The organism is Verruconatronum alginivorum, assembly GCF_056590205.1.
Window position 1 is genome coordinate 2,997,279 of record NZ_JBWPVQ010000001.1, and the last position, 115,343, is coordinate 3,112,621.

74 protein-coding genes and 2 tRNA genes (2 of these 76 cut by a window edge) are annotated in these 115,343 nt (G+C 58.9%); 43 read left to right on the plus strand and 33 right to left on the minus strand.

The genetic code is table 11. From position 1 onward, the window contains the following. The 13 genes from ACWUI2_RS10780 to recD form a co-directional block, all read left to right on the plus strand. Positions 1-2,909, plus strand: the 3' portion of a protein-coding gene (locus ACWUI2_RS10780; RefSeq protein WP_486982861.1) for an RHS repeat-associated core domain-containing protein. 2,359 nt of this gene lie to the left of the window's left edge; only the last 2,909 of its 5,268 coding nucleotides appear in the window; the start codon falls outside the window, past its left edge; its stop codon occupies positions 2,907-2,909. 277 nt (positions 2,910-3,186) lie between these two features. Further along, a complete protein-coding gene (locus ACWUI2_RS10785) occupies positions 3,187-4,203 on the plus strand; it encodes an RHS repeat domain-containing protein (protein WP_486982862.1) in 1,017 nt (338 codons plus the stop codon). A gap of 125 nt (positions 4,204-4,328) precedes the next feature. Next, positions 4,329-5,495, plus strand: a complete 1,167-nt coding sequence (locus ACWUI2_RS10790; RefSeq protein WP_486981265.1) for an IS4 family transposase — start codon at positions 4,329-4,331, stop codon at positions 5,493-5,495. Between the two features lie 394 nt (positions 5,496-5,889). Continuing rightward, positions 5,890-6,102, plus strand: coding sequence for a hypothetical protein (locus ACWUI2_RS10795; RefSeq protein ID WP_486982863.1), 213 nt, complete (start codon positions 5,890-5,892; stop codon positions 6,100-6,102). Beyond that, positions 6,083-7,453 (plus strand): RHS repeat domain-containing protein, encoded by a 1,371-nt coding sequence (locus ACWUI2_RS10800; RefSeq protein ID WP_486982864.1) that lies wholly within the window; start codon positions 6,083-6,085, stop codon positions 7,451-7,453. The genes ACWUI2_RS10795 and ACWUI2_RS10800 overlap by 20 nt, the downstream gene beginning before the upstream one ends. A gap of 276 nt (positions 7,454-7,729) precedes the next feature. Then, positions 7,730-8,098 (plus strand): hypothetical protein, encoded by a 369-nt coding sequence (locus tag ACWUI2_RS10805; protein ID WP_486982865.1) that lies wholly within the window; start codon positions 7,730-7,732, stop codon positions 8,096-8,098. Positions 8,099-8,146: 48 nt separating this feature from the next. Then, positions 8,147-8,845: a hypothetical protein gene (locus tag ACWUI2_RS10810; protein WP_486982866.1), complete on the plus strand. Its 699-nt coding sequence runs from the start codon at positions 8,147-8,149 to the stop codon at positions 8,843-8,845. Positions 8,846-8,860: 15 nt separating this feature from the next. Continuing rightward, positions 8,861-9,643, plus strand: a complete 783-nt coding sequence (locus ACWUI2_RS10815) for an RHS repeat domain-containing protein (protein ID WP_486982867.1) — start codon at positions 8,861-8,863, stop codon at positions 9,641-9,643. A gap of 607 nt (positions 9,644-10,250) precedes the next feature. Next, on the plus strand, positions 10,251-10,991 hold the full coding sequence (locus tag ACWUI2_RS10820; RefSeq protein ID WP_486982868.1) for a DUF4372 domain-containing protein: 741 nt from the start codon (positions 10,251-10,253) through the stop codon (positions 10,989-10,991). 70 nt (positions 10,992-11,061) lie between these two features. After that, the gene (locus ACWUI2_RS10825) at positions 11,062-11,214 is read left to right on the plus strand and encodes a hypothetical protein (RefSeq protein WP_486982869.1); all 153 of its coding nucleotides are present in this window, start codon (positions 11,062-11,064) and stop codon (positions 11,212-11,214) included. A 100-nt stretch (positions 11,215-11,314) separates the two neighbouring features. After that, on the plus strand, positions 11,315-14,569 hold the full coding sequence (recC, locus tag ACWUI2_RS10830; protein WP_486982870.1) for an exodeoxyribonuclease V subunit gamma: 3,255 nt from the start codon (positions 11,315-11,317) through the stop codon (positions 14,567-14,569). After that, on the plus strand, positions 14,566-18,126 hold the full coding sequence (recB, locus tag ACWUI2_RS10835) for an exodeoxyribonuclease V subunit beta (RefSeq protein ID WP_486982871.1): 3,561 nt from the start codon (positions 14,566-14,568) through the stop codon (positions 18,124-18,126). Before recC ends, recB begins: the two co-directional genes overlap by 4 nt. Beyond that, positions 18,123-19,871: an exodeoxyribonuclease V subunit alpha gene (gene recD / locus ACWUI2_RS10840; RefSeq protein WP_486982872.1), complete on the plus strand. Its 1,749-nt coding sequence runs from the start codon at positions 18,123-18,125 to the stop codon at positions 19,869-19,871. Before recB ends, recD begins: the two co-directional genes overlap by 4 nt. A 67-nt stretch (positions 19,872-19,938) precedes the next feature. Here recD and ACWUI2_RS10845 read toward each other — a convergent pair whose 3' ends face one another. The 6 genes from ACWUI2_RS10845 to radC form a co-directional block, all read right to left on the minus strand. Further along, positions 19,939-20,472: an RES family NAD+ phosphorylase gene (locus ACWUI2_RS10845; protein ID WP_486982873.1), complete on the minus strand. Its 534-nt coding sequence runs from the start codon at positions 20,470-20,472 to the stop codon at positions 19,939-19,941. Beyond that, a complete protein-coding gene (gene parS / locus ACWUI2_RS10850; protein ID WP_486982874.1) occupies positions 20,472-20,957 on the minus strand; it encodes a type II RES/Xre toxin-antitoxin system antitoxin in 486 nt (161 codons plus the stop codon). Before parS ends, ACWUI2_RS10845 begins: the two co-directional genes overlap by 1 nt. Before the next feature lie 163 nt (positions 20,958-21,120). After that, complete coding sequence (locus ACWUI2_RS10855) at positions 21,121-21,306, minus strand: ferrous iron transport protein A (protein ID WP_486982875.1); 186 nt, start codon at positions 21,304-21,306, stop codon at positions 21,121-21,123. Then, on the minus strand, positions 21,303-21,758 hold the full coding sequence (locus ACWUI2_RS10860; protein WP_486985059.1) for a TonB-dependent receptor domain-containing protein: 456 nt from the start codon (positions 21,756-21,758) through the stop codon (positions 21,303-21,305). Before ACWUI2_RS10860 ends, ACWUI2_RS10855 begins: the two co-directional genes overlap by 4 nt. Then, positions 21,710-21,796, minus strand: a tRNA-Tyr gene (locus ACWUI2_RS10865). Before ACWUI2_RS10865 ends, ACWUI2_RS10860 begins: the two co-directional genes overlap by 49 nt. A gap of 67 nt (positions 21,797-21,863) precedes the next feature. Beyond that, positions 21,864-22,553 carry a RadC family protein gene (gene radC / locus ACWUI2_RS10870; RefSeq protein WP_486982876.1) on the minus strand — a complete coding sequence of 230 codons (690 nt, stop codon included), beginning with the start codon at positions 22,551-22,553 and terminating at the stop codon, positions 21,864-21,866. A gap of 152 nt (positions 22,554-22,705) precedes the next feature. On the opposite strand from radC, the gene ACWUI2_RS10875 reads away from it, so the two are divergent. Continuing rightward, positions 22,706-23,485: a ThuA domain-containing protein gene (locus ACWUI2_RS10875; protein ID WP_486982877.1), complete on the plus strand. Its 780-nt coding sequence runs from the start codon at positions 22,706-22,708 to the stop codon at positions 23,483-23,485. 116 nt (positions 23,486-23,601) lie between these two features. Here ACWUI2_RS10875 and ACWUI2_RS10880 read toward each other — a convergent pair whose 3' ends face one another. From ACWUI2_RS10880 to rnc, 3 genes are read right to left on the minus strand one after another with little or no spacing between them, the layout of a single operon-like run. Next, positions 23,602-24,654, minus strand: coding sequence for a peptidylprolyl isomerase (locus ACWUI2_RS10880; protein ID WP_486982878.1), 1,053 nt, complete (start codon positions 24,652-24,654; stop codon positions 23,602-23,604). Position 24,655: 1 nt separating this feature from the next. Continuing rightward, a complete protein-coding gene (gene mfd, locus ACWUI2_RS10885; RefSeq protein ID WP_486982879.1) occupies positions 24,656-28,114 on the minus strand; it encodes a transcription-repair coupling factor in 3,459 nt (1,152 codons plus the stop codon). A gap of 18 nt (positions 28,115-28,132) precedes the next feature. After that, positions 28,133-28,846 (minus strand): ribonuclease III, encoded by a 714-nt coding sequence (rnc, locus tag ACWUI2_RS10890; protein WP_486982880.1) that lies wholly within the window; start codon positions 28,844-28,846, stop codon positions 28,133-28,135. A 95-nt stretch (positions 28,847-28,941) separates the two neighbouring features. Here rnc and ACWUI2_RS10895 point away from each other — a divergent pair, with 95 nt between their 5' ends. Then, on the plus strand, positions 28,942-30,447 hold the full coding sequence (locus ACWUI2_RS10895) for a UDP-N-acetylmuramoyl-L-alanyl-D-glutamate--2,6-diaminopimelate ligase (protein ID WP_486982881.1): 1,506 nt from the start codon (positions 28,942-28,944) through the stop codon (positions 30,445-30,447). Between the two features lie 535 nt (positions 30,448-30,982). On the opposite strand, the gene ACWUI2_RS10900 is transcribed toward ACWUI2_RS10895, so the two are convergent. The 5 genes from ACWUI2_RS10900 to ACWUI2_RS10920 all read right to left on the minus strand — a co-directional run bounded on the left by ACWUI2_RS10900 (position 30,983) and on the right by ACWUI2_RS10920 (position 35,433). Further along, the gene (locus tag ACWUI2_RS10900; RefSeq protein WP_486981276.1) at positions 30,983-32,119 is read right to left on the minus strand and encodes an IS110 family RNA-guided transposase; all 1,137 of its coding nucleotides are present in this window, start codon (positions 32,117-32,119) and stop codon (positions 30,983-30,985) included. Between the two features lie 5 nt (positions 32,120-32,124). Next, positions 32,125-32,247 carry a hypothetical protein gene (locus ACWUI2_RS10905; RefSeq protein WP_486982882.1) on the minus strand — a complete coding sequence of 41 codons (123 nt, stop codon included), beginning with the start codon at positions 32,245-32,247 and terminating at the stop codon, positions 32,125-32,127. A 95-nt stretch (positions 32,248-32,342) separates the two neighbouring features. Next, a complete protein-coding gene (dapF, locus tag ACWUI2_RS10910; protein WP_486982883.1) occupies positions 32,343-33,164 on the minus strand; it encodes a diaminopimelate epimerase in 822 nt (273 codons plus the stop codon). Between the two features lie 31 nt (positions 33,165-33,195). Beyond that, entirely contained in the window at positions 33,196-34,089 is an 894-nt protein-coding gene (gene epsC, locus ACWUI2_RS10915) for a serine O-acetyltransferase EpsC (protein ID WP_486982884.1), read from the minus strand. An 84-nt stretch (positions 34,090-34,173) separates the two neighbouring features. Continuing rightward, entirely contained in the window at positions 34,174-35,433 is a 1,260-nt protein-coding gene (locus ACWUI2_RS10920; protein ID WP_486982885.1) for a hypothetical protein, read from the minus strand. Positions 35,434-35,790: 357 nt separating this feature from the next. Here ACWUI2_RS10920 and trpB point away from each other — a divergent pair, with 357 nt between their 5' ends. The 3 genes from trpB to trhO all read left to right on the plus strand — a co-directional run bounded on the left by trpB (position 35,791) and on the right by trhO (position 39,097). Then, complete coding sequence (gene trpB, locus ACWUI2_RS10925) at positions 35,791-37,020, plus strand: tryptophan synthase subunit beta (protein WP_486982886.1); 1,230 nt, start codon at positions 35,791-35,793, stop codon at positions 37,018-37,020. Next, a complete protein-coding gene (locus ACWUI2_RS10930) occupies positions 37,017-37,895 on the plus strand; it encodes a YicC/YloC family endoribonuclease (protein ID WP_486982887.1) in 879 nt (292 codons plus the stop codon). The genes trpB and ACWUI2_RS10930 overlap by 4 nt, the downstream gene beginning before the upstream one ends. A gap of 332 nt (positions 37,896-38,227) precedes the next feature. After that, on the plus strand, positions 38,228-39,097 hold the full coding sequence (trhO, locus tag ACWUI2_RS10935) for an oxygen-dependent tRNA uridine(34) hydroxylase TrhO (RefSeq protein ID WP_486982888.1): 870 nt from the start codon (positions 38,228-38,230) through the stop codon (positions 39,095-39,097). Between the two features lie 16 nt (positions 39,098-39,113). Here the strand turns inward: trhO and ACWUI2_RS10940 are convergent, their stop codons facing one another. Then, entirely contained in the window at positions 39,114-39,485 is a 372-nt protein-coding gene (locus ACWUI2_RS10940) for a metallopeptidase family protein (protein ID WP_486982889.1), read from the minus strand. 272 nt (positions 39,486-39,757) lie between these two features. Between ACWUI2_RS10940 and ACWUI2_RS10945 the strand changes: the two genes are divergently transcribed. Beyond that, positions 39,758-40,117: a DUF892 family protein gene (locus ACWUI2_RS10945; RefSeq protein WP_486982890.1), complete on the plus strand. Its 360-nt coding sequence runs from the start codon at positions 39,758-39,760 to the stop codon at positions 40,115-40,117. Here ACWUI2_RS10945 and ACWUI2_RS10950 read toward each other — a convergent pair. Continuing rightward, a complete protein-coding gene (locus ACWUI2_RS10950; protein WP_486982891.1) occupies positions 40,108-42,366 on the minus strand; it encodes a SpoIIE family protein phosphatase in 2,259 nt (752 codons plus the stop codon). The two genes, ACWUI2_RS10945 and ACWUI2_RS10950, sit on opposite strands and share 10 nt — an antisense overlap. A 195-nt stretch (positions 42,367-42,561) precedes the next feature. Here ACWUI2_RS10950 and hemW point away from each other — a divergent pair, with 195 nt between their 5' ends. From hemW to drt3b, 4 genes are all read left to right on the plus strand, one after another. Then, the gene (hemW, locus tag ACWUI2_RS10955; protein ID WP_486982892.1) at positions 42,562-43,749 is read left to right on the plus strand and encodes a radical SAM family heme chaperone HemW; all 1,188 of its coding nucleotides are present in this window, start codon (positions 42,562-42,564) and stop codon (positions 43,747-43,749) included. Between the two features lie 452 nt (positions 43,750-44,201). Further along, a complete protein-coding gene (locus ACWUI2_RS10960) occupies positions 44,202-47,783 on the plus strand; it encodes a class I SAM-dependent DNA methyltransferase (protein ID WP_486982893.1) in 3,582 nt (1,193 codons plus the stop codon). Between the two features lie 20 nt (positions 47,784-47,803). Beyond that, positions 47,804-49,003, plus strand: a complete 1,200-nt coding sequence (drt3a, locus tag ACWUI2_RS10965; protein ID WP_486982894.1) for an antiviral reverse transcriptase Drt3a — start codon at positions 47,804-47,806, stop codon at positions 49,001-49,003. After that, the gene (drt3b, locus tag ACWUI2_RS10970; RefSeq protein WP_486982895.1) at positions 48,960-50,624 is read left to right on the plus strand and encodes an antiviral reverse transcriptase Drt3b; all 1,665 of its coding nucleotides are present in this window, start codon (positions 48,960-48,962) and stop codon (positions 50,622-50,624) included. The genes drt3a and drt3b overlap by 44 nt, the downstream gene beginning before the upstream one ends. On the opposite strand, the gene ACWUI2_RS10975 is transcribed toward drt3b, so the two are convergent. The 3 genes from ACWUI2_RS10975 to ACWUI2_RS10985 all read right to left on the minus strand — a co-directional run bounded on the left by ACWUI2_RS10975 (position 50,621) and on the right by ACWUI2_RS10985 (position 53,393). Further along, positions 50,621-51,787, minus strand: a complete 1,167-nt coding sequence (locus ACWUI2_RS10975; protein ID WP_486981265.1) for an IS4 family transposase — start codon at positions 51,785-51,787, stop codon at positions 50,621-50,623. The two genes, drt3b and ACWUI2_RS10975, sit on opposite strands and share 4 nt — an antisense overlap. Positions 51,788-52,710: 923 nt before the next feature. Beyond that, entirely contained in the window at positions 52,711-53,139 is a 429-nt protein-coding gene (locus ACWUI2_RS10980) for a PIN domain-containing protein (RefSeq protein ID WP_486982896.1), read from the minus strand. Further along, entirely contained in the window at positions 53,136-53,393 is a 258-nt protein-coding gene (locus ACWUI2_RS10985; protein WP_486982897.1) for a type II toxin-antitoxin system Phd/YefM family antitoxin, read from the minus strand. The genes ACWUI2_RS10980 and ACWUI2_RS10985 overlap by 4 nt, the downstream gene beginning before the upstream one ends. Before the next feature lie 334 nt (positions 53,394-53,727). Between ACWUI2_RS10985 and ACWUI2_RS10990 the strand changes: the two genes are divergently transcribed. Further along, a complete protein-coding gene (locus ACWUI2_RS10990) occupies positions 53,728-53,967 on the plus strand; it encodes a type II toxin-antitoxin system Phd/YefM family antitoxin (protein ID WP_486981373.1) in 240 nt (79 codons plus the stop codon). After that, the gene (locus tag ACWUI2_RS10995; RefSeq protein ID WP_486981374.1) at positions 53,964-54,353 is read left to right on the plus strand and encodes a type II toxin-antitoxin system VapC family toxin; all 390 of its coding nucleotides are present in this window, start codon (positions 53,964-53,966) and stop codon (positions 54,351-54,353) included. The genes ACWUI2_RS10990 and ACWUI2_RS10995 overlap by 4 nt, the downstream gene beginning before the upstream one ends. Before the next feature lie 282 nt (positions 54,354-54,635). Here ACWUI2_RS10995 and ACWUI2_RS11000 read toward each other — a convergent pair whose 3' ends face one another. From ACWUI2_RS11000 to ACWUI2_RS11045, 10 genes are all read right to left on the minus strand, one after another. Continuing rightward, positions 54,636-54,974: a helix-turn-helix domain-containing protein gene (locus tag ACWUI2_RS11000; protein WP_486982898.1), complete on the minus strand. Its 339-nt coding sequence runs from the start codon at positions 54,972-54,974 to the stop codon at positions 54,636-54,638. Between the two features lie 2 nt (positions 54,975-54,976). Continuing rightward, a complete protein-coding gene (locus tag ACWUI2_RS11005; protein WP_486982899.1) occupies positions 54,977-55,321 on the minus strand; it encodes a type II toxin-antitoxin system RelE/ParE family toxin in 345 nt (114 codons plus the stop codon). A gap of 316 nt (positions 55,322-55,637) precedes the next feature. Next, positions 55,638-55,763, minus strand: coding sequence for a hypothetical protein (locus tag ACWUI2_RS11010; RefSeq protein ID WP_486985093.1), 126 nt, complete (start codon positions 55,761-55,763; stop codon positions 55,638-55,640). 260 nt (positions 55,764-56,023) lie between these two features. Next, positions 56,024-58,501 carry a prolyl oligopeptidase family serine peptidase gene (locus tag ACWUI2_RS11015; protein WP_486982900.1) on the minus strand — a complete coding sequence of 826 codons (2,478 nt, stop codon included), beginning with the start codon at positions 58,499-58,501 and terminating at the stop codon, positions 56,024-56,026. Positions 58,502-59,461: 960 nt separating this feature from the next. After that, positions 59,462-60,742, minus strand: a complete 1,281-nt coding sequence (locus ACWUI2_RS11020; RefSeq protein WP_486985060.1) for a dihydroorotase — start codon at positions 60,740-60,742, stop codon at positions 59,462-59,464. Continuing rightward, positions 60,735-61,682 carry an aspartate carbamoyltransferase catalytic subunit gene (locus tag ACWUI2_RS11025; RefSeq protein ID WP_486982901.1) on the minus strand — a complete coding sequence of 316 codons (948 nt, stop codon included), beginning with the start codon at positions 61,680-61,682 and terminating at the stop codon, positions 60,735-60,737. Before ACWUI2_RS11025 ends, ACWUI2_RS11020 begins: the two co-directional genes overlap by 8 nt. A gap of 469 nt (positions 61,683-62,151) precedes the next feature. Next, on the minus strand, positions 62,152-63,387 hold the full coding sequence (locus ACWUI2_RS11030) for a DUF1501 domain-containing protein (RefSeq protein WP_486982902.1): 1,236 nt from the start codon (positions 63,385-63,387) through the stop codon (positions 62,152-62,154). A gap of 21 nt (positions 63,388-63,408) precedes the next feature. Then, the gene (locus ACWUI2_RS11035; RefSeq protein ID WP_486982903.1) at positions 63,409-64,890 is read right to left on the minus strand and encodes a DUF1800 domain-containing protein; all 1,482 of its coding nucleotides are present in this window, start codon (positions 64,888-64,890) and stop codon (positions 63,409-63,411) included. Between the two features lie 268 nt (positions 64,891-65,158). Further along, positions 65,159-68,581: an Ig domain-containing protein gene (locus tag ACWUI2_RS11040; protein ID WP_486982904.1), complete on the minus strand. Its 3,423-nt coding sequence runs from the start codon at positions 68,579-68,581 to the stop codon at positions 65,159-65,161. 452 nt (positions 68,582-69,033) lie between these two features. Then, the gene (locus ACWUI2_RS11045) at positions 69,034-70,278 is read right to left on the minus strand and encodes an L-rhamnose isomerase (protein ID WP_486982905.1); all 1,245 of its coding nucleotides are present in this window, start codon (positions 70,276-70,278) and stop codon (positions 69,034-69,036) included. 136 nt (positions 70,279-70,414) lie between these two features. Here ACWUI2_RS11045 and ACWUI2_RS11050 point away from each other — a divergent pair, with 136 nt between their 5' ends. The 8 genes from ACWUI2_RS11050 to ACWUI2_RS11085 all read left to right on the plus strand — a co-directional run bounded on the left by ACWUI2_RS11050 (position 70,415) and on the right by ACWUI2_RS11085 (position 88,001). Then, complete coding sequence (locus ACWUI2_RS11050) at positions 70,415-71,350, plus strand: helix-turn-helix domain-containing protein (RefSeq protein ID WP_486982906.1); 936 nt, start codon at positions 70,415-70,417, stop codon at positions 71,348-71,350. 39 nt (positions 71,351-71,389) lie between these two features. Continuing rightward, positions 71,390-71,464 (plus strand) — tRNA-Cys (locus tag ACWUI2_RS11055). A 218-nt stretch (positions 71,465-71,682) separates the two neighbouring features. Beyond that, positions 71,683-74,724 (plus strand): alpha-mannosidase, encoded by a 3,042-nt coding sequence (locus ACWUI2_RS11060; protein WP_486982907.1) that lies wholly within the window; start codon positions 71,683-71,685, stop codon positions 74,722-74,724. A gap of 185 nt (positions 74,725-74,909) precedes the next feature. Further along, positions 74,910-79,496, plus strand: coding sequence for a right-handed parallel beta-helix repeat-containing protein (locus tag ACWUI2_RS11065; RefSeq protein ID WP_486982908.1), 4,587 nt, complete (start codon positions 74,910-74,912; stop codon positions 79,494-79,496). A gap of 116 nt (positions 79,497-79,612) precedes the next feature. Next, positions 79,613-82,381: an MGH1-like glycoside hydrolase domain-containing protein gene (locus ACWUI2_RS11070; protein ID WP_486982909.1), complete on the plus strand. Its 2,769-nt coding sequence runs from the start codon at positions 79,613-79,615 to the stop codon at positions 82,379-82,381. A 140-nt stretch (positions 82,382-82,521) separates the two neighbouring features. Continuing rightward, entirely contained in the window at positions 82,522-83,223 is a 702-nt protein-coding gene (locus ACWUI2_RS11075) for a prepilin-type N-terminal cleavage/methylation domain-containing protein (protein WP_486982910.1), read from the plus strand. Between the two features lie 108 nt (positions 83,224-83,331). Further along, the gene (locus tag ACWUI2_RS11080) at positions 83,332-86,940 is read left to right on the plus strand and encodes a hypothetical protein (protein ID WP_486982911.1); all 3,609 of its coding nucleotides are present in this window, start codon (positions 83,332-83,334) and stop codon (positions 86,938-86,940) included. Continuing rightward, positions 86,934-88,001 carry a LamG domain-containing protein gene (locus ACWUI2_RS11085; protein WP_486982912.1) on the plus strand — a complete coding sequence of 356 codons (1,068 nt, stop codon included), beginning with the start codon at positions 86,934-86,936 and terminating at the stop codon, positions 87,999-88,001. The genes ACWUI2_RS11080 and ACWUI2_RS11085 overlap by 7 nt, the downstream gene beginning before the upstream one ends. Before the next feature lie 470 nt (positions 88,002-88,471). Here ACWUI2_RS11085 and ACWUI2_RS11090 read toward each other — a convergent pair whose 3' ends face one another. From ACWUI2_RS11090 to ACWUI2_RS11100, 3 genes are read right to left on the minus strand one after another with little or no spacing between them, the layout of a single operon-like run. Beyond that, positions 88,472-89,293, minus strand: a complete 822-nt coding sequence (locus ACWUI2_RS11090; protein ID WP_486982913.1) for a DUF6807 family protein — start codon at positions 89,291-89,293, stop codon at positions 88,472-88,474. A gap of 37 nt (positions 89,294-89,330) precedes the next feature. Next, positions 89,331-90,164 carry a sugar phosphate isomerase/epimerase family protein gene (locus tag ACWUI2_RS11095; RefSeq protein ID WP_486982914.1) on the minus strand — a complete coding sequence of 278 codons (834 nt, stop codon included), beginning with the start codon at positions 90,162-90,164 and terminating at the stop codon, positions 89,331-89,333. Between the two features lie 47 nt (positions 90,165-90,211). Further along, positions 90,212-91,285 (minus strand): Gfo/Idh/MocA family protein, encoded by a 1,074-nt coding sequence (locus ACWUI2_RS11100; RefSeq protein ID WP_486982915.1) that lies wholly within the window; start codon positions 91,283-91,285, stop codon positions 90,212-90,214. 207 nt (positions 91,286-91,492) lie between these two features. Here ACWUI2_RS11100 and ACWUI2_RS11105 point away from each other — a divergent pair, with 207 nt between their 5' ends. From ACWUI2_RS11105 to ACWUI2_RS11125, 5 genes are all read left to right on the plus strand, one after another. Then, a complete protein-coding gene (locus tag ACWUI2_RS11105; protein WP_486982916.1) occupies positions 91,493-92,296 on the plus strand; it encodes a helix-turn-helix transcriptional regulator in 804 nt (267 codons plus the stop codon). Positions 92,297-92,921: 625 nt separating this feature from the next. Next, a complete protein-coding gene (locus tag ACWUI2_RS11110; RefSeq protein WP_486982917.1) occupies positions 92,922-93,650 on the plus strand; it encodes a prepilin-type N-terminal cleavage/methylation domain-containing protein in 729 nt (242 codons plus the stop codon). A gap of 57 nt (positions 93,651-93,707) precedes the next feature. Continuing rightward, positions 93,708-97,661, plus strand: a complete 3,954-nt coding sequence (locus tag ACWUI2_RS11115; RefSeq protein ID WP_486982918.1) for an RHS repeat domain-containing protein — start codon at positions 93,708-93,710, stop codon at positions 97,659-97,661. 244 nt (positions 97,662-97,905) lie between these two features. Continuing rightward, on the plus strand, positions 97,906-102,381 hold the full coding sequence (locus tag ACWUI2_RS11120; protein WP_486982919.1) for a right-handed parallel beta-helix repeat-containing protein: 4,476 nt from the start codon (positions 97,906-97,908) through the stop codon (positions 102,379-102,381). Between the two features lie 47 nt (positions 102,382-102,428). Then, positions 102,429-103,811, plus strand: a complete 1,383-nt coding sequence (locus tag ACWUI2_RS11125) for a GH1 family beta-glucosidase (RefSeq protein WP_486982920.1) — start codon at positions 102,429-102,431, stop codon at positions 103,809-103,811. 271 nt (positions 103,812-104,082) lie between these two features. Here the strand turns inward: ACWUI2_RS11125 and ACWUI2_RS11130 are convergent, their stop codons facing one another. Beyond that, positions 104,083-105,117 (minus strand): LacI family DNA-binding transcriptional regulator, encoded by a 1,035-nt coding sequence (locus tag ACWUI2_RS11130; protein WP_486982921.1) that lies wholly within the window; start codon positions 105,115-105,117, stop codon positions 104,083-104,085. A gap of 87 nt (positions 105,118-105,204) precedes the next feature. Here ACWUI2_RS11130 and ACWUI2_RS11135 point away from each other — a divergent pair, with 87 nt between their 5' ends. The 5 genes from ACWUI2_RS11135 to ACWUI2_RS11155 all read left to right on the plus strand — a co-directional run. Beyond that, entirely contained in the window at positions 105,205-105,942 is a 738-nt protein-coding gene (locus ACWUI2_RS11135) for a PEP-CTERM sorting domain-containing protein (RefSeq protein ID WP_486982922.1), read from the plus strand. Positions 105,943-106,029: 87 nt separating this feature from the next. Then, the gene (locus ACWUI2_RS11140) at positions 106,030-107,493 is read left to right on the plus strand and encodes a sodium:solute symporter family transporter (protein ID WP_486982923.1); all 1,464 of its coding nucleotides are present in this window, start codon (positions 106,030-106,032) and stop codon (positions 107,491-107,493) included. Between the two features lie 49 nt (positions 107,494-107,542). Then, complete coding sequence (locus ACWUI2_RS11145) at positions 107,543-109,705, plus strand: polysaccharide lyase family 8 super-sandwich domain-containing protein (RefSeq protein WP_486982924.1); 2,163 nt, start codon at positions 107,543-107,545, stop codon at positions 109,703-109,705. A 43-nt stretch (positions 109,706-109,748) separates the two neighbouring features. Further along, positions 109,749-111,194 carry an FAD-dependent oxidoreductase gene (locus ACWUI2_RS11150; protein WP_486982925.1) on the plus strand — a complete coding sequence of 482 codons (1,446 nt, stop codon included), beginning with the start codon at positions 109,749-109,751 and terminating at the stop codon, positions 111,192-111,194. Between the two features lie 481 nt (positions 111,195-111,675). Further along, positions 111,676-115,343 carry the 5' portion of a fibronectin type III domain-containing protein gene (locus tag ACWUI2_RS11155; RefSeq protein ID WP_486982926.1) on the plus strand. It continues 3,436 nt past the right edge of the window, so the window shows 3,668 of its 7,104 coding nt (coding positions 1-3,668); it begins with the start codon at positions 111,676-111,678; its stop codon lies off the right edge, out of view.

Consider the following 115,343-nt stretch of genomic DNA (forward strand, 5'->3'; position numbering starts at 1 on the left):
CGTTTAATGAGGTAACGCTCGAGGAGGTGGTCATTCCAATGACCACGGGCATCTCCCAGATTTCCCAATTCGCCTACAACGACCTCGGCTTCCGGACGCGGGCCATTGATCCGGTCGGCCGGGAGACGGAATTTATTTATGCCCCCAACGACATCGACCTCATCGAAGTCCGGCAAAAGGTCGGTTCGAATTGGGAAACGCTGGTCGTGTTCGACGGCTACGTCGACCATCGGCCCGGAACTCAAACCGGCGGCTCCGGAGAGACCGGCACCTATACCTGGAACAGCCGGGGACAACTCTTGACATTCACCAATCCGCGCAGCGAGACCGTCGTTTACACCTACGACCACCGCCTCGACTTTGATCCGCTCCAGGACACGCCGAGCGGCTACGGATATCTTTACCGGATCGACGGTCCCGTTTCGGGAGCCCATCTCATTTTTACCTACGACGCCGCCGGTCGTGTCCGCTCCGTCACCGACTCCGAAGGCCACGTCCGGACCTTCGATTATGACGATCTCGACCGCTTGACTCGTATCACTTATCCCGACGCCACCTTTGAGGAGCGGACCTATCATCGCCTCGACTTGGCGTCCTACACGGATCGCGAGGGGCGCACCACCACCTTCCTCCACAATGGGAACCGCCAACTCATGGTGGAGACCGATCCGGAAGGGCGCATCACCCAATACGACTATTGCTCCTGCGGAGCCGTCAACCGCCTGATCGATCCCAACGGCAACACCACCCGCTGGCGATATGATCTCCAGGGGCGGGTGACCCGGAAGATTTATCCCGATGGTTCGGAGGTCCAATACATCTACGACCCCCACAACGGCCGGCTGACCGCGATCACCGACGCCTTGGGGCAAACCACCGAATACGTCTACCATCTCGACGACACCCTCGACACAATCACTTACACCGGGGCGATTCACCCGACTCCATCCGTAAGTTACGGATGGGATCCGCACTTCCTGAGGCTATCGACGCTGACGGATGGCGCCGGGGTCACCACATGGACCTACCATCCTTTCGATGGCCAGACTCCCGGCGCAGGCCGTTTGGCCACCGTCTCCGGGCCGTTGCCGGATTCCGTGATCGAGTATTCGTATGACCAACTCGGCCGCCGCACCGGTCGAACCATCAATGGCGCCGCGAACGTCGCGGCACGCGATTTCGATTCGCTCGGACGCCTCGCCTGGGAAGAGAACAACCTCGGTCTCTTCACCTATCACCCGCTCAACCAAACGAATCAAATCAGCTCCATCGATCTTCCCGGGGGGCAGAGCACCCACTTCAGCTACCGCCCGAACCATGAAGACCGGCGTTTGGAGCGAATGGAGCACCGCCGGGCCGATCAAAGTGTCCACGCCGCCCACCTGTTTCAGTACACCGCGGACGGGATCATCAATCAATGGACCCGGGAACGCTCCGGGATGGTTGATCAGACCTGGCATTTCGGGTATGATTCGGCGAATCAACTGACTGGCGCCGTGCGAAAAGACCCTTCAGAAACCGTGATGGAAGAGCGAACCTGGCACTATGACCGGGCCGGCAACCGCATCGCGGAGGAGAAGGACGGCAACGGGTTGATTCCGGTTCGCTATAACGGGTTGAACCAACTCACCGAACATGGGACCGGTCCGGTCCGTTTCGCCGGAACGATCGACGAACCCGGGCAGGTCTGGGTAGCCGGACACGAGGCGAAGATGCGCCACCAAACCGAGTTCGAAGCCTGGCTGGAGCTTCCCCCAGGAATCCACGAAGTCGAAATCACCGCCGAAGATTATTCCGAAAACAGCATCACCCGTTTTTACGAAGTGAGCATCGGCTATGCAGGCCAGACCTTCCTGACCCACGATTTGAGCGGAAACCTGGTAACCCGCGAAACCGCGACGGAGACCACTCATTACGAATGGGACGCGGAGAACCGCCTCATCGCCGTCGAACGGGTCGGCCAGACCCGCTCGGAGTTCACCTACGATGGGCTCTGGCGACGGGTCCGCATCGTCGAAAAGGAGTGGGACGAACTTACGGAAACCTGGCAGCCGACCGCCGACCGCCGTTTCCTCTGGGACGGTCTCGCGATCGCCGAAGAACGTTCGGGCACCAACGGCGGGACGGTCGACAAGCGATTCTATTCCCAAGGCGTGGAAATCGTGACCGGGTCGTCCGCCGGAACCTACACCTACCGTACCGACCATCTCGGCAGCATCCGTGAAGTTGTCGACGACCAAGGCGCCCTGGTCGCCCGCTACGAGTATTCCCTTTGGGGCGAGATCGAGACCGTTTCCGGGAGTTTCGATCTCGATTTCGGTTTCACCGGCCATTTCATCCACCACCCGACCGGCCTCCACCTCGCCCCCTTCCGCGCCTACGACGCGACCACCGGCCGCTGGATCAGCCGGGATCCGTTAGGGTATGCCGAGTTTTTACCCGAGGGCCCGAACCTATACGGGTATGTGGGAAACAATCCTATCCTATATTGGGATCCCTTTGGCCTGGCCACTTGGTGGAATCCCTTTACTTGGGGAGCGGATGAGTGGGGAGCGGCAGGACAGGGCGCTTACCAAGGAAATGCCGCATTCTGGGATGGGGTGAACCCGTTTGGGAATTGGTTTAGTGGTCAGTATAACGAGTGTGATACAGCAGTTCAATGGAGCCGGATAATCGGGGGTACAACACGTGATGTGTCGGTTTTTCTAGCGACCGCAGGCAGTTGGCAGGCTCTTGGCCTAAGTGTGAGGGGAAGTTTGGGATTATCATCATTGGGATTAACCCCCTTAGGCGCAGTGGCCACATCCGGTCTGAGCACGGTGGGATCCGTTACAAGCGGGCTTACCACAATATCGGCGACCATGTATTTAAGGTATGAGACGGCAAGGCAAGTTTTTGATCAGTATTAATCACAAGATATAATGGTTTATTTCGTGGAAACTTATATTTATGGAGCGTTTAGGGAAAGTTTTGTTTCGGTTGCAGTTCGTTTTGTTTTTCTCTATATTGATAGTTTTTATATTTTTCAGAGATATGCTTGCGCAGCATAATTTAGACAAGACTTTCTTTATTTTGATTTATATTTCGGGAATACCATGTCTAGGGTCGGCCCTTGTATGGGTGGTTAGTAGGAGCAATAAAAATAATAACAGCAAAAACCATCTATAATGCTGAGACTTTCGATTCATGATTAACGAACTCGGGCAGGTCTGGGTAGCCGGACACGAGGCGAAAATGCGCCATCAAACGGAGTTCGAAGCCTGGGTGGAACTTTCCCCTGGAATCCACGAAGTCGAAATCACCGCCGAAGATTACTCCGAAAACAGCATCACCCATTTTTACGAAGTGAGCATCGGCTATGCCGGCCAGACCTTCCTGACCCACGATTTGAACGGAAACCTGGTAACCCGCGCAACCGCGACGGAGACCACTCATTACGAATGGGACGCGGAGAACCGCCTCATCGCCGTCGAGCGGGTCGGTCAGACCCGCTCGGAGTTCACCTACGACGGGCTCTGGCGACGGGTCCGCATCGTCGAAAAGGAGTGGGACGAACTTACGGAAACCTGGCAGCCGACCGCCGACCGCCGTTTCCTCTGGGACGGTCTCGCGATCGCCGAAGAACGTTCGGGCACGAACGGCGGGACGGTCGACAAACAATTTTATTCCCAAGGCGTGGAAATTGTGACCGGGTCGTCCGCCGGAACCTACACCTACCGTACCGATCATCTCGGCAGCATCCGTGAAGTCGTCGACGACCAAGGCGCCCTGGTCGCCCGCTACGAGTATTCCCTTTGGGGCGATATTGAGACCGTTTCCGGGAGTTTCGATCTCGATTTCGGATTCACCGGCCATTTCATCCACCACCCGGCCGGCCTCCACCTCGCCCCCTTCCGCGCCTACGACGCGACCACCGGCCGCTGGATCAGCCGGGATCCGGTGGAGGAATTCGGACCGGACGGATTCCATCGATATGCATACGGCCGCAACTCCCCGTTAACTTATGTTGATCCGACCGGCTTGTGGAACTTGTGGAACCCTTTCACTTGGGGGTTGCCGGGAAATCCGGGTGAGAATCCTTGGAATCCGTTCGATAGTTCCGCCGAGTGGGGTGCGACTGCCGAAGGTGCGGGCAAAGGAGCTGCTGCTTACGTTGACGGCTTTATACCTGGAGCAAATCCCTTTATGAGGGCTGGACACTAGCGTCCAGCTAAGGGGCCACCTCGGATTTGTAAGTAACGGATTTTCATGATCTAAAGAGGTGAGTTTGTTGTGACGCATTTGAAGCTTGGTCTGGTGTTCGGGGCGGGCTTATTGAGACTGGCCTCATGAACGAAGGCCGTCTCATTTTCACCCAAGTAATGGATACGCTGCACCGCGAGCAGTTTGAGCGTTGCGTTGCTCTCTACCCGATGCCTCGCCAGAGTCGGGGAATGAGCGCACGTGACCAATTCCTGGCAATGGCATTTGCGCAGATCACATTTCGCGAAGGATTGCGTGATATCGAAGCTTGTTTACGTAACAGTCAACATCTCTACGCCATGGGAATTCGGGGCAACATCACCCGAACCAACATTGCTTACGCGAACGAGTTTCGGGATTGGCGAATTTATGAAGCGCTCGGCCAAATTCTCATTCGTAAGGCGCGCCGCCTTTACGTCAACGAGCCGAACGGCTTGGAGATGGATGAGATGGTTTACGCGGTTGACGCCTCGACTATCGACCTGTGCCTTTCTATTTTCCCGTGGGCGAAGTTCAGAAGAACGAAGGCGGCGATCAAGCTGCATACCCAGATCGATCTTGCCGGCTCGATCCCTGTGTTCATCAGCATTACCGATGGATCAATTCATGACGTCAACTTTCTCGATCGCATGGCATTTGAGGAGGGAAGCATCTATGTTTTTGATCGTGCCTACCTGGATTTCGCCCGCCTTTTCCGTATCCATCTGGCTGGTGCATTCTTCGTTATTCGCAGTAAATCCAATACCCGATTCACCGTGTGTGAATCTCGGCAGGTTGATAAATCCACTGGTCTCAGATGCGATCAAGTGATCGTCTTGCGGACGAAAAAGGGAAAACGGGATTACCCTGACCGCCTTCGCCGTATTTCTTATTTCGATACCGAAACAAACAAGCGCCTGACATTCCTTACAAACAATTTAACGTTGCCTGCGTTAACCATCGCCGCGATTTACAAGAGCCGCTGGCGGATCGAACTCTTCTTCAAATGGATCAAGCAGAATCTTCGAATAAAAGCATTCTACGGAACCAGTGACAACGCGGTGCGCACCCAGATATGGATCGCCACGTGCGTCTACCTCATGGTGGCCTGTCTCAATAAGGTCCATGGACTCGATGAAAGTCTCAGCCGAATTCTACAAATCTTGAGCGTCAACGTATTTCAGAAGACCCCTATGAATCAGCTATTTGCAAACTATAATAACGGAAAACCCGCGAATGATATTTCGAACCAACTGGTATTCAAGGACTTTTAACTGGACGCTAGTGAGGGCTGGAATATATGACCCCTGCCTAGACAAGGGGACGGGAGCATCGCAGTTCCTTGGGCAAGTTGGTTTTGCTGCTGCCACCACTGCGGGGGGCGGCGCTATTGGTAATCTTTATAGGACGCCCAAATACCTTTATCACTTTACGTCATCCTCTGGTGGTCTTGGAATTAATACAACGGGCGGAATCGCGGCTAGCACTCGTGGGCTCTACGGCACCGGGACGTATTTGACGCGTTTTACTTCTCCAACACTTGCCAGTTTACAAGGTGCTGCTTCCACACAAGCGGTAGTACGAGTATCGACAACTGGCTTAAATATTAGCCGAACGCCTTTTCCTGGAATATTTATTGTTCGAAACGCTTCAACTTTAATTCGATAAATGAATACGGTTAAGAAAGCACGTTGGTTCGGGGGGATCGTGGGGGGATTATTTTTTGGAATATGCCTGTTCGGACTGGTGGCTTGGGAGCACCTAAATATCATTTTACGGATGATTTTATTACTTCCAATTGGCTACATCTGCTTTTTGATCGGCTGTCTCTTTGGTGAACATTGGCTAAGGTGGCAAAAGAATGACCCAGAGCAGAAATAGGAGCAGTTTCAGAACAGCCCTCCCGTTTCTCTCACTATCATCGGCGCGAACCTGTGGAATCCGTCAGTCGGTCCGCATCGTCGAAAAGGAATGGGACGAACTTGCGGAAACCCGGCAGACGACCGCCGACCGCCGTTTCCTTTGGGACGGTCTCGCGATCGCCGAAGAACGTTCGGGCACCAACGGCGGGACGGTCGTCAAACGATTTTATTCCCAAGGCGTGGAAATTGTGACCGGGTCGTCCGCCGGAACCTACACCTACCGCACCGACCACCTCGGCAGCATCCGGGAAGTCATCGACGACCAAGGCGATTTGGTGGCCCGTTTCAACTACTCTCCTTGGGGCGAAATCGAAACGGTTTCCGGGAGCTTCGATCTCGACTTCGCTTTCACCGGCCATTTCCTCCACCACCCAACCGGCCTCCACCTCGCCCCCTTCCGCGCCTACGACGCGACCACCGGCCGCTGGATCAGCCGGGATCCGGTAGGGAATGCCGAGTTTTTACCTGAGGGCCCGAACCTATACGGGTATGTCGGAAACAATCCTATCCTATATTGGGATCCCTTTGGTCTGGCCACTTGGTGGAACCCCTTTACTTGGGGAGCGGATGAGTGGGGAGCTGCCGGACAAGGCGCTTTAGGAGGAGCCGCCGCTTATGCAGATGGCATCAGCACGGCCGCAGCCATGAACGGGTTGTTTGGCGTTTTTGATCCTAACCTCTTCTCTGGTTTTTATGATCCGTGCGACTGGTCGACAAAATTTAGTCACGGCTTGGGGCAAGCTGCATTTGCATCAGCCACAGCAGCCTTTATTTTGCCTCAAGGAGCAGCACGAGGTGGTATGCAAGCGGTCACACATTGGGGGCCCCAAGGAATGTCAAGTTTGCGGTCAGGCGACTGGGTAATGACCGGCGGCAGCAGTTTTAGAAATTGGTGGACGTCGGGATCAGCACAGCAAGGATATCGCTTCCAGAACTCAATCACTCAAACTGCTGCCACGTCATCCCTGAAGCCCATTCCGGGATCTTGGGGGGTGGGTAAAAACTTTTATTGGGCAGAGGGTTTATCATCCATGATTGGATTGCTCTATCTTTTGGGTTTTGCGTTTTGTTTTTTGGGGATTCTCATTGATTCGATTTCACTTCGATTAACCATAAAAAAGAACCTGTCTGGTGTCGGGCCTTCAGGTCTTCCCGTTTTTGGGTTAGTGTTGTATGTAATTGGTGTATATATTATACCCGGAGATTATATATTTTCTGTTCATAAAGGTTATGTGTTTTTTGTTCTTTTTTTGTTTCATATGATCTCTCAATTAATAGCTCCGTGGATACATAGAAAGTGGTTGATGTAGATGAATTGCGTGATTTTTGGTTTAGCAGGACGGTTGGCTTCTGAAGAAAGGGTGGCCGATGGAATTTTACGCCTCGCTTGATTATGGAATAGGGGGTGACTGCAGCCTTCGCCAATTCAAAGTGATTCGGAATGTGATCGATTTCAAGGTTCCTCGCTTTGGCTTGAAGCTCCAATGAATTTCTTCCACACTTTTCAGTTGACGGACCAACCATTTCATATGGACGCGGAGCAATTGTCTTGTTTGGAGTGACTTTTGGTTTTTCACATTAGAAACATGATTTATCTTAAGTTGATTTTGATATTATTGTCCTTCATTCAAGGGGTATTGGTAGGGGTATCAAATGATTATATTCCATATTTGGTTCACGTATTTGTCTTCATTGTTATTTTCTTCATTGTAAGTTCTTGGGTGGCATATGTTGAGGAAATCCACGGAAGGATCGAACACCCATTTAGCGCAACTCCTTTTTGTTTATTGAAATCTCCTCGTCCCACAATCCAACTGGGCGCCCTAATGTGTCTCGCTCTCGGCCTTGGCGGTGTTACTCGTGGATTTTGGGAGCCGGAAGAAATACGAGTAAGCTTATTAATGCTGGCATTTGGAGGTGGTGCCTTATCTGGGCTGCGACAAACAGCAAAATAAGAATGCCTCGGGATTGCCTCAATTGGTTGTCGATAGGAACGCTCCGGGATGGTTGATCAGACCTGGCATTTCGGGTATGATTCGGCGAATCAACTGACTGGCGCCGTGCGAAAAGACCCTTCGGAAACCGTGATGGAAAAGCGAACCTGGCAATACGACCGGGCGGGTAACCGCACCGCGGAGGAGAAGGACGGCAACGGGTTGATCCCTGTTCGCTATAACGGATTGAACCAACTCACCGAACATGGGACCGGTCCGGTCCGTTTCGCCGGGACGATCGACGAACCCGGGCAGGTCTGGATAGCCGGACACGAGGCGAAAATGCGCCACCAAACCGAGTTCGAAGCCTGGCTGGAGCTTCCCCCAGGAATCCACGAAGTCGAAATCACCGCCGAAGATTATTCCGAAAACAGCATCACCCGTTTTTACGAAGTGAGCATCGGCTATGCCGGCCAGACCTTCCTGACCCACGATTTGAACGGAAACCTGGTAACCCGCGAAACCGCGACGGAGACCACCCATTACGAATGGGACGCGGAGAACCGCCTCATCGCCGTCGAACGGGTCAGACAGACCCGCTCGGAGTTCACCTACGACGGGCTCTGGCGACGGGTCCGCATCGTCGAAAAGGAGTGGGACGAACTTGCGGAAACCTGGCAGACGACCGCCGACCGCCGTTTCCTCTGGGACGGTCTCGCGATCGCCGAAGAACGTTCGGGCACGAACGGCGGGACGGTCGCCAAATGATTCTATTCCCAAGGCGTGGAAATAGTCGCCGGTCCGTCCGCCGGAACCTACACCTACCGCACCGACCACCTCGGCAGCATCCGTGAAGTCGTCGACGACCAAGGCGCCCTGGTCGCCCGCTACGAGTACTCCCTTTGGGGCGATATTGAGACCGTTTCCGGGAGTTTCGATCTCGATTTCGGTTTCACCGGCCATTTCATCCATCACCCGACCGGCCTCCACCTCGCCCCCTTCCGCGCCTACGACGCGACCACCGGCCGCTGGATCAGCCGGGATCCGTTAGGGTATGCCGAGTTTTTACCCGAGGGCCCGAACCTCTACGGGTATGTGGGAAACAATCCTATCCTATATTGGGATCCCTTTGGTCTGGCCACTTGGTGGAACCCCTTTACTTGGGGAGCGGATGAGTGGGGCGCGGCCGGACAAGGCGCTCAATCGGGTTACTATGCTTGGGCCGATGGTTTGAATCCTTTTATGAATCCATATGCTGATATGGGTGCCTATGATCCATGTGACCTTCGGTTGTCTCGAATGCTAGGATCCTTAAGTCGTTCGGCGGCACTGACCGCCGTCGGTGGAGCTGCAATCAGTCGAATTGGTGCATCCAGCCCTGGAACTCAGTCATTTAGTTCCCTGCCTCGATTCGAGCAATCGATGGCGGCTAATATGTGGTCAACTCAATTTATGATTTCCGGAGGAAGTAACATAGATAAGGCAGGAGCTGTTGCACTCAATATTATTCAGGTTTCGAGTGCCGGTGAAACCATGTATAGAGGGTATGATTTTCTAATAGAATAATGGACACCGTCGGTGGAACTGCTTTGTGTTTTGTTGTGACATGGGCTTATGTTTTCGTTAAGTCGATGACTCATCCAATGTACCGAACCTTCCGGTCGCAAGTTATTATATTGGTAAGAATTGCTCCAGTGTTTGTTGTGTTGTTAGTTGTGTGTATTATGTTGGGGTTTGGATTCGAGAAGACAATAGCCTTGTACTTGTTACTGCTTTTTTTTCATGGATACCGCCTTTTTCCTTCGTGATTCCGGTTTTTGACATCCTCTATTTTCTTGTTTTTTATAAAGGAGATGTGCGGAGAAATGAAGGTCAAGGAGAGTAGTTTTTGATGGATTATATGGTGATCTGGTTTCGCCAAATAGCATTGGGTTTTAGCATTCACAACGGTTTCGGATGCGATATAAATATATTTTCACAGTCATCCCATAAGACTCCCCGATAAATGTATTCGTAATCTACTGACATTTTCGTTTTGGTTGCGGGTGCGGGATAAAAGCGGTTGGAGCTGGCCACGGTTTCTCCGATCGGATAATCCGTTCGGTTGTATGAAAAGAAAACCGAAGAAAAGGACAACTCCAACCAAAGGTAAAGCTAGCGTGCTCGCCCAACTGTGCAACTTCATTCCGGGGCATTTGGTTCCGACGCTCGCCCGAGAGTGTGGAACGCCGGGAAGGCCCGTACCTTCACCGTTTGGAGCCAGGTGGTGGCAATGCTTTACGCGCAACTGGTCCACGCCATAAGTCTCAATGACGTCTGCGACGGCCTGCGCCATCATGCGCGTAGTCTCGGCCGCATCCGTGGAGCGGTGGCGCCGAGTCGCAACGCCTTTTCCCATGCCAACCGCGAACGTGACGCCGCATTTGCCGAGAAACTCTTCTGGCAAGTCATGACGCACCTGCAAACCATCCAGCCGCGTTTTGGCGCGGGCCAATCCCGGGGGCTGGCCCGCCGCTTCCGGCGCACCATCCACGTGGTCGATTCCTCGACGATCCAACTCGTCGCCAATTGCGTGGATTGGGCTCGCCACCGCCGCCGCAAAGCCGCCGCCAAACTCCACCTGCGGCTCGATCCTCAAAACCTGTTGCCCCGCTTCGCGATTGTCGACACGGCCAAGCACAACGACGCCAAGCGCGCCCACGAGGTCTGCGCCGGCGTCCGGGAGGGAGAAATCGTTATAAGGGGGCGAAGGGGTCAGTCCACGCAAATTCACAAAAGTGCTTTGACCCCAAACCGTTGGCTGGCAAAACGCCTGAGTAGAGGGACGGCGAAGTCGGCGAGCACTCACGGGAAAACAGTTGTAGCTCTGATGAAACATTGGAGAAAACAATCAAATGTTAGAAGCTTGGACTGACCCCCTTCTCGCCCCCCGGCAGGCTGAACCCAAGCACTGAGGCGGGACGCCTCACCCACTTTCTGACTCCTTGCTGAACCAAATCGACGGGCGGGAGACCCCCGGATTCGTTGACATCCTCGGTCACGCCCATCCCGAAACGATGATCACGGTCGATTTGCAGGACGCACCCCGGCAGGAAAACGGTTATTCCCACAAGGCGGTCTCGCGGCGCATGATTTAAATTTCCTCGCATTGGGGACGATCGTAAGGAATCTTTTTTTTTGATTTCCGGGAGGCTCGGTCAGCGGATGTCCGGGGGGAGGGGTTAGAATGGAGGTCGAATGAAGGAAGCTCAGTTATATTTGCACACCGGCAATCGAATGGAAGACCTCGCGGAACGCCTGGCCGCGGTCTTGCGGCGGGGATCCGGCGATCCGTTCGCGGAGGAAAAGGTATTGGTGCAAAGCCGGGGGATGGGACGGTGGCTTTCGCTGCAGTTGGCCGATGCGCTCGGCATCTGCCTGAACGTCCGTTTTCCGTTTCCCCGGGAAGCGGTGGAGGATCTGCTCGCGGCGTTTGTGGCGGAATGGAAAGGAGCTCCGGGGTTCCAACGGGCGACGATGGTTTGGAAAGTTTACCGTCTGTTGCATGCGTTTCGGGAGGACCACCGGTTTCGGCCGATCGCGCGCTATCTGGAGGGAGACGACCTGTTGAAACGGCTCCAATTGGCCGATCGCGTGGCCAATCTGTTCGACCAGTATCTGATGTACCGTCCCGATTGGTTGATCGCATGGGAGCGGGGGGAGTTGGAAGAAGACTGGCAGGCGGTCCTCTGGCGGGAATTGGTGGCGGAATCGGGCGACGAGTTGCATCTGGCGCATGCCTGGCAACAACTCCGCCGGTCGCCGGGTGAGCCCGGGTCGGTCCCGTCCCGGCTTTGCGTGTTCGGGGTGTCGTCGCTGCCGCCGCTGTTCTTGGATGTCTTTCGCACCTATTCCTTTCACGGGGAGTTGCATCTTTTTCTCCTGCAACCGACCGATCAATATTGGGGCGATTTGGTCTCGAAAAAACAACAGGCCCGGATGGCGGAGCGGGATGCGGCGCGGACCTGTTATTTGGAAGAAGGGCACCCATTGGTCGCTTCCCTCGGACGGCAAGGCCAGGATTTGCTCAATCTGTTGATCGACGCCGGCTTCCAGCAGGCGGACGACCGGGAATGCTTTCAGCCGCCGGAGGGCGGTTCGCTGCTGGCGCGCTTGCAAGAGGACATTTTGACCCTGACCGACCGGGAAGCGGACGGTGGCGAGCGGCTCGAAGTCGATCCGGACGATGGTTCGATCCAGGTGCATTCGTGTCAAGGGCCGATGCGGGAGATCGAAGTGTTGCGGGACCAATTGCTGGAACGATTCGCCCACGATCCTGAACTCCGGCCGCGGGATGTTTTGGTGATGATTCCCGACATCGAGGCCTACGCCCCATACATCCAGGCGGTGTTTGGCGCCACCGGGGGCGGAGGGGAGAAGATCCCGTTTTCGGTGGTCGATCGTCGCCCCCGGTCCTCGCATCACGCCATCGACGTATGGTTCCGCTTGCTGGAATTGGCCAAAGGCCGGTTCGGGGCCCGGGAGGTGGTCGCGTTGCTGGAAAGTCCGCCATTCCGACTTCGTTTCGGTTTGACGGACCGGGAAGTGAACAGTCTGCGCGTCTGGATCCAATCCACCGGCATCCGATGGGGCATCGATGCCGAGCATCGGCAAAGCCAGGGACTCCCGCCGGTGGCCGAAACCACTTGGCGAAACGGCATCGACCAATGGTTGCTCGGATACGCGATGCGGGAATTCTCGGAGGAGCGGGCGACCTCGTTCGACGGATGTTTTCCGTTCGACGAAATCGAAGGTGGAAACATCCAACTGCTCGACCGCTTCCTCGGTGTATTCGATTTTCTATTTCGATCGCGCGAGAAGTTGACCGGGCGCCGGTCGTTGGAGGCGTGGTGTTCGACGCTGTCGGAAATCCTGGAGGAGTTGTTTGCCGGGATCGAAGAGACGGTCCGGGAGGTCGATGTGATCCGGGGAACGCTCGGAGGATTGAAACGGACCGCCGAGGCGGCGAAGGTTGCGGACGAAGTTTCGCTGGAGGTGATCCGGCATTTTCTCGAAAACACGATCGAGGAGAAAGCCCCCGGTGGCGGATTCCTGAGCGGCGGCGTCACCTTCTGCACGCTGCAACCGATGCGGACCATTCCGGCCCGGCTCGTCTGTCTGCTCGGAATGAACGACGATGCCTTTCCCCGGCGGCAGCAGCAACTCGGGTTCGACCGGATGCGGGACGACCACCGGACTGGCGACCGGTCGGTGAGGGAAGACGACCGTTATCTTTTCCTGGAAACGTTGCTGTCGGTGCGGGGCACGCTGCTGATCAGTTACTCCGGCCAATCGCCCCGCGATCTCACCGAAGCTCCCCCGTCGGTCCTGGTCAGCGAACTGCTCGACCACCTCGACCGGGTTTGCGCGTTTCCCGAGGGAAAGGATGCTCGCAGGTTTTTGGTTCGCCGTCACCGGTTGCAACCGTTTCATCCCGATTATTTCACCGGGGGACGCTTCTTCAGTTATTCGCGGGAAAACGAAGCCGCCTGCCGGAGTTTGACCGGCGAACAAATCCCCCCGCCGCCGTTCATGACCGAGGCACTCTCCGAACCGGAACCGGAGGCACGCACGGTCTCGGTCCAGCAACTCGTCCGGTTCTTTCGAAACCCGTCGGAATATTTCATCAAGGAGCGTCTCGGAATGCGTTTTCCTCAAGATGAAGCCGCCTTGGAGGATTCGGAGATCTTCGAAGTGAATCCACTCGATCAATACAGCCTCAAGAAGGAGGCGGTCGACGGGATCCTCGAAAAACGCGAGCCGCACGAATGGGAGCGGTTGCAAGCCCGCGGGCAGGCACCGCTCGGAACTCCCGGCCGGGCCGCCTGCCGGTCGATCGAACTCGCGGCCGAGAAGTTCGCCGAACGTTTGGTGGAAGTGATCGGCCCCGACGCTCCGAAGGAGAACCGCGCGGTCGACCTCGCTCTGGGGGATTTCCATCTGCGGGGCGAGATCGGACCGTTCGTCGGCGGGCGGTTGGTCTCCTACCGTCCGGCGAAGATCAAGGCCAAGGACAGGGTGGCCGCCTGGATTTACCATTTGGCGGCCTGCGCGGCGGGAGAGAGCGAACGGACCGTTTTGGTCGGGGAAGACGACGTTTTCGAGTTGGACCCCATCGCTCAAGAGGAGGCTCGGGAGCGACTGGAGGCGCTGCTCGGATATTATTGGCGGGGTCTGCGAGAGCCGCTGCCGTTCTTCGCCGACACCGCGTGGATCTTCTGCGAAACGATGGAAAAGAAAGGTGACCGGGAAAGCGCGATGGAGGCGGCCTGGACGCAATTCGTCGAACCGAGCGACTTCCGGAGTTGCGAGATGGAGAATACCTGGGTCGCGCATTGCTGGCGCGGACGGGAGGAAGATGCGATCGGCGATGATTTCGTGGCCATGGCGGTCGCCCTCTTTCAAGGATTCTTTCAAGCCGATGCAGCGGTCGGAGAAGGAGGAAAACGATGAGCGAACATTTCGAAGTCGGAAGAAACAGTATCGATCCGGGCATTACATTGATCGAGGCGAGCGCCGGAACCGGAAAGACCTTCGCGATCGCCGGGATGGTGGTTCGATTGGTGGCGGAGAAAGGGTATTCCCTCGACCGGATTCTGGTGGTGACCTTCACCGAAGCCGCGACCCAGGAGCTCCGCGACCGGGTGCGTTCGCGGATCCGCGAAGCGGTGATTCTGTTGGAGGAAGGCCGACCGACCGAAGATCCCGCCCTGGCGACATTTGTCGAAGCCGCGGAAGAGCGGAAGACGGCGGCGATCCGCAGTTTGAAGAACGCGTTGCTCGGATTCGACGAAGCGGCGATTTTCACCATTCACGGTTTCTGCCAACGGATGTTGAGGGAAAACGCCTTCGAAACCGGGGCGCTCTTCGATGTCGAGCTCTCGACCGACGCGGAGTCGGTTTGGCGGGAGACGGCGGAGGATTTTTGGCGGAAATGTTTTTACACCGCCTCGCCGGACGTCGGTTCGTTGGTGGTTTGGTTGCAGGCGAGAGGGAGACTTTCACCGGAGGTCTTGGTCGATTTGCTGCGGAAGATCTCGCGGCACCCGGAGTTGGAGATTTTGACGGAGAAGGAGACGTTTTCCTTCGAGCAATGCCGGGACCGTGTGACCGATCTGACAGAGGAGTTGCGCGGCTTGTGGCGATCGGACCGGGACACGATCGGTGCGGTGCTCCTGGAGACCAAAGCGTTGTCGGTGAATCAGAAAGATGGATACCCAACCGCTGTGATCGAGACGATACTCCGGGAGTTGGAGGAACTGGCGGGCGACGGGCCGCTTTCACCAACCGTCTGGGGGGCGTTGATGGGTTTGTCCGCCCGTCGGTTGGAAGAGAAGACCAAGAAGAACAAGGTGACCCCGGCGCATCCGTTTTTCGAGAAATGCGCGGAACTGGAGGAATTGATCGAGGCGTTTGTTCGATTGGCCCGTATTCGGTTTATGGATCTATCCCGGGATGGGCTGGCTGAAGCGAAGAAGCGTCGCAACGTGATCACCTTCGACGACCTCCTCACCCGCCTTTACGAAGGATTGAGAGGGTCGGGGGGCGATGGACTGGCCCGGGCGATCGGGCGGCGGTTTTCGGCGGCGTTGATCGATGAATTCCAGGATACTGACCCGGTGCAATGGGAGATCTTTTACCGGGTTTTCGGAGTCGGGGAGCATGTGCTTTATCTGATCGGCGATCCGAAACAGGCGATCTACGGTTTTCGGGGCGCCGATATTTTCACCTACCTGAAGGCGAGGGAGAAGGCGAATGGAAGGTTTACCCTCGGCACGAATTGGCGGTCCGACCGGGAACTCGTGGAAGGTGCGAACCAGCTTTTCTCCCGTCACGACGAGACCTTTGTCTTTCCCGAAATCGCCTTTTTCCCGGTGGATCCGTCCGACGGAAAGGCCGGATCGGAACTCGATCTCGGTACGAGCGGACTGGCTCCCGAGCCGTTGCAATTGGCTTGCGTCACCGGCGATGACGGCGAAGCGCTGGCGGTCGGTCCTGCCAAGGAACGGATTCTCGACCAGATGTTGAACGAAATCCGTCTCCTCTTGGGAGGCGAGGTGAAGCGGAACGCCGAGTCGCTCGAACCGGGCGACATCGCCATTCTGGTCAGGACCAACCGGGAAGCCGAGCGGGTGCGGGAGCGCCTGGTCGAAACCGGAATTCCGGCGGTGGTCCGGACGGATCGGTCGGTTTTGCAGACCGAGGAGGCGGAGCATTTGCTCCGGTTGCTGACGGCGATTCTGGAGCCGCATAAGAACGGATTGGTGAAAAGCTGTCTGGCGTCGCCACTTTTTGGATATGGTGCGTCGGAGATTCATGAGGTCGATCAAAACGAATCGGAGTGGCAGGAGTTGACCGAGCGATTCCACGGGTGGCAGGAGGCATGGGGACGGCATGGATTCATGCGGATGTTCCGGAGTTTCATGGCGGGAGAGGGGGTTTCCGCGCGGCTGCTGCGGTTGCGCGACGGAGAGCGGATGGTGACGAATTACCAACACATCGCCGAATGTTTGCACGCCGCCGAATACGAGCGGATGTTGACGCCGAACACGCTCACCCGTTGGTTGCGGGAGCAGAGCGAGCGGAGCGAAGGGGATGGCGACAGTTATGTGATCCGCTTGGAGAAGGACGAGAAGGCGGTGCAGATCGTGACGATCCACCGGAGCAAGGGCTTGGAATATCCGGTGGTCTTTTGCCCCTTCAATTGGACCAACGTGGTCGGCCGAAACAATGGACGCGATATTCTCTTCCATGATCGAAACAACGGCGACCGTCTGACCTGGGATTTGCGTCCGGAGCCCGATCCGGCGAACGTAGAGGCCTTCCGGCGCGAGCAATTGGCGGAGGCGATCCGACTCCTTTACGTCGGAGTCACCCGGGCGCGCAACCGGTGTTATCTTTTTTGGGCGGTGACCCGCGATTCGGCGAAGGCGGACAATTGCGCGTTGGCCCAGGCGTTCGGTTGCGGAGCGGCGGGCGGTCCGGATACCGCGCTCGCCGCGTTCGAAACACTCGGCGGAAACGCGGCGGCCGCGCTTCATCGACCGATCGCGTTGACCGGGCCGACGGAGTGGCGGATTCCGCGGCCCGCGGGCGAACGGTTGGCGGCGCGGATATTTGAAGGCAGTTTTTCGTCGGCTCCGTTGATCACGAGTTTCAGCGGTTTGGTCTCCCGGGCGCATGAGGAGGCGCCCGACCGGGACGCGTTGCCGGAACTGGCCCCGGCCGGGGCGGGCGCGGTCAAGGAGGGGGAGGAGTCCCCGGGACCGTCGATCTTCAATTTCCCGAAAGGAGCGAAGGCCGGAAACTTTTTCCATGGATTGCTCGAAGAAATCGATTTCACCCAACCGGACGAATTCGGGGAGAAGGTCGCGCGTTATTTGGGTTTTTATCGATTCGATCCGGCGTATGCTCCGGTGGTCGGGGCGACCCTCCGGGATCTGATGAACCTCCAGTTGCCGGGGCAATTGAAACTTGGAGAAATCGGATGGAGCGACCGGTTGGTGGAAGCGCCGTTTTACTTCCCGGTGAAGCGAATGTCCCCGGGAAAGTTGGCGGAGATGTTCGGGGCGAGCCAAGTGCCGGAAAACTTCCGGCGCGGATTGGGACGACTCGATTTCGATCCGGTTCATGGATACATGACCGGCTTCATTGACCTGGTGGTCCGCCACGGAGGCCGGTATTTCCTGGTTGATTGGAAATCGAATTGGCTCGGGGCGGATCGGTCCGCTTACGACGGGAAGGCCTTGCGCGAAGCGATGAGCGGCAACTTTTATTATCTTCAATATCACCTCTACACGTTGGCGCTCGATCGTCATCTGAGTTGCACGTTGGCGGATTACGATTACGAGCGGCATTTCGGCGGAGTGTATTATTTATTCCTGCGCGGAATCGACACAGGAGAGGGTCAGACGGGGGTGTTTTATGATCGACCGTCGCTGGAAACGGTGCGGGCGATGCGGGAGAATTTGCTGGAGGAAACGGAACTGCGAACGGAGGCGACGCGATGACAATTGATTTAGACGAAATCCTTCAATCTCCCGCATTCGGCGACCTCGACCGCCGGTTCGCCCGGTTCGTCGCGGGACGGGGGATCGGGCGCGAAGACCTGGCCGGAGTCGCGGCGGCGGTGGCGAGTTATCAACTACGCCGCGGACGAGTGTTCCTGGATCTGACACGGGCTCCCGAGTGGGACAACGCGGAGGAAGCTCCGGTGAACGATTGGCCGGATCTCGCATTCTGGCGGGAAGGACTGCGAAAGTCTCCGGCGGTCGGATCTCCGGGTGAGGCCAAACCGCTCTTGTTGACCGAGGGCGGAAAGCTCTATCTGCAACGGTATTGGTTGTATGAGAAACGCTTCGCGGAGAAACTGCGGGAGAGATCGGCGGTTCGAGCCGACTCGTTGCCGGTGGAAGTGGAGCGGCGACTGGAGGAATTGTTTCCGGAGGCGCCGGAGCAAAAGGCGGCGGCGCGCAACGCCTGGATGCGCGGGTTTTCGCTGATCTCGGGGGGACCCGGAACCGGGAAGACGACAACTGTGTTGAAAATCCTGATACTTTTCTTGGAGCAAAACCCGGAGCTGGCGATTCATTTGGCGGCCCCGACCGGAAAAGCGGCGGCGCGGTTGGCGGAGAGTTTGCGGTCTGGATTGGGGAGGATCGAATGTCCGGAAGCGGTGCGCGCCCGACTGGAGGCGCAGGAAGCTTCGACGATCCACCGGGTGCTCGGAGCGGTTCCCGGTTCGGTTTACTTTCGTCACGACGCCAACAATCCGTTGCCCGCCGACCTGGTGATCCTCGATGAAGCGTCGATGGTCGATTTGCCTTTGATGGCGAAGTTGTTCGACGCCCTGCCGTCGGCCTGCCGGGTGGTGATGTTGGGGGACAAAGACCAATTGGCCTCGGTCGAAGCGGGATCGGTTTTGGGTGGAATCGTCGAGGCGGCGATCGGGGAGGACGCCGAAAGACGGGCGCCATTGGAAGGAGCGGTCACCTTGCTCGAACGGAATTACCGGTTTGGAAACGAAAGTGGAATCTTCCGGGTGTGCGAAGCCGTCCGCCAAGGCGATCCCTCAGCGACTTTGGAAATATTGCGCAACGACAGGGCGGTTGGTGGCGACGTCGCGTGGCGGGAGCTTCCGGCTCCGGCGGATCTCAAGGAGGCGTTGCGGCCCGTGGTGTTGGAGCGGTTCGGGGAGTTTGTCAGGAAGACCGATCCAGGGGAAGCGTTGGAGGCGTTCGGGCGGTTCCAGATATTGACCGCCCTTCGTCAGGGTCCTTATGGTAAGGAGAGTTTGAATACGCTGGTGGAAGAGATTTTGCGGGAGGAAGGGGTGATCCTTCCCGGTCGGCGGAATTTCCCGGGACGACCGCTGATGGTGACGGAAAACGATTACGCTCTCCGGTTGTTCAATGGTGATCTGGGGGTGTTGCTGGAGGACGAGGAGAGGAAGTTGATGGCTTATTTCCGCAACGAAGATGGTTCGATCCGAAAGGTGTCGCCGCTGCGGTTGCCGTCGGCCGAACCGGCGTTTGCCATGACCGTCCACAAGGCGCAAGGCTCGGAGTTTGACGAAGTCCTGACGATCTTTCCGGCGCACGATTCGCGGATTCTCACCCGCGAGTTGGTTTACACCGCGATCAGCCGGGCCCGGAAGCGAGTGGAAGTTTGGAGTGGCGAGGATGTTCTAGTGGCGGCGGTAGGCCGGAAGGTTTCGCGCGGATCCGGTTTGTCGGAGATGCTCGCGGCCGGGTAGGCTTTCCCTTCTTTCGGGCTCTCCACTGGGAGGGATGGCATCCTGCCGTCCGCCGTCGGCGTCGTTCTCAGGGATAGGTCGGCTGGGAAGCCAACCCTCCGATTTGGCATTGGGGGGGGTATGGAGCGAGGCCTTTTGCTTCGGCCAGACGCGGATCGAAGCAGAACGGGGTTTTGTCGACGATTCGCCAGCTTGAGAAGACGGAGTGGGCGGGATTGAGGAGGTAGTTGAATTCTTCCGGGATGATGACGCTGGGGACCCGCATGACTGGTGATCGACCAGCGGCAATCCATTCGTCGCCCGGTTTCCGGGTGGATTGCGGAATGATCGGAGCCTGCCAATCCGGTGGCAGGTCGTTGACGTCGACGGATTCGACCCAGGATTCGTCGATTTCCAATCCGATCAACAGGAGTCTTCGTCCCAATGTCTGGGGCGTGAGATGCACCAAAGTCTCGAGCGCGGCCAAGGCGCGGCTTTCGGCGGTGTAAACCATCCGGGTGCCGGGACTGTTCCAGCGGCCGCCGAACAGCCGGGCTCCCTCGCCATCGAAGGCGGTATTGGCCTGGCTCTCAGGGACGATTCGCCAAACCGTGAGGGGCATCAGGAAAAGACGCCGTATTCGATTCGGCCGAGGACGTTTTCGACCTCCCGGGCACCCGCCTCCGTTTCCGCGAAGGTGAGGGGAGTGGTGAAACCGAGGGCGCGGGCGGGAGTCTTCAGCCAATCGCGTGCGGCCTCCTCGCCGCCCAATACTTCGACGGCCCGGGAGAAAAGGCGGGCGAAGCGCACCAGGCGATCCGATTCCTCGCGGTCGAACCTCCCGCTCTTCTTGCGGCGGGCCAGGGTGCTGCGTGAAATCGCCAGTTTTTCGGCCAATTCTTCGCCGGTTAAATCAAGGAGATCCCGGAGCGCCTCAAATTCCGACATCGGCAAACCGGCCTGGATCCGCTCCACCACTTGGGCGACCCCAGTGACCACCGGTCGTTTCGGCCGGCGACCCGGGCGAACATTGTAGGCGTAAACAACCGCCGGTTCCTCGACTTGGTCGGGGGCGGGAGAAATTTGTTTTTTAGGGGGTTGGTTCATATGGGAATAAATAAAGGTTCAAATGAGTGGATTGTCAAGCGGCAATTTCCGGCTAAGGGCACCCAACCGTGCACACTCGGTCCGAGGCAACCGAGGTGAGGGGCCGAAGTTCGAATTCGTTCAACCGGATGGCCATGGGTTTCTCAGTGAACCCTCCGGGGACTCAAACCGTCTCCACTTGCAGTTTTTCGGCGACCGCCAAGCTGAGGGTGATCTCTCCGCGCGGCCGACTCCGAGCCAGACGGAGAATTCCTCCGACATCGTCCCTTTGTTTCACCGTCACCTGCGCCCCCGGCTGAAGGTGTTTGTCGTCGAGAAAACGCAAGAACTCCGCCAAAGACTTGATCATCGTTGTGGCGGTGCCGGGTGAGACGCCGGGCGAGCTGGAGAGACTTCCCATCTGCCAGCGCCAACGCCGACGAGCGTGTAGCTCGGGGTTTCCGTTTCGAAAGGCGCCGTCCTTGTTTGCCGGGTCACGTAACGCACGTCAGTGCCGACGAAATATCCGTTCATGCGCCAGGCCAACTCCGTTCCGAACCGCAGCGGAGGAATCCTGGGCAGCGGCTCGTTCGTGGTGCGGTCATCCGCTTTCACCCAAGCCGTCCGCCAGATCCAATCCAAGGTGGGGCCACCGCCTCGGCCTTCTTCGATCAAATGCCAGGTCGCTTCCGCTTCCGCTCCGAAATCTCCGTTCTGATCCTTGCTGAGGGCACGAAAAAAGGCGATCTTCGAGAAGATCGCCTTTTCTAAAGTGGTGGTGGGAGTCGGATTCGAACCAACGAAGGGGAAACCCCGGCAGATTTACAGTCTGCATCCTTTAGCCACTTGGATATCCCACCGATTGGGAAAGGTCTTAAGCTACCGACGAAGGTTCGTATGCCAAGTGTTTTCTGCGGAATTTTTTAATTACAGGAGCCCTGCTTCGTGGAAACTGTAAAAACCGCGGCCGCGAGGGTCGCAGGAGGCGTCGCCGACGATGATGTGGTCGAGGAAATCGATCCCGACGGTGCGGGAGGCTTCCCGGAGTTGGCGGGTCACCTGGATGTCGGCGGAGCTCGGGCTCGGGTCGCCGCTCGGGTGGTTGTGGACGCCGACGATGGCGAGGGCGCCGAGGCGGATCGCTTCGCGGAAAACTTCCCGGGGATGGACCAGGCTGCTGCTGGCGGTGCCGGAGGTGACTTCGACCCGTTTGATCAGGACGTTTTTCCGGTTGAGGCAAAGCACCCAGAATTTCTCGACGTCGAGTCCGGCGGCGATTGGCCGGAAGTGGGCGAAAATCAGTTCCGGGGTGTTGAGAATGGGTTGTCCGCCGCCTTGTTGGGAGAGGACCCGTTTAGCGATCTCCATCACGGTGATCAGTTGCAATGCTTTCACTTTGCCGATGCCTTTGAGGCGGCGAAAGTCGGTTTCCTGCCACTTCAGAAGCCCCGCCAGCGAGCCTGACTCGCTGATGACCTGGGTGGCGAGCCCCATTACATCGAGGTCGCGGCTGCCGCTGCGCAGGAGCATCGCGAGCAGCTCCGTGTCGCTGAGCGCGGTTGGGCCGAGGCGCTCCAGACGTTCCTGGGGCCTGTCATTGACTGCTAAACTCCTCAAATGATTCGGGGAATACATAACGGGGGCTGTCACATTTTTAAAGGTAGGGTGTTTGCCCTACTTTGGGCCAGCAAAAAGTCGTTTGGATTTTGCAAAAATGATGTAAAAAAACCGGATGGAAAAAATCCGATGAATGCCCTAGGGTGGAATGGATGAATAAAATTCGCGTTGTTGTTTGGGGAGAGAACGTTCATGAGCAGAAGAACGAGACCGTTGCCGGGATTTATCCGGATGGGATGCACACGGTAATCGCCGATGGTTTGCGTCAGCGGGAAAACCTGGAGGTGAGCACCGCCACATTGCAGGAGCCGGAGCATGGATTGACGGCGGAGCGGTTGGCGGAGACCGATGTATTGACCTGGTGGGGTCACGCCGCCCATCGGGCGGTTTCGGATGAAGTGGTGGACCGGGTCCAGAAGCGGGTTTTGGAGGGGATGGGATTGATCGTCCTTCATTCCGGGCATTACGCCAAAATTTTCAAACGGTTGATGGGGACCACCTGTTCGCTGACCTGGCGGGAGGCCGGGGAGAAGGAGCGGGTTTGGGTGTGCAATCCGGGCCATCCGATCGCGGCCGGGATCGACCGTTATTTTGAAGTCGAGCAGTCTGAAATGTATGGCGAGCCGTTTGCGATTCCTCCGGCGGACGAGCAGGTCTTCATTTCATGGTTCGAGGGGGGCGATGTTTTCCGGAGCGGCTGCTGTTGGCGGCGGGGGAACGGGAAGATTTTCTATTTCAGTCCGGGGCACGAGACTTATCCGATTTACCACAATCCGACCATTCAGCGGGTAATCGCCAACGCGGTGGAATGGGCCCGTCCGCAAGGGACGTGGGTCGACAGTTGCCCGCAGGTCCCCGCCGATAAGGCGGCGGAAAAGCTCACCGTGAAAGGCCCGCGCCTGCATCGCGAAGGCGAAGCGGGGTTTCGGTAGAGGGGCAGGGGTGTCGGGTGTCAGGCGTCCGGGTGTCGGGGATTCAGGTGTCAGGGATTCAGTGTGTTACTCAAGCCCTCACCTGAATCCCTTAATGCCTGACACCAGAACCCTTTTTACAGGTAGAACCGGACGTAGGCGTTGCGGCGGAGGCGTTCCAACCAGCGGGTTTGGGCTTCGCGGGCCATTTGGCTGGCGAGGATCGTTTCGATCTCGTCGCGGACTTCGTGGATCGGTTGGATGCCGGCTTCGCGGCGGTCTTCGACGTAGAGGATGTAGATTCCTTCGCGGGCGGAAATCGGGTCGGAAGCTTCGCCGACGGCGAGGGCGGCGATGATGTCCTTCCAGTCTTCGCGGAGTTCGTCGGTCTTGATCCAGCCCCAGCTGCCCCCTTCGCGGCGGCGGCGGTCCTGGCTGTAACGGCGGGCGAGGTCGGCGAAGGAATCGCCTTCGGCCAGGCGGCGCTCGATGGTTTCGGCCGTTTGCAGCAGGACGTCTTGGCTTTCGTTGGTCAACGACGTCAGTTGGATGATCCGGAGGTGGACCGCTTCGTCCTGGTAAAAGGTGTGCTTCTTTTCCTCGTAAAAGCGTTCCATCCGTTCGGGGCTGACGATCGACTCGGAACGTCGCATCTGGCTCCGCATGTATTGGACGATGATCCGTTCTTCGAGGTCGCGGCGGAAGTCCCGGACGGAAATGCCCTGGCTGTTCAGGTATTGGAGGAAACGTCCGCGGTCGCCGTCGAAATCCTGGCGGATCAATTCCTTGAGCTCGTTTTCGAGAAAACTCCGGGGGATTTGGTAACCTTCCTTGCGAAAGTGTTTCACGATCAGAACCCGGTCGACGAGGCTGTGGACGACTTCGTCCCAAAGGGTGCGGAGTTGTTGTTGGAACTCGGCTTCGTTGCGGGCGTCGCGTTGAAGTTGGGGGATGAGGAGGGCGATTTCGCGTTGGACCTCGTCGATGGTGATGATCCGGTCTTCGACGATCGCGGCGATGCCGTTGGCGACCTGCATTTCGCCGGAACGTTGTTGGGCTTGGGGCGCGGGCAGGCCGCCCGGGACCAAGGCGCCGGGATTAACGGGAGTTCCCGGGACGGTGGCGGTTGCGGAGAGGGCCAGACCGAACAGGAAGGTGAATATGGTGAAAAACCGCAAAAAAGTGGGCATGTCAGATTCGTTGAAGAAAAGTGATGATTTCCTGCAAGCGTAGGAGGGGCTTCGGTCGGGTCAAGCGGGGAAAGCGTTGTCCGACTTTCACGAAATCTTCTTTCTGGCCGGAGGCGCGGAGGCATTTGAGGAGGTTTCCCTCGGTTTCGACTGACAGAATTCCCTTTTTCTCCGCGAGGCAGCGGACACGGGTGGCCAGTCCGAGGGCGACCACCGGTTCGGGAAGGGGGCCGAACCGATCCTTCATGGAAGCTTCGACCTCGTCGACTTGCTTGAGGGTTTCGGCCAAGGCGTATTGCCGGTAGAAATCGATTCGGAGACGGGTTTCGTCAATGTAGTCGAGCGGAATCCGGGCTTGAATCAGCGGGGCGGATTCGCCGAGGTCTGCGCGTTTGAGCACGGTGTAGGCGTCCTCGTAGCGGGAACCGGTGTCGGATTCGGCGTCCCCCTCGCCGAAGAAGACGAAATCGAGTTTCAAGGTGGCGCGAAGGGTGACCGCCTGTTCTTCGCCCTTGAGGCGTCCGATGCTTTGGCGGAGAAGCTGGCAGTAGAGTTCGAAACCGACTCCGGCGATGTGACCGCTCTGGGCGGCACCGAGGAGGTTGCCGGCTCCCCGGAGTTCGAGGTCGCGCATGGCGATCCGGAAACCGGCGCCGAGCTGGGTGTTCTGCCGGAGGGTCGCCAATCGCTTGCGGGCCAGGTCGAGGACCCGGCCGTGGCGTTGGAGGAGGAGATAGGCGTAGGCCTGGTGGGTGAAACGCCCGACCCGGCCCCGGATCTGGTAAAGCTGCGCCAATCCGAAGCGGTCGGCGGCTTCGATGATGATCGTGTTGCAGTTGGGGATGTCGATGCCCGACTCGATGATGGTGGTGCAGACTAAAACGTCGTAACGGCCGTCGACGAAATCGGTCATGATCCGCTCCAGCTGGTGTTCGCTCATTTGGCCGTGTCCGACCACCACCCGGGCTTCCGGGACCAGTTCCTGGAGCCGTTGGGCGACGGCCTCGATGGAGGTGACCCGGTTGTGGAGATAGAAAACCTGGCCCCCGCGCCGGATTTCGTAGCGGAGGGCTTCGGTGACCAGTTTGTCGTCGTAGTTTTTGACGATCGTTTTCACCGGAAGGCGGTTGACCGGGGCGGTTTCGATGACGCTCAGATCGCGGGCGCCGGTGAGGGCCATGTAGAGGGTCCGGGGGATCGGGGTGGCGCTCATCGAGAGAACGTCGACGGTGGCGCGGAGTTGTTTTAAATTCTCCTTTTGCCGGACGCCGAACCGGTGTTCCTCGTCGATCACCACCAACCCGAGGTCGGCGAAGCGGATGTCCTTGCCGAACAAGGTGTGGGTGCCGACCACGATATCGATTTGTCCGGTCTGGAGGCCGGCGTGGATCTTCGCTTTTTGGGAAGGAGTGCGGAACCGGCTGAGCATCTCGACCACCACGGGGTAGTCGGCCATCCGTTCGCGGAAGGTGCGGAAATGTTGCTGGGCCAGCACGGTGGTCGGGACCAAAATGACGACCTGTTTTCCTCCCATCACCGCTTTGAAGGCGGCCCGGATCGCGACCTCGGTTTTGCCGAAGCCGACGTCGCCGCAGAGGAGGCGGTCCATCGGACGGGCCTCCTCCATATCCTCTTTGGCTTCGTTGATCGCGCGAAGTTGGTCGGGGGTTTCCTCGAAGAGGAAGGCGTTTTCGAACTCGCGTTGCCAGGTGTTGTCCTGAGGGAAGGCGAAGCCTTGGAGCGACTCCCGCTTCGCCTGGAGGGCGAGAAGGTCGGCGGCCATGTCGAGGATGCCCCGTTCGGCGGCCCGCCGGGTTTTCTCCCATTGCTTCGAACCGATCCGTCCGAGCGTCGGGCGGGCCTTGGTCAGGCCGACGTAACGGCTCAACAGGTGGCTCTCGTGCAACGGCACATGGAGCATGACCGCATCGGCGAACTCGATCGAAATCATTTCGCGGATCTGTCCGCGCGACTCGATTTTGCCGATGCCGCGGAAGATGCAGATGCCGTGTTGTAGATGGACCAGATGGTCGCCCTCGACCAATTCGGAAAAATCGAGCAGTTGATCGACCTGGCTGCGGTTGACGGTGGCCCGGGTGCGGGCGGTGGTCCGGCGCTGGCGGTAGCGTCCGAAAATCTCGCTGTCGGAAGCGACCACCACCCCGGCGCGACCGGCGGCCTTTGGCCAGGAGAGGGCGGCGCTTTCCTTGTCGAAGAGAATTCGGAAGCCCTCGTGCAAATGGCCGCGGAGGAATTCCGGGGCGAAGTCGGCGAGTTTGGCATCCTCGGCGATGATTTCGCGCAGGCGTTCTTCTTCGCCCTCATTGTTGGTGACCAAAAAAACCGCGTAGTTGTCGGCCTCCCAGCGCCGGAGTTGGCGGAGGAATTGGATGCGGGCCTGTTGTTCGCTGAAAAGCCGGTCTTCGCCGACCTCGTTGGAGGCGGTGAAAGTCCGGTAGTTAGCCAACGGCTCGGTGGCGTAGGCGAGCTCGATCGCGTCGGCGCCGAACAACGGACTGGAGAGCTCGAGGTCGGCCAACCCGAGCCAGGTGTCGTCGGTTTTCTGACGGATCCGCTGGAGTCCGTCGAGCGAATGGAGGAGGGCGCCGGGGTCGGATTCGTTCCAGAGGGATTCGACCAATTCCTCGAGGCGGACCGGTTCGTGGAGGATCCAGTGGACCCGGGGGCCGAGGTGGTCGGTGATGCCGGTGGTGCGGGCGGCGGGGAGGGCGGTGGGGGAGGCGCTGATCACCACCTGGTCGAGCTTTTCGCCGGAACGTTGGGTCGCCGGATCGAACCGCCGGATCTCTTCGATCTGGTCGCCGAAGAAATCGATCCGGACCGGCGCGGTGGCGGTCACCGGGTAAAGATCGACGATGCCGCCGCGGACCGCGTATTCGCCCGGGGATTCGCAGAGGATTTCGCAATCGTAGTTGAGGGAGCGCAACGTATCGACCAAGGCGGAAAACTTCTGCGTCTGGCCCGCCCGCAACACGACCTCCTGACGGCCCACCTCCTCGGCCGACGGCACTCCCTGGAGGAGGGCGAGCGGGGTGGTGACGACGACCAGGTTGCGGCTGGAGCCGGGGAAATCGCGTTCCTGTTTGAGACGGCTCAAGACCGAAAGCCGGTCGATTTCGATGTCGAAATCGCGCCGTCCGTCGTCGCTCCCCCGAATCTCCCGTTCCGGCAGCAAGAGCGGTTCCACGGCCAAGTCGCGTTCGGACAAAGCGGCGAAAAAGGCCAGATCCTCCAGCGTTTGGTCGGCGGTCCGGCGGTCGGCGACGACCAGAATGGCGGGGGCGCCCCGGCGGGCGGCGAGAAACTCGACCACGACGGCCGGAAGCGCGGGCGGGCTCACCCCGGTGACGAGGATCTTACGGATGGCCTCGCGGGCGAAGGCGGCCGGCGGCGCAAACGGCTCGGGGCGAACGGACTTCCGTTGGGTTGCTTTAGCCACGGGAGGAAAAGGAGGCAATCAAACCTCGTTTTGCCGTTTTGTCCACTGCTGGAGCGCGGAAGCGGCCGCCTTTTCCTCCGCCTCCTTTTTCGATTTGCCGGTCCCGGAGGCGAGAAGTTCGTCCTGGATGAACAGCTGGACCTCGAACCGGCGGTCGTGGGCCTGGCCCTCTTCGCGGCTGACCACGTAGCGGATCGCCTCGTTGCCGAGGGTCGGCTGGACCAATTCCTGGAGGCGGCCCTTCGGATTGCTCAGGGCGGTGTAAGCGAGTAGTTGCTGGCCGATGTCGCCATACCAGGAGAGGACGGCCCGGCGGGCGGTCGGGAGGTCGCTGTCGAGGTAGATCGCCCCGACCAGTGCTTCGAAGGCGTCTTCGAGGGTCGAGGCCCGTTGGTTTCCCTGGCTCTGAATTTCGGAACGCCCCATCAGCAAGCATTCGTCGAGGCCAAGGTTGCGGGCGAGGTCGCTGAGGAATATTCCTTTGGCCAAAATGGCCCGGTGCTGGGTGAGGGTTCCTTCACGCTCGTTGGGAAAGAGGGCGAACAGCCGCTCGGAAAGGATCAGGTCGAGCACGGCGTCCCCGAGGAATTCGAGCCGTTGGTTGTTGCCTGGTTCGTTCGGGTTTTCCTGAAGATAGGACGGGTGGATCAGGCTTTCGCGCAGCAGAGCGGGATTGCGGAAACGATAGCCGATTCGTTTTTGCAGCGCCTGGAGTTTGGTGGAGAGTTCCATGAAGAGAAGAGGGATTGTGGCTTATGGATGGAGATTTGGCAGCAAATAATATCGGCTTTTAATTCGGCCGCCTCATGCTGGTAGGAGGATCGATCATGACTGGAAAAAATGACAATTCACACGCCGCCGTTTCCTCTCCGGCCCGTTTGGAGGAAATCCGCGGATGGCTCGGAATCGGCTCCGGACGGGGGCAAGGAACGGTGGTCAACGGCATCGCCTGCCGCTCGCACGAAGTGGTCGAAGGATGCCTGTTCGCCGTCATCGACGAGTATCTGAGTTACAACACCTGGGAGGACGGAAGGTCGCATGTGCCGGAGGCGGTCCGGCGCGGGGCGGTCGGGTTGATCGTTGAAAAGATCTTGCCGGACGTCGCCCTTCCGCAGTTGGAAGTGGCCAACGCCCGGGTGGCGTTCGCGGCGGTCGCCCGCCGGCTGTATGGGTTGCCGGATGAGGCGCTCGACTTGGTCGGGGTGACCGGCACCAACGGGAAAACCACCACCTCCCAGCTCTGCGCCCACCTGCTCTGGACGGGTGGGGCGAAGGCGGCCAGCATGGGGACGCTCGGGGTTTTCGTCGACGGCCAAAAAGTGGAGGAAGGGGAATACACCACCGATTTGGCCCACGTCATCGCCCGAAGGTTGCGAGGCCTGGTCGACCAAGGAGTGGCTTCCGCGACGATGGAAGTCTCCTCCCATTCCTTGGCCCTCGACCGGGTGGCGAAACTCCGGTTCAGGGCGGGAGTGTTAACCAATCTTACCCGCGACCATCTCGATTTTCATGGGTCGGCCGAAGCCTACGGGGAGGCCAAACGGAAATTGTTTTTGGCCCTCGGGAAAGCGGGGGTCGGGGTGATCAACGGCGACGATCCGGCGGCCGACTCCTTCGCCGGCGCCTGCGCGGGCCGGGTGGTCCGTTACAGTTCCCGGGGCGCGGCCGGGGCGGAAGTCCGGGCGGAACGGATCGATTGTTCGCCCGCCGGAACGCGGTTTGTGTTGGTCGCCGGCGAGAAGGAATATCCGATCGAGAGTCCGTTGATCGGCCGATTTCAGGTCGACAACATTCTCGCCGCCTTCGCGGTGTTGCACGGGCTCGGACGCGATCTCGCTCCGGCGGTGGCGCGGGTGCCGGGATTCCTCCCGGTCGCGGGGCGGATGGAGCGGACCTTGTTGCCGAACGGGGCGACGGCGATCGTCGATTTCGCTCATAATCCCGACGGACTCGCCAATCTGGTGGAGAATTGCCGAAAACTTACCCGTGGACGGATCCATCTGGTGTTCGGTTGCGGCGGCGACCGCGACCGCGGCAAACGTCCGATCATGGGCCGAATCGCCGCCGAAGGGGCGGATGTCTGCTGGGTGACCTCCGACAACCCGCGAACGGAAGACCCGGAGCGAATCATCGCCGATATCTTGGAAGGGTTCGTGGAAGCCCCTCGTCCGGAAGTCGAAGCCGACCGCGAGCGCGCGATCCGGGAAGCCTACCGCGGCACCCGCGAGGGTGATCTTTTGGTCGTCGCGGGCAAAGGCCACGAAGCGTATCAATTGATCCAGGGAAAGAAGATTCCCTTCAGCGACGCCGCCGTGGTGGCTTCGCTGAGGTGACCGCGTTGGGAGCCGGCCGGCCGGTTGTCCGCCGTCATCGAGTGAAAACTCGATGCTACCGACTCGCTCCGTAAACGCCACGCATGCAGGCCGGTTTTCCGCGGTCATCGAGTGAAAACTCGATGCTGCTATGAGGGTTTCGTGACAAGCGGAAAATGAAACCGTTGTTTGATTTATTTTTCTTAGGACATTCTTAAGATCTGCTTTCTTACCTTAGTTCCCCTAGCGGGGGTTTGGGGGCGGCAATGAGCCCCAATCTTTTGGCCTTTGGAGTTGCCCCCGGAAAGGAATGTCTCTCGTCCCCGGTCCCCTCGAACTGGCCGGGGGGACAAACTGCTATCCGCGCGTGCCTTAGAGGCAGCGCATTATAATTTATGCGACCCCCGGCGAGGCCGGAGGAAAAGAGGGACGGAGCAAGCGGCACAATCTACAGGAACGGATGAAAGTCCAAGCATCGAAACGTGCGCGCTCCACTCCGAAATCGGGTTCGCTTCAGGCAAAAAGATCAAAGAACAAAAAGGGAAGTTGGTTGCCCTCAGCCGACTGCAACCTCGGGCATCCTCAGGCCGAGCTTCTCAGGCGTGGTTTGACCGGTGGCCAACCGCCACAGATCGATGGCGAGCTTGCGGGCGGCCGCGACCGCGATCTTGCGCCGAGACCGGCCGCTGACAAGCTTCTCGACCAACTCGCGCACGGGCGGGTAATCGGGTTGCCATCGCACCATGCGCCAGACCGCTTCGATTAACAGGGCGCGTATTCGCGGATTGCCGTGCTTGTTTATACTCAGATCCCGGGAGGATCCTCCGCTTTGGTGAACCCCGGCACATAATCCGACGAAGCCGGCCACTTGACGCCGGTTCTTAAACCGTCCCCAGTCGCAGATCTCCCGCAGGAGCATCACCCAGGTCAGGGCTCCGATTCCGACCGGCAGAGGCTGTTTAACCTCCTCGACCAGTTCCTTTTTGATGGCCCTTTCCTTCTCGTCGAGCTTCAGCAGAATCTCACGCATTACCTCAAGTTGCTGGACCAGATACTCGGGTAATTCGAGACAGAGATCCTTCCATTTGCGCGGCCCCCACCAACGGCCTTTCACGTGGAATCCCTGCGCCAGCAACGCGCTTCGACCACGTGCCTCCCATCCACTCCGGCTCTTCTTGATCTGATCGCGCAGACGTGATCTCGCCCGCGCCTGTTCTTCCTCCTGGCTTGGCACACGAATGACCGTGAAGGCCTTCTTGTTGCCTCGCAAATAGCGGTCGAGTTGGTCGACCAGCCCCCGCGCATCAAGGTTATCCGTCTTTTGGTTGCGTCCGCCCGCCAGGCTCACCGGGGCAACCACGAAAACGGTGGCTCCCAATTCGGTGAGCTGGCGGTATAATCCATAGCCGCAAGGACCAGCCTCATAACAGGCATAAACCTTCAGGTCGGCGGCCACTAACTTGCCAACGAGGCGAACCAGTTCCTCGTGCTTCAAGCGCAACGGGCGTTGCGGCAAGCTGCCGTCCACCTGTAGGCAAGCCACGCCATCGCGGGCATGAAGATCGATCCCGAGCTTGACCTCCTGCCCATTGGACGAGACGATTCCGTTAATCAATTTGGAGAAGTTATTTTTCGATTGGTTATTCATATCGGGCGACATGTTGGAGAATTCTTTCCCACTTGTCGCCCTCATGTTATCTACCGACTTGCTCCGCCAACGCCACGCATGCCGGCCGGTTTTCCGCCGTCATCGAGTGAAAACTCGATGCTACCGACTTGCTCCGCCAACGCCACGCATGCCGGCCGGTTTTCCGCCGTCATCGAGTGAAAACTCGATGCTACCGACTCGCTCCGTAAACGCCACGCATGCAGGCCGGTTTTCCGCCGTCATCGAGTGAAAACTCGATCTACGGCGGTCAGGCGAGGGCGATGGTTCCTTCGAAGACCGTCCGGGCCGGGCCGGTGAGGGTCACGTCGTGGAGGTGGGCGGCGTCGCCTTGGAAGTCGACCGAGAGGATGTCGCCGCCGGCCACCTTGAGGCGGACCGGTTTCGGGATGCCGTGGATGAGGTGGGCGAGGATCGCGGTCGCGGTGACTCCGGTGCCGCAGGCGAGGGTTTCGGCTTCGACTCCGCGCTCGAACGTGCGGATCGGGATGATACCGTCGGCCCCGGGAAGCTGGGCGAAGTTGGCGTTGGCTCCTTTGGGGGCGAAGGCTTCGTGGCGGCGCAACTCGGCTCCTTCGGCCATGATGTCGACGGCGGCGATGTCGGGGACGAATTTGACCACATGGGGAACGCCGGTGTTGACGTAGTGGACGATTGTTTCGCCTTCCTTGCGGAGGGTGAGTTTCACCTCTTGTTTCAAATCGACCGGCGGGGTCATTTGAATGGTGTATAGTTGGTCGGATTCGGTGGCGGCCATCCGTCCGGCGTCGCTGAGGAAGCGGACGCAGCCATCGTGACCGACGCCGCGCGATAGGGCGAAGGCGGTGAAGCAGCGGGCGCCGTTGCCGCACATTTCCCCGCGGGAGCCGTCGGAATTGTAATAGATCATCCGGGCGTCGAGGTCGGGCTCCGGCGCTTTTTCCAACAGGATGAGACCGTCGGCCCCGACGCCGAAGCGGCGGTCGCACAGGTGGCGGATTTGTTCGATGGAAAGGGAGAGGCGTCCGTCGAGGTTGTCGAAAACGACGAAGTCGTTGCCGGCGCCCTGCATTTTGGTGAAGGAGACGTTCATCGGAGTTGGAATCAAAATGGCGCGGGGGCGGTCAGGGCTTTTCGACCGCGTCTTGTTTGTCGCGACCGCGGATCTGCAGGTTTTCCCCCTGGTAGAAGGCGAGGCTGTTGGGGGGAATCGACTGCATCAACCAGACGTTGGCGCCGACCACGGAGTTGGCCCCGACCCGGGTGTCGCCGCCGAGGATGGTGGCTCCGGAATAGACGGTGACGTTGTCCTCGATGTTCGGATGGCGCTTGATGCCTTTGATCAGCTTGCCGGAGGTATCGACTTTGAAGGAGCGGGCTCCGAGGGTGACACCTTGGTAAAGTTTCACATGGGAGCCGATGGTGGCGGTTTCGCCGATCACCACGCCGGTGCCGTGGTCGATGAAAAAGTGGGAACCGATTTCCGCGCCGGGATGGATATCGATGCCGGTGCGTTGGTGGGCGTACTCGGTAAGCATCCGCGGGAAGAGTGGGATGTCGCGGAGATAGGCGACGTGGGCCACCCGGTAGAGGGCGATCGCCAGGACGCATGGATAGGCGAGGATGATTTCCTCGTAACTGGTCGCGGCCGGGTCCCCCACGTAAGCGGCTTCGACGTCGGTGAGCAGGAGACCCCGGATTTTGGGAAGGGAGCGGAGAATCTGGCCCGCTTCCAATTCTCCGGTGGTTTCATTCGTAGGATCCTTCCGGAAGCAGAGGCATTTGCCGATCTCCGCCGCCAGATTCTCATGCAGGACTTCGAGACGGTCGGCGAGAGCCTCGTCGAACTCCTGTTTGGTCAATGTCCTCTCCTCGTAATAACCGGGAAAGAGAAGGTGCATCAGATCGTTGGCGAGACGGTCGACCCGTTCTCGCGAGGGCAGATTCGGCCCATCCATGTGGTTGATGCCGCCATGATGCCGGTAGGAGTCGAGGAGATCCTGAGTGGTCTTGTCCATTGAATTAAAAGGTATTGGATAAGGCGGGAGGTGGACCGGGTCAAAGGATTTCAGGTTTCCGGTTCGTGATTTCTCCCTCGGGGATCATCGTCGGACGGTGATCTCGATCATGTCTAGTCGGTAGGTGCGGTCGACCCGGGTGATCCAACGTCGGGCGAGGTCGGCCCGCGAGACCGGCGCCCGGCGGAAGGTTTGGTCGGGGGCGAATTCCACCGCGCGATAGCCGTCGTCGGTCCGGCCGTAGAGCAGGGCGAGACCGGTGCCGCCGCCGGTTTCGACCGGGGCGATCACCACGTTGCCGCCGTCGAGGGAAGCGTCGATCAAGGGCAGGCCGCCGCTCCGGGCGAAACTGCGGGTTTGGCCCAGCTGGGTCCGGTAATCGCTGCGGTTGACGTCGCGCAGGGTGACCCGGAGTCCGGCTTCCTCCAGGGTGGCGACGACTGCTTCCGGGTCGAAGCTGGAGGCTTCCCGGAGCAGCGACGAAATCCGGCTCAAAAGTTCCTGGGGAGGACCTTCCGCTTCTTCCGCGGCGGGGGTGTGGGCGAGCGGTTGGGCTTGGGGAAACAGAATCACGGCGTATGCGAATTGAAATTCGAAGTCGCGCAGATCCAGTCGATTCGGGGAACGGCCGCCGCGCGGTTCGAGCAGGAAGAGATTGCGCCGGTCGAAGCCGACCGCGACGCCGACTTCTTCGGGAGTTTCGGGTTCCATCAGGGGACGGTAGGCCACGATCACGGGCAGGTTCCAGGTGATGGCGGTTTGGATCGCCGCCTGGTCGATTTGCCAGGCGCCCTCTTGCCCGGGACGGGGAATGATGATTTCCGCCTCGACCGGGAGGCTGCCCAAGGCATTGATCAGGTCGCGCGGCGGAATGGCGAGGTCGGCGTCCTGTTTCCGGGCGGCGAGCGCCTCGGCGAGTTCGGTTCCGGCGGGGATGTCGTGGAATTGGAGAATGGTCCGGATCGCTCCCGCTTCCACCGGTTCGCGGCCGGTCGGTCGGACATTTTGGACATTTTCGATGGTGTAGCGATTCGGGAGTTCGACCGCGGTGAAGTCGAGTCCGCGGAACTCGGTTGCGCTCGGCAGTTTCGCTTCCAGCCAGGCGGTGACGTAGGCCCGGTCTTCGGCGGAGAAGCGGGAGGCGGGGGCGGTGAATTCGCGCCCGTCGCGGCGGACGATGACGAGCCCCTCGGGGCGGACCTCCTTCAGGTAAGCTTCGATTTCGGCTCCTTCCCCGCTGGTCCAGGTCCGCCATTCCGGCTCTTTCGCCCACGCTCCGGCGGCGGCGATCAGCAGGGCGAGGAGGAGGGCGAGCAACTTCGGCAATGCGGAAAAGATCTTCATAAGTTCATAACAATAGCCCGGATGAGGTCGGAAGCAAAGGGAATTGCCGGCGGTTGCGAAGCCGGGGGGGCGCGATTGAAAGTGGTGGGAAAAACAGACAACCATCTGTCATTGCGAGGAAGGAGGAACGACTGACGCGGCAATCCACGTTCCGGGAAAGGGGGCACGGATCGCTGTTTCGTGGATTGCTTCGTCGGCGGAGCCTCCTCGCAATGACACGATGGTAATCCTACCACTTCTGATTACGTCCCCGAAGCGGGAATGATCGCCGCGGATCGATTTCCCGGTCGGATCCGGTCGGCAGATTTCGGATTTTAAAATTTCACTTTTCAGAGCGACCTCCCATAGTGATCCCTTATGTCGTTGAACGTTGTGGAGGGGCGCGGGGCGCGCCATGAACTGCCGGATGAGCGCGGACATTTCGGTCCCTATGGTGGAATGTATGTTCCGGAGACCTTGATGACCGCTCTTTACGAGCTGACCACGGCCTACGAGGAAGCGAAAAAGGATCCGGCGTTTCAAGCGGAACTGAACCGGTTGCTCAAGGAATACGCCGGCCGGCCGACCGAGCTCTATTTCGCCGAACGCCTGACCGAAGAATTGGGCGGGGCCAAAATCTATTTCAAGCGGGAGGATCTCCTCCACACTGGCGCCCACAAGATCAACAACGCCCTCGGGCAGGCTTTGCTGGCAAAACGGATGGGCAAGAAACGGGTGATCGCCGAGACCGGGGCCGGTCAGCACGGGATCGCGACCGCTTCAGTTTGCGCCAAACTCGGGCTGCAATGCGTGATCTACATGGGGGCGGTCGACATGGAGCGCCAGGCCTTGAACGTTTACCGGATGCGTCTTTGCGGTGCGGAAGTCCGTGGGGTCGAGGCCGGGCAGAAGACCTTGAAAGAGGCGATCAACGAGGCGATGCGCGACTGGGTGACGAACGTCCGCGAAAGCCATTACATTCTCGGTTCGGCCCTCGGTTCGCACCCGTATCCGATGATGGTCCGCGATTTTCACAAGGTCATCGGAACCGAGACCCGGGAGGAAATTTTGAAACGGGAAGGGCGGTTGCCGGACGAAATCGTCGCCTGCGTCGGCGGCGGCAGCAACGCGATCGGGGCGTTTTTCGAGTTTCTCGACGAGCCGTCGGTCCGTTTGGTCGGCGTCGAAGCCGGCGGACGGAGCCTGACCGCCGGGGAACACGCCGCCCGCTTCGAAGGGGGGCGCCTCGGGGTGCTGCAAGGCTGCAAGACGTTCATTTTGCAAAACGGCGACGGCCAGATCGAGTTGACCCATTCGGTCTCGGCCGGACTCGACTACGCGGCGATCGGACCGGAACACGCGTATTATCGCGACCGCAACCGGATCGATTTCGCCTATGCCACCGATGCGGAGGCACTCGACGCCTTCACCCGCCTGGCTCGCTTCGAAGGAATCATTCCCGCGCTGGAGTCGTCGCACGGGGCGGCTTACGTGTTGAAACGGGCGCCGGAGTTGAGCCGCGACAAAATCGTGGTGTTGAACCTCAGCGGCCGCGGCGACAAGGACGTTCAGCAGGCGGCGCGCATCCTGGAAGGAAAAGCGCCATGATCCGGAGCATGACCGGTTACGGCCGAGCGGCCGTCGAAGGGGGCGGTTCGCCGCGTCTGGTGGTGGAGATCGGATCGGTCAACCGGAAGAATCTCGACATCGCGATATCGATGCCGCGCGAGTGGCAGCGGTTGGAACCGGCGGTCGGGGAGGTTTTGCGCAAACGGGTCTTCCGGGGGCGATTGAACGTCTCGGTGACCTTGGAGGCGCCGGGCGGAGGGGAGGCGGAGATGTTTCCGGCCGTGGAAATCGAAAAGGCCTTGGTTGAGCTCGCCCGCCTCGGCGAGAAGCTGAAAGTGCCGTTTGAACCCGACGCGAAACTGTTGCTCGACATCGCGGTTTCTCTGCGGAACCGGACCGGAGCGCCCGAGGCGGAGGCGGTCGAAGAACCGTTGTTGGCGGCGGTCGATCAGGCGGCGGCGGAAATGGTCGCCATGCGGGAACGAGAAGGGGAGGCGATCCGGCAGGATTTGGCGAACCGGGCCGGGGAATTGCGGGAGCGATTGGGCCGGATCCGGGAAACCGCCGGCGGCGCGGTGGTCGATTACCGGGAAACCTTGTTGAAACGTCTGCGGGCGAGCGGGTTGGAGTTTTCGCTGGAAGACGAGCGGGTCTTGAAGGAGATCGCGATTTTCGCCGACCGTTGCGACATTTCCGAGGAAGTGACCCGGTTGGAAAGCCATTTCGGGCAGTTCGCGGAGTTTTTGGAGGCGGAGAATCCGGTGGGACGGAAGTTCGAGTTCTTGTTGCAGGAGATCGGACGGGAGTTCAACACCATCGGGAGCAAGGCGGCCGACAGCGCCATTTCGCGCGAAGTGATCGAGTGCAAAAATGAGTTGGAGCGGATCCGGGAGCAGATTCTGAACGTGGAATAGGGGATAGGGAATAGGATGCTGTTTTTAGCCAGGGATGGAGACGAATAGATATGAAGGGGGAACTGGGGCGAAGGTCGGCGGGGGTGGTTTGGCGATGGATTTGCACGGGACACACCCCACCGCTCTGGCGAGCGGTCCCCCCCTCTCAAGAGGGGAACGGGAGACACACCCCACCGCTCTGGCGAGCGGTCCCCCCCTCTCCAGAGGGGAACTTTTTTACCCTTTCAAGAGGGGAACTTTTTCTTGCGGATCCCCTCTTGAGAGGGGGGGACCATGCGCAAGCATGGTGGGGTGTGTAGTTCCTCCGGCAGGCTCCACTCGTTTAGTTTAGGATGAAAACCGATTACATTGTTCTGCTTTATTACAAATACGTCCGCATTCCGGACCCGGAGGCGTTCGCGGCGGAGCATGCGGACCTTTGTCGCGGACTCGGACTGAAGGGGCGGGTGTTGGTCGCGGAGGAGGGGATCAACGGGACCTTGGGCGGTTCGGCGGAGGCGGCGGATGAATATCAAGCCTGGTGCGCGAATCATCCGTTGTTCGCCGACATGCCGTTCAAGATCGACCGGTCGGAAAACGTTCCGTTCAAGCGGTTGTCGGTCAAGGCCCGCAAGGAGATCGTCACCCTCGGGGTCGAGGAACCGTTCGATCTGAAGTCCGAACCGGAAAACCATCTGTCGCCGGAAGAATGGAAACGGGTCCTCGACGAAGAGGACGTCGTCCTGTTCGACGTGCGCAACGACTATGAGTCGGCGGTCGGCCGTTTCAAAAACGCGATTTGCCCGTCGATCCGTAATTTCCGGGATCTGCCGGCGGCGTTGCGCGATTACGGTCACCTGAAGGATAAAAAGGTGCTGATGTATTGCACCGGGGGAATCCGTTGCGAAAAGGCGTCGGCGTTGTTTCGGCGGGAAGGTTTTCGGGAGGTGTATCAACTCGATGGCGGGATCCTCACCTACGGGAAACAAGTCGGGACCGACCATTGGGAAGGCGAATGTTTCGTTTTCGACGAACGGATGACGGTCCCGGTGACCGACGAACCGCCGGAGCCGATCGCCGTTTGCGCCCACACCGGAGCGAGTGGGGCGGTTTTGATCAATTGTCTGGACGACGATTGCCACCGCCTGTTTCCGGTGAGCGAGGCGGCCTTGGCGGAGAATCCGGATTTCCGCTATTGTCCGGCCTGCGCGCCGGTGAAGTGAGGCGGGTCGATCCGAGTCAATCCAGGTCGCGGTGGAACAGATCCTCCTCGTCCCAGCCGAAATAGTGGCCGAGTTCGTGGAGGAAAGTGATCCGGACCTCCTCCCGGTAGAGGTCCGGGTCGCGTTCGGCGAAGTCCCAGATGTTGCGGAGAAAGAGGAGGATTTGCGCCGGCATCGGGGAGAGAGTCGCCCCGACGTTTTCCAGGGACTCGCCGACGAACAGCCCGAGGGTGTCTTCTTCGATTCCTTCTTCCTGCACTTCGTGCGACGGTGCCTCTTCAAAGGAGAGCGGGAGGCCGGTAGCATGGCTTTTCACCGCCTCGGGGAGGCCGCCGATCGTTTCGTCGATGACCTCCTGAGCGAGTTGCACGAGTTTTTCCCATTGCATGCCAACGAGTAGAGCCGTCGGGACGATCCATGGCAAGCGGAGGAAGCGCGCCGGAGGTCTGAACGGAGCATCAGGTTCGGACCGGATTTACCCGCGTTTACCCCGAGTCAATCAATCAGGTTTTTCTGTGATGGTCAGCGGTCGGAGACCTGATTGTCCGAAACCTCTCCGATGCGCTAACATGGTCCCGATATGGAAACAACTGGAACGTTCGCCCGCCCGGTCGTGGGCTGGGGTGAATCGAGGTGCAAATTCAAAAAAAGGAGGTGGATTTGAAACCGTTACGACATTTTTTCATGGCCGAGCTGCGGGAGTTGTATCGAAGGGAGAAGCAGTGGATGCTGATTCTCCCGGAAGTGACAAGAAACCTGTCGCCCCCGGACATCGAGGAGGCAGTGGAGCAGCATTTGGAGCAAACCGCGGCTCGGGTGGTCCGCCTGGAGGAGATTTACGAATTGATGGCCATGGCGGACCGACGCGGCTCGCGGGTGATGAAACCGTATCTGCGCGAAGCCGACCAGGTCCTGACGGCGGTGACGTTGTCGAGTCATTTGGCCCGCCGCCGGATCTCGGAAAGATCGAAGCGCCGGCAGAAATGGGCGCGCTTTTACCCGGCCGGGGCTCAGAATTGAGTTTTTCGGCCGGATTCGGCCTGACTCCCGGTGCCGGCCTCGGCATCGGGGTCGGTTTTGTCCGGCGCATGGACTTCGACGGTGACCAGGCAGATGTCGTCGCCTTGGGCCGCGAAGCCGCTGTAGCGGCGGACGGTTTCGAGGATGCGCCGACCGAGTTCTCCGGCGCTGAACTCCATGTTGCGGTTGACGACGTCGATCAGTTTTTGAATTCCGAATTCCTCGCCCTTCGGGTTGAGGGCTTCGAACAGGCCGTCGGTGAAGAGAAGGAACAGGTCGTCGTCATGGATGGGGCGGCTGAAACAGCCGTAGGTGCTTTCTTCGAGTAATCCCAGGGCCGTGTCGTTTTGCATCGCGTGGAGAAGCGGTTTGATCGTCCCTTTGTGGCGTTGGATGAGTAAAGGAGGCGGATGTCCGGCGGAGGCGTAGGTGGCCCGTTTTTCCGCGGTGTCGATCACCAGGTAAAAGGCGGTGACGAAGATCACCTGTTTGCTGTGTTGAATCAGGTGGTGGAAATGCCGGTTCAGGGCGGCCATGAATTGGGCCGGGTCGCTGGCTTTCGGGGCGAGGTCGTGGAGAAGGGTGGCGACGATCGCGGTGACCAGCGCGGAACGGGAGCCGTGTCCCATCACATCGGCGATGAAGATGCCGGCCCGGTCGGGGCCGAGTTTGATCACGTTGAAGAAATCGCCCCCGACCGTGCTGGCCGGTTGATAAATGTGGTTGAATTTCAGGCTGAGCGAATCGGAGCGATCAAGGTCGGGGACCTTCGGGTATTCGCGTGGCATCAGCGCTTCCTGGAATTCGCGGGCGATCACCAAATCCCCTTGGATCTCGGCGATTTTGTCGTTGATCGCCGCTTCCAGATGGGCGTGGTAACTCAGGACCCGTTGGGCCATCGCGTTGAAGTCGCGGGCGAGTTCTCCGAGTTCGTCTTCGGATTTGAAACCTTGGACCCGGTTGAGGAGTTTGCGGGTTTCCGGATCGAGGGGACTGCCACCTTCGGCGGAGGCGGGAATTCCGCGGAGGCGTTCCAGTTTGGCCGAGGAGGCGATGCTGCCGGCGGCGGCCTGCAGGAGGTTGATCGGCCGGATGATATGGTATTGGGCGAGATAAAGGCCGACGAAGAAACAGGCCAGGACGAAGAGCGCACCGGTACCGCTGATCAGGAGTAGTTGGTTGCGGATCGGCGCCAGGACGAGCGCGGCTTCCTCATGGACCAGGACGAAGATGCGTTGGCTCGGAGCCCAGGATCCGGCATCCCAAGGGCCGTCGTTACCCAGACGTTCCAAGATCGCTTCGATGGCCCGGCTTGGGTCCGGATTTCCCGGGCGTTCCGCGGAAGGGCGGTCGGCCGCTATATTCGACCGCCACGGAAGCGGAGTGAAACCGACCATTTGCCGTTCCGCCCCATCGCGCAGACGGCGGAGCATCCAGCCCGATTCGAATTCGAGCAGCGTGTCGCGGGCCCGGTCCGGGATGCGCCCTTCCACCGGGGGCGGACCAAACAGAATGGTGCCATCCTCCAGAACCAGTTGCCAATCGGCCGCGGCCGCCGCCTCCTCGGTGAGTTCCACAAAGATGGGGGAAGCGTTGACCACCGCCTTGATCACTCCGGCGGCCGGAGCTTCGGGATTCCGCCAGTCTCGGATCGGAATCACCAGGTCGAAGGAGTAGACCCCGGCGCTTTCGTCGTAATTGATTCCTTCCACATGGGAGTCTTTGAACGGTTTTCGAATTCCCACCTGCCACCAAGGTTTGAATGCATGCCAATAATTGGTGGTTTTGCCGGTGGTCGCCACCATTCGTCCGACGGAATCGGTGACGAAGATTTCGGCGAAAAGAGGGGAGATCCGCTGGAAGCTCCGCAATTGCCGGGCGAGTTCGTTGGTGACGAGATCCTCGATGATCGGACTGTCTGGCGGAAGATCCTGCCATTCCCGTTCGATCGCGGTGAGCTCCGACCAAAAAACCTCCTCCGGCTGCTGGCGACGTTCTTCATTGAGAGCCTCGACCGCGCGGTAGAAGTCGGACAAGGCGACGTGATCCTGGAGGGAACCGGTGTGGCCGTTGATCGCGAGGACCAAATAGTTGGCCATCTCCCTCGCCCGGTTCTGGAAAATCTCGCCGGAAGATTGCCGGTAATACTTGTTGCCGAGCACATAAACGGCGGTGACCGCCACGGCGAGGGGCAGGAGGGTCGCAAGCATCAGAATGCCGACAAACTTGATGCGTATGCCAGGTTTCACAAGTCGTTAGTTGGGATCGTTGTTCCGGGGTTCGCCGGATAAATGACTTATGGTAAGCCCGGCCCCCGCCGATTTCAATACGGATTCATCCGCGACCGAAGATCGTCCCGGTCAGATGAGATAACCCCTTGGGGGCGGGGGAGGATTTTGCGGGAAGAAGGTGACAAATCCGCCGGAATCGGTAAGGGGTAGCGGATGGAAATGGTTTCCGAGACGGTCCGTGCGATCAATCCGGGGCTCTCGGACACCCGGGGGCTCGGGCTTTACGTGCATGTGCCGTTTTGCTCGTCGACCTGCGATTTTTGCGCGTTTTATCAGGAGAAACCGGGCCGGGGGGATTTTGATCGGTATGTCGACGGCATCGCCCGGGAGTTGGAACTGCTCGAAACCCCGCTGCCGGTCGAATCGGTCTTCTGGGGGGGAGGAACCCCGGGGTTGTTGCCTCCGGCGCAGATTCGCCGCTTGGGTGGAATCTTGCGTGGAGCCATGGCCGACGCGCCGGTCGAGTGGTCGGTGGAGATGACTCCCGGTTGCGTGAAAGAGGAGCGGCTCGAAGCGTTGCATGAGATCGGCGTCACCCGGATCTCCCTGGGAGCCCAGAGTTTCCAGCCCCGTTTGTTGGACGCGCTCGGCCGGATGCACCGTCGGGAAAAGGTGTTCGAGGCGTATGAACGGCTACGGGCGAACGGATTCGGAAACGTCAATCTCGACCTGATGTTCGCCCTGCCGGGACAAACCGCCGAGGAATGGCGGCTCGATCTCCGGGAGGCGGTAGCCCTCGGGCCGGACCACCTGTCGACGTATTGCCTCACATTCGAGGAGGATACCGCCCTGTATATCCAGCTCTCCAAGGGGCAGATCTCCCGGAGCGAGGAGACCGAGATCGCCTTTTACCACACCGCGTGGGAGGTGCTCGGAGAGGCGGGATTCCAGCAGTATGAGATTTCCAATTACGCCAAACCGGGACGGGAATGTCTCCATAATTTAAATACTTGGGGCATGGGCGAGTGGATCGGGCTCGGTCCGGTGGGTGCCTCCCAATACCGGGGACGGCGTTCCTCCAACATCGCCAACTTAAACCTCTGGCTGGAGCGACTCCGGGAGGGAGTTCGGTCGGACGAACAAGTCCAGTTGCTCAACGACGGATTGTTGGCGACCGATTATCTGATTTTCGGACTGCGGCTCAACCGCGGCGTCGATCTGCAGGAGTGGCGCCGACGGTTCGCGGCCGAGCCGTCGGCGGAATTGAACGCCTACCTGGAGAGGCTGGTTCGGGAGGAACTGGCCGTTCGCGCCGGAGCCCGGCTGATCCTGACACCTGCCGGACGCCTCGTGGTCGACCGGATCGGCGGCGAAATTTTGGAGTTGGAAATCGAGGCGTAGCGGACGGCGCTTGACCACGACGGAACGAATGATTAACCACAGAGATCGATTCGGGGGAAGATTGAACCGCAGATTTCGCAGATAGGCGCAGATGAGGGAGCCGCGCGCTTCAGCCGCGGTCACCGTAGCATCGAGCTTTCGCTCGATGACCTGCCGCGTTCGCCTTCACCACTCGTCCCTTCTTTCAATCCTCCCTGCCCCCCGTCCTTCCCCTTCGCTCCCTCTTATGAACTTCACTGTTCATGCGGGTTGCAGGGCTAAATCGGAGGGTTGGCTTCCAGCCGACCTTATCCTGCAACGACGCCAACGGCGGACGGCAGGATGCCATCCCTCCCAGTGGCGAGGAAGTTTGATTCCATATTGTTCCCCTTCCTTCCCCTTTGCTCCCTTCTGTGAAAAGTCCCGGATTTCGTCTTTATCTTTCCCGGTTGATCCGTAGGCTTCGCTTCGGCATGAAGAACCCGAACGGCCAGAACACCTTGTCCCCCAATCCTCTCGGTGAGGATGGCCCGGACCGTGGACGTTCGCCAGCGGCCGGTGCCGACGACCTGGTCGACGCCTTCATCGCCCGGTGGTCGAAGTCGGGGGCCTCGGAACGGGCCAATTATCAACTCTTCCTTTCCGAGCTCTGCACCATCCTCGGCGTTCCCCAGCCGGATCCGACCACGCCGGAAGACCAGGAGAACGCCTACGTCTTCGAACGGCGGATACCGGTCGCCGACGACAAGGCCGCCAAAACCTCCTACGGTTTCATCGATTTCTACCGTCGGGGCTGCTTTGTTCTCGAAACCAAACAGGGAGTCGAACGAAAGGACGAGGCCGCCCTCTCCGAAGCGGGACGCGAGCGCGAAGCCAAGCGCCGGAAGGGACACGGTCACCGGGGGAGCGCCGGTTTCGACCAGGTTCTCCTCAAGGCGAAGCACCAGGCCGAGCGCTACATCCGCCACCTCCCGCCGACCGAAGGACGCCCCCCGTTCCTGATCGTGGTCGATGTCGGCCACACCTTCGAAATCTACGCCGAATTCAGCCGCACCGGCGGTGCCTACACTCCGTTCCCGGCCGGCTCCCACCGCTTTCTGCTGACCGACCTCCGCCGTCCCGAGATCCGCGAGCGGCTCCGCCTCGTCTGGACCGATCCGCTCTCCCTCGACCCGGCCCGGCGCACCGCCGCCGTCACCCGCGAGGTCGCGGCCAAACTCGCCGCCCTCGCCAAGTCGCTGGAGGCCGACGGACACGATCCGCAACTGGCCGCCTATTTCCTGATGCGCTGCATCTTCACCATGTTCGCCGAGGACGTGGAGCTCCTCCCCAAAGGCGGTTTTGGCGAAATGCTCAAAAGCCTCCGCGGCCAGGTGCAAATCGTCCCCTCCATGCTCGCACAACTCTGGAAGGCGATGGACACCGGCGAGTTCTTCCCGGTGATGTGGTTTCGCCAAAAACTCCTCCGCTTCAACGGCGGCCTCTTCCGGGAGCCCCGCGCCCTGGCCATCACCGACGACCAGCTCGAACTCCTCATCGAAGCCGCCAAAGCCGACTGGCGCGACGTCGAGCCCGCCATCTTCGGCACCCTCCTGGAGCGCGCCCTCGACCCGACCGAACGCCACAAACTCGGCGCCCACTACACCCCGCGCGCCTACGTCGAGCGCCTCGTCCTCCCGACCGTCATCGAGCCCCTCCGCGCCGACTGGCAGGCCGTGCAGGCGGCGGCCGCCCAGCTCGCCAACTCAGGCAAAGAAAAACAAGCCCTGGCCGAGATCGAAAAATTCCATCGCCAGCTCTGTCACATCCGCGTGCTCGACCCCGCCTGCGGCACCGGCAACTTCCTCTACGTCACCCTCGAACACCTCAAACGCCTCGAAGGCGAAGTGCTCGACACCCTGGAACGCTTCGGCGGCAACCGCAGCCTCGAAATGGACACCGCCACCGTCCGCCCCAGCCAGATGCGCGGCATTGAGATCAACCCCCGCGCCGCCGTCATCGCCGAACTCGTCCTCTGGATCGGCTACCTCCAATGGCACCTCCGCACCGCCGGCGACGTCAAAACCGTCAGCGAGCCGGTCCTGGAAGACGCGAAAAACATCGAGGCCCGCGACGCCATCCTCGCGTACGACGACAAACAAATTGTCCGCGATGAATCCGGCCGCCCCAAGACCCACTGGGACGGCCGCACCACCAAACCGCACCCCGTCACCGGTCGCCCCGTTCCCGACGAACACGCCCAACTCCCGATTTACAGCTACGAAAACCCCCGCCCCGCCGCCTGGCCCCAGGCCGACTTCATCGTCGGCAACCCGCCCTTCATCGGAAACAAGCGGATGTACGACGCGCTCGGCCGAGGGTATGTCGAAGCCGTTCGGCAAGCATGGAAAGCTGATGATCCAGGCGGCTGGGACTTCGTGATGTTTTGGTGGAACCAAGCCGCCAAACTCCTCAGGGATGGCAAGATCGCTCGATTTGGTTTCATAACCACAAACTCGATTTCGCAATCATTCAATCGAAAGTGCATCGAAGCCTACCTCTCCGACTCGAAGTGTCCGGTTCGCATTCTCTTTGCGATACCTGACCATCCTTGGGTTGATTCAGCAGAAGGCGCAGCGGTTCGAATTGCCATGACCGTCGCGTCGCGAGACCACGGCGTCGGCCAGCTTTCTTTAGTAACGGAAGAAAGGGAGGTCGAGGAAGGGGAGCACGAAGTGACTCTGAGCACGGGTTGGGGCGAGATTCATTCCGACCTCAAACTCGGAATCGATTTTGGCTCATGTCACGAATTGGAATCAAATCAAGGTCTTGCATTCACTGGCATGTATCCTCTCGGGCAGGGATTTCTTGTGCAGCAGGATGACCTCCGAGCTATGGGGGTGAAGCCTGAAGACCATTCGGACATTTTAAAGCCATTCAAAATCGCTCGCGATCTGACGCAGAAGGACCGTCGTGCCCTCATCATCGACTTCTACCCGCGCTCGTTGAATGAAGCCCAGGAGGCCTCTCCTGAACTGTTCCAGTGGGTACTGGATCGAGTAAAGCCGGAACGGGATCAAAATCCCGTCGAGGAACGGAGGCGGAATTGGTGGCTCTTTACTCGGCCGATTCCGGACCTTCGGGAAGCTTTGAAATCGGTTCGCCGGTATATCTCGGTCCCACGAACAGCGAAGTTCTTCACGTTTCAGTTTCTTGCCCCGGCGACCGTTCCTGACACCTCCGTTGTCGCTATCGTCGCTGACGACGCCTTTGTTTTGGGCATTCTCTCTTCCTCAATTCATGTGCTCTGGGCTACCACAGTCGGCGGTCGCCTCGGAATGGGCAATGATACCCGTTATCAACACAACCGCACCTTCAAGCCGTTCCCCTTCCCCGATTGCACGGACACGCAAAGAACCCGCATCCGCAAACTCGGCGAGGCGCTGGACGCGCACCGCAAATCCCGGCAGGCGGCTCACCCCGATCTGACGATGACGGGCATCTACAACGTCCTGGAAAAGCTCCGCTCCGGCGGCACCCTCTCCGCCAAAGAAAAGACCATCCACGAACAAGGCCTCATCTCCATCCTCAAACAACTCCACGACGACCTCGACGCCGCCGTCGCCGAAGCCTACGGCTGGCCTGACCTGAGCGGGTCGAACGGTCCCGCCGATCTGTCCGAGGAGGAGATCCTCACCCGCCTCGTCGCCCTCAATCACGCCCGCGCCGAAGAAGAAAAACGCGGCCACATCCGCTGGCTCCGGCCGGAGTATCAGGCCAGAGGACAGAAGTCAGAGGTCAAAGGTCAGCAACAAGAGATCGAAGGCGTAGCCGCCGCTGGCAAACAAAGCACCAAGAACAAAGAACCAAGAACGGCAATGGCTTTCCCAAAGTCATTGCCCGACCAGATCGCCGCCGTTCGCTCGGCTCTGGCCACTATGTCCGCCCCCGCCGACGCCACCGCCATCGCCAAACTCTTTAAAGCCGCCCGTAAAGACCGCATCGAAGCCATTCTCGAAAGCCTCCAAGCCCTCGGCCACGCGCATGCGGTAGAGGACGGTAGATATACCGCGTAGATTGTCTCCCTTGCTTCGTTATGAAAATATTTTCCGACGTTTCGCATTTAGGATACCGCCCCAATGAGCTGCATGGATGCTTTAAAAATAGCGATCTTTATCGATTTCGGCTGAACGTCTCAGACATTTCCGGTGAACTCGACAGGGTCTCCCGCTCATTCTACTCCTCAAATTGCGCAGTTCAGCAAATTCGGAGAATGAAGAAAAACGGAACAGTGACATACACTGCCGATACGCTCTATGACTCAATATGCCTCAGAAGAACGGATGCCATTATCCGATCCGCGTTTCATCCAAGAATCGGAGACAGGAATACGGAAATCCGCCGCTTGATATCGACTCTCAAATCTGAACAAGAGGGGAGATTAATTCGGTCCGATATAGCGGATTTCTTTCAATCTATCTGCTTAGAAGGTTTAATTAATAAATTGCCGAAATTTATATTAAAAAACTCACCCGTAATCTTGCATCTATCTAATCTGCTTAATTTCCTGCGGTTAGCGTTCGGAGAGGTGGGCTTGCCGCGGGGGCTCCCGATTAGCTCGAGCTTGGCCGAGCTGGCTTTGGTTGAATTCGATTCTGCTCTATCCGAAAACAAAAGAATAACCTTTTACTTTCGCTACATCGATGATATTTGCCTTATACATGGGGCAGGTCACAATGAAATTCTTTCCTTCGTTAAAAACGCATTGCCAAATGGCCTTCTTCTAAATCGGAATAAGACATCCAAAATTGACTTCCCTTCAGCAAGTAACTTTGCCTTTCTAGGCTATTGCTTTGATCTTTCTAAGCCATTTTCGGTCTCTATATCGAATAGGAAGATCAAAAAGTTCAAGCAGCGAGTGGCATGTGCAATTTGCGATTTCGCAAGAACTCAGGACTTCTTTCTTTTTCGAGATCGGTTACGTTTTATTACTGGCGGATCCTTGATTTTAGATATGGATCGTAATACGACCATCCATTCTGGAATAAAAAATACCTATCGGATGTGTGATGAGAATAAAATTCAAGATCAGTTAAAAGACCTAGATCGATATCTTGCTGGAATGTTACTATCACCCATATACTCTCTCAGCATAAACCTGCGTAATAACCTGGATTCCAATCAACTTCATGAGATCCGGAAGATCTCTTTTTTTTCATCGTGGGTTCGCGGTCAATCCTGGGTCTTTTCCCATGAAAGGCTCCGGCAAATTAAACGGGCTTGGTGCAATGTCTAGTTTTCAGATAAAACAGTCGGATACTGAACGATGCCTCCTGACTGATGTTGCTCCTTTTGAGACCCCTATTTTATACTCGAATTGGGGTAGTTATAACTACGCGTCGCGGCTTAGGCGCAAGAATGTCCCAGCAATATTAGCCCGACTCATGCCTGATAGTCCGAAGCCGACAATTCCGTATCAATTTGAGATCAGCCAATCACTAGATGCAACACGATCTCTTTTCTTGATCCATCCGGCGCATGCTGTTGAAATTGCGGCCTTCTACCGAGATTTTGATGGCGTGATAGCTGGAATTTGCGGTAGAAGCGCGTATTCTCTTCGAAGTCCGAAGAAAATAGCAAAACGCTATTTCAAACGATCTGCTCAAGTATCGGAAGAGCCAGATGATAAAGTCGAGGAGATTTCGGAGAACACGGCCTACACATCATCTTATTTTGCATATAGTAGATACTCTCACCTGTACAAGTTTTATGAATCTGAAGAGTTTGGGGATATTGAACGAAAATTTCCCCTGCTGTTTAAATCTGATATTTTAAAGTGCTTTCCTAGTATATATACTCATACAATAGGATGGGCAGTTCGAGGAAAGCATGAGGCGAAAAGGCGTGCATATAAGCGGATGCGCGAGAGTTTTGACGCGCGATTTGACAGCTTGGTTCAACGCGTCAACTTCAATGAGACAAACGGGCTTATTGTTGGTCCCGAGTTGTGTAGAATATTCGCGGAGATCATTCTCCAGAGGGTTGATTCTAATATTATAATGAGAATGAGGGAGCATGGATATGAGCATGGTCGCGATTTTTCTTACATGCGATATATTGATGATACTTTCTTTTTCTACCTATCCGAATCTGTATTGAAGGTTTATCAAGACGTGGCAATTCGGGAGCTTGAATCATATAAGCTTTATATGAATTTATCCAAGTCTAAGTTTGTAAGAGCGCCTTTCCTCTCGGAATCAAGTTCCGCAAAGGTTGAGATATCTGACTACTTGGGTGACTTCTCCCGAAGAATATCGGAAGGTTTGCTACGGCGCTTCCGTGTAGAGGTAAATCATTTTAGGTCCGTTATCAAGACGTGCAACGCCCCATTTAATCAGATTTCGGCATTTTTATTGGCTTCGCTGGAGAATATAATTAGAGGTATGCGACGTTCGGGTGATAAGGATACTGGAGCTCTGGTCCTAATCATTGATTTCTCATTTTACTGTTTTCGGCTCGACCTCAAGGTTTCATCATCAATTCGATTAGCTAAGATTATACTTGAGGTTGAAGAAGCTCTCGAACAGTTCAGTGGAGCTGAAGCAGTTGTAGTTTTTGATAGGTTAAGTTACGAAATTTCATCAACGATCGAATATGCCATAGGTAGAGCTGCTTCGGTTGAGACGATGAATCTTTTGATTGCATGGTCGAGGAGTAAGTGTTTTTCGGAAGTCGACTCTCGGTTGATCAGGGCGGCAATTGACCGTTTTCGAGTTATAAGGCCTAACGACCCACAAGAGTTTAAACGGTTAGGATATTTCGAGATTGTCAGCCTGATCTACGTAATTGAGAGGTCGACTGCACTTTTAGAGTTTCGCGACGAACTTGTTCAGGAATCGTCACTAGCGTCCAGTTAAAAGTCCTTGAATACCAGTTGGTTCGAAATATCATTCGCGGGTTTTCCGTTATTATAGTTTGCAAATAGCTGATTCATAGGGGTCTTCTGAAATACGTTGACGCTCAAGATTTGTAGAATTCGGCTGAGACTTTCATCGAGTCCATGGACCTTATTGAGACAGGCCACCATGAGGTAGACGCACGTGGCGATCCATATCTGGGTGCGCACCGCGTTGTCACTGGTTCCGTAGAATGCTTTTATTCGAAGATTCTGCTTGATCCATTTGAAGAAGAGTTCGATCCGCCAGCGGCTCTTGTAAATCGCGGCGATGGTTAACGCAGGCAACGTTAAATTGTTTGTAAGGAATGTCAGGCGCTTGTTTGTTTCGGTATCGAAATAAGAAATACGGCGAAGGCGGTCAGGGTAATCCCGTTTTCCCTTTTTCGTCCGCAAGACGATCACTTGATCGCATCTGAGACCAGTGGATTTATCAACCTGCCGAGATTCACACACGGTGAATCGGGTATTGGATTTACTGCGAATAACGAAGAATGCACCAGCCAGATGGATACGGAAAAGGCGGGCGAAATCCAGGTAGGCACGATCAAAAACATAGATGCTTCCCTCCTCAAATGCCATGCGATCGAGAAAGTTGACGTCATGAATTGATCCATCGGTAATGCTGATGAACACAGGGATCGAGCCGGCAAGATCGATCTGGGTATGCAGCTTGATCGCCGCCTTCGTTCTTCTGAACTTCGCCCACGGGAAAATAGAAAGGCACAGGTCGATAGTCGAGGCGTCAACCGCGTAAACCATCTCATCCATCTCCAAGCCGTTCGGCTCGTTGACGTAAAGGCGGCGCGCCTTACGAATGAGAATTTGGCCGAGCGCTTCATAAATTCGCCAATCCCGAAACTCGTTCGCGTAAGCAATGTTGGTTCGGGTGATGTTGCCCCGAATTCCCATGGCGTAGAGATGTTGACTGTTACGTAAACAAGCTTCGATATCACGCAATCCTTCGCGAAATGTGATCTGCGCAAATGCCATTGCCAGGAATTGGTCACGTGCGCTCATTCCCCGACTCTGGCGAGGCATCGGGTAGAGAGCAACGCAACGCTCAAACTGCTCGCGGTGCAGCGTATCCATTACTTGGGTGAAAATGAGACGGCCTTCGTTCATGAGGCCAGTCTCAATAAGCCCGCCCCGAACACCAGACCAAGCTTCAAATGCGTCACAACAAACTCACCTCTTTAGATCATGAAAATCCGTTACTTACAAATCCGAGGTGGCCCCTTAGCTGGACGCTAGTGAGGAATCGTATCAGATTATTCGTAGATTGGATCCCACGCAGTTTTCGGAATCCATTCACCTTTTGCTTGATTTAGTTTCCTGTCCGGTATTGAACGAATCCGAGAAGGCCAAGCTGGTTAGCGCGGCAACCCCATGGGCGAGCGTCTCCGAGAAAGCTGATTTTCAGGCGTATATCGGCCTACATAGTTGGTTTTTCAATTGGAACTGGACCGATCACCTAAAAATTCTCTTGAAAAAGAAGGAATTGTCAGTGCCATATTAATTGGCGGAGCAAGCCATGCTAAGACTCGTCCGAACTGTCTTGATTTCGATCGAACACTTCGGCATGAGAGGTCGAAACCGCTATTTTTAGCCTCTCTTCTGACCACACACACCGACGGCTTGCTCCGCTATTCTTTTTGGGAGCAGCCGAAAGACGTCAGGGCAGACGAAAAACGTCGGGCAGACGAAAAACGTCAGGTCTTGGCTCTTGACAGATGGGCAGACGAAAAACGTCAGGCAGACGAAAAACGTCAGGCAGACGAAAAACGTCAAGCGGACGGAAGACGTCAGGTCTTGACTCTTGACAGTTGGGCGACCCCGAGGCGCGGATCTGGGGAGAATCGATGAAGTCATGGGGGCATCGCTATAAAGGGGCAGAAAAGGGGTCAGCTTTCTGGTTTCCGTATTAGGGGGCGAAAAAAGGGTCAGCTTTCTGTTTTGTCGGGGGTCACCCAAAACCAGCCACTTAGGGACTGCCAGAGATACTCACATGCTAGACCTGGCCCCTTTCTGCGCCCGCGGCGAGAGGCTCAAGCGGGATGCCAGGGGTTTACCACCGCGACGCCTGTGGAGGTGAAGTCGTTCTCGTTGCGGGTGGCGACGCAGAGGTTATGAAGGTCGGCTGTCGCGGCAATGAACAGGTCAGGTTGGCTGAAAGTATGGCCGCTCTTGCGTCCGCGCTCGACCATTTCCCGCCAGCGCAGGATGACATCCTCGGTAATTTCGAGAATGCGTCCGCTAAACCAGGGCCTAAGGTCGGCATCCAACCAATGGTCGAGTTCGTGCCGTCGCGCGGGGTCAGGCAAACGGGCGATGCCAAAACGAATCTCCGCGAAAGTGACGGTGCTCAGAAACAGCTCTCCCGGACGCCTGGTATCGACCCATCGGCGGACAGATGGCTTGCAATGCGTTTTTCGCAGCTCAGACAGGACGTTGGTGTCGAGGAGCCAGCCCCTCACAGATCGACCTCCCGCACCGGCATGGGCTTGCCGGGCTGACCGAACTCCACTTCCTTCAGGGGGGACTCCCGCACCAATACGGAGAGCGGGGTCTTTGATTCCGGGCGCAGTTTTTCGTAAAGCTCCTCGGAAAGGATGACAGCCGATTTTCGCCCGCGCACGGTAACATGCTGAGGCGCATTCCGGGCAAGGCGCACAACCTCGCTAAAACGCGCCTTCGCCTCCTCCAGCTTCCATGATCTCTCCGAGTTCATATCTGACTAGCTTGGTCAGTATACTGGGCTTGTCAAGAAGGCAGCCGCCAAGGGGTCAGGCCTAGTATTTGAGTGTTTTCGCATCCAACCGAGATCATGCAAGGGGTTCATGAGAGCATTTTCAGGAGCCCCTTCGACGGGCTCAGGGCAGGGGCTCTTCCGCGGGCTCAGGGCGGGCTCTTCGACTCCCAATCTTTACGCGGTAATTGGGCCAACCGCACGCACAGGAAGTGCGTCTTGAGGGCTGACCCCCGACTGTTCTTCCAAATCAATCGCCCTCCTGCGGGTCATTGACATAGTCGTAAACATGGTCTAGTTGTGGACTATGAAGTCGATGAATGTTAGCGAGGCGAAGACCAAGCTGTCCGCTTTGGTGGATGAGGTGGAGAAGGGCGGAGAGGTCATTCTCTGCAAACGGAATGTCCCTGTGGCAAGGATAGTTCCTTCGAGAGACGTTGCCGCCGGGGAGCGGCGGCATCGGACGCGAATCGGATGGGCGAAAGGCACCGTGGAGGTTCACGGAGACTTGACCGAACCGGCAATCGACGAAAATACCTGGGAGATGCACAAGTGAATATCCTGTTGGATACGTGCGCCATATTGTTCCTGAGCCAGAACGCCGATTGCGTGCGGGAAACCACCCGCCGGTTAATTTCCGAAGCTCGGGAGGTGAGCGTTTCGGTTATATCGGCGGCGGAACTGGCCTGCCTTCAGGAGCGGGGCCGGATCACTTTACCCTGTCATTGGAAGACGTGGTTTCGTCAGGCCGTAGAGGAGAACGGGTGGCAGGTTCTGCCCCTGAGCCTCGATATTATGGAGGAGGCGTATTCCCTGCCTGGCGACTTTCACGCGGACCCGGCGGACCGCGTGCTCACCGCCACGGCCAGGCTGGAACGGCTTCTCTTACTGACCACCGATGGGAAATTGCACGAATACCCCCACGTGAGGGCCGGGTGGTAGCTCCATGCCTCTCGGGCGTAGGCAAATGGGGAGCCGCCAACGGGTCAGGCCTAGTATTTAAGTTTTTCGCATCCACCCGAGATCACGTAAGGGGTCCGTGAGAGCATTTTCAGAGAGCAGACGGAAGACGGCAGGTCTTGACTCTTGACAGATGCGTATGAAATGGATCTTCCCCCGGTGATTCCTCAAAGATCAAGACCTGACGTCTTTCGCGTCTGCTGACGTCTTTCCCGTCTGCCACTCGAAGAGCTGGCCGGGACCGGCCTTCCCAAGATAACGGACTTACGCGGGCACCTTGGGTTTGCGCTTTTGGGGAGTTTTCCTTCGAGGTTTTCTCGACCGAGGATCACGCAACTCGATCACCAACTCTTTGCCCAGTGCGTTTGCAACCTTTCGAAGGGTGGAGACTCGAGCGTCGCTTGCCTGGTTCTCGAGGCGGGAAATGACGGACTTTTTGGAGTGGATTGCGTTTGCCAGCTCTTCCTGCGTCACGCCGGCACTTTCACGGGCCTCCTTGAGAAGGATGCCAACCAGAAATTCCTGGTAGCCTGCTTCGTAACCTTCCGCAAAAGCCGGGTCACGTTCTTTTCTGTTTTGAATGTATTTATCCAGATCGTCCATGATTACCTTTTTCTTGAAAAATATTCCTTCATTCTGCTCTCCGCCGTCTCGATTTCGCGCCGGGGAGTTTTTTGTGTTTTCTTGGCAAACCCGCTTGTGAGCACCACAAGGCTGGGTCCATTATAAAAGCCAAGCAGCCGAAAGGCGTTGGCGCCAAATTCGGCACGAACTTCCCAAAGTTCTGTCCCAACAAGCTTCTTGAAGTATTGTTTCGGCGGTCTGGGAAGATCGCGGACCAACTGCAGAACCCACGCAATTTTCTGTGCCTGCTTCGGATCGAGAGAATCTAAAAATTCCTCTACCGGACAGGCTCCCGATGCCTTGCGATAAAATTCAACCGTCCGCATTTCGGAACAGAAAGTTAGCACATACGCTAACCATGTCAAGGGCGGACGGAAGACGTCAGGTCAGACGAAAGACGTCAGGTCTTGACTCATGACAGTTGGGCGACCCCGAGACGCGGATCTGGGGAGAATCGATGAAGTCATGGCTTCATCGCTATAAGGGAGAACGGACTTTCCTGTCCGTTTTCACTCGACCCCGCCCTCTCCAGGACTCTCCTCCGCTCAGTATACCCGGACTGGAATGTCCGGGCTCCTTTCTCGAAACTCCGTCCTTCGCAGTCTTTTTAGGAACAGCGGAAGGGGGCAGGCCGAGTATTTCTTATCCGCCGTCCCGGTATTTGACGTGGCGTTCGAGCCACTCGATCGTTTCGGCGAGGACGTGGAGGACCGATTCGCGGGCGACGTAGCCGTGGCTTTCGTGGGGCAACATCACCAGGCGGGCCACCGGGTCAGACGGAAGACGTCAGGTCTTGACTCTTGACAGTTGGGCGACCCCAATGCGCGGATCTGGGGAGAATCGATGAAGTCATGGCTTCATCGCTATAAGGGAGAACGTATTTTCCTGTCCGTTTTCACTCGACCCCGCCCTCTCCAGGACTCTCCTCCGCTCAGCGTACCCGGACAGGAATGTCCGGGCTCCTTTCTCGAACCTCCGTCCTTCGCAGTCCTTTTAGGAACAGCGGAAGGGGTCAGGCCGAGTATTTCTTATCCGCCGTCCCGGTATTTGACGTGGCGTTCGAGCCACTCGATCGTTTCGGCGAGGACGTGGAGGACCGATTCGCGGGCGACGTAGCCGTGGCTTTCGTGGGGCAACATCACCAGGCGGGCCACCGCGCCGTGTCCTTTTAAGGCTTGGAACATCCGTTCGCTCTGGATCGGATAGGTCCCGGCGTTGTTGTCTTCCGCCCCGTGGATGAGGAGCATCGGCGCCTCGATTTGGTGGGCGTAGTTGAACGGACTGATCTGCAAATAGACCTCCCGGGCCTCCCAGAACGAGCGGGGTTCCGCTTGGAAGCCGAAGGGGGTCAAGGTCCGGTTGTAAGCGCCGGAGCGGGCGATTCCGGCATGGAAGATGTCGGAGTGGGCCAGAAGGTTGGCCGCCATGAAGGCCCCGTAAGAATGGCCGCCGACCGCGAGTCGCTTCGGGTCGCCGACTCCCATTTCCACCACTTTCTCGATGGCGGCGCGGGCGCTGGAGACTAGTTGCTCGATGTAGGTGTCGTTCGGTTCTTCGTCGCCGACCCCGATGATCGGGACCGCCGCGCCGTCGAGGATCGCGTAGCCTTGGGTCAACATGAAGAGGTGCGATGACCCCCAGGGGCGGCTGAAGCGGTTGGGGGAATCGGCGATCTGGCTGGCGGCGTCGGCGTCCCGGAATTCCCGCGGATACGCCCAAAACAGAACCGGCAACGGGCCGTCGACTTCGGGATCGTATCCCGGCGGAGTCAACAGGCGGGCGCTCAACAGGACGCCGTCGTCCCGGCGGTAAGTGATGATTTCCTGCCGGATCCCGGCCAACTGCGGGGCCGGATCGGGGAAGTCGGTCAAGCGCCGCATCGAGTCGGTCGCTCGCTCCCGCACGAAATAGTTCGGCGGATCCTCGCCCGATTCGCGCCGGGTCAGCAGCGAATCGCCCCGGTTGTCGAGCAGGACGACCACGTATTCGTAGTCGGTTTCGGCCGACTGCCAAAGTCGTTCCGTTTCTCCGGTCGTCAGGTCCAACCGGTCGAGGAAGGGGAAGTCTCCCCGTTCGGAAGCGCCGCTGCCCCGCAGGAAAATCGATTCCCCGTCTTCGCCGAACACCAACAAGGAACGCCCGGCGTCGCCCGGTTCGGTGACCGGAGTTCCCGGATCGCCGTAGCGGTCTTCGGCCGACCGGTCCCAGAGAAGGCGGGGTTCGGCGTCGGGGCGGGAGGGATCGATGATGTGGGTTTTGGTCCGGCTGGTGGTCTGCCAAAAAGACCGGACCAAAGCCAGATCTTCGCGTCCCCAAGTGATGCCGGAGAACCGTTGGTCGAGATCGATGACGACAGCGGGTTCGCCATCGAACGGAGCGTTTAAAGCGAAAACCCGGTCCCGGACTTCCGCGTCCGCCCGGGCGTTGCCGCCGTCCATCGCCTCGGTCCAGATCAACGTGGCGTCGGCGTCGCCCCGCCATTGAATGCGCCGGGGTCCGGTATTGACCATGTCGCGGCCGATCGGGGGCAGGGTAACCGTCGGCCGGTCGTGGACTTGGTGGACGAGTTGGCCGTCGCGGTCGAGGACGTTGATTTCGCCGGCGAAGGCGAATGCCGGGGCCTGGTAGCTGTAGGGGCGCTTGGTGCGGTGCTCGATAATGAACCGGCCGTCGGGGGAGATCTGGATGCCGCTGATGATTCCCGGTTCACCAATCGGAGTAGCGGGCCCTCCTTCCGCCGGAACCCACGCGAGTTGGCTGGTGAAATAATAATCGAACATCGCCTCGTCGTGCCGGTTTGACAGGAGATCCTGGTAGGTCCGAACCGGGGCGGCCGGACCGAGGTTTTCCTGGATCACCGGTCCGGTGGCGACTTCGACCGGCGAGGGGGGGTCTCCGCGGTCGGGCGGGACGAGTTGGACCAGCAGGGAACGGCCGTCGGGAGCCCAGGCGAACGGAGAGCCCCGGGTGGCGTTCAATTCCGGACCGATCAATCGGCGGAGCTCGCCTGAGCCGATGTCGAGCACCCAGAGTTCGATGCCGTTGTCGACGGTGTTGGTGAAGGCAATTTTCCCTCCGTCCGGCGACCAGACCGGAGTTCCCAGGCGCGGTTCGCCCGGAAAATCTATTTCGCGGTGGGTTCCGTCGGAGACCCGTTGGAGGGTGATGGAGCGGAAGAAGAAGGCCCGGCTCGGACCGTTCGTTCGCGGATTGATCCGACTTCCGGCCAGCGCCAGTTCGGGTTGGGCGAGGTCTTCGATCGGCGGAAGGTTTTGCCGTCCGAGCAAGGCGAGGGTGGAGCGGTCGGGGCTGATTGAAATAGCCGGCGTCCGGGGAGCGTCGATGATTTCGGGGATCGGCGACGGCGGCACCTTGTAGGCGCCGTCGGCGGCCGTGGTTTCGAGGCCGTCGAGCAGGGGAGTCGACTGGGCGACCGCGATTGGGGAGGCGGCGACCAGGAGGATCAGGAGGATCAGGAGGTTGAACAAGCGGAAAAAATCTTTCATGCGGGAAGGAAACCGGATATCGGCTATCGGCAATGTGGCAAAAGGAGTGGAATCGTCAAGGGAAGGGGACAAACCGACGGCGAGGGCGGGGGCGGGGCGGGTGGAAACGAGCGAGGAAAACGGGCAAAGAAAAAGGCGGGTCGCCCTACCCCTAAAGCGACCCGCCCACTGCTTTCTTAGTTACCCCAAAACTCCCGCTAGGCGGGAGAAACCATGATATCATGAACCTTTCGATTCACGACCCAACACAATCCATGAATCCGAAGGGAATTCAAGAAGAAAATTAAAAAATGTTGCGGGTCGTTTTGAGGGTGCGGTGGGGAGGAGGCCGCCTATAGCGTAGGTGCGTCCTACGTCGCCCAAGCGCCGAAGGTGCGGTATCCTATAGCCCAGGGCAACGCCCTGGGGTGGGATCGAAGAAAAAGGGGAGCCCTGAAGGGGCGACATAGGCGTCGGCCGTCGGGAATGCCGCCCCTTCAGGGCTCGCGTTCCGTGGATGACGGGAACCCAGGGCGTTGCCCTGGGCTGTTGGATGTCCCCCCTTCGGGGGTTCGAAACGGCTGGGAGAACACCGCCGCAGTCGCGCCAGCACCGAAGGTCCAGCATGCTACGTCACTCAAGCGCCGAAGGTGCGGTATTCTACGTCGCGCAAGCCCCGAAGAGGGTATCCAACGTCGCGGAAGCGCCGAAGGTGCGAAATGCTATAGCCCAGGGTAACGCCCTGGGTATTTACCGACAAAAAAAGGGGAGCCCTGAAAGGGCGGAATATGCGTCGGCCGTCGGGAATGCCGCCCCTTCAGGGCTCGCGTTCCGTGGATGACGGAAACCCAGGGCGTTGCCCTGGGCTGTTGGATGTCCCCCCTTCGGGGGTTCGAAACGGTTGGGAGAACACCGCCGCCGCTCAAGCGCCGAAGGTGCGGGTTGCAGGGGCAAATGTTTTGCGGTCCTGATGGGTCGCCATCAGGACTGGAACACTACCCGGCCGGCGACGATGGTGTATTTGACTCGGCCGGTCAGGGTCTTGCCAAGCCAGGGGGAGTTGGCGGATTGGCTGTGAATCTCCTTGTTCGTGAACTCCCACTTTTCGTCCGGATCGAAGATCGTGACGTCGCCGATGGCGCCGGGGGCGAGGGTACCGCGGTCGGACTTGATCAACGCCGCCGGTTTGTGGGTCATCAAAGCGAGAAGGTCGCTCAAGCCCATTTCCCCCGAGTGATAGAGCGTTTCGAGCGTCACCGCCAGGGAGGTTTCCAAGCCAATGATCCCAAAGGGAGCGTAGTCGAATTCGCGGTCTTTTTCGTAATTGGTGTGCGGAGCGTGGTCGGTGGCGATCAGGTCGAGAGTCCCGTCCTTCAATCCTTCGATCAGGGCGAGGCGGTCGGCCTCGGTCCGGAGCGGCGGGTTCATCTTGTAATTAGTGTTGTAGGTGCGCAGGCACTCGTCAGTCAACGAGATGTGGTGGGGCGAGGCTTCCGCGGTCACCCGGACGCCGCGCTGTTTGGCCCGGCGGAGGATGTCGACCGCGTTGCCGGAGCTGACGTGCTGCATGTGGATGTGGGCGCCGGTGAGGGTCGACAAAATCACGTTGCGCGAGACGATCACGTCTTCGGCGGCGGCGGGCCAGCCTTTGAGACCGAGGCGGGTCGACCAGGCCCCTTCGTTCATGACGGCCTCTTCGGTCAGGCTTTCGTCCTGGCAATGGTCCATGACGACGAGGTCGAACATTTTGGCGTATTCGACGGCGCGCCGCATGATTTCGTTGTTTTGGACGCATTTGCCGTCGTCGGTGATGGCGACCACGCCGGCTTTTTTCAGGGAGCCGATCGGGGCGAGGTGGTCGCCAGCCATGCCGACGGTGATGCAACCGGTCGGGAGGACGTTGACCACGGCGTCGCGCCGGATGGTGTCCATGATGTATTGGATGGTGCCGGCGTTGTCGGCGGGCGGGGAAGTGTTCGGCATGCAGACCACCGTGGTGAAACCGCCTGCGGCGGCGGCCTGGGAGCCGGTGAGGATCGTTTCCTTGTGAGTCTGGCCGGGCTCGCGGAAGTGGACGTGGATGTCGATCAGCCCCGGACAGACGATTTTGCCGGTGGCGTCGATTTCCCGGCATTTTTCGTGCTGGTCGTCCGGAAGGGAGTCGGCGAGTTTGCCGTTCAGGACGAACAGGTCGCGGGTTTCGTCGATTTGCCGGGAGGGGTCGATGACCCGGCCGTTTCGGATCCAAAGCGGTTTATGCATTCTCATATTCTTTCAGTGCGTCGGGCGATCCGCCGGAACAAAGGTAAAGGACGGCCATCCGGACGGCGATGCCGTTGGTGACCTGCTGGAGAATGACCGATTGGGTAGAGTCGGCCAGGTCGGAGTCGATTTCGACGCCGCGGTTGATCGGGCCCGGGTGCATGATGATCGCGTTCGGCTTGAGCCAGGAGGCGCGGGTCTTGTTGAGGCCGAACATGCTGGTGTATTCGCCGAGCGAGGGAAAGTGGGTCGAGCTCTGCCGCTCGTGCTGGATGCGCAGGAGCATGACTGCTTCGGCGTCGGCGAGGGCGTTTTTGAGGTCGTGGCAGACTTTGGCACCGAGGGAGGTGAGGCATTCCGGGACGAGGGTCGACGGGCCGACCAGCGTGACTTCGGCGCCGAGTTTGCCGAGGGCCCAGATGTTGGAGCGGGCGACCCGGCTGAAGACGATGTCGCCGAGGATGGTGACCTTGCGCCCCTTCAGGTCGCCGAGGTGTTCCTGCATGGTGAAGCAGTCGAGGAGGGCCTGGGTCGGGTGCTCGTGGGCGCCGTCGCCGGCATTGATGACCGGGATGTCGACCACGTTGCTCAAATAGAGCGGAGCTCCGGCGGCGCTGTGGCGCAGGACGATCAAGTCGGCGTTGAGCGCCTGGATGTTTTGGGCGGTGTCGCGGAGGGTTTCGCCTTTCACTACGCTACTGGCTGGGGCGTTAACCAGGATGATGTCGGCGGCCAGGCGTTTGGCCGCCATCTCGAAGGCGACCCGGGTTCGGGTGCTCGGTTCGAGGAAGAGGTTGACCACCGTTTTCCCCATGAGGGCGGGGACGCGACCTCCTTTGTTTAAAATCTTTTTAAACGAGGCGGTGACCCGGAAGATCGTGTCCAATTCTTCCCGGGTTAGTTCCTCGATGGTTATCAGGTCTTTTTTGTTCCAGCTCATCCGTTGCGGCCTCTCCGTTTGCTGGAAAATATTCTGTCACGGAGCGCCCGCCAAATGTCAATGGCGGGGACGAAAAGAATCGGAGGCGGGCGAGCTTCGTGGCTTTAGCCGAAGACCGTCGGCCAGGGGGACATCCGTCGAATCCGCGCGTGCAACGACGGCGGCTGAAGCGCGCCGCTCCTTCATCCGGCGAAAGCCGGGATGCTGCCAGGAGCTTCGTGCTTTAGCCGAAGACCGTCGGGCGAAGGTGGCGTTCGTCGAATCCGCGTGTCCAACGACGGCGGCTGAAGCGCGCCGCTCCTTCATCCGGCGAAAGCCGGGATGCTGCCAGGAGCTTCGTGCTTTAGCCGAAGACCGTCGGGCAAGGGGGGGATCCGCCGAATCCGCGCGTGCAACGACGGCGGCTGAAGCGCGCCGCTCCCTCATCCGGCGAAAGCCGGGATGCTACCGGGAGCTTCGTGTTCTTTGGTCACAAAAACGGGATCGGGTCAAAGGTGCGGCCGAGGATGCGTTGGGAGTCGCAGTCGAGCCAGCGGTCGAGGATGGTGCTGTAAACCTGGCGGAAATCGACCGAGTATCGCAGGTCGGCGTTGCGCTCGATGTCGAGGTCGGGGGCGCCGCCGATCAGGCCGCCTTTGATCTTGGACCCCATCACGAAGAGTGGGGCGGCGGTGCCGTGGTCGGTGCCGGCGCTGTCGTTTTCGTTGGGGCGGCGGCCGAATTCGGAAAAGGTCATGGTCACCACTTGGTCGTCAAGTTTCCGTTGTTCCAAATCTTGCTGGAAGGCACTCAATCCGGCGGAGAGGGTGCGGAGCAGGTTGGCGTGGTTGGTCGCCTGGTTGCTGTGGGTGTCGAAACCGCCGAGGCTGGCGAAATAGACGCGGGTCTCCATGCCGCCGGCGATCAGGGAGGCGATGGCGGAGAGCGATTGGCCAAAGGTGTTGTTCGGATACGTGACCCGGGACCGCTGCGATTCCAGAATCCTCTGCACCCGGTTGTCGGTGGCGAGGGCGTTCATCATCGTGTGTTGGAGGAACGTGCCGTTGGGGTTGCCATCGGGGGGCGAGGATTGGAGGAGGGAGCCGAGGAGTTTGACGGTCTCCTCGTGCTGGCGGCGGTTGCGTCTACCGGCGCTGATTCCGTGCAAGGCATGGGGCCGGTCGGCGAGGAAGGCTTGGGGGACTTCGTTCCCGACATGCATCCCGACCGGTGAACTTTCTTGCGGGGTGCCCGCGCAGGCATTGTCGAAAAAGCGCCCCAGCCAGCCGGTGCGGGCGAATCGGTCGCTGTCGCTGGCGGTTTCCCAAATCTCGGTCGAGCGGAAGTGGCTCCGGTTCGGATTCGGGTAACCGACGTTTTGAATGATCGACAGCTTGCCCTCTTTCAACAACTCATGCATCGGAGCGCACGATTCGTGAAGGCCGAGTTCGCCGGTCAGTCTTAGGGCGGATTGTTTGCGGATGGCGAGGGTCGGCCGGAGTTCGTAGTAGCGGCTGCTTTCATACGGGATACATGTATTCAATCCGTCATTACCACCCGCTAGTTGGACCAGGACCAGGATGGTGCGGTCTTTTTCGGCGCGGGGAGCTCCAGCGAGGGCGCTTTGGGTGAGAAAAAGGGGCGCCCATTGGCTGAAGGCGAGAAGGCCGAGGCCGCGGCCGCTGGTGGTGATGAATTCGCGTCGGGTGAACGGTGTGGTTTTCATGGAGGTTCGTCGCTCGCGCGGTTAGCAGAGATTGTATTCGGGAGATTGAAGGAGCGCCATTGCGGCGGTTTGGATGCGGTTGACGCGGTTGCCGGGGCCGTTTTCGAGATAAGCGACGAGGGTCTTCCGGTAATCGGCGGTGGCCGGGAACGGGAGAAAGGCGTCGATGAAGCGTTGCGCGACCCGATCGGATTCGGCTTCGGCCATTTGGGCGAGGCGCTCCCGGGTGACGGCGAGCGTGACGGTTCCCCGCTGGCGGGCGGCCCTCAGGGCGGCTTGTTCGTCGGCGTTGAGGCGGTCTTCGTTGACGGGCTGGAAGAGGGTTTCGACCAGATTGCGGCGGGCGCTCAAGGTGGAGGAATTGATCCAGAGTTGGCCGCCGACCCATCCCCGGACGTTCGGCGGATGATAGATTTGTTGTCCCATTTGACGGTAACTGACCAGAACCGAACGGGGAAACGGCGGAACGGTCAGGTGAAGGTCCTGGACGAGGCCGAGGTGGAACTGAAGGGGGCTCTTGATCAGATTGCCGCGAAACTGCTCGTCGTAAAAAAGCCGGCTGGTGAAAAAGCGTTGGAGGAGGAGGCCGAGATCGAAATCGGCCTGGCGCCAGATTTTGCCGAGTTCGGCGATATGAGGAGCCGGGAGCGGTTGGTCGGTGAGGTAGAACCGGCACATTTCCGCAGGCAGGAAGGTCGAGCCTGCCGGTTGCTCCAGGGCTAGGCGGATCACATCGTCGCCGTTCCATCGGCCCGTGCGTCCGAAAATCGTTTTCTGGGACCGGTCTTGCTGCCCTGGGGCGAGGTAGAATTCGCCATCCCGGAGGCGGTAGCCGGTGAAGGCCCGAGCCGCCTCCTTGACGTCGGTTTCGGTGTAGTTGCCCTCGCCGAGGATGAAGAGTTCGAATAATTCGCGGGCGAAATTCTCGTTGGGAGCGGAGGCGCGGCTTTGGGTTAAGTTCAAATACTGCATCATCGCCGGGGAGCGGGAAACGGCCCGGCAGAGGTCCCTATAGGAGCCCAAGCCATTGCGGCGAAGCAACTCATGGTGTTGGTAGATCGCGGTCGGATTGCGGACAGTGTCGAACGAGACCACGAAAACATTTTGCAGAAACGTCACCCACTTTTCGTAGGGCGCGTTTTTCGGGTCGCTGGCGAATTGCAGCCAGTCGGTCGCCAACTCCTGGAACGCGCCGTAATCGCGCTGGCGAATTTCACGTTGGATTCGCAGGCGTTCCTCCGGGTCGGTGGCCTGACGGGCCCTTTGTTGGTCTTCGGGACGGCGTCGTTCCGCTTCGGTGATCCGGTCGGGGATCGGCATGGAAGGTGGGGTCTGGAACATCCGGCGGACGGCGGTCGCCGGTCCGGCCCGCAGGACGGCTTCCACTTGGTCCGACCGGGCGGACCAACCGGCGCGACGGCAAAGGTGGCGGGCATGGGCGGCGGTCCATTGATTGCCGGAGATCGGTTGCCATGCCAAGTGGGGAGGGAGTTTAATGTCCATGGAGAGTCCGGGTGCGAGAACGTTTCAATCGAGTGGTCAAGCGAATGAAACGCCGACCATGGGTTATAGTTCCGCATAGATTAAACCGAGATGCGCGAAAAGCGACCCCCTTTTCAATGGGAACCGCAGATCATAGGAGAGAGGAACCGCAGATATCGCAGATGGGCGCAGATCCGGAGAGAGGGGCTGCTTCTTTCGGTCCTCATCCTCTTATCTGCGGAAATCAGCGATATCTGCGGTTCTTGAAATTTTGGCACGCCCGTATTTTTTACTTTTCGTAAAACCGCAGGCGAACCATGGTCTTGTTTCCAGGCACGAACAGGTCGGTACTGAGCCGGTTCCAGGTGTGATTTGAGAAATCGAAGATTTCCCGTTCGACGCCCACGTCCGGGACTCCCCGGGAGGGAACCCGAACCCGCCAATAGTCGGGGCCGTATCCGGAAACCGGTTCGATTCCCCAATACCCGGGGGCGTCCCAACTATTCGGGTCGAGACCGAAGTAGTATTCTCCCATCGGAGGATAATTGTCGCCATCTTGGCTGACACCGTCGGACAGGACATCGTGGAACGCTTTCCAGGCCGGGTAGCCTTGGGGGCCCGGATCCCGGACATGAATGTCGACGGATACGGTATCGAAGTCTCCCAGCGCGTCTTCCACGACGATGGCGACCCGCTGGTCGCCGTTTTGTGTTGGGACGCCGGAAATCGTTCCGGTCAGGCCGTTCAAGGTCAGTCCGGTCGGCAAGGATCCGGCCATCAGCGAGAAGGACAGCGGAGGTTCTCCGCCGGAGACGCCGAGGGTGTGGCTCCAAGGATCGTCCCGATCAAGATGGAAGGGGCCCACTGGAAGTGTGAAGAGCGGAGGTGTGGCTCCCTGGGAGGTGGCCGGCAAGATCCCCATGTGGAGAATGGCGACGTTTTGTTGGAAGTTGGTGTCGAAAACGAAGACCTGAATCGACGCAACCTGTTGGGCTGCCGTCGGGGTTCCGGTTATCGTGCCGTCCGATGCGAGGTCGAGTCCGTCCGGCAATCCACTCATCCAGCCCCAAGTGTAAGGTTCCGACCCTCCGGTGGCATTCAGGCTGAAGTTATAGGGGTCGCCAACCCGTCCGTTCGGAAGGGCTGCGGTAGTGATGACCGGCGCTTCGGGGGGAGCGGAAAAAACCTCGAGGTCGAGGGCCCGGCTGTCCGTTCGCCCCAGATTGTCTTCGGTCTCGATGGTGAAGTCGAAGGTCCCCTCTTCGGTGGGGACACCGTTGATCCGACCGTTCAGGACGTTCAGGGTGAGCCCTGGGGGAAGTGCTCCGGAGGTGACATCGAAGCGGAGGGGGGTGGCTCCTCCGGAGGTTTCGATTTCTCCTTGGAAGATCGCTCCGACGAATCCGGGCGAGAGAAACTGGGTGGTGATGGAGGGAGGGGCCGCGGAAGGTTGAATCGTCAACATGTAGGTTCGGGCGTTTGATCCGGCGGTGCCCGATTCCACTTCGATGGTCACGGTGTAGTCACCGACCGCGGTTGGAGTGCCGGTGATGGTTCCGCTTTGCGGGTCGAGGTTGAGACCGGCCGGAAGGGAACTACCGGCGAGGCTCCAGTTGAACAAACCGGCCATGCCGCCCGATGCTTCGAGTTGGACGCTGTAATAGCTGCCGACGTATCCATCCGGGAGGTTCTCCGTGAAAATCAACGGAGGGCTGACGAACGGTTGACGGAAAACCGCAAGCGCATCGATGTCGCCGTCGAGTGGAGCATCCAAAAACGGACGGTGGGTTCCATCCAAGGCGGAAACGTAGATCATACCCGGGAGCAGTCCGGCCGATTCGTTTTCCGGGAAATGCGGTTTATTCATCGCGACGCTGAAGATGACTCCGAGTCGAATTTCGCCTTCCTCCGCTCCCGTAACCCAAGCGAAATCGAAGGCATTGATATCGACGCCGCGGGGCAATCCGAGATGGGAGGGGAGGATCGCGGGGCGGAACGAGCCGGAACTTCCCTGGACGTAAATCGTTCCCGGATCGAGGCCGTAATGCGCTTCGCTGTCGACGGTGAAATACCAGAAATCGCCGCACGAAGAGGGGCGTTCGCCGCCGAGCACGGCCAGCGCGTTGATGTCGTTGTTGTTGGTCGAATCGTTCGGCGCCGGATCCGGCATGAGGTCGGGGTCCAGGACGGATTCGCTGAATTGTCGTTCCTCGACGACCGTCGGGGGTACCCCGGAACCGCCAAGAAGGAGCCGGAGTTGCAGGACTTCGTCCCGTCGCAGCTCCTGGCCGAACGGTTCGCCGAAGTCGGGGGAGGAGCTGTTAAACGGCGCTCCTCCGGGACCGTTTTGCGGATCCGCCGTGAACGGAGCCAGCCCGTCGTCATCGAAGGAAACCAATACGTAAAGCGGGGAATCGACGCAGGAGAGGACGTCCGGAAAAGCGAGGTAAAGCTGGCTCCACCCGATCGGTCCCGCGGTGATCCCTGCCGTTTCCATGTATTGGGCGAGGTCGAAGGGGAGAAACGCGGTGCCGTTGATATTGAAAAATTGGCCTCTCACGTCTGACGGATCGTCTCCGTCCGCCACTGGCGCGAAGGAGGCGGAATTCGATGGAGTCGGCCAGGGATCGGTCCCGTTGAAGAGCGACGCGTCATTTCGATACAGGGAGGCGTTCTGTCCCTGGAAGAATCGTTGGGGATACAGGTCGCCCGGATCGAACGTGCCCCCGAGGCTTGCTTCCTGGGCGGAGCCGATGTCCAGGGAATAAAGGATGACCGGCGGAGGCGGTTGGGGCGGAGGAGGGAGGGGGACGAGCGAAAGGGTCAGCGTCCCAGACGTGAACGCACCTGAAACGTCGTTCCAGATTTCCGTTTCGCAAAACATCCTCCAGGCGGGTGGATTCGGTCTGCCCGGGGCCAACACTTGAGAAATGCCGTCGGCGCTGAAGACGAAGGTGTAAATCTCGCCGGCGGTCATCGTGATCGAGCCCGAATCCTCCATCAGGCCGGTGTCGCCCGGGCTATTGGGCCAAAGATCCCAAAAAGTCCCCCCCGGAACCCGTAGTTCCAGGTTTCGAAGATAGGAGCGGTTGGGATCCTCGCCGACCGCTTCGTGTTGTTCGTTCCAGTTGTTGGAGAAAGAATACCGGTAATAGACCTCGACCGGCGTCCCCGGGAGGAACCCGGTGATTTCAAAGTCGATTTCGGCCCGGAAATCAGAGTCGGCCCGGGCCAAAAACGGCATGCCATCATTCTTGGCGCGGGCATATTGGTTGTTGTTCCAGTCGATCTCCATACCCGATCCGCCGAGGCCGCCGCGCACGGCGACGCGATTCCAGCTCCAAGCGGTCCCGATCGTCGAGTAGGTCCAGTTCCAATTGCCCGGGCATTCGCATCGAACTCCGCCGCCGGCAGAGGTTATTTCTTCGAAGAGAAAGGAATACGCCGGCGCGTTCGGATTCCAGGCGACCGGGACGTTCGTGGCGAACGGACGGACCTGCGGACCGTTGGTCGAGGCGGTTGCATTGATCGGACACCGGCCGCTGACGTCGACGGTCGCGAAGTTCGAGACCCGTCCTTCGGTCGAGAGGATTTCGATTCCCGGGGTTGCGGAAGCCGGGGAACCATGAAAGAGGGGAATCAACAGGAGTCCGATGGACAGGCGGGCAGACCATGCCCGCGAGGATGCTGGGAGAGCAGGGATCGCATTCATTTTATTTTGTGGGTTGGGAGGAAAGATCGTCCACGAATCCTGAGAGGGGAAGGTGGGGCGAGCTCGCTGGAAAGTTTGACTTTTCCTAAAGTCTTGCCGGGTGTCAATCTCAATTTAGGCAATTCGAAATGCCCGGGTGCGATTGAACGTGGTGGGAAAAACAGACAACCGTCTGTCATTGCGAGGAAGGAGGAACGACTGACGCGCAATCCACGTTCCGGGAAAGGGGGCGCGGGTCGCTGTTTCGTGGATTGCTTCGTCGGCGGAGCCTCCTCGCAATGACACGACGGTGATCCCACCACGTCTGATTACATGGCGCCCGCAGATCACAGGAGAGAGGAACCGCAGATTTTCGCAGATGGGCGCTGATCTGGAGAGAGGAGTTGCTTCATCCAATCCTCTGATCTGCGGAAATCAGCGAAATCTGCGGTTCCAAAAACGGCGGTGCCGTCTCAGCGTTTGGAAAGAGTCTCGTTTTCGTAACGCTTCACTTCGGCGAGCCATTGATTTTCGCCGGGGGTATCCTGGCGACGGCAGAATTCCTCCCAGATTTCGCCGAAAGGCATCACTTTCAATGCCTCCATCGTTGCCAGGCGAGTGGTGAAGTCCCCTTCCGCCTCCGCCTGGCGGAGACGTTGCCGTGGTTCAAGCAGAGCCAGCAGGAGCGCCTTTTGGGCGGCGCGGGTTCCGATCACCCAGGCCGCGATCCGGTTGATGCTGGCGTCGAAGAAATCGAGTCCGATATGCGTCCGCTCCAGAGCATCGCAGCGGACGATTTCCTCCATCACTGCCCGGGTCAGATCGTCGAGGATCACGACGTGGTCACTGTCCCACCGGACGCCCCGGCTGACGTGCAGGAGAAGTTTCGGGACGAATTGCAACACCGAGGAGATCTTGTCGGCAATCCCTTCGGTCGGATGGAAGTGCCCGGCGTCAAGGCAGAGCAGTGTTTGGTTTTTGACCGCATAGCCGAGGTAAAACTCATGGGAACCGACCACGAACGATTCCGAACCGATGCCGAATAACTTGCTCTCCACCGCATCCAGATTGTGGGCGGAGTCGAGTTTCTCGGCGAGAATCCGGTCAAGGCTCTCCGACAAACGGGCGCGCGGAGCGAAGCGGTCGGCCGGCAGATCTTTGTAGCCATCGGGTATCCAAATGTTTGTGACGGTTGGCGAGCCGAGTTGTTTTCCCATCTCGGCCCCGATCGTCCGGGAGCGCTTGCAATGTTCGATCCAGAAATCGCGGATGGCCTGATCGGGGTGGGACAAGGTTAAACCGTCGTCAGCCTTGTCATGGGAAAAACAAGTCGGGTTGAAATCGAGGCCGAGGTCATGGGACTTGCACCAGTCGATCCAACCCTGGAAGTGTTTCACCTCGATGGCGTCGCGGTCGGCGGGACCGGTGCTGAAGTCGCCGTAAATCGCGTGGAGGTTGAGGCGGTGTTTTCCCGGGATCAAACTGACGGCCGCGGTCAGGTCGTCCTGTAACTCCGGGATCGTCCTTGCCTTTCCGGGGTAGTTGCCGGTGACCGCCAGTCCGCTGCCGAGTTCGCCTCCCGGGTTTTCGAATCCGCCGACATCGTCCCCTTGCCAGCAATGGATCGAAATCGCCACGCGGGCGAGGCGGTCGAGCGCGGCATCCACGTCGACGCCGATTTCCTGGTAACGTTCCTTCGCGAGTTCAAAAGCGTTCATCGGTCTTGTCCTTGGTTGGTTTTTCGGGTCTGTCCGGGCCGTTAAGGTAGCAAGAACGGATGAAAAATAAAATGGAGGAAATGACCTTGTTTTTATCTTTTTTGACATCCTTCGGCTCGTATGATGTTGTCGCGAAATGTCCCGGGATGATTCGGTGTCCAATATTCGTTATCTTCCTCCGCAACCAAACTCTATTGGATGGGGGATTGATCTGATCGACGTTGGAAAGCAGACTGTTCCACCCGGCGGGGAGTATCCTCCGGCGGGCCATCCCGGCGCCTACCTGTTTTCGGTGGAGCGGGGGAGAGTTTTGCCGGAGCATCAATTGCTCTTTTTGACAGATGGCCGTGGCTTTTTTCAAAGCGAACGGCTCGATCGGACGGTTCCGGTCGGGGCCGGACACCTGTTGGTTGTCCGGAAAGGAGTCTGGCATTCCTATTGGCCCGATCCGGCAACCGGGTGGACGGAGCAATGGATTGGTTTCCGGGGAGAATTGGCCGATGCGTTGGTCGGACGGTTTTTGCCGGACGAAACTGAGGTGATCGCGGTTGGGGACGATTCTCATGTGTTGAACTGTTTCGAGTCGATCCGGTTGTGGAGCCGACGGGACGATCCGGGTTGCCGGGACGTTGGGGCGACGCAGGTGGCGACTCTGCTGGCGCTCCTGCGGTTGGGTGGGTTGGGGGAGGTTTCGGCGAAAGAACGGTTGCGGGATAAGATTCACCGGGCTCAGCGGATCCTGTTGAACCGGATGGGCGAAACGTTCTCCATGCCGGAAGTCGCCCGGGAAGTGGGGCTGAGTTATTCCCTTTTCCGGCAAGCGTTCAAGAAGGAGACTGGATATGGACCTGCCGGTTACCTGTTGCGGATCCGGATCAACCGGGCCTGTGATTTTTTGCGGTCTTCCTCTCTATCCGTGACCGAAGTCGCGGAAGCGGCTGGGTTCGGATCGGTGTATTATTTTTCGAAAAAGTTCAAGCAGGAGACGGGGTTGTCTCCCCGGCAATATCGGACGGAGGCGGAAATCTGGAAGAAAAAACTTGAAACCTCCCCGAAACGCGCAAACCTTTGATCTTTTTACGACGCACCCTTTTAAGGCGAGTCGACATCAGGTGAGGTAGCCAAGTGGTAAGGCCGGAGTCTGCAAAACTCCTATACGCGGGTTCGATTCCCGCCCTCACCTCCATGTTGCATCAGGGAAGGGTCCTTTGTTCGGTGAATGCTGTTTCGGCGATTTGAAGCCCCACTTGTTGGGTTGAAGGAGAGCGGGGTCCCCTGCCGATTGCCAAGCCCAATAAATTAACGCGCGGGGCTGTGGCCGTGCGCTTTTTGAATTTCCGGTCTCGACTTCCGTTCGCCTGCCTGTCTTGATCCTAACGTTCACATTGACGATTGTTTTTACTGATGTTGCCGAAACATTCCTTTCTTCAGTTGGTTCCGCCTCGTTTGAAGGCGACGGTCGAGCGTCTCGAGCGGATGATTTGGGGGGGCGCGGAACCGCTCCGCTGCGAGGAAACCTCCGGGCAAACCGGAGCCGTTTCCTGGGAGGAGGCGGTCCGGTTGCCGCGCGGCGAGATCCAGGAGTATCCCCATCAGTGGGGAGAGTTGTTCGAGCAGCGCTGGTTTCGCCTCGAACTGCCGTCGGTCTCCGGCTCTGAACCGGTCTTTTTGCATTGGCGGGACCAGGCGGAGGCGACGGCTTACATCGACGGAGTTCCTTATTGCGGTTTTGATGTCGCCCATCGCTACGCCCCGCTTCCGGCCGGGACCCGGGAGGTTTGGATGGAAAGCCATTTGGTCCATTCGGCGACCTGGCATCCGGGAACGACGGCGATCGGAGCCCGGGGAAGCCGGTTGGAGGGAGGTTTTCTGGTTCGGAGAAACGAGGAAGCCTGGGGGGGCTATCACGACTTCACGGTGCTTTACGATTGTCTGATGGCGGAGCAGAGCAGCGCGTTGCCCGGCAATCCGCCGGAGGCGATCGGTTATCAGCCGCCGATGGAGGAAATGCTTCCGATGCAGCGGAGGTTGCTGCGACGGTTGGATGAGGCGGTCGATCGGCTCGACCTTGAGGGGTTGGCGGAATTTCGGCGGGCGTTGCGGGCCGTTTACCGGGATTTCGCGGCGGCGGATGCCCGGCTCCGGGCGACTTTTGTCGGACATGCCCACCTCGATTTGGTGTGGTTGTGGCCGGAGCGGATCGGGACGGCCAAGGCCGTCCATACGTGGGCGACCGTCGATCATTTGATGGACCGGTATCCGGAATTGCGTTTCAGTTTCAGTCAGCCGTTTTGCTACCGGGCGGTGCAAAAGGCGAATCCGGCCCTTTACGATCGGGTGAAGCAGCGGATCGGTGACGGGCGATGGGAGGCGACCGGGGGATTGGACGTCGAGTCCGACACGTTGCTGCCGTGCGGGGAGGCGTTGTTGCGGGCATTTTTGATCGGGCAGGATGGATTCCGCGAAATTTCGGGGAAACCTTCCCGATCTCTCTGGTTGCCGGATACCTTCGGGTTCTCGGCCTGTTTGCCGCAATTGATGAAGCTGGCGGGCGTCGATTACTTTTTCACTACGAAGCTGACCTGGGGCGCGTTGACTCGTTTTCCTTATAGCAGTTTTGTCTGGAAGGGAAACGATGGGAGCGAAGTGCTGGCCTATTTGACCCAGGGAGTCGGGGTGAACGGGCAGGCGACCGCCGGGGAGTTGCGGGCGGCAGCGGATGCCTATCGCCAGGCCGACGTGCATGACGAAGTTTTGTTGCCGACCGGATTTGGCGATGGCGGGGGAGGCCCGACCGCGGAAATGTGCGAACGGGTGCGGCGCCTCGGCGAACTGGCCGGACTTCCGAAGGGGGAGTGGGGCTTGGCTGAACCGTTTTTCGATCGACTCCGGGAACAAGAGGACCGTCTGCCGAGGTATCAGGGGGAACTTTTGCTCGAATACCATCGAGGGATTTTTACGACCCATGGCGATTTGAAGGAGGTCTTTCGGGCAGCGGAACGGGGACTTCAAGTGTTGGAAGCGGCCCGGTGTGCCGGTTCCGGGCAACCGATCGATGAGGAGATGTGGCGGCGGGTCATTTTCGCCCAGTTCCATGACCACATCCCGGGGAGCTCAATCTGGGAAGTTTATGCCGAAGGGATTCCGGAATTGCGGACGATCGGTGAGAATGCCTGGCGGCAGACCAAGCTGGAGCTGGAAACGGAGGGAGCGAAAGGGAAAGCGGTCTTCAATCCGTTGCCGTTCGCGAGGAATTGGATTGGTCCCGGGGGAGAAGGGCGCGAGAATGTGGTTTATCGATTGCCGCCGTTGACCGGAAAGCCGGTTGGCGAACTGGAGCCGGTCGTCGATATCGCGGAGGTGCGCTCCGGGGAAGACTGGCTCGACAACGGGATGGTCCGGGCCGTGTTCGATGAAAACGGAAACATCGCGGAACTCGTCGTGGAGGGCCGTCGCCTGGCGATTCGGGAAGGAGCGGGAGCCCTGTTTCTGATGCCGGATCGGGCGCATTGTTACGACGCTTGGGAGATCGATCGTCAGACCATGTCGCTGGGGCGGCCGGTCGACGGACCTGTTCGGAGGACGGTTGAAAACGAAACCCATCGCGCGGCGATCACCTTCGAACGGTCGGTCGGAGAGGGGAGCCGGATCGCGACCCGTTATTCGCTGGAAAGCGGAAGCGGTGCTCTGCGGGTGGACTACGACATTGATTGGCGGGAGAAGGAAACGCTTTTAAAAGTGGCGTTTCCAACCGGTTACAGCGGAAGTATGGCTCGGTTCGGCCAACCCTTTGGCAGTGTGATCCGGTCCCAACAGTCAGGCAGAATCGCCGACGAGGCGCAGTGGGAAGTTCCCGGCAGCCGATGGGCGGCGGTTTGCGACGACGGGGAGCGGGAAGGATTGTTTGTGGCGACGGAAGCGAAATACGGTTTCAGTTGTCGCGAAGGATTGCTGTCGGTCAGTCTTCTCCGAAGCGCGCGGATCACCGGCGAGGATAACCGTTACGGACCGGTCTTGCCCAAGGCACTGCGGGCGGGGGCGCCGGCCGAGCCATTTTCGGACCAGGGACGTCATCGGGTCCGCCTTGCCATCGGTTTGTATGACACCTGCCTTCCGCGGGAAGCCCAGGCGGCCGCGCTGGCCGATATCCTGTTCACGCCCTTCGTCGAATACGATGGGGGCGGGAAAGATTGCGGGTGGTTAGGATTGACGGGCGGGGATTCGTTGCAGCCGGCTTGGGCGCGGCCGCTGGAAGCGGGACGTTGGGTGATGCGGTTGCATGAAACTCTCGGGCGCCGGGGCGAATCGAAAATCCGCCTGAGGGAAGGTTGGCGCGCGGCCCGATGCGACGCCCGTGGACAGGCCGAACAAGCGTGGCTCGGGGATGGGGATCCGATTCAATTCCGTCCGTATGAAGTGGTGAGCCTTCGGGTGGAACGGAGCTGAGTGTATCCCGCGACCAACGAAAGTTGGCCTTCTTCGGGTAGGGTAGAACTTTTTTTGTTGCGTCGGGATCGGGTCAATCTTCATTATTCCTAACGTTTACATTGCGGAGGGCGATAATGCCGAGGGGGAACCGATTGTTTCCCGCGGGTGTCGTTCCAACGATTATCCTCAACCCACCAGTTCTCATGGTTTTTCTGAAACGTCCCGGTTTTCTGTCGTCAGCGCGTGCCTCCTTGCGGGCGTTCCTGGTTCTTGGTCTGTTCGGCTTGGTTCATTTTCCGGTGGATACCTCCGCGAATCGTTTGCCGAATCCGGAGCCGAATCTTCCGGAGCATCTGCCGTTGCAGCCAGCGGTGATCACTCCCGAAGGGGAACGGGTCTTGTTGGAGGCGGCCCCGGGGGTAGAGGTCCGTTTCGTCGCGGATCGAAATGAAGTCGAGGTGACGCCGGCCGGGCACTGGCTGATCAATTTTCCATTGGACGAGATCCAGGATTTGCCCGCCGGCGGGGCGGAGGCGTTTGCCCAGGCGGTGTTCGGCCGTTCGGCCGCCGATCTGCGCAATTGGTATTTCAAGACGCCGGGCGAACCGGAATGGATCGTGCCGGCCCAGACCGGACCGGCTCCGATCCGCAACACGCCCGGTCCCGACCTGGTGGTCGACCGGGAGGCGCCCAACGCCAGCGACGGCAACCCGGGGACCATGGATCAGCCGTTGGCCACGATCGGGGAAGCGGTCGGCCGGGCGGGGCCGGGCACGGTGATTCATGTTTATCCGGGGATTTACCGGGAACGGGTGACGGTGAACGCGAGCGGGACCGAGGCCGCTCCGATCCGCATTGAAGGGGTGCGGGGGGCAGACGGCTCGATGCCGGTGGTAACCGGAAATGATCCTTTTCCGGCGAACGCCTGGACGCCGGAACCGGAGTGGCCCGGCGTTTACCGGGCGAATCTCTTCACCAACGTCCTCGGAACGGTTTCGAACGGCGGCGAATGGTTGATCGAGCGGGATTTGCCGCACGAGCTGGGGGAAAACGAAGTGGCCCTGAGTCGGTCGTCGCGGGGATTTCTTGATGTCAGCAGGCAGTCCGAACTGGTTCCGGAGGAAGGGACTTCCCAGTTTGGCGCTACCTGGCAGCGGGTGGCGACGGATGGGGACGGGTTCATTCGTTTCGGTCAGGTGTATGGGACGGAGCCGGCTGGTGAGGCGATCATTTGGATGTCGACCTGGATCTGGGTCGAGCCGGGCGACCGCGACTCGCTCGATCCGGACGCGCCGGTTCCGGTGGCCGGGGAGGCCTATGTGGCCGCGGGCTTTCGGGCCGGACGGATGACCGGCGGGCCGATGCACTGGCAGCGCAACCAATACCGGATCTGGGTTGATGGCGAACGGGTCCCGGTGATGCGCTATTTCGACGATCTGAATCAACAGCTTCATCGCGAACCGGTTTCGGCCCGGAACTATGGGTTCGGCGATGTGTGGAACAGTTTTCCATTGTCGGAAGGCTGGAATCACGTGGTGTTCCAAATGGACACCTCCTATCGACCCGATTTGCTTGATTTCAGGATCCGGGCGGGACGTGGTATGCCGAATTGGATCGCCTCCGCCGACGCGCCCGCGAATCTGTCGGAGCCACCGGTCAGCGGCGTCTCGAACCAATATATCGACGAATACATGGTGCTGGGGCCGTTCCCAACCTCGGGCACGGAACGGGCGGTTTATGTCCGCCTCTCGGGTGACGCCGATCCGAACCAGGCCGAAATGGATTTGTCGGCCCGGCGCGACCATATGGTCCATTTGGTGGGAGACTTTGTCCAGTTTCGGGGATTCGAGGTGCGTCATGGAGCCCATTATCAACAGACGGCGATGGTTCAGGTGGAGGGGATGGGATCTCTCCTGGAAGGCTGTCTGGTGCGGGACGGGGAGGTGCGCGGTCTCGGCGTGTATTTGCGCGACATGGACCAGCATGATCCTCCGATCATTATCCGGAACAACTGGGTGATCAACATGGGGAATCTCGGGCTCGGCGCCACTGGCGGAAGCGCTTTTCTGACCGAGGAAAATCTGAACGACCCGATCCCGGGCCGGGGTCGGACGATCCTGGAGCACAACCATATCGAAAACGCCAATTGGGCGGGTTACGTCTCGATGGACGAGTCGGGCGGAATGAAAGTGTTCCGGTTGAGCGGATCCCACATCCGTTACAACACCTTCAAAGGGGGGCACGGACCGGCGATCTGGCTCGATTGGGAGCATTATAACAACCGGATCGAGGGAAACCGGGTCATCGACGGATACGCCCTCGCGGTCGGAGTCGAAGCGTCGCCCGGTCCGCATCTGGTGGCCAACAATGTATCCGTGAATCTGCGACCGGGCCCCGCCTGGTTCAGGAGCGGAGTTCTGACCTGGAGCAGCGACCGGACGCTCATCATGCACAACACGATCGACGGCCGGAACAATCCATTGCCGGCCTGGCAAGGGCGGTCCGGGACCCAGGCCATCGCCACGGTGGAAGGGGGAGACGACCGGGGCACCCGATTCGTCCCGTTGCAAAACCGGAGCCAGACGATCGCGAATAATCTGATGATGGGGGTCAACCAGGGGATTCAAAGCCGCTCGACCGATCTGGTCGACCGGAACGCCCGGGATGTCGCCAACGCCGATTGGCTTCCGGACGAGTGGCCCGTGTTTCCGGAAGGCGACCGGGGCAACTACCGGTTGCCGCTGGACAATAGCTTGACGATATCGGGAACGCTGGATCACGGGACGACCCAAGTCCGGCACGACTTTTTCGGATTGCTCCGGTTCGACGGCGATGGTCGCAGCGTCGGCGCTTTTCGTGGAGAGTGGGGGCCTCGCGATCCCTCCTCGGCGATGATCGAGGCGGAGTTTAACAACGGAGAGACGGTTCGCCTGTATGAAGTCGAGGAAGTACTGGTCGATCTCGCCGCGATTCAATGGCCGTTCGAATACCGGTTCGGCGAAGCGGAGGGGCGCGATGATGGCGGGGATTTCACCCGCAACAATCAAGGATCGTGGACCTTGGAATCGGAGTCGGTCCGCTTGGGAGCCGGACCCCAAGCCGGAGAGATCTCGTTGAGCACCGTCCGTGTCGGCAATCCCGGATTTCCGCCCACCGATTTCGTGATTCGCGCCGAGGCGAGCCTGTCGGCGCTGGCGGCGGGTGATCTCGGCGCGCGGGCCGGTTTGGTCTTGTTCGGCGAGGGTGATTTCGAGTCGTTTGACCCCCGGGATCCCGATTCCTACCTGACCTTTCAATGGAGGCCGAACGCCTCGGGCGGAGCCTATATCGCGGTCGTGCGGGGTATGGATGGCGTGGAACTCGCCCGGACCGACTTCGCGGATTTGCCCAATCCACCGGCATCTCCCTCCGCCTCCGATCCCGAAGCCGGACTCGGCGTCCCGATGACTTTCGAGTTTCGCGGGAGTATCGTGGATGGTGGGAATACGCTCGAATTTGTAGCTTCCCTCGTCGATCCGCACGGCCGGCGGGCGGAAGTCGTTGGGACCGTTGCGGGTCCCTTTGCCGGAATGAACCGATTTGGATTCGGGGGAAAAAGCGACGTCTCCGAGGGAACCGTCTGGGACTTCCGGAGCGTCAGCTGGAGTCGGGAGGTGACCCCGCTCCTGCATTACCCGTTCGATGAAGCCGTTGGTTCGACCACTCCCAACGTCGGAACGCGCGGTAACTCGGACCTGACGATGAGGAATTTTTCCAACAACACCGTGAACCTTCTCGGACCCGACGGCAGTGGGGTTTCGGGGCGGGCGGGGACGCGGGCGCTGGATTTCAGTGGAGCGGTGGCGATGGGAGGAAACGGTCCGATCGCCATCGGAGCCCAGGCCTTTTCGTCGAACACGACCTTTGAGTCATTTTCCCTCACGGGTTGGTTTCGCACCGCCGGAACAACTCCTTACGGGGGAGTCGCCCGCTTGTGGGATCTGGGCGGAGGAAATCTGCAGGTGCTCGGGGATAACCAGCTACCCGGTTCGATCAACGTGCAAATGAACGACAGCCGGAACCATGTCAGCGATCACGCCTTCCAGGCTACCCAGGAGTGGGTGTTTTATGCGATCGTTTACAATGGGCCGGCGGGGCAACTCGATTTTTACCGGGGCGGCAAGGAAGAGTCGGTAACCCGGGTCGGTTCGATTGGAAACCTCAATTTCGGAGACGTCTCCTTGAGCCGGCTGGTGATCGGCAACCGTTCGTTGGACCGGGGGCGTGCCTTCCACGGTTACCTGGACGACATGCGGTTCTACGCGGAAACCACCGGATCGGCGGCGGCACTGATTCCAAGCGATCTCGACGCGATCCGGCGGGAAGCGCTCTTCGAGCCGGAGCCGGTGTCGTTCGAAGGATGGCGCAAGGAGAATTTCGCGGGAGGCGATCTCAACGATCCCGCCATCAGTGGGGCCCGGGCGGCTCCGGCCGGTGACGGAGTGGAGAATCTGTTGCGTTACGCCTTCGGATTCAGCGCCTGGGAGCGGGTGGTGCTCGACGATCTGTTCGGATACGGGAACGGCGGAGATGGATTCTCGATGGTTTATTTGGAACGAACGACCGTCCCGGATTTGATTTATTCCCCGGAAGTTTCGACCGATCTGGTCGAATGGAAGGCGGGGCCACCGTATTTGATCGAAACCGGACGGACCGGTGAAGATGAGGAATTCGACCGGGTCACGGTTGAGGCCGCTTTGCCGGAAGATTCGTCCAAAGGTTTTCTCCGGCTGCGCGTACGGCAACGATGAACGCATGAGACTCCGGAACGCCAATCGAAGTTGCGCGGTGACGCGAGGAATGGATACACTTGGTGGTTTTCCAGCGGTCCTTCATAATTGCCTCCGTATTTTCGCATCCAGCAGTTATGCCTACAGTTGATTCATTTCGAGCGGACGACGTTGAGTTGTCACCTGTTACTTATCCGGTTTCGAAGCTGGTGGGCACGCACGATCTGCGGCTGCCGAACTGGGGGCCTTACACGAAAAAGTATGCGGGTCTCTCGCACATTCCCGATCCGGCGAAAGGTCTTCGATTTGATCTCAGCGTCTTTCCCGCCCTTTACCGTCGCAGTGTCTCGCTTCCGAACGTGAATTGGGAAGGGGACTGCCATCCATGGGCGTCCGCCTCCGATTATTCCTTTTTTACCTACCGTCATCAGTTGATCTGGAAAGACCAACTGTATGCGGACATCTCCTACTGTCGCATGGAGGATGAGGCTTATCTGGTTCGCACCCGGATGGTCAACCGCACGGCCTCCTGGCAGAATCTCGCGCTGCATCAGATGGCCTCGATCCATTTTCCGCCGCTCCGGCCGTATGATGAAACGCCGGTGCGGCCGATGAAGGTGAGCCTTCCTGCAGGCGGATCGTGGATCCAAGGGCTTGATTATCGGGAAATCCGTCTGGCCACGGCGGACGCCGATCATGGAATCACTCCGGATTGCCGCCTGATCGGCGAGGAGGTGGGGCATGGGGCGGTGGACGGCCATTTCCTGGGGCGCGGATTCGGGCTATCTTCAGGCGATTCGGCGGAATACCGCTTCCCGGGAGTGGGCGGCGGCGGGACGCTGGTGATCCGTTACCGGGTGGCGGCGGGCGCGAGCGCAAAGATCCGGATCGGCGGGCTGATTCGTTTCCGGGAGGTCGACCTTCCAGGAGACGGAAACTTTCGAACGATCGACCTCCCGCTGGGAGCCGGGGAGATGGAGTCCGGCATTCAACTGAAGGTGACGGCGGTATCCTCGGGGGTGGAGATCCATTTAGATGGCATAGCGGCGGTGCCGTCGGATCGGCGCGACGATTTACGGTTCGAGCCGGTGGTCTGGCGACATGCGCCGTCGATCGAACGCGGGCCATCCCGATTGTCATTAATCCTTCAATACCCGGATGTGGAAGCACCGTACGGACTGGCCTGGGAGGGAGAAGAAAGTGTTGTTCGGGAATTTCACTGTCGTGACCTCGATCAGATCCTTCGACGCACCGCGCACGATCACGTTCTCGGTGAATTCACTTCGGATGGCGAGGGTCATTTTACGAATGTATTCATTCGTCCCATACCGATTGCCCCCGGGGGCGAATCCGTCCATTTCGGTTTTGTATGCCGTGGAGCCGACGGGGACGAGGTGGCTCGGATGCTGGAGCGATTTCGGGGGATGGACCGGGAGGCCAAGGGGAAATACGTCGAAAAGATGTCCGGGCGGGCCAGCGTCATATCGGGAAATCCCTCCGGGGAGGAGTTTCGATTGAGCCAAGACCTGATGGCTGCGACCACGTTGTGCAACGTCGTATATCCGGTTCGGATCAAAAACGGTTGGATCCGGCATTATCCTCCGGGAAAGTATTGGGATTCCTTGTACACTTGGGATTCCGGCTTCGTCGGTATGGGCCTTTTGGAACTCGATCCGGACCGGGCCATTGATTGTTTGAACGCGTATATGACCGAACCCGGGGATCCGCAGGCGGCCTTCGTCCACCATGGATCGCCGGTTCCCTCGCAATTTTATCTCTTTCTCGAAATCTGGAATCGAAACGGTTCGGAAGAATTGCTGCGGCATTTTTTCCCGCGATTGCGGCAATATCACCGTTTTCTCGTCGGTCGCGACCCTCGATCGGTCACAAGGATGCCGTCCGGCCTTCTACGGACGTGGGATTACTTTTACAACTCGGGCGGTTGGGATGATTATCCGGCGCAAAAGGAAGTCCATGCGCGGAAGCTCACGGCCCGGGTCGCTCCGGCGGTTACCACCGCCCATGCGATTCGGACGGCCCGAATTCTCCGAATGGCCGCCGCCGAATTGGGGGAGGACGAAAATGAGTTCCGGGAAGATGAGAGAACGTTCACCCGGGCGTTGTCCGAGCACGCCTGGGATGCTGAGGCGGGATACTTTTCTTATACGGAGCACGACTCCGAGGGACGGGTCGTCGGTTTCCTGCGGGATGGGGAAGGGTGCAACCTCAACATGGGATTGGATGGGGTCTCGCCGCTGGTTTCTGGAACCTGTTCCCCCGAGATTGAAGGGATTTTGGTCGGACATTTGGAATCGGAGAAGGAGTTGTGGACCCCGTTCGGGTTGACCGGCGTGGCGCGATCGGCTCCTTATTATCGGAGGGACGGGTATTGGAATGGAGCGGTTTGGTTCCCCCACCAGTGGTTTTTGTGGAAATCCTTGTTGGATGCCGGGCGGGGGGATCTGGCCTGGAAGATCGCTTCGACGGCGCTTCGGCTCTGGGAAAAGGAAACCGGCGAGACCTACCAATGCTTTGAACATTTCATCGTGGAAGGAGGACGGGGCGCCGGGTGGCACCAATTCGGCGGCTTGTCCTGTCCGGTGCTGAATTTCTTCGCGGCCTACCATCGTCCCGGAACGATCACTGGCGGATTTGATCTGCGGATTCGGAATCTCCGGAATGAAGACTCCCATCATTCGCTTCGAGCGGAGCTGAAGTGGTTACCGAATCCTGAACGCCGGCTCCGGGTGGTGCTGGTGACGATGGCGGAAGGACCGGATTATCGATTCACGTTCGACGGGGTCGAATTCCCTTCCCGGAAGCGGGCGGGAGGCTGTTTCGAGATTTTCGTGGAGGAACCCCACGCGGGTTCCGGAGGGGAACTGCGGGCGGAACGAGTGGTCTGAAGTGGGGAAGGCGATTCGGGAGGAAAATCGGCGATTTGCAGAATTTTTCCCTTTACATCCTAACGTTTACATAAGATGGTAGTTCTCATTCCGGGAAATTCATCCGCGAACTCAATGCTCTAAATTCAACCCTATCGATTATGAACAGCCTAAAAACCCGTGCCTTCACCTTAATCGAGCTGCTTACGGTCATCGCGATCATCGGCATCCTTGCGGCCATCCTTATTCCGGTGGTCGGCACGGTCCGAGAAAGCGCCCGCGCCTCGAAGTGTATTTCCAACATCCGGCAATCCGGCATGTCGCTTTACATGTTCATGGAGGAAAATCATTTTCAGTTGGCGACGGCGGGAACAGGTTCCGGGATCACCCCATGGCCGGCCCAGCTCGTCCAAGCCGGGATCGTCGACAGCCAAGGGGTTTTCCATTGTCCGTCCGCCTACACTGGATTGAATAATCCTGACACCGAAGTGGATCTCCTCTGGGCTTGGCGGGCCGGTTTCGGTCTGAACATGTTCGACAACGAAAACGGCGAATTCACGACGGTTTTCGGTTCTCCGGGCCAGACCCGCTGGGTCATCAATTACAACAACATTCCGGATCCCACTCGCTACATCCTGTTGGCTGATACCATGGATGGAGGGACCGGCTACTCCCGCTTCCGGCTCGAATCGACCAGTGCTCCCGCCAACGGAGCCATTCATTTGCGCCACGGCGGGCGGGCCAACGTGTTCTTCCTCGATGGACACGTCGAAGCCTGCGACCCGGCCCGGCTCGGAGAGCTGGGAATGGTCAGTGGTTTCGGTGAAACCACCAACGACATCATCAGTTTTCCACAGAACTGATCGAAGTCCGGGGCAACCTTTCCCCGGATTTCGCGCATCCATCACCTAACCTATCCGGAGAGTCTTCGGACTTTTCTCTCTCAACCCTTATTCTCTATTCGCTCAACCATGAACAAATCCCTCTTCACCGCCATTCGAGGCTTCGTCGCCGCCGGTTTTCTCGCCGGCGGGCTGATGACGCCTCTTTCGTCCGACGCCGCCTGGCAATTGGTCGACAACTTCGAGAGTTATAACACCGGCAACGTTCAATCCCCCTGGGTGGCGCACAACGGCAGCGGCCTGATTCAGATCGCCGCTGAAGGCGGCAATAGATTTCTCGCCGCTGGTTGGGCCAACAACCATCGGACCGGTTCGCGGCCGCTTCCCGCCGCGGGCCAACTCGGCGCGGGAGACGGAGTCGCCACTTATTTTCTGCAATTCAAGGCCGGCACCTCCGCCAACTGGTCGAGTTTCGGTCTCGCCCATAATCCGGCCACCGACGACCATTTCCCGGCCGGATCCTTTTTGGTCGAAACCCGAGTGCAAAGCGCGGGTGACGGCACGCTTGACCTCCAGGTGCGGGACGGAGAAAACTACCACACGGTCGCGTCCCTGCTGCCGGGGCTTTGGTACAACCTCTGGCTCGTGGTCGACCGCTCTTCCAGCGATTTTTTCCAGGTGTACTTGAACACCGGGGGCGAGAATGCCACCACCGCCGATCGGTTGAGCTACGAACTCGAGGAAATGGTCGTCGACGCCTTCTCCTTCCGGGCGGGGGATTATCAGAATGAAAGCATTTCCCATGTGCTGGTCGGAGCGCACTCCAACCCGAATCAGACCATGTTCGTGGATAACATTTGGCTCGATTCGGCCGGAGAAAACCTGGGATTCACCGGGGTCGACATGGATGGTTGGCGTTTCGATTACGCCGAGTTCACCGGCGATATCGATCTGAATTTCGGCACCGGCTCGGGAATGGTCGATCAATCCGATCTGCTCCGCCGACTCCCGGGTGAATTCACGTTGCAAAGCGACGCACTCCGTTTGCAGCCCGGTTCCTCCTCCTTCACCACGACGACCGCCTTCGCCGCGATCGAGGATTACGTCTCCCGCCAGGATTTCACCGTCGAATCGACCCTCACTCTGCGACGTTACAACCAGGTCGGCGATTACCGGATGGGATTGGCCGTGCTCGGCGGCCCGCATGACCCGGTTTCAGCCCCCTTCGACAGTTTGACTGACAGCGGGTTTTACGGATTGATGTGGGTCCCTCTGGACAATGGGATGGAATCGCATCTCGTGATCCGCGAAGGGTATCATGGCCCGGATCTCGCCACGACGGTTTGGGAAGGACGGAAGCCCGACGGGACCCCGGGGGGCCTCAATCAACCCTATGAGATCAAAGCCGAAGGGGTGTATGACGAGACCGGCGCCTTGACCCTGACTTTTACCGTCACCGACAGCAACAGTTTCACCCAGTCGATCACCGCCGAAATCCTCAATCCAATCGAAGGCAATCTTTTCGGGATCGGTGGCCGCTTGCGCGACATCCCGGCCGGCGCCCGTCCGCAGGTCGACTACAGCGGCCTGAAGGTGACTCTCGGCGACGAGCCGGGCCCATTGGTCGAGGATCCGGCGGTTCTCGCCCCCTTCACTCGCAACCTTGGTTCCGCGTCCGGGCGGCATGATGGTAGCTCCTTCGCCCGGAACATGCCGGACGACTGGTCGTTGCAACCGCAAGCCCACCGTCTCGCCACGACCGAGTCCGCCTACCACAATTCCTTCGCCACCACTCGGGTCTTCAACTTTGAATCCGGCCGGGATTTCTTCCTCGGGACCGAATTCGCCTTGAACGACATCGCGTCGAACGCCGGCGACACCCGGGTGGCGTTGGTGTTGTTTGGAGACAAGGATCGTCAGGTCTTTGATCCAGCGAACGACTCCACCTTTTATACCGCCCAATGGGAGATGGCCAACGCCCAAGGCGGCAGCCTGGTGATTCGCCAAGGCATGACCAGCGGAACCGAAGTCGCCCGTGTGGACTTTTCCGACCTGCCCAACCCTCCGACCGCGACTTCCGGGCTGATGTATCGACTCGATGCATACGCCTTTCACAATGACCAGGGCGGCGTGGGCATCACGGTCAGCCTAAATGATTCGGCCGGTGGCCGGGCGGTCGTCTCCGGCTCGCTCGCCACGCTTCCCGAGGGCAACCGTTTTGGCTTCGGGGTGCGGCACCGGGCGACCGAGAATTCGGTGTGGGACCTGCGGTCGATCCGTTGGCTCAACGACCCGCTGTTCCTGGACTTCCGTCCGGTGGAATCGGGCTTCACGTGGCAGTTCGGGACCGAGCCCGGTCAGTTGGGATTGCACGACTCGCTGCCGCTCCTCATCTCCCAGCGCACCCAGGACTGGAGTCTTCAGGATGACGCGCTTCGGATCGTTCCTGGAGCAAGCAGCCTGACCAATTCCGCCGCTGTGGCTTGGATTGGTGATTATCACGAACGCCAGGATTTTTATCTCTCCTCGGAAGTCACCGTGCAATCACGTCCGACCCAGGACTTCAACCGTATTGGTTTTGTGGTGCTTGGCGGACCGTATAATCCGGCTTCCCCGTTCAGCGTGGGGAGCGACGCTGGTTACTACAGCGTGACTTATTTCATTCGGGATAACTCCCTGCAAATCCGCAACGGACTGGGGGGAGGGACTTTGGTCTCTTCGGTGCCATGGACCGGAGACGATCAGCCAGGTGCCCGCTATACGTTTGAGGCGTCCGGCGAATACGACGAAGCCGGGGATCTCACCCTGACCTTCACCATGACCGATTCGGCCAATCACTCGCAGAGCATTACGGCGGTGATCGAGAATCCGGTGACGGGCAACCTGTTCGGCCCCGGGATGCGTTTGCAGGGCGGGTTGGACACCGTGGTGGACTACCACAACTTCTCGCTCAGCTTGGGCGAGCCTCCTCCGCCGCCAGCCGATCCGGGCGTCACTTGGCCATTCCGCTACAGCTTCGGCACCGGTGGCAGCCAGGATGATCTGATCGATTTCGCGACCAGCAACGCCAATCATTGGACGCTGGAGGAAAGCTCCGCTAGCATCACCGCTTCCTCGGCGGAAGCGGGGGTCGCGGCGGCCACCACCCGCGTCACGAATGTCTACCATCCTGGAATCGACTTCGTGCTGCGGTCCGAGATGACCGTCGGTAATTTGGCGGGCGACGCCCCCCGGGCCGGGATGATTCTTTTTGCGGATGAAAACATCGAAGTCTTCGATGCCGCCGACGATTCGACTTATCTGAGCTTCACGTTGGAAGGAGACGCCGCTCTGGTGGTGCGTCACGGGCTGAACGGGACAGAGATCGCCCGCACGGATTTCTCCGGGTTGGACAATCCGCCGGTGATCGTTTCCGGTCAGCGTTACGTGTTGGAATTCGCCGGAGCTTATGTCGACGAAGGTGCGAACCTGGCCTTCGAAGGCCGCATTCGCGACGGGAATGGTGGCGCGGCTTCGGTCGCGGGGACGATCAACGGACCGTTTGCGGAAAGGAACCGTTTCGGTTTCGGCATGGCGCCCATGCCGAAGGTGAAAGCGCGACCTGGGATTTCCACACCTACAGTTGGAGATGGGACGCCGTTCCGACGCTGCACTACACGTTCACGGAAACCGTTGAGGGATATGCGACTCGGGTACCTAACCTTGGGATCCGCCCGCAGTCGGAGCTTCACATGTTGACTCAGACCCTTCAGCCGACTGACCTGCTCGGGCCCGCGGGCTCCGGCGTTTCCGGCTTGCCGCATGACCGGGCGCTCGATTTCACCTCCTCCGTCAGCATGGGAGGACTGGGGCCGGTCGGCAGAACCGGGGAAGGCAATGCCTTCGACAACGACCGGTTTCAATCGTTCACCGTCTCAGGTTGGTTCAAGACCGGCGGGAGTGATCCCATCGGTGGGGGCGCTCGCTTCATCGACCTCGGCGGCGCGAACATGCAGGTGTTCGCGAACCAGACCGGGGCGTGGACCATTCAACTTAACAATCCGGAGAATACCGTCACAACCATCACCACGCCGGCGGTTTACAATGCGACCCAGGAATGGGTGTTCGTGGCGATCACGTATAATGGCGTGGATGGCCGGGTGAATTTCTACATCGGAAATAGCGATGAAGAAGTTTCCCTGGCTCATTCGGCGGGAGTGAACCTTCCGGACGTAAACACCAGCCGGATTCAAATTGGAAATAACAACAATCGGGACCGGGCGTTTAACGGGTATTTCGACGACCTTCGCGTGTTCACGCTGCCGGTCAGCGGCGGCGCGGCCCTCGCGAGGAGCGAAATCGAAGCGATCCGGTTGGAAGCGTTGGCCGGACCGGCCGAACCTCCGGCGGGACCGACCTTCGAGGACTGGCGCCAGGCGAACTTCGAAAGCGAAGCGGACCTGAACGATCCGTCGATCAGCGGGCCTCTCGGGACTCCCGCCGGCGACGGCGTGGCGAATCTGTTGAAGTATGCCTTCGGGTTCGATGCGCTGACGCCCATCACGACTAATGATCTCGTCGCTTACGAATTCGATAATGGCACTTTGCGCCTGGTCTATCCGGAGCGAATCGGAGCCCAGGATATTGAATACATTCCGGAAGCGTCGGTAGATCTGGTTGGATGGGACGCCGCCCAAGTGGACGAAGTCAACCGGAGCGTCGATCCAGACGACGCTGAATTCGAGTTGGTGACGGTCGAGGCAGTAGTTGCCGAAGGAGCGCCCCGAGCCTTTCTCCGGGTCAGGGTTGAGGAAAAATAAGGAATAAAGGGTTAAGCGATCAAGAAGGGCTCTCCCATGCGGGAGAGCCCTTTTCGCGTGTGATATTCGGAGTTGCCAAGGTATTTGGTCGGCGGGATACGGCGTTTTCCGGCCCCGGCGGGTCGGTCGCGGATGATAAGAGTAAAAATCCGGGCTGCGCCCGGGGAACAACGTAGAATGAAATTTCCTCGCCACTGGGAGGGATGGCATCCTGCCGTCCGCCGTCGGCGTCGTTTCTGGGTGAGGTCGGCTGGAAGCCAACCCTCCGATTTAGCCCTGCAACCCGCATGGACAGTGAAGTTTCATAGAAGTCGCAGTTCCCTCCGGGCTGACAGCGTATTCGGAGGATGGTTGCAAAGTGAGGATCACTGTTTCGTCCCCCCTCAGGTCTCTTCACACGACATGGTGCGCGGTTGCCCTCGGTCACCTTTCGGTTGCCGAGGTTGCGGATATCAGGCGCTTTGACAAGCTTAAGGCGAGGGAGGTATGTCTGCGATGGTGAAGCGGTAGGTTTGCTCCCAGATTTCGTCGGTTGGAATGGTCTGGGTTTTCAGATTTGCGGGCCCGCTGGAGAACCAGGCGAAGGGGTTTTCCAAAATGAAAATCGGATCGGCCCGGGCTTGGGAGAAGTTGAGGGCGATGCGGCGGACGGGGTGGCGCCCGTCCAGGCTGCCAATGTAGGTGACTTTGTGTGGGCTGGTGCCAAGGGCGTCGGCGAAGGTGGCGGGTTGGCCGTCGAGTTGGATCGTGTTTCCGCCCATGCCGCTGAAGTCCCGCAGGAGGCGGAAACCAAGACCGTGATAGCTGACTTTTTGGCCGCGTCCGTTGTCCATGCTCCATGGGCTGAGAATGAGGATGGTGTCGCGTAATGCGGTGAGGCGGGTGTGCCAGGTCCAACTGATCCCTTCGGCACTGTGCTGGGCGCTGAGGTGGCGGGTTTCGTTGAAAACGGGGGTGCCGTCCACTCCCTCCCAGTGGAGTGTTTGATGGAGGGAAACCTCAGGGCCTTCGGCTTGTTCGATCCGAGTTTCGCGGTTGGTTTGGCGTCCCGGAGGTGTCGGATTATCAGGGTGTGGTGCTTCCTCCCAGAAGTTGAATTCCTTGGTTTGCAGGCCGAAGAAGCAGCCTTTGTGATGAATGTGGTCGTGGGGCTGGCAAACGATGAGTGCCTGGCCCGCAGGTGAGCGGAGCTGGCGGAAGTGGGGTTTGTAGGTATCGCTGCTTTCGTAAAGTCCGACTTCGATGTCGCTGGAGAGGAAGCGGAACTGGGGGCCGTGCTGTACGAGGTGCATGGTGGATGGTAAATGGATCGAAAGTTGAAGGCGAAGGTTATTGTTTGAGGAGCTTCTTCATGAAGGTCAGGCTGCGTTCCGCTTCGTCAATTCTGCCGCATTCGACGCTGAGAAAAATCTCGCGGTCGAGGGGTGCGAGAATCTGGATCACGCGTTCCCAGTCCACGACGCCTTCGCCGCAGGCGCAGCCGACGGGGGTGCCGGTGACTTTGCCTTTTTCGCGGCTGCTTTGCTCGAAGCTAATGTCTTTGGCGTGGACGTGGCGGACGTGATCGCGGACTCTTTCGAGACCCTCATAGGGGTCTTCGATTCCGGCGAGGTAGGAGTTGCCTGTGTCCCAGTTGACGGCGATCCAGGGAGATTTGACGAGGTTGACGATGCGGAGTAGACCGTCGGCGGATTTTGTATAGATGCCGTGAGGCTCGATGCAGACGTAAATTTTGTGGCGTGCGGCGACTTGGCTCACTCGGGTGAGGGTATAGCGCATGACTTGGTGGGCGAATTCATCGTCCATCCAGTCGGGCTTAATCATTTCGTCGGAGTTGACCCATCGGGCTCCGACGGCATCGGCCAGTTCGATGGATCGGGTGAGGCGGTCGATGGCGGCTTCGGGTTTCATGAGGGGGCTGTGGCCGCTTAGGCTGGCGACTTTGATGCCGTGGCGGTTGCAGATTTCCTTCATGAGGAGGTTATCCTCTTCCATCGAGTAGGAGTGGAAGTAGTGAACTTCACTGAGAAGTTCCCAGCCGGTGTGGACCATAGGCTCTATGTATTCGTAACCGATCTCGGCGGCGATCCGGACGCCATCTTCGAAGCTTTTGTCCGCGCTGCGGCAGTATTCCATGTTGAGGGAAATTTTAAAATGGGCCATTTTTTGTTGTATTCAGATGTTAATGTGAAGGGTTGGTTCATGTTCCTTTAAACTTCGCCCCAGCAGCCGGTGCGGGCGGATTTGTAGAGGGCGTCAATCGTCCGCATGGTGCCGAGATTGTCTTGAGCACAGCTGAGCGGGGTCTGGCCGGTGCGAATACAATCGGCAAAGTGTGTGAGCTGATTGACCATGCTGTCGGCATTATCAAAGGCGTCGGTGTCGGGTGGGACTGGGGTGAAGCCACGGTATTGGGCGAGCCAGCTGTTTTTGTCGGGCGTGCCCGGATTTTTCCTTGAGGCGTAAACCGCAGGTGCGTTGTAGTCACCCCCGTTGGGCTGGGCATGAATAGTTCCCTCTTCTCCGAAAATCATGAGGCCTTCGCCATAGGGCATGCGGAAGCCGGAGTAGGTGCCAAACATTTCGCCGATGGCTCCGTTGGAGAATTCGAGTAGGGCGCAAGCATAGTCTTCGGCTCCATTGCGAAAGTGGGTGGTGGAAGTGCGGGTGAGGGCGCAGACGCGCTTGACCTCGCCCACGAGGTAGCGGCAGAGGTCGATACGGTGAACACAAACCGAGAGGATGATGCCGCCGCCGGCCTCTTTGCCGTCGCAAAGCCAATGGCTGGAGGGCAGGAGCTGGTTGGCTACGAGGCCCTGCATGGAGTCGAAGCGGATCGCGTGAATGCGCCCGATCTCGCCGGACTTTATAATGCGGCGGATCCCAGCGTAACTGGTGTGGTAACGTTGGCATTGACCCACCATTAGCATTTTTCCGGTTTTGCGGGCGGCGACGGCCATTTCCTCGGCTTGGGCGAGTGAGCAGGCCATGGGCTTTTCCACGAGAACATGGTGGCCGGAATGCAAAGCGGCGAGGGCGAGCGGGTGGTGCTGGGCATGGGTGGTGAGGATAAGGACGGCATCAATGTCCTGGCGCTGAAGGAGTTCCTCGGCGGAACCGCAGATGACGGCATCGGGGAATTCGGTGCAGGCGCGCTGGGCATTGCCCAGGACTGGGTCATAGAGAGCAGCGAGGCGGAGTAGGTCGGGGCGTTCGGAGAAGGCGCGTTTGTGCAGGTTCCAGATGTTGCCAGCGCCGAGCAGGCCAATCGATAAGGGAGACATGTCTATTGTAGAGTGAGCGGTTTGATCGGTTTTCAAGAAAAGGCTCTTGAGTATGAGCAAAGAATAACAGAGGCGGTAGCTGGAGGCTTGCGAGCAACGCGCAGAAATGGTCGTATATCGCTCATTAAAGATCATTTATCACCTTTCTCTTTTTTGCGGCCTAAGGGCCTTATTGCGGGATTCCACGCGGAGGCGCCGGATACGGCAGTGCCGGGTTTAACGCATTGTGGCGAGCAGTGGCTGCCCGAGCATTGGCGTATCGCGCCGCACCGGCACCCCGTTTGGGAGTTCTACTTGCAGGTCTCCGGGACCACGTGCTGGAGTGTGGCGGGGATGGATTATACGCTCAAAGAAAGCCACTTTCTAGCGGTGGGGCCCGGGGTGGAGCACTGGTTGATCCAGCCCCCGAACGGAGAGCATCATATCCTGTTTGCGGGGATCGATATTGGAATGTTGGGGAAGCAGCAGCGGGAGTGGTTGGCCGTCTGGGAGCGCACCGATCATTTTGTGGCGCCGAGGGCCGGTGGAGTGGAGCGGGCTTTCAGTGATTTGTTGCAGGAAGTGACGGGGGCTCGGGCCTGGCGCTCGGCCGGGTTGCGGTTGGCGATTGAGCGGCTGGTGTTGGCGGCTACACGGTTGCTGGTGCCGGAGGAGGGTGGTCGGAGTGAGCTTTACCATCCGGCGACCACCCGCGCTTGTTACCTGATTGAGTGCCAGCCGGAGCGGGACTGGCAACTGGGTGAGCTGGCTCGAGCGGCGGGCATTTCGGAGTCGCACCTGCGGCGCTGTTTTCAGCGCGACCTGGGGGTTTCGCCTCGACGCTTCATCCTGAATGTCCGACTGGAGCGCGGCTGCCGCCTGTTGGCGGATACCGATGCCTCAATTACCGCGATAGCGTTGGAGCAGGGATTCAGCTCCAGCCAGCACTTTGCGCATGCTTTTCGTCAGTATAAAGGAATGACCCCACGCGAGTATCGGAAGGCTGAAGGTCAACCCCGAAAGGGTCGCTGATCAGCGAAAGGGTAGAATGCGGCGCGCGATGGGAGGCGGTTAAGTGCGGTACATTCCGGGTTTTCCCAGAAGCGAAAGTAGGGAGCAATATTCTTTATGGTTTTGAAACAAAGAATAGGTTTTGTTCCCACGGATCTGAATCGGAGCCGGGTTCAAGGACAACGGCAACGTCCTCATACGGTCCGCTGAGGCCTTCTTCGCCCGGGCAGGTCCGGTGAAAGGCGAACCCGGGAGGGGAGCTCGTGTGGAAAGGAGGCACGCGGTTGCCCGGGTTCGGTTGCATTACTCGGTGGAGGAGGTTAGGCGAACGGCCTTCTCCTCTGGCAGAACCATGCCGTAGGAGACGTCGTCGATCAACAGACTGCCGGTGGCGGGATGGAGGCCGAAATAGAGGAACATCCGTTTCGCCCCCGCCGGAACCGGGATTTCTTTCCCTGCTTGGATACCTTTCTCCGCATCGCGACGTTATAGTTAACGCTTAAATCCAGTCTAATCAAGTTGACCTGATCGGTGAAATTGGTGGAGGATGTAACCGTTCACATTAAGTGTTCGTTTGCTGCAATCCGGCTTTTTGGGGGGAACAACATCCCACCGACAGAGGAAAAAAAACATCCATTTCTTAGATATGAAAAAACGAAACTTGGGAGCCTTTACACTGATTGAATTGCTGACGGTGATTGCCATTATCGGCATCCTTGCGGCGATCTTAATACCTGTGGTCGGTTCGGTCCGCGAGCGAGCTCGTGCCACGCAATGTCTTTCCAATATCCGGGAGACCGGAATGGGGCTGCAGGTCTGGATCAACGAGCACGACGGGGTGATGACCACCCGTCTTTACGGGGCGTTCACCGGGGTTTACCCGGTATGGCCGGTCGAGTTGCGGAACGCGGGGATTATTCCTGCCGATTGGAGCACCCTCCAGTGCGCTGAGATCGATAATGCCGTGGATGACTCGCGGTATGAGATCGGCAACGATATTTACGGCTGGCGGAGCGCGTATGGGATGATCATGACCCCGGAAGCGATCGCCGAGTATGGATCCCGCAACAACATTTTCGGAGGTGGCTCATTTGTGAGATTCAACTTCAACACCGTCGAAACTCCCAGTCGCGTCGTGTTGCTCGGCGAAACCGTCATGGGCGCGGGCCGGGAGGATGGATCTCCGTATTTCCGCCTCGACAGCCTGGACTCCAACAGCGAGGCCTCCATCCACCTTCGCCACAACGGGCGAGCTCACCTTGCTTTCCTTGACGGACACGTCGAAGCGGCGGGGCCGGAGCGTCTCGGCGAACTCGGTTTCCGTAGCGGGCATCTCCATGACTACCGGGAGGTCATCAGCTTCCCCCAGCGGTGATGCGCGCCTTTCTCTTCACCCAACCTTAATCCTCAAACACAATAAAAAAAGCTCCTTATGAATCTCTCCTTTAAAAAGGCGGCCCGCCCGTTGGCAGTCGTCGCCTTGGCCCTCGGCCTCTCGTATTTGCAATTGTCGGCTTCGGACTCCGAAACCGTTTTTGCCCTCGATTTCGGAACTGGCACCGGCCAAAGCGATGGTTCCGAACTCCATATCAGTCCGGCGGAACCGGAAGTCTTCACCCTCCAGGACAATAGCCTAAAATATCGTCCCCTTTCCGGAAGTCAGCTTTCCAGCAGCGCCGTGTATGTGGCGGAGGATTACCTGGAGCGGCAGGATTTTACCTTGGAAGCAGACATGGTGTTGACCAAGTTCGAATGGCCGGAAGCGATTCGGGCCGGGCTGGTTGTCCTGGGGGGGCCGCACAGTGAAAGCACTCCTTTCAACACTACCTCGGATCAAGGGTTTTACAGTGTATCCTGGTGGCCGGCGATGAACATGAGCGAATCGGTGATCATGATTCGCCGTGGATTCAACGGAACGATTCTCAAGCAGGCAATCTGGGGCGGCCCGCACCCGAGTCAGTTTACGGCAGAAGGGGGTATCGGGGAGACGTTTACGTTACGGGCCGACGGGGAATACGACCAGACCGGTGCCTTGGTCCTTTCTTTCACGGTCACGGGTGGGGGGCATTCCCAAACGATTTCGACCGACCCAATCACGCAGCCGGTGCATGGAAATCTCTTTGGGATCGGAGGTCGTGGATTTGATCATCCTGACTTCGACCACGAATTCGATTTCCTCGATCTCACCATGACCGTTCACGGCGAGCCGCTCGAACTGGTGGAGGATCCCTTTATTAACAAGCCGAGCACGTTTATGTTCGGCTCCCTGAGCGGCCGAAACGATGGCGAGAGTTTCCGGAAGAACCTGGAGGAAGACTGGAGTCTTCGTGCGGCGGCCCTTCGCCTCACCGCGGGGAGCCCAGATTATCAGAACAGCCTGGCCACCGCGCGGGTATTGAATCACACCGCGGGGGAACCGTTTTACCTGGGACTGCGCACGACGATCGCCAGTCTCGCCGCCGGTGGGGAAAACCGGACCGGACTGGTGTTTTTGGGTGACACGGCTTACGCGAATTTCGACGAAGCCGACGACAGCAGTTTTTACAGCTTTCAGTGGGTAGCTTCGTCCACCGGTGGAGCGGGCAGCCTGGTCGTTCGTCAGGGAATGAATGGCACCGTGTTTGCTGACCTCGATCTTGACGGTGTGGCGGATGCCCCGGTGTTCGCGCAGGGCGCCACGGTCGATTTTGAGTTCTGGGGTGAATACAATGAAGATGGCGACGTGGAGTTTTTCGCCAAGGTTTCCGACGCTGATAGGGAAGTCTCATTCACCGGTTTGATTGAAGATCCGATCGAAGGCAACCGCTTCGGCTTTGGCGCGCGCCATCGTTCCGGTGAGAACGCGGCCTGGGACTTCAATGCCTTCGCTTTGGTCAACAAATGGGTGTTCGATTACGCCGAATTTGAGGCGCCGGTCGAACTCGATTTTGGAAACGAGGCAGAGAAGGATGGCAAGGACGGCCTCTTCTTTACCGGTCGACCGCAAGAGTGGACGTTGATCGAAGACGCGCTGCGGTTTCAGTCGACGGCCACGGTGGGTCAATATACCAACAGCGGGGCGACGACCATCCTGAGCAATTATCATCCGGCGCAGGATTTTGAGATAGAGACGACTTTCACGCTTACCGCATCGGGGTCCGCCGCTGAACCCTGGCATCGGGCCGGCGTGATCATGCTAGGTGGGCCGCATGATACTTATTCTCCTTTCAATACGGTGGGAAGCCTGGAGTTTTTCAGCGCGGTATTTCTGCCTTATCAGAACTCGATGAGCATTCGCCAGGGGGCGACGAGTACGTTGAGCGGCGCCAGCGCGGCCTGGACCGGGCCTTCGGGCACGGGCTCCGGCCTGGGAACGAAATTCACCGTGCATACCGCCGGCACCTATGACGAGGATGGCAACCTTACGATTGTGTTCACCCTCACCCACGAGGGCGGCCACAGCCAGCAGGTGACCGGCACGGTCACGGGACCGAGGCATGGAAATGTTTTCGGTTTGATTGGTCACTCGAACGCCGGCGGGCCCGCGATATTCGATTTTCACGATTACGCGTTGAGCCTTGGGGATGTTCCGGAACCGGTGACCGATCCCTCGATCAACTGGCCTTTTGCTTACCGGTTTGGCAGTGTGTCCGGATTGGATGGACTCGCGGACTTCCGGGGCACAAACTCGTCGGAATGGTCGTTGGGCGAAACCGAAGTTCGCCTGAGCGCGGGTTCAAGTGATTACACGAACGCCCTTCTCGCGACTCGCTTAGGCAACTTCGACAAGGAGAGCTTTGGCCTGCGGACCCGGCTGACTCTGACCAGCTTGACGTCGGATGTTCACTCCTCCGGGCCGGGATTGATTCTCTTCGGCGATGCCGATCCCGAAGTCTTCGATGCGGACGATGACCAAACGTACCTGAGCTTCCAGTGGTTGCCGAATCCCGCCGAAGGTGGCCGGATCGTTCTGCGGCAAGGACTGGATGGGGCGATTCTGGCGGAGACCGCGTTCGCCGATCTCGATTCCCCGCCGGTTACTCAGCTCGATACGACCTACACTCTGGAGTTCAGGGGTTTCTTTGGAGACGTCACGGGAGATGAAGTCACCGACCTGCGGTTTGTTGCCATCTTGTCGGACGAAAGTGGAGGGTCGGCCCGGTTGACCGGGGTGATGGAGGGACCGCTCAATCTCGGTAATCGCGTCGGATTTGGCGCCAGGCACTCGGCGGATGACGACGCGGTCTGGGACTTCCATGAGTTGATCATGGTCGCGGGCTCCAGGGCGAACTTTGACCCGGTGGCGGCTCCGGTTGCCTGGCATCTCGGCAGTGGCGAACTCCGCAATGACGGGGCCAGTTTTTACTCCGACCGTCCCGGCGACTGGCGTCTGCAACCCACGGCAATTCGCCAGCATAACACGAATGGCTCGGGCTGGGTGGATACGGCCAACGTGCTCCAGATTTCGAACTATCAGCCTGGAGTTGACTTCACCATGGAGGCGCATGTCACGCTGGATGAGGAGGGTAACACCGGTGACTGGGAGCGCTTCGGGATGACAGTTCTCGGGCCGGAACACCGTCCGTATGATGGCCAGTTGTTCGTCTCCACCAACACATCGATGTATAATCCGATGATCATGATGGGACAACCCGGGGGAACCCGTCAGGGTCACATGCGTATCCGGAAAGGCATCAATGGAAGCACTCTCGTGGGAGAGGCATGGGAGGGATTGAATCATCAAAATGGCGGTCGGGGCACGACTTACGTTATGCGGACCACTGGAACCTACAACGCCAGCGGCCACCTGACGATTTCGTTTACCGTGACGGATGCGAATGGCCATTCCCAGACGATCAGTTATGTGGACACGAACCCAGTGCACGGCCCTGCCTTTGGCTTCGGCGGAACCGGTCTAAGCTGGAGTAACCGCTACGATTACCACGACCTGCGCCTCTGGTTCGGCGAGGACGAGCCGCAGCTCCCGGAACTTCCGAGCGAGGGCGTGACCTATGCCGACTGGCGGGGATCGCACTTCTCCGGCGACGACCTGACGGACGACAGTATCAGCGGACCTCTGGCGGCTCCGGCCGGAGATGGCATCGCGAACTTGTTGAAGTATGCCTTCGGGTTCGATCCGATGACCCCGGTCTCGACCAAAGATCTGGTCGTCATGGAAGTGGACGAAGGAGTGCTTCGCCTCGTGTATCCGGAGCGGATCGGGGCGGAAGATATCGAGTATCTTCCGGAAGCGACTTCCGATCTGGTTTCCTGGGATTTGGAAGTTTCGGAAGTGGACCGTATCCCGGATCCGGACGACGAGGACTTCGAACTGGTGACGGTGGAAGCCGTCGTGGGAGAGTCCGCCGCCAGAGCCTTTATTCGCGTTAGGGTCGCGAATAATTAGATAGGGTTAGAGTATAGAGCCCTCCTGGGGACAGGAGGGCTTTCCCTTTTTCGAATTGCCGGAACTTATGGGGCGAAAACTCGCTCCTATCAAATTGGCAGTTATATGGGCTGGTGGGCGTCGGAGGGTTGGCTTCCAGCCGACCACCAGTGCAATAGCAACGACTATAACGGCGGACGGCTAGATGTCATCCCTCCCGGTGCGACCACGCAGTTCCGGGTTAACAGTATCTTAATTTATTGCCATGTTTTTTCTGAAGCCGAGTTTTTTCCGACTGAATCGACCTGTAGAGCACGCCGCTTTCTGGCTCGCGAGCTTTTGTTTGCTGGTTGGATCGAACCTGGCCGACGCCCGGCTGCCGCCTCCCGCGGAGAACATCCCGGATAATCCGCCGTTGTGGCCGATGGTGGTCACTCCCGAGGGTGAACGCGTTTTGCTGGAAGCGGCTCCGGGGGTTCAAGTCCGTTACCTGGAAGACTCGAACAGCGTGGAGGTTACCCCGGCGGGCCACTGGCTAATCAATTTCCCGCTCGAGGAGATAATCGATCTTCCCAATCAGAGTGTGGAGGCATTTTCTCAAGCCATTTTCAATCGCCCGGCGGGGGAGCTTCGTAATTGGTATTTCAAGACACCGGGAGAACCCCAGTTTGTCGTTCCTCCGCAGACTGGACCGGCTCCGATCCGGAATACGCCAAACCCCGACCTGGTGGTGAACCAGTTGGCCGGCAATGCCAGTGACAGCAATGCGGGGACGATTGGACAACCTCTGCTCAGCATCGGCGAAGCAATTAATCGAGCTGCGGCCGGTTCGGTGGTTCATGTCTACCCGGGGGTGTACCGGGAGCGGATGGTTGTCAATAAGAACGGAACCGCCGCCGCCCCGATTCGCTTTGAAGGGGTGCGTGGGGAGGACGGCGCAATGCCGGTTATCTCGGGAAATAATCTTTTCCCCAACAACGCCTGGCAGGAGACGATCGAATGGCCCGGAGTTTTTCGGGCCGACATGATCCACAACCTCATGGGCACGATTTCGAAAGGTGGCAATCTTTTGATCGAGCGGGATCATCCGACGCAACTCGGGGAAAATGAAGTCGCTTTGAACCGTTCCTCGGTCGAGTTCCTCGATATTGCCCCGGCCGGGCAGTTGGCTCCGGTTGAAGGGACCCAGCAGTTCGGCTCCGAGTGGCGACGGGTCAGCGCCGATAACGACGGCTTTTTGCGATTGGAAGATGAATACGGATCCGACGCCCGGAACGCGATCTTCTGGATTTCCACCTGGATCTGGGTCGAACCGGGAGATTTTCATGGATGGCACCCCGATATGCCGCAACCAATTTCCGGCGAGGTTTACGTGGCCGACGGATTCCGGGCGGGACGTATCACCGGGGTGCAAAACGGCACCCAACGAAACCAGTACCGGGTCTGGGTTGATGGGAATCTGATTCCGGCCATGCGTCACCTGCGGGATCCGAACACGCAGGTGCATGAGGAGCCCGGGTCATCGCGCAACTACGGAACGGGAGACGTCTGGGAAAACTTTCCGCTTCAGGAAGGATGGAACCGGGTGGTGTTTCAATTGGATACAACGGTCCGTCCATGGGATATGACCTTTCGCTTCCGTTCGGGACGCTACATGCCGTCGTGGATCGGGTCCGCGGTCGAGCCGGAGGATTTGTCGCAACGTCCCCCGGGTACGGCCGACGACTATATCGACGAAGTCATGATTCTCGGCCCCTTTCCGACGACCGGTCTCGATCGCGGAGTCTACGCCCGCCTGGCGGACGGCGAAGATCCGAATGACGCCGAAATGGACGGCGCCGCCAGGACCGACTCCTTGGTGGATGTGAACGGTGAATTTGTGCAGGTGCGCGGGTTTGAGATTCGTCACGGCGCTCAATTCCAGCAAGTTCCGCTGGTTCGCCTGGGGAATCAAGGGACACTCCTGGAAGGTTGTTTGGTTCGCGAGGGGGAAGTCCGTGGCTTGGGGGCCGTTCTTTGGGGAATGAACCAGAGCAGCGCTCCGATCGTGATGCGCAACAACTGGGTCCTCGATATGGGGAACCTCGGCATCGGAGCGACCGGAAGTTCCAACAATCTTACCAGCCAAAACCAGGTTTATCCGGCACCCGGACGGGGACGGTTGATTCTGGAACACAACCACGTCGGCAACACCAACTGGGGAGTGTATCCAGCGATGTGGGAATCGGGGGGGATGAAACTCTTCCGCCTGACCAACGCCATTATTCGATACAATACCATCGAAGGAGGTCACGGACCCGCCATCTGGCTCGACTGGGAACATTACAACAACCGCCTGGAGGGGAACCGAATTCTCAATGGATATGCCATGGGATTTGGAATTGAGGCCTCGCCCGGCCCGAACTTGATCGTGAACAATGTCTCGCACGATCTTCGCCCCGGGCCGGTCTGGTTTCGCAGCGGAGTCCTGACCTGGAGCAGCGACCGGACCCGGATCCTGCACAACTCGATCGACGGCGCCGACAACCCGTTGCCCGCCTGGCAGGGACGAACCGGATCCGGCGCGATCCATACCGTAGAAGGGGGCGACGACCGCGGCACCCATTGGCAGCCGTTGCAGAACCGTCAGCAAACGATCGTCAACAACCTCATCATGAAGTCGGACTTTGCGATTCAACGGCGCAACAATGACATCATTGACCGGAACGCCATCGACACCACCAATCACGAGTGGCTGCCCGACGGTTGGCCCGAGTTTCCCGGAGCATCCCGCGGCGACTACCGGTTGCCGGTCGAAAGCTGGCTCAGCGTGACCGGCTCCGAAGCTTACGGTGCGGACCAGGTTCGTCACGACTTTCACGGTCTCCTCCGTTTTGCGGCGGATGGGCGAAGCGTCGGCGCGTTCCGTGCGGAACGCGAACCTTTCGACCCCGCCGCCGCGCGGATCGAAGTGGAATACATCGATGGAGAGATGGCCCGGTTGTATGAAGTTTTGGAGCGGAGTTTGGATGTCCCGTCCATCCAATGGCCCTTTGTTTTCGCCTTTGGCGACGATGCCGGGCGCGATTCTCTCGACGGATTCGCGGCCAATTTTTCGGAAGAGTGGACCCTGGCCGAGGATGGAGCCGTAGTGTCGGCCGCTTCGGAGGATTACCGGAATTCGTTGCTGACCACTCGTGTATCCAATTTTTCCACCGCTACCAGTTTTGGGGTCCGGATGCGGATGACGCTGGAGGAGAATCCTTCGGGGTCGCACGATTCCGCGATCGGGCTGGTCTTGATGGGCAAAGCCGATCCCCAGGATTTTCACCCGGACGATCCGTCGAGTTATCTCAGTTTTCAATGGTTGCCCAATGCCGTCGGAGGCGCTCGCATCACGGTTCGCCAGGGGATGGACGGAGCGATTCTGGCGGAAACGGAAGTGGAGAGGATCCAGGCTCGTGCCGGACGAAATTACACAATCGATTTCCGCGGAACCTTTGTCGATTCCGATCTCCACTTTGACGGGCGACTGGTAGATGAACGGGGACGAGTCGAGACCGTGAGCGGTGTCTTGGAGGGGATCGATTCTCTCGGAGACCGGCTTGGATTGGGCGTTCGTCATCGATCCGTTGGTGGCCCGGTTTGGAAGGTTCGGGATTTTGCAATGGCTTCGGGTGATTTGCTCAACTTCGAACCGTTTTTTGCTCCGTTCAGTATTGATTTTGGAACTACGGGCGAACGGGAAGACGGCAGCCGTCTTTATTCGGACCGCCCGGAATCGTGGTCGGCGGTGTCGGATGCCCTCCGCTTTCAATCCAGTGCCGGGACATGGACCGATTCCGCGATGCCGGCCTATGTCGGGAATTACCAGGCTGGTCGCGATTTCGCGGTGGAGTCGGATGTTCGGATGGATCATGGCGGGACTGGAAACTGGAATCGGTTCGGACTGCTGGTCCTCGGAAGTCATGAGCCGTACGAGGGCGTGACCCTCTCGTCGGGGAGTTCCGATTTTTATGTGGGCATGTATATGGTCGAGCAAGGCCAGATCCGGATCCGGCAGGGGCTGGACCAAGCGACGTTGGTCTCCCAGTCGTGGAACGGACTGAACAAAGCGAATGGCGGCGTCGGCACGACCTACCATTTGAAGATGGAAGGTCTGTATGACGCCGACGGGGGGCTGACCCTGTATTTCACAATGACCGATGCCAACGGCCATTCGCAGACCGTGAATTGGACCACCGCCACTCCATTGGAAGGTGCGATGTTTGGCCCGGCCGGAACATCCCTTCAGCATGGCGGGCGTTATGCATTCCGGAACCTTCAGTTGACCATGGATATCGAGGAGGAGGCGGTCGTAAGTTTCGACGATTGGCGGCTGGATCAGTTTGAGACGGAAGAATTGGACAACCCGGAGATCAGCGGTCCGTTCGCCACTCCCGTGGGAGACGGCATTGCCAATCTCCTGAAGTATGCCTTCGGCGTAGATGCGAAGACGCCGGTGGTCTGGAGTGATTTGATGTCGATGGATGTCGAGGAAGAAACCTTGACGCTGACGTATCTCGAACGAGTGGACGCCGACGATATTGCTTATATCCCCGAAGCGACCGAGGACCTCGCTGATTGGTCCGGTGGCACCGAACGTGTTTTCGAAAGCAACCGCGAGATCGTCGATGAAGATTTCGACCGCGTCACCATAGAAGCGGTTTTGCCGGAGAATGCCGCCCGCGGCTTTATCCGGGTAAGGGTCGAAATCAAATAGGCATCCCTATTCCCCACAAAAGGGTTCAATTCAACGAATAACAGCGAATGAGTACAACCTCCTCACATCCTTCCGGTCTTCCTTCTGATCCGGCTCAATTTGCCTTCCCTTCAGGCTTCGTCTGGGGGGCCGCCACCGCCTCCACTCAAATCGAGGGAGCTTGGGATGAAGATGGTCGCGGTCCCTCGATATGGGACCATTTTTCCGCCGAGCCCGGCCGCATCCTCGGAAGCGACACCCCGAAGGTGGCATGCGATTTTTATCACCGCTATCCAAAGGATATCGCGTTGATGCGGGAGTTGGGGTTGAAGCATTTTCGCTTGTCGACCGGATGGCCCCGCGTCTGCCCCAACGGCGATCATGAAGTCAACGAGGCCGGACTCGACTTTTACGAGCGGGTGATCGACTGCCTGTTGGAAAATGGAATTGAACCCTGGGTGACGCTCTTTCACTGGGATTTGCCGATGGCCCTGGAGGAAAAGGGGGGCTGGGTGAATCGTGATGTTGTCGGGGCGTTCGAGCATTACGCCCGGGCGATCGTTGGGAGGATCGGCGATCGCGTCTCCCGGTGGTTCACGATCAATGAATACGTCTGCTTCATCGAGCTCGGGTATGATCGTGGGAAACACGCTCCGTTCCGGCAGGAGTCGCGAAAGAATGTCAACAATGCGTGGCACCACGGCTTTTTAGTGCATGGGACTGCTGCCCAGGTCATCCGGGAGTTGGCCCGGCCCGATTCGCTCGTCGGCTTGGCCGCCAATATTCAGGTGGTCGCTCCGGCCATCGAGGATGAGGAGTGCATTACCGTCGCCCGCGAGCATTTTCATGAATTGAACGGACGCCAGCTGCAACCTCTCTTGCAGGGAGAGTATCCGCCGGAGTTCCTCGCAGCCCAGGGTGATGACGGTCCCGACGTGCGCGAGGGGGACATGGAGTTGATCAACGCGAAGATCGACTTTCTGGGGCTCAATCTCTACGGCGCCGGATTTCACCGTCCCGGGCCCGACGGTCGTTCCCAGTTCATGGGGTTTGACAATAATTTTCCGCGGGACCGGATGAGCCCGATCGTTCCGCAGGCTCTTTATTGGAGCCTCAATTTTTGCGACACCCTTTACGGTGCCCAGAATTATTACATTTCAGAGAACGGTTCGGCTTTAGAGGGCGAAGCGCCGGACGAAAAGGGGGAGATTCGTGACGTCAGCCGCGTGCAATACATCCGCCTTTATCTGCAAAATTTGCATCGAGCTATCCGTGATGGACGTGAAGTAAGCGGATATTTCTACTGGAGTTTCATGGATAACTTCGAATGGACATCCGGCTACGCGCCCCGTTTTGGGTTGGTCCACGTCGATTATGAAACGCAAAAGCGAACACCGAAATTCAGCGCCACCTATTACGGCAAGGTGATGGAGAATAACCGGGTCTTGTAGTCGACCAGGAAACACGCCCGCTCTCATGCCCGGGAGCAAGCCAAAGCTTGAGGGACAGTCGTGCGGATTGGCATCGGCGGAATCTCGCTGGTTGAAAGCGTCTCAAGATTCTCCTGAGAAAATCCCGCCGCTAGAGGGAAGCCGTATAAATGCGGAACTCCAACATTCCAGGCAGTGGAAGGTTGGAGCAACTGTGTCTCATGCAAGTGTTATTCATTTTTTCAGGAGTGCTCATGTTCGCCGCGACCATGACAGTCTCATAAACGTTCTGCTAGACCTTCACTTTTTTCAGCAGGGTCGTCCCCCTCCGCCACCGGCCATCGACCAGGACCGTAAACGGGTTATCGGGCAGTCCCAGCGCATCCCGCTCGATCAAAGCGGCCACCTGCTCCACCGCCACCGCACCGATACGCTCGTAGTGCGGATAAACACCGGTAATCGGCCCCGTCTCCGACGGAGTATTGAGGAGGCAGAATCCGATATCCTCGGGTAGATGATACCCGAGCGACCGCAACATTTCAGGGACTTCGTGCCGCTGGGAGACGATAACATCTGGATTTTCCCGATCCAACCAGTTTGCGAAATCGTCCGGATCGATCGTTTCTTCGCCGAAAAGCACGTCGACCCGATCCGCCGATTCTCCCATCGTCTGTTCCAATAAATGCAACGCCAGGATCGCCCGGTCCATCCGTGCCTCCTGGCTCATCACTCCGACCAGACCAATGCGCCGGTAACCTCTTGACCGCAACTCCGCGTAAACTCGTTTAAGTCCGTGCAGAATGTCGCGGCCGACCCGGTGGTGCGCCGGACTCTGCAATGAATAACCGACCGCCACCGTCCCAAACTGCGACCAGTCGAGGTCGACCCGGAAGTCGACCGAGCGGACCGGCGAAACAATCACACCCCGAATCCCCCGCGCCCGGAGTTGCCGCGTCAGTACTGCCGCTCCCGGAAGCTTGGACTCCAGATCAAATCGCTCAACACCGTATCCCATAGCTTCCGCCCGTTGACGGATACCCGCCTCCATCGACACCGGCCAAAAGTCGCGATAGCCCGCCACTTTGTCGTAAAGATAGGCCAAAAGTTCCTTAAAGACCGGTTTCTCCGGTTTTCGAATCTCGCTCATAAGGCGAGATAATGCCCGGTTCGGTGCGTAACCCAAAGCATCCGCCACCTGCCGAACCCGCTCGCGGGTCGCCTTCGGGATGCTCGGATGCTCCCGCAATGCCAACGAGACCCCGGAGGCCGAAAGTCCGCAGGCCCGGCCGATCCGGGCCAAGGTCATTTTTTTCTCAGGTTCACTCAACGGTTGAGTAGCGTCACCATTTACAGGCAGCCTTCAAGCATGAATAACTCGAATCGTCTTAAAACAAATGCAACCCAACAGAAAAATATGCCATTACACCGCCTAAACACCCTCCTCGGCACTGCCCTTGTGGTTTTCACGGCCAGCGCGAGCGCCCTACCGGTTATTTCATCCCATTTGGATGACGCGAGCATTCGCTCGACTCAAGCGGACAACAGCGTCCTCGAAGTCAGCCGCCAAAACGATTCCGCGGTGGTTGCCGGTTACGATTCCACGTCCGGCAATCAATACGCCTCGGTCGGTATTCTCTTTTTTGAATTGCCGGCGCTGGCCGCAGGTGAATTCTTCGACAACGCCTCATTGAGCCTGCGTATCGTTCCGCAGAACTCTCCGACCCCGAACATGGATGCCTACATTCTCGGTATCCAATCCAACACCGCAATCGACATCTCGTGGTATTTTCAAGGCACCGCCGGATCGGCCCCCGCTGGTGATACTCTTCTCCAGGCCAGCCTCGGCACTTCAGAAACGGCTGGCGCCGGACGCAATGTGACCACCAGCGCCGCCGCGAACAACACTCTCCTCGGCTTCCTGAACGCCAACTACGACGGAAACGGATCCCAATACCTCGCGCTGCGGTTAAACCTTGACGAGGCGATCGCCGGCGGACTTCTCGTCGACGGCCCACGCTACTTCATTGGATCAAGCACCAACGCGTTTGAACCGCAACTGACCCTCACGGCTATTCCAGAGCCGTCTACCTACGCCGCTATTCTCGGGCTCATGGTAATGGGGTTGGTGGCACGGCGCCGTTTTCGACGCTAGGATTGGACATTCAGCATCCCTTCTGCGAAGCCCGCCTTGCGTCCCGGGGCGGGCTTCTTTTTTTTAAAGAATTCGACCAAAACACTCGTGGACTCCCGCATCGATTGGGCCGTATTAATCGGATTTCTTGCTTTCACCACTTGGTTCGGTCACCGACTCAAGGCCAAAGGGGCCGACACTCTGGACGGTTTTTTTCGGGGAGGTCGCGACATCCCTTGGTGGGCGGTTTCCGCTTCACTGATTGCGACAAAAACAAGCGCCCTCACTTTCATCGCCGTGCCCGCTGCGATCTACGCCGTCGGCGGCGATCTGCGTTACGTCCAGATTACCATCGGATTCATCCTTGGTAATTTCCTGATGGCCCATTGGTTTATCGGCCCTTACTACGCCGCCAACGTTTACAGTCCCTACGACTACATCGGGCAGAGGCTCGGCTCAAGCGTGGGCCACCTGGGGCGAATGTTGTTTGTAGTCGGCGCCGTCCTAAGTCAGGCGATCCGTTTGCTATCCACGGCTCTGATCTTAAGCGTCATCACCGATCTGCCGCTGTCCGCCTGCATCTGGATCATCGGAGCGTTTGCCGTCCTTTGGGCCTGGTTTGGCGGGGTCACCACCGTCATTTGGACCGATGTTCTCCAATTCGGCATCTTTATTCTTGGCGGACTGGTCTCCGTTGCCTGGCTGTTCGATGCGATTCCGGGTGGGTTGGTTGGCATCTTAAGCGCCGCCGACGCCCAAGCCAAACTGGTCTTTTGGGATCTCTCCCTCGATCCCCGAAAAACCTTCACCCTCTGGGTTGGCCTGATCGGTGCCAGCATTTTCGAGCTCAGCGCGAATGCGGTCGATCAAGTGGTGACCCAGCGCGCACTGTGCTGTCGGGATGCTAAAGCGGCCAAACGAGCCGTCCGCTGGTCCGCCGTCGGCGTGGTCACGACGTATCTGATGCTCATCGTGGGACTCGGCATTTTTGCGTTTCATAGTATTGCCCCGCCTTCACCGGAAACGGCCGAACTCCTGCTCCGGGAGCCCGACCGTGTCTTTCCGCTTTTTGTCTTGGAACAACTCCCGGTCGGACTCTCCGGGCTGCTCATCGCCGCACTTTTTGCCGCCGGAATCACCACCTTGGATTCCGCCCTGACCGCACTTTCACAGATCAGTGTGCAGAGCGCCCTTCCCGCAATCAAAGGCACTAGCTCATGGTCGGATAAGGACCTTTTGCGTGCCTCGCGCTGGGGCCTCGTATTTTGGGGAGGGATTCTCTGCGGCCTCGCTATGCTGTTCCATGCCAAACTCGACCAAGGGTTGCTCCGGATGGGACTCTCCGTACCTGGCTATGTCTTCGGTGCCCTTTTGGGAATCGCCTGGCTCGCCTTGCGCGGTCGAACCCGTCCAAGCCATATTTTCATCGGAACCTTCGCCGCTGTCGCAGGCGTCTTCTTCCTGAAGCATGCGGGCATCGCCTTCTTTTGGTGGTATCCTGCAGGCGCCGTGATCCAAATCGGACTTTCCTGCCTTCTCGACCGAATCCGGAATCAGTCCGAACTTTCTTGAAACGAAACTTATGAGAGACTCCATCCATGAACCGCTGATGTCATTTGCAATGCCTCGGTCATTGATCAGCCGCTACGCCCGCTTTACCCGGTTTGTGGTCGCGGTCTCCGTCATCGGATTGGCCGCACCGGTCACCGCAATTCAAGCCGCACCCCCACCGGCCGACATGCTCCCATCAAACGCCGAACGCGATCTGGATCGCCTGGCCCACAATCTTCGCACCCACCCCGCTCCGATGGAGATCCCAGGCGACCATCCCGACCTCGAAACCACCGGAGCCACCCTGCAAGCTGACGGCACCTGGGAAGACCTCCGTTACACCGATGATCCCGACACCGCCGTCTTCCCCGCACTCGCCCATCTCCATCGAGCAAATAAGCTCCTCGAAGCGGGCGCAACGGAACCCGCTTTCCGTGCCCTCAAAGCCTGGTTACGGCTCAATCCGCGCTCCGCCCAAACGTGGCACGACACCATCGGCGTTCCTCGCTTGATCGGCAACCTGTTGCTCGCATTCGCCGACGATCTTGAACCCGAAGCTCTGGAGCGCGGCCTGGCCATCCTCCGCCGCCCGGTCGGACCTGACGGCGAACTCTTCTACGCGGGTAAACCGGCAACCGGACAAAATCTCCTTTGGCAAGCGCAACTCCAGATTATCGGCGCTTGCCTGGAAGGCGATTCGGAGCGCGTCGAACGCTACGTCCGTCGGATCGAGCGCGAATTGCGCATCACCACCGGCGAGGGCATTCAGGCAGATTTCAGTTTCCACCAGCATGGCCCCCAGCTCTACAGCGGCGGTTATGGAAACACCTTCACCTCCGATGCAGCGCGACTCGCTGCAGTAACGCACGGCACCCGCTTCGCCTTCAAACCCGAAACCCTCGACCGCCTCACTGCATTCCTTCTCGATGGTCAGCAAGGCATGCTGCGTGGCCAAGCCTGGGACTTCACTGTGGTCGGTCGAGAGATCACCCGTGTCGATATCACCGCAGCCACCCTCGCGCCCGCCGCCGAACAGCTCGCCTCGCTCGGAGGACCGCGCGCGTGCGAACTCGCCGCCTTGGCCCGCCGCCTCCGCGGCGGTGATTTCCCCGAAGACGCCCCCAGCCGCTTTCGCGTCTTCTGGCGTTCTGACTTCGTCAGTCAAACACGGCCCGGTTTCTATTTCTCCGTTCGCATGTCCTCAACCCGAACCCTCGGCACCGAGTCGGGCAACGGTGAAAATGAGCAAGGCACACATCTTGGCGACGGAGCGACGGCCATTCTCCGCCATGGAGAGGAATACAAAAACATTGCCCCGCTTTGGGATTGGCGGCATGTCCCCGGCGTGACAAACGCTTATCGTCCCGATCGCCCCCTGCCGACCCACCCGTGGGGGCGCGGCGCACACGGCGGCGACGCCTTCGCCGGCGGGGCGGGAGATGCCAGGGACGGTCTTGCCGCCATGACACTCGACCGCCTCGGCGTGAGGGCTCATCGCGCCTGGTTCTTCCAAGGCGATACAGTCGTCTGCCTCGGTGCCGGCATCTATTCGGAAGATGGAGCATCGCCTCTGGTGACGACTCTCAATCAATGCCATGCCCGTGGCGGGTCCGTAGAACGGGGAAGCGACTGGATCCGTCACGACGACATCCTCTACCTCCATCTCGACGGCGGCCACTTCCAGGCTCGGGTTGACCACCGGACCGGCCGCTGGCGCGATGTGGATCGCCGCCGGGGAAGCACCCAATCCGTATCCGGCGACATCTTTACGGCCTGGATTGAGCACGGCAAAGCATCCGCCTCTGCCCCCGGCCACTATGCCTACCTGGTCGCTCCCGAACGCTTTGCAAAGGATCTGGACACATTCCGCGAGAACGAAGCACCTCGCATCCTAATGAACACTCCGGAAATCCAAGCCGTCATCAGCCCGTCCGGTGATCTGGTCCAAGCCGTCTTCCGGGGCGCCGGAACCCTCAGCCTGCCAGACGGTCGCACAGTCCAGGTCGACGCTCCCAGCCTGGTGCAATGGCGTCATACTCCGGCGGCGGTGAACCAAATCGTGGTCAGTAATCCCACCCAAAAAATCACCCAACTACGGATTACCCTCAGTCCCGCCGCATCAACCGGCCGCGATCCAATCGTCCTCGATGTGGAGTTCCCGGAATATCCCGCCATCGCCGGTCGCCCCATCGCAGTCGATCTCATGCGGCAGTCCAATCCGCTACCAAGATAATCCTCAGGATTACACTTGAGAACTGACCAACATACACCGAATTTTGAATACAAATACACCGAGCAAATACAAGGTGACCATTACGAAGACAGCCGCCTACGATGTTATCATCACGGGCGGCGGCGTCTCCGGCAGTGTCGCCGCGATCGCCGCCGCACGAGAGGGTGCGCGCACGTTGCTGATCGAAGAGCAGGGCTTTTTAGGCGGTTCACTGACATCAATGGGGGTCGGCCCGATGATGAGTTTTCACAACGGGGCCGGCGAACAACTCGTGCGCGGGATCCCTGAGGAATTGATCCGCAGACTCGTCAACGCCGGAGCCAGCCCCGGGCACATCTCCGACTCCACGACCTATTGCAGCACAGTCACCCCCTTCGACAGCGAAGCCCTCAAGATTGAACTGGAAACGATGCTTTCGGAGGTCGGCGCTTCCGTGCTCTACCACACCCAGCTGGCCGCCGTGGAACGGGCCCCCGAGGGCGGCCGCATCACCGGCATAGTTGTCTGCAACAAGGCCGGCCTGAGCCACCTTCAGGCCCATACTTATATCGATGCGACCGGCGACGCCGACCTTGCTGCCCGGGCCGGCACCGCATTCACCTTCGGGCGAAAAGGCGATCAATGCGCCCAGCCGATGACGATGAACCTAAAGGTGGGCAACGTAAACTGCGAGGCTCTCCGAGATTACGTGAAATCCAACCCCGAAGATTTCGACTGGCCGCAGGGCCAGGAAGAGGGCTTGGCGCGCCTCGACAAATCTCCCCGGATTAGTCTTGGAGGTTTTAAGAAAGCCTGGATCGCCGCCCGCGAAAGCGGAGAGGTCGATGTACCGCGCGATAACGTGCTCTTTTTCGAGACCGCTACCCCCGGCGTGCTCATTTTCAACACGTCACGGGTCCAGGGATTTGATGCCACCGATCCCTGGCAACTGAGCCAGGCGGAGTCGGTCGGCCGCCGCCAGTGCGCGCAAATTTTCGCCTTCCTTAAAAAATATTGCCCTGGTTTCGAAAACGCTCTCCGAATGGATACCGCGCCCAAAATCGGTGTCCGCGAATCCCGTCACATTCTGGGGCGCTACCAGATCACCGCCGAAGACCTGATCCATGAAAAAAATTTCCCCGACCCAATTGCCCGGGGCGGTTATCCGATTGATATCCATTCACCCGGCGGGATTCAAACCGATTCTGTCCACCTGCGTCCCGAGGCCGCTTACGAGATCCCTTATCGTGCCCTGCTTCCCCTGAGCCCGGAAAATCTGCTGGTGGTCGGACGCTGCATCAGCGCCACTCATGAAGCGTCCGCCGCCTTCCGGGTGACTCCGATTTCCATGGCCATCGGACAAGCCGGCGGGATCGCCGCCGCCATTGCGGCGCGAAGCCACCGGGGTAATCCCGGCGAGGTGCCTTACGATGTAGTGCGCGACAAACTGATCGAACAAGGAGCTAGTCTTCCGGAAGCGATTCGGGAGCCCAAGTCGTTCGCAGGGTGACCTTCCGAAGAAGCGTTCAGGATGCGCCCGTCGTCAACCCCGGGCGGCACAAGAGCGGGGTAAGGGGAGGGAAAGAGGTGGCGTTCTCTTCAGCGGAATTCGTTTTCAACTCATGGTGATCTGGGACTGAAACTTTGATTGGCTGAGAAACGAGCCTGGCCGCGCTTTCGAGCGAAATGGATCGGTTCGAAGGTTGGGGAGATTGCCGTAGGGACCTACCCGCGCCGTGGAGTCGAAAAGCGGTGCGAGGACGCCCCGCACTCCAAGGCGCTTCGCGCGAAATATTGAATGGCGATTGCCTTTCGACGCACAGCCCTTTGGGAGTGCTCGCCCTCCCTGTCCGGTGGAAAGCAAAACTGATAATTAATAGTTCAATAGGTTATAGTTAACGGTGCGAGGGGATCGTCTTCATCGGGTATCGAGGCTTTCATTCCATCACCACCGCTGCTTGGTGGCCGGTAAACTCAAAAAACGGATACATATGAAAAACCCTCTTCTTGGCCTTGCTCTGGGCGCTTTCTTGTTTGGTTCCTCGTCGATCGCTTCTCATAACCTTCCTCCTCCAGCTGAAAATATCCCTGATAACCCCCCGTTGCTGCCGATGGTAATTACTCCCGACGGGGAGCGCGTGCTCCTGGAGGCCGCGCCGGGGGTGGAGGTGCATTACCGGCAGGCCACCAATGACGTGGAGGTGACGCCGGCCGGGCATTGGGTGATCAACTTTCCGATGAATGAGATAACCGATCTTCCCAATGGGAACGTAGAGGATTTCTCCCAGGCGGTATTCGGGAAAGCATCACACGAAGTGCGTAATTGGTATTTCAAGACGCCGGGCGAGCCGCAATGGGTGGTTCCCGCGCAGAGCGGTCCGGCGCCGATTCGCAACACGCCGAATCCGGATCTGGTGGTGAATCAACTCGCGCCGAATGCCAGCGACAGCAACCCGGGAACGATGAACGAGCCGTTGGCGACGATCAACGAGGCGGTGAGCCGGGCGACGGCCGGAACGGTGATCCATGTTTATCCCGGGATCTATCGGGAGGCGGTGACGATTTCCGCCAACGGAACGGCGGCCGCTCCGATCCGGATTGAAGGAGTTCGCGGGGTCGATGGGCAAATGCCGGTGATCACGGGCAACAATCCTTTCCCGGCCAACTCCTGGACGGAGACGACTGAATGGCCGGGGGTGTACCGGGCCGATCTCTTCACCCAACAACTCGGTCTGGTTTCCGCCGATGGCGAATTGCTGATCGAGCGCGATCATCCCGGACAGTTGCAGGCGAACGAAGTTGTGTTGAATCGTTCCTCGCAAAACTTTTTCGAGATTGATCTGAAGGATCAGCTTCTTCCGGTGGAGAACACCCAGCAATTCGGGGCGACCTGGAGCCGGATCAGCACCAATACCGAGGGACAGATCCGTCTTGGCGATGAGTTCGGAGCGGCGGCTCGTCCGGCGATTTTCTGGCTTTCAACCTGGATCTGGGTGGAACCGGGTGACTTCGGCGGTTGGCATCCGGATTTCCCGCAGCCGGTCACCGGGGAGGTTTATTTCGGATCCGGTTTTCGCGCCGGGAGGATCACTGGAGTCGGGCTGGGCTCCCAAAGAAATCAGTTTCGCACCTGGGTGAATGGCGAGTTGGTTCCGGTGATGAATCACTTCGTTGATCTCGATTTGCAGGTTCACGAACAGCCTTTGGCCGATCGGAACTGGGGAGAGGGGGACAACTGGGATAATTTTCCTTTGGCGGAAGGGTGGAACCATGTGGTGTTTCAATTGGACACCACCCACCGAAATGACCTGAATTTCCGGGTACGTGCGGGGCGCGGCATGCCGAGTTGGTATGCGACCGCGGTCGAACCGGCTGACCTTTCGCAACCTCCGTCGGGCACGGCTGATGATTTTATCGATGAATACATGGTCCTCGGACCGATGCCCACATCCGGAGTGGACCGCGGTGTGTATGTGCGTTTGGCGAACGACGCCGACCCGAATCTGGTGGAGATGGATTTGGCGGCCCGGACCGCGATTCATTTGAATGTGACAGGTGAGTATGTCCATGTGCGGGGTTTTGACATCCGCCATGGAGCCCATTTTCAACAGGTCCCGATGGTCGAGTTGGCAGGGCAGGGGTCGCTGCTCGAAGGTTGCCTGGTGCGGGATGGCGAGGTCCGGGGAATCGGTGTCCGGCTCGCGGGGATGGATCAAAGCAGCGCTCCGATTGTGGTGCGCAACAACTGGGTTTTGAACATGGGAAACCTCGGGATCGGGGCCACGGGATCTTCGCATAATCTGACACCCGAGAACCAGGTTTACCCCGCTCCCGGTCGCGGACGGCTGATTCTGGAGCATAACCATATTGGCAATACAAACTGGGCCGGGTATCCTCCGTTCTGGGAATCAGGAGCGATAAAAGTCTTCCGTTTGACCAATGCGGTCATTCGATACAACACGGTTGCCGGAGGACACGGCCCGGGTCTCTGGCTGGATTGGGAACATTACAACAACCGCCTGGAGGGGAACCGTTTTCTCAGTGCCTACGCGACCGCCCTGGCGGTGGAAGCTTCTCCCGGCCCGCATCTGATCGCGAACAACGTATCCAGAGATCTGAGACCGGGACCGGTGTGGTTCCGCGCGGGGATTCTCACCTGGAGCAGTGACCGGACGCGGATTTTTCACAATACGATCGACGGAGCGAACAATCAATTGCCGGCGATGCAAGGCTGGGTTGGGACGAGATCGATGAGCACCGTGGAAGGCGGCGACGACCGGGGAACCCATTGGCAGCCGTTGCAGAACCGCCAGCAGATCGTCGCCAACAACCTCATCATGCAGGTCTTCCAGGGGGGGCAGCATCTGGGCAATGACATCCTGGAACGCAATGCCCGGGACACCGGGACGGATAGCTGGCTGCCTCCGGAATGGCCGGTGTTTCCCGGCGCGGAATGGGGGGATTACAGCCTGCCTGTCGAGAATTCCCTGAACATAACCGGGACCGCCGGTCATGGGACTGGTGAGGTCCGGCACGACTTCTTCGGCTTGCTTCGCTTTGCGGAGGATCTTCCCAGCATCGGAGCATTCCGGGGGGAGAGGGAACCCCAGAATCCTTCGCTCGCTATGATCGAGGTCGAGTATGAAGATGGGGAGATCGCCCGTCTTTTCGATGTCGCTCCAAGGACGATTATTATTCCGCTCGGTTCTCCGCTGGGGTTGGAGTTCGGGTCCGATTCCGGCCGTGACGACGGCGAGGACCTGTATAGCGCGCGTCCCCAGGACTGGTCGTTGGAATCGACCGCGCTTCGCTTTGATTCGGACGCCGGTACCTGGACCGATAGTGCTAAGGTCGCCTACATTTCGAACGCGGCTTCCGCCACGGACTTCACGATCGAGACGGATGTCACTCTGACGGATGGAGGGATCGGGGATTGGAACCGGTTTGGTCAGGTCGTCCTCGGGGAAGAAGACGGGGCAGGGGGATTCGACGCGGGCGGGAGCGATTACTACGCGCCGGTCTATATGGTCGAGCAAGGACAAATCCGGATTCGTCAGGGCCTGGATGGAGCCACCTTGGTGAGCGAACCATGGACAGGGTTGAACAAAAGCAACGGCGGAGTCGGTACGACCTACCACCTGCGCACAACCGGGGCCTACGATGCGATGGGCACTCTGACCCTGACCTTCACCATGACCGATGCGAACAACCATTCCCAAACGATCAGCGCGGAGATTCAATCTCCCATCGACGGCAAGTTTTTTGGGATTGCGGGGACTTCGATGAGTTATGGTGGCAAGTATGATTTCCACAACCTGCGATTCTGGTATGGCAAGTTATTTGAGAGATTTGAGGCTCCCATATCCCTGAGTCTTGGATCGGATCCGGGCCGGGTCAGCGGAAGTCTGTTTTTCACGGATCGCGAATCGGATTGGGGAGACCAGCCGACCGCGTTTCGATTTGATTCGAACGCCGGCACGTGGGCTGACAGTGCCAGTCCCGCTTTCATTTCCAACTACACTGACTCCCAGGACTTCACCATGGAGTCGGATGTCACCTTTGCCCATGGCGGAAGCGGAAACTGGAACCGTTTTGGGTTCGTGGTCCTCGGTCCCGAGCATCGTCCTTATGCCGGAGAGCCGTTCGTCTCCAGTGGCAA

Bases quoted from the DNA above. Each gene is read 5' to 3' on its own strand.
- ACWUI2_RS10785 (WP_486982862.1), top strand. From the start codon at position 3,187: ATGATTAACGAACTCGGGCAGGTCTGGGTAGCCGGACACGAGGCGAAA.
- ACWUI2_RS10790 (WP_486981265.1), top strand. From the start codon at position 4,329: ATGAACGAAGGCCGTCTCATTTTCACCCAAGTAATGGATACGCTGCAC.
- ACWUI2_RS10795 (WP_486982863.1), top strand. From the start codon at position 5,890: ATGAATACGGTTAAGAAAGCACGTTGGTTCGGGGGGATCGTGGGGGGA.
- ACWUI2_RS10800 (WP_486982864.1), top strand. From the start codon at position 6,083: ATGACCCAGAGCAGAAATAGGAGCAGTTTCAGAACAGCCCTCCCGTTT.
- ACWUI2_RS10805 (WP_486982865.1), top strand. From the start codon at position 7,730: ATGATTTATCTTAAGTTGATTTTGATATTATTGTCCTTCATTCAAGGG.
- ACWUI2_RS10810 (WP_486982866.1), top strand. From the start codon at position 8,147: ATGGTTGATCAGACCTGGCATTTCGGGTATGATTCGGCGAATCAACTG.
- recC (WP_486982870.1), top strand. From the start codon at position 11,315: ATGAAGGAAGCTCAGTTATATTTGCACACCGGCAATCGAATGGAAGAC.
- recB (WP_486982871.1), top strand. From the start codon at position 14,566: ATGAGCGAACATTTCGAAGTCGGAAGAAACAGTATCGATCCGGGCATT.
- recD (WP_486982872.1), top strand. From the start codon at position 18,123: ATGACAATTGATTTAGACGAAATCCTTCAATCTCCCGCATTCGGCGAC.
- ACWUI2_RS10845 (WP_486982873.1), bottom strand. From the start codon at position 20,472: ATGCCCCTCACGGTTTGGCGAATCGTCCCTGAGAGCCAGGCCAATACC.
- parS (WP_486982874.1), bottom strand. From the start codon at position 20,957: ATGAACCAACCCCCTAAAAAACAAATTTCTCCCGCCCCCGACCAAGTC.
- ACWUI2_RS10855 (WP_486982875.1), bottom strand. From the start codon at position 21,306: ATGATCAAGTCTTTGGCGGAGTTCTTGCGTTTTCTCGACGACAAACAC.
- ACWUI2_RS10875 (WP_486982877.1), top strand. From the start codon at position 22,706: ATGAATAAAATTCGCGTTGTTGTTTGGGGAGAGAACGTTCATGAGCAG.
- ACWUI2_RS10880 (WP_486982878.1), bottom strand. From the start codon at position 24,654: ATGCCCACTTTTTTGCGGTTTTTCACCATATTCACCTTCCTGTTCGGT.
- rnc (WP_486982880.1), bottom strand. From the start codon at position 28,846: ATGGAACTCTCCACCAAACTCCAGGCGCTGCAAAAACGAATCGGCTAT.
- ACWUI2_RS10895 (WP_486982881.1), top strand. From the start codon at position 28,942: ATGACTGGAAAAAATGACAATTCACACGCCGCCGTTTCCTCTCCGGCC.
- ACWUI2_RS10900 (WP_486981276.1), bottom strand. From the start codon at position 32,119: ATGAGGGCGACAAGTGGGAAAGAATTCTCCAACATGTCGCCCGATATG.
- ACWUI2_RS10905 (WP_486982882.1), bottom strand. From the start codon at position 32,247: ATGACGGCGGAAAACCGGCCGGCATGCGTGGCGTTGGCGGAGCAAGTC.
- dapF (WP_486982883.1), bottom strand. From the start codon at position 33,164: ATGAACGTCTCCTTCACCAAAATGCAGGGCGCCGGCAACGACTTCGTC.
- epsC (WP_486982884.1), bottom strand. From the start codon at position 34,089: ATGGACAAGACCACTCAGGATCTCCTCGACTCCTACCGGCATCATGGC.
- ACWUI2_RS10920 (WP_486982885.1), bottom strand. From the start codon at position 35,433: ATGAAGATCTTTTCCGCATTGCCGAAGTTGCTCGCCCTCCTCCTCGCC.
- trpB (WP_486982886.1), top strand. From the start codon at position 35,791: ATGTCGTTGAACGTTGTGGAGGGGCGCGGGGCGCGCCATGAACTGCCG.
- ACWUI2_RS10930 (WP_486982887.1), top strand. From the start codon at position 37,017: ATGATCCGGAGCATGACCGGTTACGGCCGAGCGGCCGTCGAAGGGGGC.
- trhO (WP_486982888.1), top strand. From the start codon at position 38,228: ATGAAAACCGATTACATTGTTCTGCTTTATTACAAATACGTCCGCATT.
- ACWUI2_RS10940 (WP_486982889.1), bottom strand. From the start codon at position 39,485: ATGCAATGGGAAAAACTCGTGCAACTCGCTCAGGAGGTCATCGACGAA.
- hemW (WP_486982892.1), top strand. From the start codon at position 42,562: ATGGAAATGGTTTCCGAGACGGTCCGTGCGATCAATCCGGGGCTCTCG.
- ACWUI2_RS10960 (WP_486982893.1), top strand. From the start codon at position 44,202: ATGAAGAACCCGAACGGCCAGAACACCTTGTCCCCCAATCCTCTCGGT.
- drt3a (WP_486982894.1), top strand. From the start codon at position 47,804: ATGAAAATATTTTCCGACGTTTCGCATTTAGGATACCGCCCCAATGAG.
- drt3b (WP_486982895.1), top strand. From the start codon at position 48,960: ATGAAAGGCTCCGGCAAATTAAACGGGCTTGGTGCAATGTCTAGTTTT.
- ACWUI2_RS10975 (WP_486981265.1), bottom strand. From the start codon at position 51,787: ATGAACGAAGGCCGTCTCATTTTCACCCAAGTAATGGATACGCTGCAC.
- ACWUI2_RS10985 (WP_486982897.1), bottom strand. From the start codon at position 53,393: ATGAACTCGGAGAGATCATGGAAGCTGGAGGAGGCGAAGGCGCGTTTT.
- ACWUI2_RS10990 (WP_486981373.1), top strand. From the start codon at position 53,728: ATGAATGTTAGCGAGGCGAAGACCAAGCTGTCCGCTTTGGTGGATGAG.
- ACWUI2_RS11000 (WP_486982898.1), bottom strand. From the start codon at position 54,974: ATGGACGATCTGGATAAATACATTCAAAACAGAAAAGAACGTGACCCG.
- ACWUI2_RS11005 (WP_486982899.1), bottom strand. From the start codon at position 55,321: ATGCGGACGGTTGAATTTTATCGCAAGGCATCGGGAGCCTGTCCGGTA.
- ACWUI2_RS11015 (WP_486982900.1), bottom strand. From the start codon at position 58,501: ATGAAAGATTTTTTCCGCTTGTTCAACCTCCTGATCCTCCTGATCCTC.
- ACWUI2_RS11020 (WP_486985060.1), bottom strand. From the start codon at position 60,742: ATGCATAAACCGCTTTGGATCCGAAACGGCCGGGTCATCGACCCCTCC.
- ACWUI2_RS11025 (WP_486982901.1), bottom strand. From the start codon at position 61,682: ATGAGCTGGAACAAAAAAGACCTGATAACCATCGAGGAACTAACCCGG.
- ACWUI2_RS11030 (WP_486982902.1), bottom strand. From the start codon at position 63,387: ATGAAAACCACACCGTTCACCCGACGCGAATTCATCACCACCAGCGGC.
- ACWUI2_RS11035 (WP_486982903.1), bottom strand. From the start codon at position 64,890: ATGGACATTAAACTCCCTCCCCACTTGGCATGGCAACCGATCTCCGGC.
- ACWUI2_RS11040 (WP_486982904.1), bottom strand. From the start codon at position 68,581: ATGAATGCGATCCCTGCTCTCCCAGCATCCTCGCGGGCATGGTCTGCC.
- ACWUI2_RS11045 (WP_486982905.1), bottom strand. From the start codon at position 70,278: ATGAACGCTTTTGAACTCGCGAAGGAACGTTACCAGGAAATCGGCGTC.
- ACWUI2_RS11050 (WP_486982906.1), top strand. From the start codon at position 70,415: ATGTCCCGGGATGATTCGGTGTCCAATATTCGTTATCTTCCTCCGCAA.
- ACWUI2_RS11060 (WP_486982907.1), top strand. From the start codon at position 71,683: ATGTTGCCGAAACATTCCTTTCTTCAGTTGGTTCCGCCTCGTTTGAAG.
- ACWUI2_RS11065 (WP_486982908.1), top strand. From the start codon at position 74,910: ATGGTTTTTCTGAAACGTCCCGGTTTTCTGTCGTCAGCGCGTGCCTCC.
- ACWUI2_RS11070 (WP_486982909.1), top strand. From the start codon at position 79,613: ATGCCTACAGTTGATTCATTTCGAGCGGACGACGTTGAGTTGTCACCT.
- ACWUI2_RS11075 (WP_486982910.1), top strand. From the start codon at position 82,522: ATGAACAGCCTAAAAACCCGTGCCTTCACCTTAATCGAGCTGCTTACG.
- ACWUI2_RS11080 (WP_486982911.1), top strand. From the start codon at position 83,332: ATGAACAAATCCCTCTTCACCGCCATTCGAGGCTTCGTCGCCGCCGGT.
- ACWUI2_RS11085 (WP_486982912.1), top strand. From the start codon at position 86,934: ATGTTGACTCAGACCCTTCAGCCGACTGACCTGCTCGGGCCCGCGGGC.
- ACWUI2_RS11090 (WP_486982913.1), bottom strand. From the start codon at position 89,293: ATGCACCTCGTACAGCACGGCCCCCAGTTCCGCTTCCTCTCCAGCGAC.
- ACWUI2_RS11095 (WP_486982914.1), bottom strand. From the start codon at position 90,164: ATGGCCCATTTTAAAATTTCCCTCAACATGGAATACTGCCGCAGCGCG.
- ACWUI2_RS11100 (WP_486982915.1), bottom strand. From the start codon at position 91,285: ATGTCTCCCTTATCGATTGGCCTGCTCGGCGCTGGCAACATCTGGAAC.
- ACWUI2_RS11110 (WP_486982917.1), top strand. From the start codon at position 92,922: ATGAAAAAACGAAACTTGGGAGCCTTTACACTGATTGAATTGCTGACG.
- ACWUI2_RS11115 (WP_486982918.1), top strand. From the start codon at position 93,708: ATGAATCTCTCCTTTAAAAAGGCGGCCCGCCCGTTGGCAGTCGTCGCC.
- ACWUI2_RS11120 (WP_486982919.1), top strand. From the start codon at position 97,906: ATGTTTTTTCTGAAGCCGAGTTTTTTCCGACTGAATCGACCTGTAGAG.
- ACWUI2_RS11125 (WP_486982920.1), top strand. From the start codon at position 102,429: ATGAGTACAACCTCCTCACATCCTTCCGGTCTTCCTTCTGATCCGGCT.
- ACWUI2_RS11135 (WP_486982922.1), top strand. From the start codon at position 105,205: ATGCCATTACACCGCCTAAACACCCTCCTCGGCACTGCCCTTGTGGTT.
- ACWUI2_RS11145 (WP_486982924.1), top strand. From the start codon at position 107,543: ATGCCTCGGTCATTGATCAGCCGCTACGCCCGCTTTACCCGGTTTGTG.